Here is a 115343-nt window from a genome sequence, read left to right on the forward strand (position 1 = left end):
GTTATCGGAACAATTATTAATCAACTCAATGGGTTGTCAGATCGGGTCAAAGCTTCCCCTTTTAACCAACATGTCAGTATTGAGGAGGCGGGTTTCAGCGATGATCCTGCATTACAGTGGAGTCTGGACGAAAGCTCGTTGTTCACCGCCAAGGCGATGCCCATCAGCGGGATCGATTGTATGATCGTGGTGCGCACCAACAGTAAACGAACCAACCAGGCCTGTGTTGAGGACTTTAGTCAGCATTTACAACATCAATGTGGTGTGGATCAGGCCCGCATCCACGTCCGTCATCACGCTGACAGCCACAGTTCAGGTCTGTTTTATGCCAGTACACTGGTGGTGTTTAATACCCGTGGCAGCGTGCAACTGGTGGTGACCTTTTCCAGTGCCGATGAGGGGGCCTGGCCTCGTCGCTATCCTTACAATGGCAAGCTGATTTCCGTTGCGGCGCTGCCGTCGATGGCCAGCCAACGACGGGTGTGTGCCGCGATGACCGAAGACTACGTGATCCGTACCGCATTGGCCCGACAGGTGAGTCTGATTGAGTGCATTGTGACGACCAATGGGTGATGGAACACGCTTTTTCAGTGTGATAGTTGTCGAGCGTCTTGAGTGTCGGTGATTTCGCAGTATCCTGTGCTGTGACACTGATCACGACACGACGAGAATTGAAGGAGAGCGGGGTGCAGATATCAGGGACGTTTGACGTCACATTACAACCATTGGATACCATTGCCCAGGGTAAGGACGGAGTGTCGTTGGGACGCATGTCTATCGACAAAACGTTTCATGGCGACTTGTCTGCCACCAGTCAGGGCGAAATGCTCAGTGCTATGACGCCCACACAAGGTTCGGCCGGCTATGTGGCCATTGAGCAGGTTTGCGGTACATTGATGGGCAAAAGCGGCAGCTTTGTATTGCAACACTATGGACAGATGGCGCAGGGCAATGATCGCCTTATTCTTGAAGTGGTGCCGGATTCGGGCCGCGGGGAATTAGCGGGTTTGTCTGGTGAAATGACCATCCACATAGAGGCCGGGCAGCATCACTACCGCTTTGACTTTCAGTTACCTGAGTAGTCGGAACACCAAATGACTCTGTCACTGAAACAAGCCAGCCAGGCAGATTTAGACTATCTGTTGACGCTGCGCAAACTCACCATGACCGAGCACCTTGAACGTGCCGGGCGCTTCCTGACCGACGCAGAACATCTTGACAGGGTGGCTTACGGTTTGGCGCATGCCCATCTGTTGCGCGTCGGGTCAACAACGGCAGGAATGATCAAATACATCGCGGGTGATCAGCAGTTGGACATCCTGCAATTGCAAATACACCCTCAGCATCAAAACCAGGGGCTTGGCAGACGCGTGCTGGAAATGCTTATCCAACAGCTGTCTCCGGATTTGGTAAACCTCTCTGTTCTGAAAGGCAATCCCGCCATTGCGCTGTACCAGCGCATGGGGTTTGTGGTGGTGGCTGACGAAGGGGATGAATGGCGTATGCACCTGACATTGACCTGAATTGGCACAATACCTGCTGAAGTCTGTCCGATGACGTCATTTTGACAGTGGATTGCATCCACTTACCATTTTTTAAGGACAGGCATGAAACATTCAATTCTGGCCGGTGCGATCAGTGCTGCACTGGCGCTACCGGCGCAAGCCACAACCGTGGACGGATACCCCAACGAATTGACCGTGGATCAGGATGGGCAGGCTTTTTTGCGTCTGTTTATTCCTGACGGTGAAGGGGTTCCCTGTGCCGCTGAAAGCTATCATTTTGCCTTTGCTACACAGGAACAGGGCCAGACCTGGATGGATATGCTGGCCATGGCCCGTCAGTTGGGCCAGAACATGCGCTTTGCCTATGATGAAACGGATTGCACATTGTTGTCGGTTACGTTACCGGCCGTATTTGATGATGGTGGCACAACGGACATTGGCGGCATGACCGAGACGGGTATCCTGGGCAATGTCGCATTGATCGGGACTAACAACCTGGTTGAAGCGAGCTACAGTGCGTCTGCGCACTACGCGCTGGACACGCCGGCGGGGGCTTTCGATGGCTACAGCTTCCTCGATAAAATTAACGAAGATGCGGGCGAAAAAATCAGCCGCGGCATCTGGATGGCCAAAACCCGTGACAGTGACCGCATTCCGGTCAATCCCTGGGTGCAGGTGGATTTTGGCAAGGCAGTACGCCTCAGTGGCCTGCGGGTGGTGGTCAATGACAAGTCTATCGAACTTGGCCGCAGTCCCCGCAATGTGTCTTTGTATGTGTCTAATAACGGTACCGATTTCGCGGTGTTTGAATCGACCACGCTGGACAAACTTGAAGGGGTACAGTGGGACTTTTCCCGTGGTATTACGGCGCGCTATTTTCGCCTGATGGTGAAATCGAACTATGGCGATCCGAACTTCGCGGAAATTGATGAACTGGAATATTTTCAGTGATGCTTCGCCACAGGATTTAAACCTTTGCTGTGGCGGCAACGACTCAGGTGTATCAGGAAACGCACACAGGATATACCACTATGTTTGATCGTACGCAGCTCCAGCGCCTGCTCCCGATGCTACTGATGCTGGCAACCGTCAGCGTCAGTGCCATCGCCGACGTCCCACCTGCCAAGGTGATGATGATGGGCACCTTTCATTTTGACAGTCCGGGTAAAGACACCATTAAGGTTACCCATCTGGATGTCATGACAGCCAATAATCAGGCCTATCTGGAAGGTTTTAGCACCCGGGTTGCGCAGCAATTTGCGCCTACCCATGTGCTGCTGGAATGCAGCCCTGAAAATCAGTCCCTGATTGAGCAGCGTTTGGCTGACTACCTCGCCGGTAATGACCCGTTGCGTCGCAATGAAATCTACCAGGTGGGGTTTCGCATCGCCGCCCAGTCTGAGGGTGCCAAGGTCATGTGTTTTGATCACCGCGATGTTCCCTGGCAAGCGGAGCCACTGTTTGCGGCGATGACGTCACAACCATCCCTCGATGCCAGTATGCAGGCCTTACTGGATAGCCACAAAGCGCGCATGGATGCATTGCATGCCCGTGGCGATCTGCGCGCTATTTTGCTGGACAGCAACGACCCTGACATTGACCGTCAAAACCAGTACCTGTATTTGCACACCAATGCTGTAGGGGCGTTTGACGACTTTATCGGTGCAGATGCCGCCGCCAGCTGGTGGCACAGAAACTTCCGCATGTATGCCAATGTGCAGCAGGTCGCGGCGCCTGGCACGCGGGTATTTGTATTGGGCGGACAGGGCCACACCGCAATCCTGAAGGATTTACTCGCCATCGACACTGCCCGTGAAGCCATTGATGTGCTCCCTTATCTGCACTAGCGACCATGTCCTGTGCACGCCGGGAGCCGATGAAGACTCCCGTTTGCCTCACAGGTTGTTGAGGAAGTAACGCCAGCGCAGCTCCCGATAGGCCCGGTCATCGTGCAGGTAGTGACTGCCGCCGGGGATGAGGCGGAAATCCACGTCGATACCTGCGTGCAGAAATGCCTGAGCCAGGCGCAGGGATGCCGACGGATGCACATTGCTGTCCCTGCCACCATGGGTGAGCAGCAGCTTGCCCTTGAGGCGCTCGACCTGATGCAGGTTGGACTGTAATTCCCATTGTTGATTGACTGGCCAGTCCATCCACAACTCGTTCCAGCCCATTTTATCAACCCGGAAATCGTGGTTGCCTGACGCGCTGATCCCCACCTTATACAGGTTTGGGTGGCGATACATGGCCTGCACGGTATCGTATCCCCCAGCACTGAAGCCGTAGATACCGACCCGGTCCAGATCCATATAGGGCCGGCTTTTCGCCAGTTGCCGCATGGCCCAGACATGGTCATCGCTGCCTGTGGCAAGGTTTTTGTAACTGTGGCTGTGGAACGCCCGGCCTCTGCGGCTAGTGCCTCGACCGTCCATGCGGATCACGATGTAGCCCAGTTGGGCCATCGCCAGGCGGTGATTGGAGAAGGTATTGAAGGTTTTCGGTGTGAAGAACCCGTGGGGGCCGGTGTAGATGTTGTCGATCACCGGGTAGCGTTTGCCGGGGTCAAAATCAAACGGCTTGAACAGCAAACCGTACAACCAGGTTTCACCGTCTTCTGCCAGCACCGCAAAGGGCTCAGGCGGCTGCCAGCCTTTGCGATATAAAGCACTGGCATTGGCTTTCGCCAGTGTGTCCAGGATGCGCCCATCTTCAGCGCTGCGCAGCACGGTTAGCGGTGGCGTGGCCGTGTCTGAGTAGGTATCCACGAAATAGCGCCGGTCCGGAGATACGCTGATGCGGTGTTCAAAGGGTTCCGGTGTCAGCAGTACCGGCGACGGGTTGTCCAAATCCACGCGATAGAGGTGCTGCAGGTAAGGGTCTCTGTCATCGAATGCCCCGGATGCGGTGAAAAACAGCCGTCCCCGTTGGCTATCCACGGCTTTGATCTGTCGGGTAGTGTAATGGCCCTGGGTCAATGCCCGCTTTAACCGACCGGTCTGGCTGTCGTACAGGTAGTAATGATTAAAGCCACTACGCTGTGAACTCCAGATGACCTCATTGCGGGACGGCAGCACATGGAATTCCTGCACCCAGGGGTCAATGAAATCGTTCGCTCTTTCGCGGATGATTGCCCTGACACGGCTATCTGTCGGGTCAACTTCGTTGAGGGTATAGGTGCGGTTATCACGGCTGCGGTGCAAAAAATAGAACTTCCCCGCCACCCATTCTCCCCACAGGGCGCCGCCGTAATAGGTTTGCGTCACCGGTGGCGTGTCCAGTTTGGTGGCCCGTTGATTGCCAACATCGATCAGCACCGGCCGGGCCTTAACCGTATGTTCATCGCCGGCCTGAGGGTAGTAGTAGGTGACGCCCTGTACGCCGAAGTCGTCGCTCGGGGCGGTCAGGGTCAAGCGGGTCACATTGCGACGATCCAACTGATAGGTCATGGCGAAACGTTTGTCTGCCGACCACAACACCTGGGTATCTTGTTGCTCGTCAAACGCCGGATCATCAAAATAGCTGTCGGGACTGGGCATGCGAATTGCGTAAGGTTGCTGTTCACTGCCATCGTCGGTGAGCGGCGTACACCGGGCCAGTTTGCACAGCCACAGGTTGTAGTCACGGACTTCAACCCTGACCGGCGTTGGGTCAGGTGTGTTGTCTGGCTGATACGGGGCACACTGGTAATCGTTGTCTGTCATCGAACAGGCGTAGCGCTGGTCACGATAATCCAACTGAACACGCAGCGCGTCCTTGTCGTAAATCACATTGGACAGGGGCTGCTGTTGCCAGTCGGGGGTGGCTTTAGCGACCTTCTGTAAAGCACTTGCCAATGCGCCGTGATCAAACAGCAGCTTTCGCTGGCCAGCAGACACCTGCACAAAGCGCTGCTTTCCTTGTGCGTCGATGTGCTGGTACCAGAACCCATGACCGGTGTCGTCAAGCCAGTGGGGGATAATGCTCAGGTTAGTAACCAAGTCCCGGGTTTGGTCGGGTTCCCATTGGCGGGCCTTGGCGATGGCCAGGTTGTTCGACGCCGGTGCAGTTGATGACAGAGTGGGGGAGTTGTTGGTCTGGCAACCCAGTAACGACAGGGTAATCAGCAGTGTCCAGTGCCGCATGGTATGTCCTCTGAAAGTTGGTTTTGGGTAAGGGCCCTGTGACTGGGCAACGTATTCAGGCTATCGGTAATTTTGAATAAATACAATATATTGTATGCAATATGTTTTGTGCGGCGAATGATGCATAACAATGGATTGATATACAGAAACCCAGTACACTTCGGGAACAATAAGGAGTATCGACAACACTATGGCAATACAGCACAAAACCCGCACCCAACTGGTGGTTGAGGCAATCCGCGAACGCATTCTCAAAGGTGAAATCGCCCCCGGCGAACCCCTTCGTCAGGCCGCCCTGGCCGAAGCCCTCGAAGTAAGCCGTATCCCGGTGCGTGAAGCCCTGGTGCAACTGGAAGCGGAAGGATTGGTGCAATTTGAAGCCCACAAAGGGGCTACGGTATCTGAGTTGTCGCTGGAGCAGATTGACGAAGCGTTTGAGTTGCGCGCGCTACTGGAAGCGGAATTGTTACGCCGCTCTATTGGCCATCTGAACGCCGATGATTTTGCCCGTGCCGAGGCATTAATGGCCGACATGGACGCAGCGCTCAGCAAAGGCGACATGATCACCGCCACCGGCGAGCTCAATATTGCGTTTCACAATGTGTTGTATGCCCGCGCCGAACGGCCGCAAACCCAGGAGCTGGTCGATGCGCTGAACAAAAACTGTCAGCGCTTTGTGCGCCTGCACATCTCTTTGGCCGGGGGCCTGGACATCGCCTCTAATGAACACAAAGAGCTGTTGACCTTGTGTAAGGCAGGGGAGAAGACCAAAGCGGTCAATTTCCTGAAGCGACATATTCTCGGCGCCCGGGACGACATCAAAGCGTTTCTGAGTAAGCAGGAGCAACAACTGGCCTGACACTGACCGTTGCGGTTAGTCGCTCCCTGTGTTGAAAACGGTCGCAATCGGCGGCCGTTGGTTTTTCTGAGCGGTAATCATCCTTTCTGTCCAGCCCGGATAAGCCTGTTTAAACCGGCCAATACTGTTTGCCAGACGCATATTTTTTTCCCCTTAAACCTCTAGAATCCTACCTGATGACGATAACTTATCCGATATTGGAATAAAAAATATTGTATGCAATATACAAAATAATGCATAAATCGTAACCTCGCATTAACAATTAAAACCAAAACCACACAACAAGCGAGGGAACATCATGTCTGTACACCTATCACACCGGCGCTTTCGGCGCGCCGGACTCAGCTGCGCAGTGGCTGGGGCCATGCTTGGCACCACAACCGCGGCACTGGCCCAGACCACCGACACCGCTGACACTACCGAACAAGCGGCGCCATCGGTGGAGCGTATCGCCGTGACCGGTTCGCGGTTAAAACGGATTGCGGTTGAAGGGGCATCGCCGATCATCACCATCTCTGCCGCCGATATCGCCGCCACCGGTTACACCACAGTGTCGGACGTGTTGCGTAACTCTAACCTGAACTCCTTTGGTTCCTGGGGCGGTGGTGCCAACAACAGTTGGGGCTCACAGTCTACGGTGGCGCTGAAAGGCTCATCGGTGAACCACACCCTGACATTGCTTAACGGACGCCGTATGGCCAAATCTCCGGTGCTGGATGGTGGCGCGTCAAACCTCAACACCATTCCTGCTGCGGCTATCGAGCGTATTGAAATTTTGTCTGACGGGGCGTCGGCGATTTACGGCACCGACGCCATCGCCGGGGTGATCAACATCATCCTGCGCGATGATTTTCAGGGCGTTGAGGTACAGGTCAAAGGGGAGCGCCCGGAGGCAGAAGGGGGCGATTCCGAATTTTACTCCTTTACCGGCGGCCTGTCGGGGGAGATGGGTAACATGGTGTTTTCCTGGGAGCACTATGAATACGATCCGATTATGCAAAAAGACCGTGATTTTCTGAAGGCCCATGTGGTCGAGGGCGACGGCACCCATATCCAGGACTGGGTCGGTCTGAGTACATCGGGACGTACGCTGATGAAAAACGCGTCGACCTGGGACTGGCTCAACCCCATTGTCAATGCCAATGGCAGCTGCGACATGTACAACCTTGGCAACAGCACCGAGTTCTACGGTGAACTGCAGGACTATGATTATCCCAGTGATCGCCTGTGTGCCTACGACTACACCCTTGAAGCAGCATGGGGCTCGAAGATCCGTCGCGACAGCATGCTGATGAATTACACCTACGACATCAACAGCGATGTCACCCTGACCGCACGGGGCTACTGGTCGAATCAGGAGGCGCTGGATGTGTCTGCTCCGACACCCGCCACCATCTGGTTTGATAAAGACTTGCCGTCCTATGAGACCGCTGAAGGCTGGATATTGCGTGAAGTGGAGGCCGGTGATGGTTTGCGCTATCGCTTTAACACTTTGGGGAATCGGATTGCCGAGCACAACGACAACAACCTCGACCTGCTGATCGCGCTGGAAGGTTCTACCGACCGCTTCAGTTGGGACGTGTCAGCCAATTACAATCGCTACAACTACTTCGTCTGGGGGCGTAATTACCTGCTGAGTTCAGCGCTGACCGACGCCGTGGGCGACGTTAACGCCGACACGGGTCAATTTGAGGGCTGGGACCCCCGAGACCCACACGCAGTGGTGCCTGACGCGATTGTCACCAATGCCGATAAGCGCGCCGAGGCGGTGTATGCCGAATTGTCCGGTGGGGTGCAGTTTGACCTGTTTGAACTACCCGGCGGCGCAGTATCTGCCTATGTGGGGGCGTCGTTACGCAACGAACAGTATCGTTCCTCCATCGACTCACAGTCAGAAGCCGGTAACGTGATCGGCGGCAACGGTGGCTCCGGTGGTGCCGGTGAGCGGGACGTCAGTGCGGTGTATTTTGAGTCGGTGCTGCCGCTGTTCGACAGTGTCGAGTTGAACATCGCCGGTCGCTACGATGATTACAGTGATTTTGGCGGCACCTTCAATCCGCAGGTGTCGCTGCGTTACAAGCCGATGGAGTCATTGTTGCTGCGCGCGTCCTACGGCACCGGCTTTCGTGCCCCGACCCTGAGTGATCTGTACCAGAGTCGGGTGGAAGGTTTTGAACGGGAAGTGAATTACCGCTTGTGCCACCAGGACAATGCGGCGCAGAACCCCGGCCTGGGCGTGCCTGAGCTGGTGGAAATGACCCTCAGCAACTGTCAGGTGTCCGGTTCAGAGTTCAGCCATATCAGTGGCGGCAACCCGGATATCCAGCCGGAAGAGTCGACCACCTATAACGTCGGTGCGGTGTATCAGATCAATGATGACTGGTCGGTATCGCTGGACGCCTGGCAACTGGAACTGGATGACGAAATCGACGAGCTGGGTGACGATGCGATTATCCGCATGGACTACCTCAATTCACTTGGCCTGATCGAGCCGGTCAGCAGCCTGTTCCCGGGAGTCGGGGTGAGCTTCAACGACGGCAACCGCTTTGTGCAGTTGGTCAACGTGACCGGTAACTTTGGTTCTTCCGAGCGCTCGGGGGTTGAGTTCAGCCTTAACGGCCGGATGCAGACCGAGTGGGGTGATTTCAGCATCAAGCTGAACTGGTCTCATTTCAATAAATACACTTACACCTTTGTGAACAGTCAGGGTGAATTTGAAGTGGCTCAGGATCAGATTGGTTACATTGGTTATCCGGAAGATCGTATCAGCAGTACGCTGGATTACACCCTCGGCGACCATCGCATCAGCCTGTACTCCAATTACACCTCGTCACAGGACCGTTCGGGCAACAACGTGCTGGATGATTACATCAGCCACAACCTGACCTACCGTTATGCGGCGTCATGGGATGCCGACATTGCGTTGTCGGTCCTCAACCTGACCGACAAACAACCGCCGCTGGAGTCAAACACCAATGCACCGAACACCCAGTTGTATAACTACACCGGGCGCAACCTGGTGTTGAGTTACAAGCAGCGGTTCTGATAGCGCCTCCCTGTACGTCCTTCTGGGCTTCTTCGGAAGCCCTTTTTTATGTGATGGAGCGAGGGGGAGGCCGGCCGTGGATTTGACCGGGACGGTCTGTGCCGTTATGCTTTACGCATTATTTCCCCATTAACCGTAAGGAGGTGCCCTGAATGTATCGTTTACTGCAAATACACACGCAAACCGTCCTTACGTCACGTCTGGCTTAGCTCGCGCGAACCTCCCTGCCGTAAGGACGACAATTAACATTTTTGTCGGAATTACGATATGTTCAAAAAACTGAATGCTATGACGGCCAAGCCGTCTGTATGGTCTGCCTATACCGCAGATGTGCTGTGGACCGATCCTCATGTGTCTGCACAGATGCTGTCTTTTCATTTAAACCCTGACATCAATGCGGCGTCCCGCAGTTTTGACGTGATTGATGCATCGGTCGACTGGCTGACAGCCACCCTCGGTCTGGGCCCGAACAGCTGCTGCATAGATTTTGGCTGCGGACCGGGATTGTATACTCAGCGCTTCAGGCAACGAGGGGTGGGAACCGTTGTCGGGGTGGACTTCTCAGCCCGCTCCCTTGCCTATGCGAATGAGCAGGCCTCAAAGGCGGGACTCGACATCGACTACCGCCTGGTCAACTACCTCGCATACCAGGACTCACGCCAGTACGATCTCATCACCCTGGTGATGTGTGATTTCTGTGCCCTCAGTCCGGTGCAGCGGGAAACGTTGCTCAGGTTGTTTAAAACGCTGCTTAAACCCGGCGGCACCATCGCCCTGGATGTGTTCACCGATACCCGCTTTGCCCGGCAAGTTGAAACCGTTGACCTGGCCAAAAATGCCATGGGCCAGTTCTGGTCGGCACAGGAGTATTGGTGTGTGCATTCATCACATGGCTATGATGAGCAACAGGTATGGCTGGATACGTACGTGATCATCGAAGCACAGCGCCAGTGGACGGTGTACAACTGGTTACAGCACTTTAGCCTCGAACGGCTGACGCAGGAGCTGGCGGCCTGTGGCCTGCGCCCGGTGAAGACTTGTGCTGACCTGTGCGGCTCCCCCTTGTCAGAGGGCGATGAGATGGCGGTGTTGATCACCCATGCATAAGGACTAACAACAACGGGGCTGGATGCCCCGTTTTTTTGGTCGGGTTTGTGCCATCGAGGGTTAGCGAGTAACTACATAGGCTTGTTATGTAGCAATTGCATATTTACTTCGGAAGTGGTTCTTTTATCAATTCAAATGGGTAATCCGCAGACTTTTCGGCTAGCGCATCCGCAGCTTCCTTGCGACTCATTTTTTCAACAACTCTCTTTTGATAGTAGTCATTCCACATCGCATCATTCGTTACCGGAATTAAAAAGCCCATTTCGGCTCCAATTTTATCTCGTTCATCAAGTCTTGCTTGTACAATTTCAATTCGTTTTTTTGTGTCCGCGGTTGACTTTTTTGCCCCGCTCGATAAATACGCCGAAGCAATTGCTGCAATCGCACCAACACATGCAGTGATAATTGTCGCGATATCACTATTCTCCATTTCTTCTCCAAAATTAGACTGCCACATAACGACGCAATAAGGGGCTGATAATACTTGGCTATATTTTTAGTGAAGTGGAACAGTGCCAAGCTTTAGCCGTTTCACTTTGATTGCCTATTAGGTTGCGAACATATAGACTGAACCCAAGATTAAAGCTTGAATTGTCAAAACAGCCCCGCCCCATAAAACCACAAAACGCCATCCGATATTCTGATTATTAAAGAAAGACAATGAGTTACAGTAGACGTATTGAAACACTAATACGACTCCCGAACCTATACCAACGTTAATAAGAAAGTTTGTTGGCGCAATCAACATTATGGCCATTACAGCCAAATAGGTTGGTAGACCAAGTACATGCATGCACCTAGTTCCAACTTTCCCCATTTTTGTATATGTTAATAACATAGCGACCAAACTACTCACAAATGAGACTTCATAGTAACACTCGCTTTTCCTGAAAAACATGTTCTGTGTTTTCATTGGAAGGGTCACCTGAAAATGAACGTCCGCTCAATCCACAAGAGCAGTCATTTGTTAGAACTTCCCGCAACGTCGGCAATTCGCTCTCAACTCCCACTCTAAGCGAAAGAGTGAGTGGAACCACCTTGTTACCCGCTAGTGCTTTGTGATTAATGCCCAGTTGTCTTCGAACTTCGATAACTCAGTTATCGTCAGTATAGAATGCATCGAATTGCCAAGCTTTGGCCGTCGATATCCATGGCTCTCAATCCAGGTAGTAAACCGGTTGATATGAGCCTCTTGGATATCCTTCTCTGTGCAGATAAAAAACCTTGCGCTACCGAGATCTTTCGATGGCAGGTTGATCAATACCCATATCATTTTGGGGTGGATGAGTTTTCTTTTTTCGCCGAATGAATAAAGGCCTGTATCGTCAACATTGGTTTCAATCCACGTTGAAATTTCGCTTTGAGCCAATGTATTTGTGGTGCTGGTTTTTACTTGAATAATTTTAGATCTTAGCGTTTCTGCATCGACAGCAGTGACGTCAAATGTTGGGACGTTTCCTGCGAATGGGCTGGCATAGAAACCCATCATGCCAAGTTTGGCTGAAAGCAAATGTTCCCCGACTTGTCCTACCAATTTGTTGTTAAGAGTACGACTCATGTACTGAAAATCCCTTTTTTCTGTTAAAGAAATTAATGCTATATGAGGGCGCTTCAATGTGCGATGTCATCTCGCCTTTTCGTTACCCAAGTGAGTCTAACGATATTTATGAACCCAACAGCTTCGAATGTTCCAGGAAAGCAGAAGGATTGATAAATTTCCCTAAGGCTGCTCACGCAGCAACAGTTCGCTGCCGTCGAATATCAGCAAGGGTGCTTGCTGTTCGGTCAGAATGACCTTGGTGTTGGGGTTCCCAGGGTTGTTAGCAAAGGCGAGCACCGCCAGCGCGCGGTCATGATTGTAGAGCGAATCCAGGAAGCCCATTGTCAGGCATGTTGGTCTCGAAAGCCGGTTAATAGCAATAGGGTGGCGATGATAAAAGTTACTGAACCAATACTTACAAACAGTAGAGGAGGCTCGCCGAGCGTACTGACATACACAGAGTAGACAACATAATTCATCATGGACTGAAAAATTAGGCTAGAACCGATTAACAGCCAAACTAGCCTGGATTCGACGCGATGATAGAGGTAGCTTACAAGTGTCAAGTTGACCAGGCCTACAACTAATCCTCCTACGCCTGCCAATCTGATCAAGGCAAGGAACAGGGTTTTGTAGTTTTCGCCAAGTCTATTCCAATCAACATTTAAGGCTTGCGCATGATATGGCATAAATTCGCTGGCAGTGACATATACGATGCCAAAAAGTATGTGAGTTAAGCCTCCTAAGGCGAACAAAGCTAGCGCTAATTTCCAAATCATTTTCGATTCATTAAATTACCTGAGGTTCTAAATTAACAGGCCGGGCGAGTAGCGAGGACCCAACCCGCGCGTTTTGTTAGCTGAACTCGAATGAATTGGTCGACACTATACTTCGATCTCATCACCATAGCGCATGATACTGCATTCAATTCCCAGCTTCTCCACTTCACGCTTGAACAATTGATCATCTGCGCAAGCAATATTTTTTATCCAGAAAAATGCGACGTTATAATGGCAAGGAATTACCTTCTTCGGTGCTATGATTTTCACTGCCTCAAGCGCATCGTATACATCCATTGTCCACGTATTATTACCTGGCCCACCAATAGGAAGCATCAGCACATCCGGTTTCAAACCTGCCCATTCGGTTTGCAAAACAGAATCCCCCAGATTCACAATCGTTTTTCCATCTACTGTGATTTTAAAGCCGACAGAACCAATACCGACTCTTTCTCCTGGCCCCGGTTGCTGTTTTATTTTGAAGCATAGTATTGGAACACTGATAGGACCATGCACAGTTTTGAGTGCTTCAATTTGCACATCACCCAAGCTGACTGACTCACCAATGTCTAGCGGGTGTACATTTTTAAATGGGACCCAGGACGTTAAACCTCTACCGCGAGGATTGACCAATAGTGTTTCGCCACCTTCGACTTTAGCCAGGTCCTTGCCACATACAACCGGTGCATGACTGGCTTGTGCTACCCGATCTGCTTGCCAGTAATGATCAGGATCGCCATGGGTGATGAGAATATGCGTGATGTTTTTCCATTCTGCCTTTGGAATGAGACTGCTAAGATTGAAAATCCAGAGATTTTGCCCGGGGTCAATGGCAATTTTGTTGTTACTGTTTTCAATTAGAAATGAATTGTAGAGGAAGTGTCTTATCTTCATGGAAAACTCTTCGGCCTTATTTGAGTTTTTGATAGACACGTGGATCAATCGCCGCTGCACAGAACATGCCTCCGGCCAGGGAGCCTGCGATACCCGGACTCATCACATCCTGACCGGACAGGAACAGACCGGGCACAGGCGTACGCGCGCTCAGTGCATGCGATAGCATCCGACGAGGGGTTGTTTCGACACCATAGAATCCGCCTTTTTCGTGACCGGTGAAATAGGCTGTCGCCAGGGGCGTGCCCAATTCATGGTACGCAACCATCGGTGCAAGATCAGGAAACTTGTCGTTAAAGAAGCGCACAAGTCTGGTTTCGACACTTTGCTTGAAACTGGCCCACTCTTCAGGGTGAGCTTTCGCGCCGCCATCCGCGAATTTGGCGACAGAAGACCAGGTGGATAGCAGCATGACATCGGCGGTATGCCGGTTCATCGTACCTGGGTTGTGTGTGGGATCTTTGAGCGACGGAAACGACACAAACACCATCGAAAAAGGCTCATTGTCACCCCCTGTCCATGGGTGATCAAAAGTGTTCCAGTCGGCATAAAACCAATGGTTTGCGCGAGTAGCGCCGTGTTTGGCGATATCGCCTTCCAAGCCAAGATACAGATCAAAATGGCAAATCGATGGCGTGAATGAGGCAATTTCCTTGGCCCAGTGTTGTTCAACAATGTCCTCTGGGAGTAGGTGTTTTACGGTTTCACCAGCACCCAATGCCGAAACAATGATGGGGGCATGAAAAACGTCTCCAGTTTGGGTGCGCACACCCACGGCCTTACCTTCATCGATCAGGATCTTGTTGACTGCAGTATCCGTCATGGCGCTACCTCCTGCCGCTTCGATGACGGGAACCAGTCCCTTTGCAATGGTGCCCGCACCGCCTACCGGATAGGCTGCGCCGTTAAGATAATGCCCCATGACCATGCCGTGAATGGCGAAACTCGCTTGTTTGGGATTGCCACCATAGGTGCCCCATTGGGCAGCTAACACCGTAGCGAGTTTCGGATCGCTGATCAGTTCATTGAGCACCTCATGGGTTGTGCGGCCTGCCCAGCGCTGAATTTTTTTTGCATTCCACCATCGATGGGCCGAGCGGAACGGCTCTGAAATTGAACGCTCAACACCCAACATGTATGCGGTTTCCTCTGCTGATGCTAACGCTTCAAAATACGCATCGATCTCATGGGTATTGTTGGGAAAGTGCTCCTTGAGTTCCATTTTATACGCGTCAGAGGGACGTCCAACGGAGATGTCAAATCCATCTGGAAAATGCAAAGTGTCATAGATTGTACCGGTGGATTGAAACGAAATGGTTCCACCGCTGAGCCAATTAAGAATGCGGCCTGCAAACTGGTCATCACCAAACAAGCCACAATAGTGGAGCCCGACATCCCAATGAAACCCATGCCTTGAAAAGGAATGGGTAAGCCCACCGATGGCTTGTGCCTGTTCGAGTAAAAGCACTTTATGTTCCATGCGGGAAAGGGCGGTAGCAGTGGCCATACCGCCGATTCCCGATCCAATGACAATGACATCAAACGCGTGTGTTGATGGTGCGGCTGGCATGCGGAGTTGCCTCTAGTGCTGATGTGACTGTAGATAACTGTAGTCAACCTGATTTGCGTTGCAGAGGTTATGACCTACATCAAACAAATGATTCGGCAATGGGTATTCATGATGTCGGGCCAAAACTCAATGCACTGAGGTTTAACTGTGTTGTCTTTATGGTTGCTCACGCAGCAACAGTTCGTTGCCGTCGAATATCAGCAAGGGTGCTTGCTGTTCGGTCAGAATGACCTTGGTGTTGGGGTTCCCAGGGTCGTTAGCAAAGGCGAGCACCGCCAGCGCGCGGTGATGATTGTCCGGCAGGGTGATGTCGTTGAATCTTACGCCTGTAACCAGTTGCATTTGCACTGTTCGGAGATGTTGACCATACATCGATTGAAACGCCGCTTTGGATTCAAACCACTGCTGCGCGTTGAGTGGTGCAATGACGTCGAGCACCTGCTGATCGTACACAAAGAGCACATCAACGCTTAGCGCATAGCGAAGTTGTGCCGATGGGGCCATCTGCACCGAAAGACGTTCCAGGCCATTGGCCCGTGACCAGGGCGCCTGCAATGCCGAGCAACCCAGCAATACACTGGTGATGGCGCATAGCAGCAACACACGCAATAAGCTCAACAGCATCTCCATGACTCACCCAACGTCAAACCCTGACTAACGGTATAGCGTGGATTTGCTCAACTGTCGCGGGATGCTGTGTAAATCCTAAGGTGTGTTGTCTGGAACAGCCTGCAATCGCATTGTCCGGTCTTTATGTTCCGGTTTTCAGCGCACTGAGTAATGGGGTAGGGCGCTGGGTATATACGCTTTATCCGATGCTGTATTTCGGATGAAGCGGGATAGCATGAACGGGGTCAGATCGATCGTTGTCGGTTGCTGATTGATCAACTGACTGATCAGCGCGCCGGTGATCCCGGCCTGGGTCAGCCCCAGGTGGCCATGTCCGGTGGCTACCAGTATGTGGGGGTGGTCGGGCAACCGGTCGATGATCGGCAGGGAATCCGGCAAGGATGGCCGGCCGCCGTGCCAGTGATGGCTGGGCTGCACTGGCAGGTGATGAACCGGGTCAATTAGCGCCCTGGCATGACCAAGCAGTGTGGCGGCGCGCCTTTGCTGGTTTTGCAGCGCAGACGGTGCGGCGCTGAAATCGGCAAACCCGGCGACACGCAGACCGTTGTTCATCGGGGTCATGATGCAATGGCGTTCGGCCGACGTCACCGGACAGTGGAGCCCTGGTACCGCTGGCGTCATGGCATGAAAACCGTATTCGGCTATCAGCGGTACACAAACACCCAACGCCGCCAACAACTCGCGGGACGTCACTCCGGCGGCTATCACCACATGGGAATACCGGCGGGATTTGTTCGGTGTGCAGATCAAAGCATGATCGTGGCGTGGGATCACGCGGCTGACCTTTTCCAGTAGCAGACGTGCGCCCTGGCGCTGACAATGGGCAAACAGCTTAAGGCCGAGCAATTGGGGGTCTGTGACATGGCCGGTGTCGGCGAAAAAAATCCCGTGGCGAATGGTATCACTGAGCGCCGGTTCTGCCTTGCGTACCTGCACGCCGCTGGCACCTTCGGCACTTACCCCGGCCTGATTGAAGCGTTTTATCTGTCCATCCACATCCCTCTGACCGTTCTGTTCAAACACCATCCATGATCCCTGCGTCCTGATCAGGGATGCGCACTGGGCATCTGTCAGTAGCGTCAACAAAGCCGCCTGCGCCCGTTGGTTCAGCTGCTGCAGTGCCTGACTGTTCTGATGTTGAACTGCGCTGCGCATATTGGCAGCGAAGCGTGACAACCAGGGCAGTAACGGGGGGTTAGTCAATGGCGACAACCGTAACGGACTGGACGGTGACAACAACAGTCGGGGCAGTTGCGTCAACAGCCCCGGGCCTGCCATGGGGAACACCTGTTCGGTGGCCAGGTGGCCGGCGTTGCCTTTAGAACAGCCGTGGCTGATCCCATTCGGATCAAACACATCCACCTTCCAACCACTGCGCTGCAAATACGCGGCACAGCACACCCCTACGATGCCGGATCCGATCACTGCGACTCGCTGAGTAAACCCTTGTTGCTGCACTGACTTGTTCCTTTTCGAAACGAACTGACGGCATGTTATGTGAAAAATCTATTGTATACAATATGCAATATTGATAGGGTAGCGCCATTCAACGTGGAGACAGAACAATGAAAGTGAATTGGCAAGGGGTCTACCCCGCAGTAACAACCCAGTTTTTTAGCGACGAGCGTATCGACATCCCCTCCACCCAGGCGATGCTGGATACCCTGGTTAACGAGGGCGTGCATGGCATCATCGTCAACGGTACGGTGGGGGAGAACTGCTCTATGAGCGGGGCTGAGAAGCGTCAGATCATTGCCGCCGCCAAAGAGGTGATCAACGGCCGCGTGCCGCTGCTGACCGGCGTGGCTGAGACCACTACCCGCGAAGCGATTGCCTTTTGTCAGGATGCTGAGCAGCTCGGTGCAGACGGCCTGATGGTGTTACCGGGCATGGTGTATCGTTCCACCGAGCGTGAGGCGATTGTCCATTACCAGTCCATCGCCCGCGCCATGAACCTGCCGGTGATGGTGTACAACAACCCGGTGACCTATGGTGTGGACGTGTCCATTCAGGGCATGGAAGTGCTGGCCAGGGAAGACAATATCGTGGCGGTCAAAGAGGCTACCGAAGACACCCGGCGCATTACCGAGCTGTTCAATGCCTTTGGTGATCGCTTTACCGTGTTTGGCGGCGTGGATGACGTGGCCCTGGAGTCACTGATGCTCGGTGCCACCGGCTGGATTTCCGGCCTGACCAACGTGTTTCCACGCGAGTCGGTGGCGATTTTTGAACTGGCCCAGCAGGGGCGCTATGCCGAAGCCCGGGAGATCTGGCGCTGGTTCCTGCCCCTGTTGCGCCTGGATACTATCCCGACCCTGGTGCAATGCATCAAATACGCTGAACAACTGGCCGGTCGTGGCAGTGAAGTGGTGCGCGCGCCGCGCCTGGTGCTGCCCGACGCGGAAAAAGCCTACGTGCGAGGACTGTTTGAGCAGGCCATGGCAACCCGCCCGGACTTGAGCGGTGTATCCCGGGTTTCTGCTGCATGATCAAGGGCACGTTTTTCTGCATCGATGCACACACCTGCGGGAATCCGGTGCGCCTGATCACCAGCGGCCACCCCACACTGGCGGGGGCGACCATGGCCGACAAGCGCCAGGACTTCATCGACAATCACGATTGGATCCGCCGGGCGCTGATGTTTGAGCCTCGCGGTCATGACATGATGTCCGGCGCCTTCCTGTACCCACCGTGCAGTGACAATGCCGACGCCGCACTGCTGTTTGTGGAAACCTCGGGCTGCCTGCCGATGTGTGGCCACGGTACCATTGGCGCGGTGACGGCGGCCCTGCAGGCCGGATTACTGCAGCCTCGTGAAGCCGGTGTAGTGGTACTGGATGTGCCGGCCGGACAGATCCGGGTGGAATATGACTGGCAAGGCGAGCGCGTCAGTTGGGTCAAGATCCATAACGTACCGGCCTTTGTCGCCCATCGCGGCATCATACTGGATGTGCCTGAGTTGGGTAGCCTGTCGGTGGACGTTGCCTATGGCGGCAACTTTTACATCATTGTTGAGCCCCAGGCCCACTTTCCCGGCATTGATCAGTGGTCGGCGGCAGACATTCTGCGCTTTTCGCCGCAGATCAGGGATTTGGTCAATCGCACGGTGACTTGTCAGCACCCGCTGCATGACAGTGTGCGCGGCGCCAGTCATGTGCTGTGGACCGGCAAGGCTAAGCTGCTGACATCGACAGCGGCCAACGCGGTGTTTTACGGCGATAAGGCCATCGACCGCTCGCCCTGCGGCACCGGCACCAGTGCGCGAATGGCACAGTTGTCTGCCCGCGGTGAGCTGGCCGTCGGCCAACCCTTCGTGCACGAAAGTATCATCGGCAGCCAGTTTACCGGCTGCATCGAACAACGTACCGAGGTGGCAGGCATTCCTGCCATCCAGCCCAGTATCTGCGGTTCGGCCCATGTGTATGGCCGTAACTGTATCGAGGTGGATGACAGCGATACCTACGCCTTCGGGTTTCAGGTTATATAGGAGAGCAACATGTCACAGACAAACGGTCAGTTGATCAACGGCCAGTGGACCGTCGAATCCACTGTGCCAACCTTCAGGCCTCATTGGCCATTGATGGACAAAGCCGGCGATACCGCCTATGCCTGTGCCACCGATGCACAAATCGAGCAGGCAGTATCCTGTGCGCAACAGAGCTTTGCGGCATTACGCGGTACGTCAGCTGAAGAACGCGCCGCACTACTGGATACCATCGCCGACAATCTGCTGGTGCTCGGCGAGCCGCTGATTGCGCTTACCCACCGGGAAACCGGATTGCCGGTTGAACGACTGACCGGTGAGCGCATGCGAACGGTTAATCAGTTGCGGCTGTTTGCCCAGGCGCTGCGAGAAGGTTTTCCACAGGACGAGGTTGTCGCAGCCGATCCCGGGCGCCAACCACTCCCCCTGCCGGGGTTGCGGATGACCCACCTACCGTTGGGGCCGGTGGCGGTATTCGGGGCGTCCAATTTTCCTTATGCGTTTTCTACCGCTGGCGGTGATACTGCGTCGGCACTGGCCGCCGGTTGCCCGGTGGTGCACAAGGCCCATCCTGCCCATCCCGGTACCAACGCGATGGTGGCGGATGCCATCGTGGCTGCGCTGCGCAATCATGATCTGCCGGCCGGAGCGTTCAACCTGTTGCAGGGCAACACCCCAGAGGTGTCTCATCATCTGGTGCGCCAAGATGCGATTAAAGCGGTGGGCTTTACCGGCTCTCTTGCCGTGGCAGAAGCGCTGCGCAAGACCCTTAACCAACGGGACGAGCCGATCCCGCTGTACGCCGAGCTTGGCAGCGTCAACCCACAATGGGTATTGCCGGGTATGCCAGACGAAGAGGTAGCCGAGCTGACCCGGCAACTGTGTCAGTCGATGTTGATGGGGTACGGACAGTTCTGCACCAGCCCCGGGGTTTGGCTGGTGCCAGCCGGGCAGATAGAAACGGTGTTTGAACAAGCCCGAATCGTACTTGATAAGGCGCCAGCCTGTGCGCTGTTGACGCCGGGCATATTGCACAGCTATCAGCAGCAAACCGACGTTTTGGCACTTAACCCGCAGTTATCGCAAGTGGCCCGTAATCACAGTGACAACCCGGCACAACCTTACGCGCAACTGCTGGCCACGGACGTTCATGCCTTGATCGAAAACCCGCGCTTGCTGGATGAGGTGTTTGGCCCTACGGCTCTGATCGCCGGTTATCGCTGCACAGAGGACATGCTGGCGCTGGTGGCGGCGTTGCCCGGTCAGCTGACCAGCAGTGTTCACGGCGATGCACAGGCCATTGCGGCCCACCGTGAGGTGATTGACGCGCTGCAATACAAGGTCGGGCGACTGATCTACAATCAGATGCCCACCGGCGTGGAACTGAGCCGTGCGATGCACCATGGCGGTCCTTATCCGGCGTCGTCTGATGTGCGCAGCACCTCGGTCGGCACCCATGCTATGCTACGCTTTTTGCGTCCGTTGTGTATTCAGAATGAACCGTTATCCGATTAACCTCACAAGGCCCATGTCATGACCCATGCCGAACAACAACACTATCAGGCCATCGAACAGGACAGCCTGTATGAACGCCGGCCCGAGGCAATCGCGCCTGCGGTGTATACCGTCCGCATTGCCGCGTTGCAACAGGCGCTGGTGGCAGAGCAATTGGATGCCTGCTTGCTCGCCTGTGGCGGCAATTTACGTTACTTCACCGGACTGGATTGGCGTGCCACGGAGCGGTTTGTTGGCTGTCTGGTGACCCCGCAAGCGGTGATTGCGGTGTGTCCGGCTTTCGAGCGTGACTCTCACATCGCCAGTCAGGCGATTGAGACCGAATATGCCCTGTGGCAGGAAGAGGCGTCGGTGATTGAGCTGGTGTTGACCTTGTTGGAGAAGCAGGGCAGTCGCACGCTAGCCCTCGATCCCAACGTGTCGGCGGATGTGGTGCTGCGCTTGCAAAGCACTGCGCAGGCCCCTCATATCAGTGATGCTTCGACCCTGCTGGCTGGTTTTCGTCAGTGTAAATCGGCGCAGGAACTGGCGCTTATTCAGCATGCCATGGACATTACCCTGCGGGTGCACCAATTGGCGTACCAGTTTATCCAGCCCGGTGTACTGGCCAGTGAGGTGAAGCGCTTCATTGACAATGCCCACCGTCAGTTGGGAGCGGACAACGGCAGTACCTTCTGTGCGGTGCAGTTCGGACAGGCCACCGCCTATCCCCATGGCGTGCCCGGCGATCAGCGACTGGAAGACAACCAGTTGGTGCTGGTCGACACCGGCTGTACGGTGCATGGCTACCACTCTGACATTACCCGCACCTACAGTGTCGGCCAGGTGTCACAACAAATCCGCGATACCTGGCAGATTGAGAAACAGGCACAAGCGGCAGCGTTTGCCGCCGCCCGCATCGGGGCGCCCTGTGGATCGGTTGATGACGCGGCCCGGGCCGTGGCGACCCGTTGCGGCCTCGGTCCCGACTACACGCTGCCGGGTATGCCGCACCGTACCGGACATGGCATCGGGTTGGAGATCCACGAAGGCCCGTATTTAGTCAGGGGTGACAACACACTATTGGCTGCTGGGATGTGTTTTTCCAATGAGCCGATGATTGTCTATCCGGATCAGTTCGGTGTGCGTCTGGAAGATCATTTTTACATGACGGACGACGGTCCGCGCTGGTTTACCCAGCCCCAGTGGCAACTGGATAAACCGTTCGCGCCGTTAACTCAGGACTAGGTCAACGGTTCAGACCCGGTCAGAACGGTCGGGTGTAAGCCAAAAGGGCATTGAGGCTGGTGTCGCTGTCGGTCAGAGGGCTGTCAGCGATGCTGTCATCATACCATTGATGGGTTAGCCCCAGTCGTAGCGAGCCGCCCCATTGCTTTGGCCAGGTCAGGTTAATACCCACCTGATAGTTGGTGGCGCTATCAGCACGATAGGCCGGGCGCCCAACGCGGGCTTCGCCGGGCAGCACACCGTAGTAGTAATCGACAAAATCGTCACTTTGCAAGGTAGCGCCGATAAACGGTTCAATCAGCAGATTGGCGGCACGAAAGCGATGGGCCAACGTGGAGGTCACTTCATAGCCCCCGGATTTGTCCAGCAGATCCTGATCCACGGCCAGTTCAAACGACCATTGTGCCTGGCGCAGGGTCAGGCCAACACCCGCAGCAAGCGAGAAATCCCGGTCTGCCATGCCCTCAAACAGCGCATCATCGTCGGCCTCAAAGCCGTTGAATACCGGCCGCATCCGTACGTTGACATCCATGTTCTGGGATTTAACCACTGCGTAACTGACAAACGGGCCCAGTACCGTCAGGCGTTCAGAGCGATAACCGATCAAAGGAATGGGCAGGACGCGGGTATCGTCATCGGCGTAGGGCTCGTTATTGACTACCACACCCACACCCCAGGTCCAGCCCTGGGGAGGGCCTTGTTGCGCCAGGGCAGGGGATAAGGTTAACAGGCAAGCCAATATAGACAGGGGGCGTACTATCACGGTTCAGATCTCCTTTTCTGCGGTTAAAAAGGGCAGAGTCAGCCACATTCAGGTGACAATGCAATGACGAATTAAAAGGGATACGTGAACGGCGGGATTTGGATGACCAGCGCCCTGAAAATAAAAAAAGGCCGTGACGGGTATGTCGACGGCCTTGGCAGGACACACTGGTTGAATCAGTGCAGTACTACGACTTCATTCTGACTCAGGTTGAGGGTCGCCTGACCCGCGGAGACGGTGACCACATCGCTACCGACAACGCTGTTGTAGGTACCATCTGCCAGCGACAGGTTACTCACGGTGATGGTGGTGGCTGCACCTTTGTTGACCGCAACCACGGCAACATCGGTGCCTTCTTTACGCTCAAACACCAATACATCGCCATTTAGCCATTTTTCGGCGTAGGTGCCCCGAGCAATGGCTGGGCTCTGAGCTCGCAGGTCGGCCAGTGCGCTGATCAGTGTGAAAGCAGGCGTGGTCTGCGAGAAGGATGGCATGGGCTCTCGGTTGTAGGGGTCGTGACCTACCTGGCCATCACCGTTGGCCGTAAACCATGTTGAGTTCTGCTCAGTGCCATAATACACCGTTGGAATGCCCGGCAGGGTCATGACCAATGCCATACCAAGGTTCTGGCGTGCTTCAGCGAAGGCCTGGGAGAAGCCTTTACCCTGGCGGTTGCTGTTGACCAGACCGGTGGTTTGCAGAAACACACTGGTACGGGTCGCATCATGGTTGTCGAGGAAGATTGGCTGCCAGTCTTCACGGTTGCCCATGGCGCCGGGGCGCGCTTCAATGTGGGCATTCAGATCAATCATGGTGATGTCGTCTGCGATGGCTTTTTCGATGTTATCCCGCAGGTTGAAATCGAGTAATTCTGAACCGCGTCCTTCGCTCAACCATTGCATCGACGTACTGTCATCAGCACCTGCGCCGTACCATTCACCGAAGATGTAGAGATCCGGATTGATCGCACGGAGCTCTGACGTGAAGCGGTTGATGAAGTTTGGCTCTATGTGTTTGATGGCGTCGATGCGAATGGCATCAACCCCATGGGCCAGCCACTTTTTGGCCGCGTCGATCAGATAGGTATCGGCTACACTGTTGCTGTTCACACCGTGATTGAAGTCAGTCAGGTTAAACAGAGACTTGTTGCGGTATGCCCATGGGTCGTCGTATTCCGCGGGGCAGTTTGTGGCCGGATCGCTGTCATAGCAGTCGGCAATCGCGCCGTTCTGATGGAACCAGGTACCGTTGTTTTTGTCGGCCTGGTAAACCCCTTCTTTGTACACCGCACCAAACTCGTACTTGTCATCCTGGCTACTGTGGTTGGGTGCGAAGTCCAGAACCAGTTTCATGCCCCGGGCTTCCATCGCGGCATCCAGTTGGTCCACCAGTGCCCAGTCGCCCAGGTGTTCATCCACTTCGTAGAAGTCTCTGCTCCAGTAACCGTGATAGGCGCCAGCCGTTCCGGAATTATTCACGTTGTCGTTCAGTGGTGTGACCCAGATGGCACTGATGCCAAGAGCTTCCAGGTAATCGAGTTTGTCGATCAGGCCCTGAATGTCACCTCCCCAGTACTTTTTCCATTCACTGAGTCCGCCACTTGCGCCGACGGTGGAGGTGCCATTGGGGTTGGTACCGTTGTCATTGCTGGTATCACCATTGGCAAAGCGGTCCACAAACACGAAGTACATGGTGCGATTACGGAAATCGTCCCCGGCAACCACGCTCTGACAGTTTGGCCCCAGACCATCATCGACAGAAACGATGCTGTCGGTATTGCTGTTGACGATGATTTTGGCATAGCCATTGGCAACCGTGTAATCCTGTGCCGGGAAGGCGTCACCGCCCCAGCCGCCGTTTTTATCGATTTTGAAGCGCGGTCCACCGTTGGCATCACCGCCGTTAAATTCGATACAGATTTCATAGTTGCTGGTACCGCTGACCGCGGTCAGGAGGGTTCCTCCTGCCCAGCCATTCGGCGTGCCGCGGAAGTGGTAGGTGGTTGTGCCACCACCGCCGTGGGTTGATGAGGGCAATACCGCCCAGTTCTTCGTGTCGGTGTAAAATTCAATGTCATAGGTACCGGCACCGACACTGATGTTACCGCCGTTCTGGCCACCGGTGCCATAATTCTCGGACCAGTCGCCAAAGCGGTCAAACTTGAATTCGCCAGCACTGTTGAAGACCACATCATCGGCCAGCATGGTATTGCTGCCGATGTCGGTCATTGCATCGGCCGCCCAGCCATTATGGGTGCCTCTGAGGTACCAGTCTGCATGCGCTTGAGGCGCTGCCAGACTGGTAACGACGAGGGAAATATACAGGAGTTTCATCACTTAATCCTTACACGTTCGTTGCCAAAAAAAGGGAGAGCCATGATCGAGGGTCATGTTTGCTCATTGCCGGTGTGCGGCGTTGTGAAATGGATAAAAAATCAACCCACCACCGGGTTACGCCCATACTATTGGGATAATTTTTTACCTCAATGCAGTGCATACGTATTCATTACAAAATGAATACGTATGAATAACATTGTGTTAACAATGTTTGTGGGCAGGTTGGTGGAATTGGGCTGAATACGTATGCAAGTGTTTGGCTTGTTAACGCTCTGTTAATAGCATGGGCTCTACCAGTTGTGAATATCCGTACACGGTGTACGAGGCCAGTGCTGGTAACAAGGAGAAGGGTGTGAAAATCATAAAACAAACAGGGGTGGCAGGGCTGCTGTCTCTTTTGGTGTTGGGTACCCACGCCAACACAAGCCATCATCGCCAGGAGGTAGCACAGGATACACCTTCGTTTTACGGTACCCTTACTCCCTATGCCAGCGAAGCGGTGTACTTTTTGTTGACCGATCGATTCGTCGACGGCGATCCCACCAATAACCATGTTGAACAGGGTGGACAATTCCCGACCTTCGATCGCCCGCTTTACGGACCCCAGGGTCAGGTCGCCAATGTGGGTTATCTGGGCGGTGATTTTAAGGGCGTGCTCAACAATGCCCAGTACATCAAAGATATGGGGTTTACCTCTGTGTGGCTGACGCCCATTTATGATAATCCCGATGAGGCCTTCAGCGGCGGTGAGCCGGTCAGTTATGGTGCGTATTACAAAGACGGCGGTAAGACCGGCTATCACGGCTATTGGGGGGTTAATTTCTTTGCGGTCGATGAGCACCTACCCTCCGAAGGGTTGCAGTTTGCTGATCTGACACGGCGCTTGCGGCAGGAATATGACTTGAAATTTGTGCTGGATATCGTCGCCAATCACGGCTCGCCCGCCTATTCGATGCCCGTCGATCAGCCCAAATTTGGTGAGATCTATGATCAACAGGGAACGCTATTAGCTGATCATCAGAACATTCATCCGGCGTCTTTGGACAGCGACGATCCGTTGCTCACGTTCTACAACACCCACACAGGGCTGGCGCAATTGTCAGACATCAATGAAAACAATCCGGCGGTACTGGACTACTTTGAAGCTGCTTACCTGAAATGGATTGAACAGGGCGCCCACGCGCTTCGGGTCGATACCATAAAGGAGATGCCGCACTTTTTCTGGAAGAAATTGTTTGATCGCATTCGACAAAAACACCCGGATATTTTTATTTTCGGTGAAAGTTATTCCTACGATGCTGATTTCATTGCTGAGCATACACAGCCGCAAAATGGTGGTGTGAGTGTACTGGACTTTCCGGGTCGTAAGGCGATCACTGACGTGTTCGAAAACCCACAGTCAGACTATGCCGATATTCTGAGCTATCTGCACCTCAATGATCAGACATATGCCAATCCCTATGACCTGATGACGTTCTATGACAACCATGATATGCCGAGAATGAATGCCAGTGATAACGGCTTTATCGATGCCAATAACTGGCTGTTCACCGCTCGTGGGATACCGGTGATTTACTATGGTTCAGAAATCAATTTCATGACTGGCAAGGCTGAGCATCAGGGCAATCGTAACTATCTGGGGCAGGGACGCATTGATCGGGCACCAACACATCCAATCCAGCAAAACCTGACCCGCATTGCACATATCCGCAAAGGGTCTGTCGCGCTTCAGCGAGGGTTGCAGGTTAACCTGAATGTGGCTGGCGATACCGCAACCTTCCTGCGGGTATATCAGCATCAAGGCGAGTATCAAACGGCATTGGTGATGTTAAACAAAGGAGATACCCCTGCGCACATCACTGTTGATGCGCTGCTGGACAGCGGCATTTGGTATGATGTGATTGCCCAGCGGGAGCGGCGGATTGATGTAACCGAGCAGGCGTTCCAGAGTCTTGTTCCGGCCCACGGTGTAAGGGTTTTGTTGTTCGATCAACCCGTGTCCAATTCTGAATTGCTGGCGCTATTGGCAGATCAGCAACGGGCTCTAACGGAATAACAGAACCTTAGATCCGACCTGGCGTTCATTCCGGCAACTTTAGCCAGGCCTCGTCCATGATCCGGGGCGCGGTGGCGGGTGCTCCACCAAAGTCCCACACGCCGCCCTCGGGTGTGATGGGGCGGTTGCCACCTTCTCCGGTCTTATCCCAGGTGGTGAGGTACACGCCAACGCCCCGCCAGTCTGGCAGGCCAACGGCTGCCGATGAATAGGTCATGGTAATTTGACGCTTGTCTAGAGACACATCAACCTGCGGTGCATTCCCCAATCGTTTACCCGGTTGTTGTGCGGTTGCTCCATGGGCGGTAAAAACCCCGTTTCCCCATCCGTACAGGGTGTGCCCCAATTCCCAGTCACGTCCTTCAGGCATGGTGGCATTCAACCCTGGTAGCACGGATACACCTTGCTGATTTGGCAGGTCAAAAAACACCGAAAAGGCCACGTGGTCAAACCCGTTGGTGGCAATCCACATATCGGTAACCGACTGCATCGTGACGGTCAGCTGCAGGATTTGTCCGGCACTGTGTACCTCGATGTGTTCGATATCCATCTGGCTGGAAAAGGTCGGGTCTGTCGGTGCGCGGTAGTTTCCTGTCGGACCATGGTCATCGTCAAGCGGGTCCGCAACACTGAGGTGCAAGGTCGGTGTTTGCTTCGCAAGCGTGGCTTGCACCGCTTCACTGGCTGAGCCGGTATCCGCTGCGAACAACTGTATTGAGCGCTGGTGCCGTCCGAGATCGGTAACAGGTAACAAGACCTGCCAGCGCCTATCTGACAGGGAAGCAACCTGGATTGCTGTGTCCAGGTTGCCATCGATCACCAACGAGAGTTGATCGATGTCTCCCGCGTAGTGACCTGTCAGCAACGTGTCCTGGGTCAAGACCTGCCCGTCAAGCTTGGTGTCCAACACCGGTCGCCCGGACACGGAGGCCACTTCACTTCTGCCGTCGGGCGCCAAGACCAGTGTGCTGCGGGGAGGCAGTTGCAAGGACAGCAGACCTTGCTCATCAACAGTGAAAGCCTCTACTGCTGCGCCGTCTTGCCAAATGGGTTTCAGTACCGTGTGCGGGGGGAGTCCTGACGGCACATTGGCCGCCAAGGTCGTATGTTCAGCAGTGTTAAACAGGATAATTCGAGTGTCATCTTGCAGGCTGCGGCGTAGGGCCAATAGTCCACTGGCATTGTCATTGACAGCGATCACCGACAGATCGCCATGGGTGAACACATCCCCCTGCAATCGCAAGCGGGTCAGTGACTGAACATATCGATACATCGCTGAGTGAGGGTCAAAGCTTCCCCCCTTGGCGGCAAGATAACCCCCATCAAACATGGCCTGGCGAGAGTCGTGCAAGTCCTGCTCATTGCCCATGTAAATCACCGGAATCCCCGGAATGGTCATGATAAACGCCAGTGCCTGGCGCATGGCCGCGGTACTGCCTACCGATAACAGGCGCGGCACGTCATGGTTGTCAATGAAATTCGCCATACGGTAGGGATCGCGATAATGCAGCATCTGTTGTTGCAGGCGGTATCCTAGCCACCCGGTGGGACGGCCCTCGGCAAAAACACGCTTGATAGATTCCTGCAAAGGAAATGCGAAGGCACTTTGCAGTTCCGGCTTTTCGGGACTACCCAGAAAGCGTGCAATTTTGCGTTCGCCACTGTCATCCATGGGGGCTGAAATCATTTTCACTTCTCCCACGGTCCAGAAATCATCACGGCCGGTGGCCTTGGCTGTCGCCAGGATCCCGTCACTGTCATGGACAAAGTGGTGCCAGAAGTCATGCTCGACATATTTCACGGTGTCCATGCGAAAGGCATCAATGCCAACTGTTTTGATCCAGTGGCCGTAAATACGTTTAAAGGCATCAATCACGACGGGGTTGGTGGTATTAATGTCATCCAGATCACCCAGTTGGTAGGTGAACTCCTGCTGTTGGCTATCGATATCATTGACTTCAGGGGTCCAATGATAAATTGCCGCAGCACGGTGTTGCGGATCATTGGCATCATTCAAATCAAAGGGAGCTGAGGTGGGAGCCGAAGTGGGGAAAGGTGCAGTATGTCTGACAAAATAGGCGGTCGGGTCGTCAGCGCTGTAGCCGCCCTCGTAAGAGAAGAAATTGCCGGTGTGATTGACCACCACATCCTGGACCAGGTACATATCCCGCTGGTGTAGAGATGCGGACAATTGTTGGTAAAGGTCCAGGTCTCCAAAGTGTTCATCGATCGCAGTAAAATCCCGCGCCCAGTAGCCGTGATAGCCCCCATACTCGTGGGTTTCGTCCCACCACTGGTTGGCCACTACAGGGGTTAGCCAAAGCGTGGTTGCGCCGAGAGCCTGAATGTAATCGAGACGGTTCAATACGCCTTGCAGGTCTCCTCCGCTGAAATGACTTTCCTCGGAAGGATCATATTCGCCCATGCCTTGATCGTTGTTTTCAGGGTTGCCGTCATCGAAGCGGTCCACCATTGCCAGATACACGATTTGCCGTTGCCAATCGGGCGACGGGACTTGGCGTTGTGGAGGGGTTGCCTGTATATCATCTGATCTTTCTGCTGGTTGGCAACCTGCGAGGGTCATACTCAGTAAACCAACGCAAGACATTGAGCGGAGGGGAAGCATCATGGCACGTCCTGTTTCCGATGTTTTACCTAGGTTTACGCGAAACACTACTTACAGCAAGGTCTTGCATACGTATTCACGTGGGGCGAAAAGCACACGAGAAACTCTTCAGGTGGTGGTATCGGTGTCAACGCCAGACCGGCAATATGACAACTAGCCTGGCGCGAACCGATGCCTATTTCTATATCCGCAAACTAAAAACTGTAGCGTACGGTGACCGGATGGTGGTCGCCGGATTTCACTTTGACCAGCACTTTAGCGCCGTCGGCAATGACGATGTCGGCAGTCATTTTGTTGTTGCCCGCAGGTGACAACGGTGCCTCATTTTTGCCACCGGCAGCCAACACCATGACTGTGCCTGTCAGGCCATCGGTCGGGTAGGGTTCACCGTGATCTTTGATGTACACACTGGTGTTGCTGTCAGTGCGCACCAATTCAAACACCAGATCATGTTCCACTTTGACCACGCCGCCGTGTTCCGGCGCGCTGCTGCCATGGGCGTAGGCTGATGGTGCTGCTGCGCACAGGCCCAGGGTCAGACCCAGCGCCATAACAAGTTGCTTTTTCATTGTTGTTCTCCTTAAACGCTGCGGTCTTCAATCAAGGTGCCGCAGCACAAACCTTATACTAGGGTATTTTCCTGCTGTTGTTGCCAGGCTTGCGTGGCTTTTTTGCCAAACCGCTGATACAGCAACGGTGTCAGCAGGGTATCGAGCAGTGTTGAACTCATCAGTCCTGAGAAAATCACCACCGCCACCGGGTGCAGTATTTCCTTACCCGGTTCATCGGCGGCCAACAGTAGCGGCACCAGTGCAAACGCGGTGACCATTGAGGTCATTAACACCGGCGCGAGTCGCTCCTGTGCGCCTCGGATGATCAGGCCTGAGCCAAAGGTTTCGCCCTCAAAGCGCACCAGGTTCAGGTAGTGACTGATTTTTAATATGCCGTTACGTGAAGCGATGCCGGTCAGGGTGATAAAGCCGACCACCGACGCGACCGACAACGGGGTGCTGGTCAGCCACATGGCGGCGACCGCGCCGATCAGGGCCATAGGCAAACTGGCCATGATCAGGCTGGCAAATACCCACGAGCGGTAGCGCATGTACAGAACGAGGAAGATCAGGGCAAAGGACATCAGAGATAACAGCACCAGTAATTGCATGGCCTGCTCCTGGGCCAGAAACTGACCTTCGATACTGACAAAGCTGCCATCCGACAACCGCAGTGAAGCGACACTCTGACGCACCGCATCAAGCAACTGATCCACATCCGCCCCGTCACTGTTGGCATACACCACGATACGACGCTGGCCGTTTTCACGCAGGATTTGGTTGGGGCCGTCGCTCAGTTCTATCTCAGCAATACTGGCCACCGGAATGGCACCGGCAGGGGTATCTATCAGGGTAGCGGCAAGGGCTTCGGGGGTACGGGAGGCGTCCGCCGCACGCAGCACCAGCGCATAGCGCTTAACGCCATCGATAATGTCCACCACATGCTCACCGTCGGTCAGAATGGCCAGTTGTCGTAAAGCACTGCCCGGTGTCAGGCCATAGCGGGGCAGTTGATCGTACCTGAGATGGACACTCAGTTGTGGGATCAACACCTGCTTCTCAACGTTAATGTCCACCAGGCCGGGCAGCCCTTGCAGCGCATCACGAACGGTTGCGGCATCGGTGCGAAGTTGATCCAGATCCTCACCAAACACTTTGACCGCCAATTGGGCCCGCACACCGGACAGCAAGTGATCCAAGCGGTGGGAAATGGGCTGGCCAATGGCGATCTGGGCCGGAACAACGGCGAGTTTGTCGCGAATATCAGCCAGCACCTCGTCTCTGGTACGCTGTGAGGGCACCAGGTCGACGTCGATTTCTGACGAGTGCACCCCTTCGGCGTGTTCATCCAGTTCGGCCCGTCCGGTCCGTCGTCCTACGCCCGTTACCTCGGGTACTGACAGCAGCAGAGACTCTGCCAGGTGACCCATTTGATTTGACGTCTGTAATGAGGTTCCGGGCTCGAAAATCATGCCAAGCACCAATGAACCTTCATTGAAAGCAGGCAGAAAGGCGCGCGGAAACCACGCCACTGAACCGGCACTGACCAAAGCAAGTAACGCACTGGTGGCCAGCAGCGAGCGGCTTCGTGGCAGTGCCCAGTCTAACCAGCTTGCCTGTACACGTTTAAAAAAGCGCACCAGCGCACCGTCTTGCTGGTGCAAACGCTTCATGCCCGGTAACAGGTAGTAACACAGTGCCGGGGTCAGGGTCATGGAGACCAGTAAGGAGGCTAATATGGCGATGATGTAGGCCTCCCCCAGAGGCCCAAACAAACGCCCTTCGATACCGGGCAGGGCAAACAACGGCACAAACACCAATACCACAATTGCCGTGGCATAGATGATCCCCGAGCGGACTTCCAGACTGGCTTTCCAGATCACCTCGAAGGTTGATGCAGGACTGGCCTGGCGAGCGTTTTGCTTGAGCCGGCGCAGGATGTTTTCCACATCGACCAGGGAGTCGTCTACCAGTTCGCCGATGGCAATGGCCAGGCCACCCAGGGTCATGACATTGATAGACTGCCCCAGCCAGTGGAACACCAGCACTGTCACCGCCAGTGACATCGGTATGGCCATCAGCGAGATCACTGTGGTACGCACCGACATCAGAAACAGGAACAAAATCACCACGACCAGAATGGCACCGTCACGCAGGGCTTCGGTGACATTGTCGACGGACGCCTGGATGAAATCGGCCTGACGGAACAGGACTTGCGGGGCGGCAATGCCCTCGGGCAAACCAGTGGTCAGCTCGTCCAGTGCCCGTTCGATGGATTCGGTTAACGCCACCGTATCCGCGCCAGGCTGTTTCTGCACATTGATGATCACGGCCGGTTTACCGTTGTAACCGCCATCGCCCCGTTTTACCGCCGCGGCGATGTCGATATCCGCAACCTGTTGCAGATACACGGCCTGACCGTTCTGCCAACCCACCGGGAGGGTGCGAAAATGGTCCAAATCCAGTGTGCGACCACGATGGCGGATCAGGTACTCCCGGCCATTCAGGTCGACAAAACCGCCCCCTTTGTTGGTTGCGACATCACCCAGTGCGTCACGGATGGCGGGCAGGGTAATGCCCAGTGCGCGCATTTTGTGGGTGTCCGGTGCTACCCGTATCTGGCGCACATCACCGCCGATGGGGATCACCTGTGAAATACCCGGAATCGACAGCAGCCTCGGGCGCAGCACGAAGTCGGCATATTCCCGCGCCGCCATCGGATCGGTTTGCTGAGCATCGGACAGGGGCAGGGCAATCAGCATAATTTCGCCCATGATGGAGGACACCGGCCCCATCACTGGTGTAATGCCATCAGGCAACTGTGCATCCGCCTGGGCCAGACGTTCAGCGACCCATTGACGGCTCAGGTGAATGTCCGTGTCCCAGTCGAATTCCACATAGGCGATCGACAATCCGATACCGGAAGTGGTTCTCACCCGGCTGACGCCGGTCACGCCGTTGAGCATGTTTTCCAGCGGAAAGGTCACCAGTTGCTCCACTTCCTGAGGGGCCATCCCGCCGGATTCGGTCAATACCGTCACTACCGGTTTGTTCAGGTTTGGAAACACATCCACCGGCAAGGCCCGACCTTGCCAAAGGCCATAGGTCATCAGGATCAGACCTGCGAACACCACAAAAGCACGGTAACGCAGGGAGCTACGTACGAGCAGATTAAACATACGATACCCCCTTAGCGGATCTGGTTGAGCAGATCTGCACCGTCAACCACCACGCGGTTGTCTGCGCCGAGGCCATGGGTGATTAAAACCCGGCCTGCATCCAGGGTGTTGTAGCGGATCATTTGCGGAATAAACCGCTGTGCCGACACTTTGATCCACACCACTGGCACACCGGCACTGTTGGTGACCACCGCCCGAGCGGGTAGCACCAGGCCCTCAATTTCCTCATCGAGGGATGCCACGACCGTCACCGGTTGATCGACCAGCAGGGCAGGGGCCGAAGGTTGTGCGCCATCGTAAGCAAAATGCAGCGACACCATGCCGGCGTTCAGGCGGGGCGAGTAACCCATGTAGGTGAGGCGTGTGCCGGGCACTTCTTTGAGGGTTGCAGTGGCAAATGCATCAAGCCCCTCGGAGCCCTGTACCACGGCATCAATCTGACGCAGGTCAGGGGCCAGAATTTCAAACAGCGTGTGGCCGGTTTCGACCCATTGCCCGTTGCGAACATCGTGATTGATCACGATGCCGTCGATGGGCGCTACCAGTGTTTGTGGCGTTTCCAGGCTCTGTTGCAGCGCCGCTTCCTGTTCGGTGAGACTTTTCAGGCGGGTCTCCAATTGCTCTACGGTCTGTTTGGAGGCCAGTTCGCCAAGGGATTTCAGCCGTTCAAGATCCCGACGGGTTTGGGTGATGTCGTTGCGCACCACCAACAGTTCACTGGTTTGGCTGGCCAGTTCATAGGCGGTGTCCTGATAGCGCACATAACCCAGTACCTGTCCGGCATTGACCGTGGCACCGGTGGACAGCACCCCTTGTGAAGGGGCTTCATAGCGACCGTCGCTGCTTGACTGAACGACTGCATGACCGGCTGGGTGGGGATGGACAACACCCGGCAAGGTGGCGGTCTTGTGGGTTCGGGTAGGGCGTACAAACTGGGTGCGAATATTCAGTACCGCCTGATCCGCCATCGGTAAAACCACGGCACCGTCAGCCTGGCGTCCGAGCCCCTGACTGTTGTGACGGGGTTGATCACTTAAATGCTCACCGTTGGGACCATGTGCACCCGGAGATGCAAGGGCGTTTGCGCTGGCAATGGATAACAGCAACAGGAATGAAAGACGTTTCATCGGTTTGCCTCCCCCTGACGTTTGCCTAACCAGAAGCCTGCCAACAACGCCAACATCAGCGCGACAATCACCATTAACCATTTTGCCCAGCGGGGCAGATGCGCATGGTCATCATGGTGGTGCTCAGTCGCCGGTGTTGGAATGTCCAATGTGGCAGACAGTAAATCCCCACTGTTCTCCCCCAACAAAGTGAGTACGATGTCATGCTGTCCGGGTTGTTGCAGGTGTTGCAGTACATCAGGCGCTGTCACTTCGTAGCTGCCTGACAGCGGGTTGTATGCGGCATCGACGGCAAAGGCACCGGTCTCCAGTGTCACCGTCAGGCCGCGAACCGGTGTATTGGTGGCGTAGTCATGGACATAGACCTGCCAGCGGTCTTCTGATCGCTTGCCGAACACTTCAAAGGTTTCGGAAAAGGTTTCAAAGTGCGGGGTTGCCAGCGCGCTGCGCTGAGGGGCTGTATCAAGGTGCTCACCGTTGGGCCCATGGGCTCCGGGAGAGGCGTTGGCACCTGTTGTCAGGGCGATGAAAAGTGTCAGCGAACGTAAAAAACGTACGCCGCAAAGGTGTCCTTTATCAAGGAAAGAGCCAAGTAACATGTAAAAGCTTCCAAATGTGTAAACCACAATAAAACACCGGTTACCGACCATAGGGGCGGTGACAGGCCGTCAGACAGAATGTGGAGTTACGCTTTTGGTGGCGGGGGGATGTCTTCGAGATACGGCGGATCCCAATTCGGCACGACCATCGGACCGTCAAACAACGCAGGACCCTGCTGGGCAACGCCGGAAATCTCTGTGATCAGTGCAACCATGCCAACCTCGGCATGGGGATCGCTGTGTTCGAACGCGGCCTGGGAGTAGTCGACGGAGAATTGTTGCTCGTCCTCTGCGTCGTGACTATGGGGTTGGCCGATATGGTGAAAATAACCGTGGATGTCGTTGCCATTACTGTGGTGCTGGCCATGAGACGCCGTTGCATCAAGCGCATTGAACGCGACGCATACCAGCAACACCAGAACCGACAGGAATTTGGACATTTGTGACCATCATTTTCGATTAACGGCTGCACAATAGCACTGTTGTTTTGCTGTGACAATTGCCATGTCGCCGATGGTGCGCTGGCGCTTTTGACTTTACAGCACCATTTGCGCGCAGTACTATCTGTGCGATTCATAGACCGTGGTAAATGTTTGTGCGTACACTGTTTCATCGACTAACGCTGGTGATTTTGCTGCTTTCCCTGGTTGGGCAGGTTGGCTGGTCTGTGGCCGGTGAATGCGATATGCCGATGACCTCAACGCAGGTGCAGAGCGCACAAAGCCCGGATAATCACGATGACAGCATGATGCATGCCGGGCATGCTGATATGGCCCAGATGGACCATGACAGGATGCAACACGACAACAGCATGTCCCATGACTGCGGCGGTTGTTGTGATACCCAGTGCCACTGTCTGGACAGTGCCTGCTCGTCCCACGGCGTTGCAATCTTTGCGACCTTTGTGGGCGTTAACAAACTCTATCCCGAGCGCTTTGAAAACCTGTGGGTCGCGTATACCGGCGCCCTGCAAACCTCTCTCTATCGTCCACCCATTGTTGCCTGACACAGGATCAGTGCGTCTGTTTAACCGGCACTGTTAGGAACCCCGCTGTTCCTTTGTGAGCTGCCTATGCCGCTCTGTGTTTATTCCAGTGTGTCTGGAGACAACCATGTTTCGTTGTTTTTTAAGTGTTATCGGGGCGACCTTTGCCCTCGGCGTGAATGCCCAATCTGCTTTGTCATTGCCGGACGCGGTGCGTCTGGCGCAGGAAAATGATGTCTGGCTACAGGGCAATGTGTTGCAACAATCGGCCATTGAGTCCCGCGCGATAGCGGCCGGTAGTTTGCCGGATCCGACCGTGGCGGTCAGCGTGATGAATCTGCCCACGGACTCGTTTGATTTTGATCAGGAAGCCATGACCCAGCTTAAAGTCGGTGTCAGTCAGATGTTGCCTCGTGGCGACTCCCGGGCATTGCAGCAGCAACGTCTGACCACCGATGCGCAGCGATTTCCACTTATGCGTGATGATCGGCGCGCCAAGGTGCGCGCCACGGTATCCCAGCTTTGGTTGGATGCCTACGCTGCGCAACAAACGTTGAATTTGATTGAACAGGACAAGACCCTGTTTGAACAACTGGTGGATGTGTCCAGGGCCAGTTATGCCAGTGCCAGCGGAAAAGCCCGCCAGCAGGACATCATTCGCGCGCAGCTTGAGTTGTTGCAACTGCAGGATCGGCTGACTGTGCAGCGACAGCGTCTGGAAACGGTGCTGGCCCAGTTGACCGAATGGTTACCCAATCCTGTTGAGCGCGTTGATGCGACGCTGCCCACCACCAAGGCCGCAGCCAGTGATTGGATGTCGATGTCAACCGACAGGGTATTGGCGCAGTTGCAACAGCACCCCAGTGTACTGGCCATTGATGTGCGCCATCAGGTTGCCCAGACCGACATCGATCTGGCACGTCAGCAATTCAAGCCACAATGGGGGGTAAACGCCAGCTACGCTGTGCGTGATGATTCACCGCAAGGTATGCAGCGCGCAGACTTTTTCTCCGTCGGAGTGACCTTTGATGTGCCACTGTTCACCGATAATCGACAGGACCCGCAATTGGCGGCGTCGGTGGCCAGCGCCGAAGCGGTCAAAACCGACAAACGCCTGCTGTTGCGCCAGTTGCTCAGTGCGGTGCAAAAAGAGCAACGCCAATTGGCGTCCCTGCAACAACGGCGGCAACTGTACGCTCAACAACTGATCGTTCAGGTTCACGAACAGGCCGAAGCTGCGTTGACCGCTTACACCAATGACGATGGCGATTTTGCCGAAGTGGTGCGGGCCCGCATCGCTGAACTGAACACCAAAGTGGCGGCGCTGCAGATTGCTGTGGATGAACGTAAAGCCATGGCCCGACTGATGTACCTGCTTTTTCCTCATTCCCAGAGCCTGACAGGCCACACAGGAGATCCCTCATGAACACCTTGACCAAATCGCTGCTGATGTTAGTGGCAGGCGCTGCTGTGGGCGCCGGCGTTACGGCCTGGCTAGCGCCCGCATCGCAATCCGGGGGAGAGACCGACAGTGGCAGTGATGCGCCGCTGTATTGGGTAGCACCCATGGACCCGAACTACCGCCGGGACAAGCCGGGTAAATCGCCGATGGGGATGGATCTGATCCCGGTGTATGAAGAAACCGGCTCCGCTGCCAAAGCCGCTGCCGGAACGGTGGCGATTGATCCCAAAGTGGTAAACAACCTGGGCGTCAGAACGGCGCCGGTGTCGGTTAGACCTCTGCAAACTGACATCAATACCGTGGGTTATGTGCAATATGATGAAAACAACCTGGTGCATATTCACCCCCGTGTTGATGGCTGGGTGGAGACGCTGTATGTCAAAGCAGCAGGTGATCCGGTCAGCCAGGGAGAGCCCTTGTACTCCCTGTATTCACCGACCCTGGTCAATGCCCAGGAAGAGTTGGTGATTGCGCTCAATCGCGGCAATCAATCTTTGATCACCGCGGCCAAAGCCCGTTTGTCGGCGTTGCAATTGTCACAGGATTTTATCAACCGTCTGAGCCGTGACAGGGTGGTGCGTCAAACGGTGACTTTCTATGCCCTTCAATCCGGGGTGGTGGACAATCTGCAGATCCGCGAAGGCTTCTATGTCAAGCCAGGCACCACCTTGATGAGTATCGCAAAACTCGATCCGATCTGGGTCGAAGCAGAGGTGTTTGAACGGGATGTGGCACAAGTGCAGGCCGGTCAGCCGGTGTCCATGACCCTCGATTATCTGCCCGGGCGAGTATGGCAGGGGGCTGTGGACTATGTGTATCCCGCCCTCGATGACAAAACCCGTACGTTGCGGGTGCGTATGTCCTTTGACAACGCCGATCATACCCTAAAACCCAACATGTTCGCGCAAATTGCCCTGCACGGTGAGCGCAGTGACAGTGCGCTGGTGGTGCCCCGTGAGGCGGTGATCCGCACCGGATCACAGGATCGGGTCGTTGTGGCATTGGGCGATGGTGCGTTTAAATCGGTGGCGGTCACACTGGGACGGGTGACCGCAAACGGCGTAGAGATCCTGAACGGCTTGTTGCCCTCGGACACGGTGGTAACCTCTGCGCAATTCCTGATCGACTCGGAGTCCAGCAAAACGTCTGATTTTCTGCGCATGGCGCCGCGGGATGAGCAGAACGATGACAACACCGCGACGGTGGAAGGGGTCATTAACCGCATTGATGCTGACACCCGGATGATCAACATCAGCCGCGACGGGATTGAGAAGTGGGGTCGCCCACCGGCCACAATGGATTTTGTTGCCGATCGTCATATTGATTTGGACTCACTGGCCGCAGGCATGTCGGTCACCTTCACCTTTACCGTGGGTGACGAGTTTATGATTTCGGTTATCACCCCCCATGGGGTCCTCGCGCCGGCGGACGATGAAGGCCATGACCACACCGCGCAGGGAGAGCTGTGATGATTGAACGGCTCATTCATTGGTCGGTGCACAACCGCTTCTTTGTTTTGCTGGTGACCGGAATACTGGCGTTTGGCGGCGTGTTTGCGCTGAAAAACACCCCGGTGGATGCGATTCCGGATTTGTCCGATGTGCAGGTTATCGTCAAAACCAGCTATCCCGGCCAGGCGCCCCAGGTGGTGCAGGATCAGGTAACCTTTCCGCTGACCACCGCCATGTTGTCGGTGCCCGGTGCGCGCACCGTGCGTGGATTCTCGTTTTTCGGTGACTCGTACGTGTACGTCATCTTTGATGATGATACGGATCTGTACTGGGCCCGCAGCCGGGTACTGGAGTATCTGAATCAGGCCGCCGGCAGCCTGCCGGACGCGGCAAAACCGCAACTGGGCCCGGACGCCACCGGCGTGGGCTGGGTGTATATTTACGCCCTGCAGGACAAAACCGGCCAGCATGACATCAGCCAGTTGCGCAGCTTTCAGGACTGGTTCCTCAAGTTTGAGTTACAGACCGTGCCCGGTGTGTCGGAAGTCGCCGCAGTAGGCGGCATGGTCAAGCAATACCAGGTGCAGGTCGACCCGGACAAACTGCGGGCGTTTGGCATTCCCCTGTCGTTGGTGCAAATCGCGCTGCAACGGGGCAATCAGGAAACCGGTGCATCGGTGGTCGAGATGGCCGAAGCCGAGTACATGGTCACGGCAACCGGCTACATTCGCTCGGTAGATGACATTAACGCCATCCCGCTGGGACTCAACGCCCAGGGCACGCCATTGACCATTGGCGATGTGGCCACGGTCAACGTGGGGCCGCAAATGCGCCGTGGCATTGCCGAGCTCAACGGCGAAGGTGAAGTGGTCGGTGGCGTGGTGGTGATGCGCTACGGCGAAAACGCCCGTGACACCATCAATGGGGTCAAAGCCAAGCTGGAAAGCCTCAAGCCTTCTTTGCCCGACGGTGTTGAGATTGTACCGGTATATGACCGTTCCCAGTTGATTGAGCGGGCAGTGGACAACTTGTGGGGCAAGTTACTCGAAGAGCTTGCGGTGGTGGCGCTGGTGTGTGTGGCGTTTTTGTTCCACCTACGTTCATCGGTGGTGGCGGTAGTGACCTTGCCGCTGGGGATCCTGGTGGCGTTTATCATCATGTACCTGCAGGGGATCAACGCCAACATCATGTCGCTGGGGGGCATTGCCATTGCAATTGGCGCGATGACCGACGGTGCCATCGTGATGATTGAAAACCTGCACAAACACATGGAAAAGACCCCGCTGACCGATGAGAACCGCTGGGAAATTGTCGCTAAAGCGGCCTCAGAAGTGGGGCCTGCGCTGTTTTTCAGTCTGTTGATCATCACCGTGTCGTTCATGCCGGTGTTCATCCTCGAGGCCCAGGAAGGGCGGATGTTTTCACCGTTGGCGTACACCAAGACCTACGCGATGGCCGCATCGGCGGGGTTGGCGGTGACGTTGGTACCGGTGCTGATGGGGTATTTCATTCGCGGCAAGGTGATTTCGGAGCAGAAAAATCCCCTCAACCGTTTGTTGATCGCCATCTACATGCCGGTCTTACGACGTGTGCTGGCGTATCCGAAACTCACCGTATTGGGCGCGTTGGTGGTCACTGCCGTGGGCTTTTATCCGCTGGATAAACTGGGCAGTGAATTTATGCCCGATCTGGACGAGGGCGATCTGATGTACATGCCCACCACCTATCCGGGCATTTCTATCGGTAAAGCGCGCGAGTTGCTGCAGCAAACCGATAAACTGATCCGCACGATACCGGAAGTAGAAAACGTGTTCGGTAAAGTCGGGCGGGCAGAGACCGCTACCGACCCGGCGCCCCTGACCATGATTGAGACCTTTATTCAGCTCAAGCCCAAGTCCGAGTGGCGCCAAGGGGTGACCACTGACAGCCTCAAAGCGGAGTTGGATGGGCTGGTAAAACTGCCCGGCCTGACCAATGCCTGGGTGATGCCGATCAAAACCCGTATCGATATGTTGGCCACCGGCATCAAAACCCCGGTGGGGATCAAGGTGGCTGGCCCGGATTTAGCCGAAATTCAGCGTATTGGTCAACAGCTTGAATCGGTGTTGGCTGAAGTGGAAGGCACCGCGTCGGTGTATTCCGAACGTGTCGCCGGTGGGCGTTACATCAAGGTGGATATTCGCCGTGATCAGGCCAGCCGCTTTGGCCTGAACATCGCTGACGTTCAGCAAGTCGTCGCCACGGCCATCGGGGGGATGAATGTCACCCAGACGGTGGAAGGGCAGGAGCGCTACCCGGTCAATGTGCGCTATCCACAGGACTACCGTGACTCACCCGAACAATTGGCCCGACTGCCCATCGTGACCCCAGGTGGGCAGCGTATCGCATTGGGTGATGTGGCCCATGTGTATGTGCAGGATGGGCCGCCGGGGATCAAAAGTGAGAACGCCCGTATCAATGGCTGGACCTACATCGATATCGAGGGAGTGGATGTGGGTTCTTACGTGGACAACGCCAAAGCGGTGGTGACTGAGTCTGTCGATTTGCCGCCGGGTTATTCTCTGACCTGGGCGGGACAATACGAATACATGGAGCGGGCTAAAAACAAGCTCAGTTACGTGCTGCCACTGACCCTGGCGATCATCGTGGTGCTGCTGTACTTGAATTTCCGTTCGCTACAGGAAGTTGCGATCATTATCGTTACCTTACCGATGGCGATGATCGGTGGATTGTGGCTGATGTACCTCGAGCAGTTCAACTTTTCGGTCGCAGTGGGGGTAGGCTTTATCGCCCTGGCCGGGGTGGCGGTAGAAATCGGTGTGATCATGCTGGTGTATCTCAATCAGGCTTATGCCGACATGCTGCAGCGCTGTGAAGGGGAGCGAGCGTCACCCACCCGTGCCGATGTCATCGACGCGGTACTGATCGGGGCGGGCATGCGTGTTCGGCCGGTGATGATGACAGTGGCTACCATCATTATCGGGTTAATGCCGGTATTGTATGGTTCGGGAACCGGGGCTGAAGTGATGAGCCGCATCGCCGCACCCATGGTGGGCGGCATGACCAGTGCATTGCTGTTAACCCTGATTGTATTGCCAACCATCTATTTACTGTGGCGTGCTCGTGGGTTAGATCGGTAAACTGTGTTTTTGTTAGATCATTTCGCCCGCACAATCCCATTGTGCGGGCGTTTTATGCAGGAGAGTGCAGGTGTTTGATGTTGTTGTTCTGGCCCTGGCGCTGAGTATGGATGCGTTTGCCGTGTCGATTGGGCTGGGGACCAAGCACCCACGACAGGTGACGCGACTGGCAGTGCTGTGTGCGGTTTATTTTGGGGTGTTTCAGGGCCTGATGCCGCTGCTCGGTTATGCCGGTGGCAAAGGACTGTTGGGCTGGATCGGTGCTTATGCGCCCTGGGTAGCGTTTGGTTTATTGCTGCTCATTGGGGTCAAGATGATCTACGAAGCCCTCAGTGAGGGCATCGAGGAGGACATTGCGCAAATTACCCATAAGGTGCTGCTGATCCTGGCGATTGCCACCAGTGTCGATGCGATGGCGGCGGGCTTTACTCTGACGTTACTGCCGGTGGCTCCGCTGCTTTCCTGTGCCATCATCGGCCTGACGACCCTGGTGTTTAGCTACGCAGGGGTGTTTGTGGGGCGCCGCAGTGGTGCCTGGTTGGAAAGCAAAGCAGAATTGCTTGGTGGCGTGGTACTGATCCTGATTGGCATCAAGATGGTTGTCATTTAAGCCGTCGGATCGGAGCTGTGCAAGGCCTGTGAGGTCCCTTCCGCCGGGGCATCGACCGGCAGTTTCAGGGTCACCACAGTCCCACTGGTTTTGCCGTTGGTGATACTCACCGTGCCGCCCAGCACATCTTTGACAAGACTGTAAACAATGTGCAGGCCCAGACCTGAGCCGCCTTTACCCAGTTTGGTGGTAAAAAACGGGTCGTATAGCCGCGGCAGGTGTTCGCGGGGAATGCCACTGCCGTTATCCGAAACGGTGATCGTCACCTGATCCGATTGCTGACCGGCATGAATGTGCACCTGACGGTCATTGCAATGCTCAAACGCATGCATCACCGCATTATTGACCACGTTGAGTAATATTTGGGTCAACGGGCCCGGGTAGCTGTTAAGGGTGATGTCACCCTCGACCTCCTCAGTCAGGGAGACCTGGCTTTTTTTCAGGGTTGGAGATATCGACAGCGAAAACTCCTGCAGCACCTCTGCCAGGGCAAACTGGCGGCGGTGATAACTGCATTGATCCACCGCCAGTTGTTTGAAGCCGCCAATCAGTTCTGATGCGCGCTGCAGGTTAAGTTCCATTAAATGGGCGGATTCTTTTAAGTGGTCGATAAACTGGGCCAGCATGGAGCGGGTCAGTCCTGCCTGCATGTTGGCTTCAAAATCACCAACCCGTTGCTTGAGACTACTGCTGACGGTGACGGCGTTGCCGATGGGGGTGTTCAATTCATGGGATACGCCCGCCACCAACGCGCCAAGGCTGGCCAGTTTTTCCGATTGCACCAAATCGTTTTGGGTGCGCTTGAGGTGCTCTACCGCGGCATTAAGTTCCTGAGTACGGGTTTCTACCCGGTGTTCGAGTTCCTGATTCAGGCGCGCCAGGGACGCCTGCGCCTCAATCTGTTCGGTGATGTCGTACAGGCTGACCATCAGTTCATCGCCAACCTGGGCACCGCTGATAATGACGTCGCGATAGGACCCATCTTTGCAGCGTATTCTGCGCTGTCTGGGGGCGACCGACTGCCCTGAATTCTCCATTTCACTGACACTGTTTATCCAGGCGGCTTTGTTTTCTATCGCCTCCCGCGAGTCTTCATATGCCAGACGAACCCAGTCGTCGAGGGTGCGTGCCTCGTCATGCTGATAGCCAAACATGTCCAGCCAGGCCTGATTGACCGCCGTGATGTCATTGCCTTTGGTCAGGGTTAAGGCGACCGGTGCCTGATCAAACAGTTGCCGGAAGCGCAGCTCACTTTCCTTCAGTGCATTGTCGGCATTTTGTTCGACGGTCACATCGCGGAATACGGCCACGAAGCGTTGTTTATTACCCTGCCCGGGAACCACTACCGTACGGGCCGGGTTCAAGGTGACTTCGGCGGTGAAGGGACCGTGACCGGCGCGAATGTGTTCCCACAGAAACTTCTGTGGCTCCCCGGCCACAGCAGCACCGATCAGCTGATTGGCTTTGTCTTCGGAACGTTGGCCGTCGGGTTGGAATTCGGGGGATACGGCGCCAGGGTGTGTGCCAATCAATTCTTCGCGGGATAATCCGTACAGATCGCAGGCAGCCTGGTTGCAACCGATAAACACATTGTCTTCCATGAGCAACATACCGTCGTGGGCGCTGTCGACCATTTCTCTGTAAAAGGCGTCATCCATGACGGTTTTGTCGGTGGGATCAAATGCCATACCATCAACCGCGTAATGTTGTTGTCGAAATTACTATAGCGAAAAATGTTTCATTTCTGAAACTTACCCTACCACAAGCTGATTTTGCGACGCTATCGAAAGCTGCGCAGGTGGGCCAAGGGGATAACTCAGTGCGGTGAGTCATTTGAAACCTTTTCGTAAGCGCTGAAAAAAGCATCGTCGCCCTGGCGCAACACCCGTTGGTATTCTTGACGCCCCAGCTGCTGGTCAATGGTTCTGGCCATGTGTGCGCCGACCCGGTACCACAAACGATCACCGTCAGACAGGTTGTCCAGCAGCGCCCAGTCGGCGTCGGTCAGCGGGCGTTGTTTTAAGTCTTTGATACGTTCAAAAACAGTAAAATATGCCACTATCATGGCCTGTAGCCTGTCGGGATCATCAAGGGCCAGATAATCAGGGTCGTCGGATAAATGGCCTGCTTGCTGGCGGGCACGATAAGCCGCGTATACGGCACTGCCTTCCAGAAACGTCAGGTATTGCACCAGCAAGCGCAATTGTTGCGTGTTGCGAATGTCGGCCAGTACGGGCATCGGGAAGTGCTGCATGACAAGGGTGTGATGGGCTTCATGGATGCAGTAGTACCAGACTTCAAAGGACTTTTCTAAAAATCGGGGGTGGGCAAGGTTGAGGGAAGCGTTGTTGTCCATGGCGACACCGATGTCGTATCCCCAGGTCATAAATACATTGCCCTTTATTTCACTGCCTTGTGGAGCAAAGGCCAAGGCTTCGGAGACACAGTGCTGCTGGGCGTGTTTGTTGGCAGCCATGGACACCATCAATCCATTCACCCCGTCAACTTGTTCCTGGGTCGGCGTCTTTGCCAACAACTGTTCAGACAGGGACAGCGGCGTCGTTTCTGACGGGTAATAACCCGTGCGATAGGCGTGTGCCAGCAAGTGCTGGTTTGCCGGTGATTGGGCGACCCGTTGCAAGTTGGCTGATGTTGGCTGCTGGAAATACTGCAGCGCCCGTTTTACGTGAGAGAAATCAAAAATACCTTGTTCATTGGCATAGGTCGACTGAAAGACCCCTAGCAACAGTGCCGCCACCAAAATGATGTTGAACCTGAGCATAAAGGTTCTCCTGCTTTTGCTTGGTTTAGTGATTAGGAACACGACGAACCTCTCTCTGTCTATTATGGGCGAAGCTGTTTGCCACTGTCATGGAGCCCAAATCAGTATTTAGACGTCAATGCTGCAATGCGTTTTCGTCTGAGTCGGGGAAACTGCTGCAAATAATGTTGGGGAAACCATCGTTTCCAGCGCCACAACGTGGAAAGCCGACGGGGGGCAAGAATATAGGTTTGTTGCCGGGCGAGTCCGGCAAGAATATCTTTCGCCGCGTCCTCCACTGTGTATCCCGAATGCTCCATCAGCAATCGCGCGACGTTGTGCTCTTGTTCACTGGCTCGCAACCGTTGAAGTAATTCTGTCTTGAAAAATGCTGGCATTGATACCGATATGCCGATTTTGGGTACGTCCGAGTATTCTGCAATCAAGGATTCGGATAGCGACAACACCGCAGCTTTTGAGGCGTTGTAGCTCGACATCAGAGGAGATGCCATGAAGCCTGCGGCACTGGCAACATTGTGCAGCAGCCCTCCGTGGGTCTGCAGGTGTGGCAGCGCAGCTCTGCAACCATTTACTGTTCCCATCAGGTTGATGTCGAAGGTCCAGTGCCAGTCTTCATTGCTGCGTTCCAGGAAACCGCCACCGGCGGCTACCCCTGCATTATTGATCATGATCCCAAGACCGTGTTTGGCGAAGTCGTTAACTGCTGCAGTCAGACTGGCAGGTTCCCGAACATCACCCTCATAGCAGCAGACTCGGCCTTTACCCAAGGACAACTGCCGTTTCGCCGATGTCAATGCATCCGATTGAAAATCATACAGGCCAATATGCCACCCCTGTGCAGCGAAACAGTTGGCCAGCGTGAGGCCTAATCCACTGGCACCACCGGTAATAAAAACCCGTCTGAACGGCACAATGTCTGACAGCGCTTTAATAGAACGTTGGTGATCCATAGCGATACTCCTTAGTGGCTTGGAAACTTGGTGTCTTAAAAAACAATAAATTTTGAGGGGATCCGCAACGTGGCTGATGCATCTTGTTGTTCAATGTCATCAATCACAAATGTGATCGGCGTAATGTTGTCAGTCAGCACGTTTGGCGGGACACTTACACTCAGAGGCAGTAAATAGGTTTGGTCTGGTTGTACAGTGATGGCGTTGGCAACACTGAGCGTTGCCTGCTCAATCCCCTCGATGTGGACGTGAAACAGTTGCGCCGTGCCTGATTTGTTGCTGATTTTTACGGTATAAATGTTTTCAACTTTGCCATCGACACTGTAGCGAGACAGCTGGTTGCGGTCGCGCAGTACCGACGCTTCAAAGGGCAGGCGGGTCATCGCATCAGCAACGAACAGTCCTATCATTGTCAGGAGGACCATTGCATAGCCGATGACCTTCGGGCGCCACAGATTTACCCTGTCACCGTTTAAACGGGAACCGGAAGAGAAGCGAATCAGACCTTTCGAATAGCCCATTTTATCCATGACATTGTTGCAGGCGTCTACGCAGGCACCGCAATTGATGCATTCGTACTGTAGGCCATTGCGAATGTCGATACCGGTCGGGCAGACCTGGACGCACAACTGGCAATCAATGCAATCCCCAAGACCCTTTGCAGCTCTGGTCTCGGACGACATTTTTTTACTGCGAGGTCCTCTGCCTTCGCCGCGACCTGCGTCATAGGTTACTGTTAGTGTATCTTTGTCGAACATGGCGGATTGAAAACGTGAATAAGGGCACATGTGTGTACACATGAGGTGTTTCATCCAGCCTGCATTCAGGTAAGTGCAAAGGGCGAATAACCCAATCCAGAAGCCCGGCCAGAAAGGCGTGCTGCCGTTAGCAACATGACTAAAAAGCTGATCTATTGGTGTGAAGTAACCTACAAAGGTGAGTGCGGTAAACAGAGATACGCCAATCCAGCATACATGTTTCAGTAAGCGACGTGACAGATTTTGATAGTGCCAAGGTGCTTTGTCGCGAGCGATGCGGCGGTTACGGTCTCCTTCGGTCACTCGCTCGATGAGATTAAACAGCCAGGTCCATGCTGTTTGTGGGCAGGTAAAACCGCACCAAACTCGGCCTGCAATGGATGTAACGAAAAACAATCCAAAGGCAGCGATGATAAATACCCAGGCCATCAATGTGAGATCCTGTGGCCACAACGTCCACTGAAAAACATGGAAACGCTGGGCAGAAAAATCCAGCAAAATGGCCTGGCGACCCTCTACGGATAGCCAGGGCAACAGGGCAAACAGTAAAAACAATACAATGTATGACAGGCTGCGCCGCCGTTCAATCGGTCCCTTTGCTGAACGCACATACAGTTTATCGGCCTGCAAAGGGGCCTTGTTAAAGGGCGAATCGACAGACACTATTTTGATGGGGATATGTTCGGCCATACAGCCTCCTAAGCCAATCGTTTAAACATGAATGGGCTTAGCCTAGACCTTGTGTGTCCTGAGGTTCTTCTCTAACTATTCCGTAAATCTGTCGTAACGCTGTGATCGGTGTGTTTACAATCTAATTACGTCAATATCTTCCAAAAAACGCTGAAGACGTGCTTTGACGTCAGGTTGGGAAAGAACAGGGGAATTGGTTTCCCATGTCATCCAGTTCAGACCGTTGAGTATGGCCTGGCGGAATTGATTCTCGGCTTTGTTCCAATCGCCACTGACAATAAAGTATTCCGTTGCAGCAAGGTGAAAATCCGGACCCGAAGCATGCTCTCTGATCAGGTGTTCAACCTTGGCAAGGGTACGGGCAGCGTAGTCGTGGCTCGTTGGGTGCTGATGTTTTTTAAGGGCCAATAGTGCATATGCAGCGAAACGAACATCATGAGTAGGGCGCATGCGGATGTTTTGGTCATCAAGCCCCAATGAAAGCAGAATGTCTGATGCTTGAGCGTAATCGCCATCAAAGAACAACGCCAGGGCACGCCATGCGGTAACAATATTGTACGCTTGGCTGCCTTTGATGGTCGACTCAGCCGCTTTAATAAACCCTTTTTCCGTATGGGTCAGCAGTGGCGCAAAAGGATCAACGGTCGACAAGCAATAATTGGTTGCCGCAATATGGAAGATGTCGTTTTGTACAGGAAGAGGCATGCTTTTCAGTCTTAGCAATCCTTGCTCTCCCGCGCTCCATTTGCATTCTACCAAGGCGCGTCTGATATCGATGCGTATTGTGTCTCTGGGTTGATTGTCCGGAACGCTCGCTAATAATGACAGCGCCTGATGAGGCTGACCAAACTCAAAATATAACTGCGACTTGAGGAACTTCAATAACGAGGAGGTCGGACTGAGAGCAAGCTGATCGTTGAGTATGGCTTCCGCCTGGGAAAATTTTCCATTGTCACTCAACAAGGTGATGTATTTGCTCAGCGCGCTGTAACTTAGCGGATCATAGACATAGGCTCTGCGCGCGTATTCCAGCGCCTGGACTAAATTTCCCAGTCGGTAGGACGTGTTCGTCATATCGGGATAGAGTACCTGATAATCCCCCTCTGTTCGTTCGATGGCCTGTGACAAAGCCTGCATGGCCGCTTGATGGTCGCCACGGTGTATATACAGTTTTGCGCGCTGACGATACCCCTGGTAAGCCGTCGGGTATGCGTCAATCATCCGGTCTGACAAGTGCTGGGCTTTTTCATCGTAAGTATTACTGACGGTCAATTTGGAAACGCTGTAGGCCAGATAGAGTTCACTGAGTACATCCATGGTGGCGAGGTCGTCAGGATGCAGTTTTAGTTGCGACTCCAGCGTCGCGATCGTTTGCGGAAATGCTTCAACCCGGTTGTGTTTCAGTGTCAGTCGAGCGCGGAGTATTGCCAGGTTGTTGTCGTTGTTATCGATTGGCGCGCTTTCCGCGGGCGTGTCAATATTCAGGTAATCTGCAATTCGCTGGGCAATCTGGTGAACCATTTCAGCCTGCGAACGTTGTTTTTGTGGCACTGACAACTGCAATGTTGCAGCGGCACCTTCGATATCGCGAAACGTAACATCAATGGTTATTTCTGCATCGTTATAGGTAAAGTCGGTGTTCAAAATATGTGTGATACCCAGCGCCGCAAGTTCAGGTGTATTGTCCAAGGAGGCGATAGAAGGGTCGTTGGTGCTGGTTGTGGTAACGCGGGGGAGCTGAGCTATCGCCGATTTAAGCATCATTTGTGTTTCGATGATACTGACATCCTGCACCTGATTGTCCGTTTCCAGTGCAATCAGGAAGTGTTTTTGAGGCACCTGATCACGGGTATTCAACCAAACCAATATCAGCACCAAACCGAGGACCGCCAATAATCCGGCATAAAGTCCTTGGGTTGGTTTTTTGCTGACGCTATCTGCAACCGGCGGAGGTGTTACATGCTGTGTGGTGGCGGGTCCGGCTTTTTCGGCAACGTTGTCAGTTTTAAGTGGCTGAATGTCTGCAATAAAACGGTAGCCCTTCTTAGGCACAGTTTGGATGAAGCTGGGCTGGCGGGAATCGTCACCAAAGGCTTTTCGCAAAATCGCAATGCGCTTGTGAACGACGTTGTCACTGACAATGGCACCACGCCATACCGCATCAATGATCTGGTTGGCACTGAGCACTGTGTTCGGATGCTCAATAAAATAAGCCAGTACTTCAATGGTCTTTGCTTCGAGCTTTTCTTCCTGGCCAGCAACCATGACGGTCAACTGATCCAGGTGCACCTCGACATTTCCATTCAGTAAATAATCGTCACCAGACATGTGTTTACCCATGTTTACCACCACAAGCGGTGGCGTTGTATTGATTGATGTCGCAGTGGCCTGGCGTGTTGCGTCGCCTTAATGGTGGCAATCTTTTTTATAGTCAAAAGCAAGCATAGCACCAATCAAAATGAATAAGAATCATGGTGTTAACCGCCAGGAAGCTTTACGGAAGGTTTCAAAAAGGTTTACTGCAACCGCATTGGTCAAAATGTGCGCAAGTTCATTTTTGATAGCGAGCACAGTAATGACAGATTCTAATGCGTTCAAACTGGTATTTGTGGTGAGTGTACTCTTAACCATTGAATCGATGATTCTAGCAATGGTCAACGGACAATGGTTGCAGCCTGTGGGTATGAGCATACTTTTAATGTTGGCAACCGGACTGTGTGCATTCGGGGTGTTGTCCGGAGTTGTTGCAAAGCATTTGTGCGCAGCCACGCTGATGCTCTACGCAGCGTTGCACATCAATATGGCTTTTGGTCTCACGGAATTTCACTTTGAAATCTTTGTTCTGATGAGTTTCCTCATCGTATTTCGTCAGGCCTATGTCATTCTGACCGCAGCCGTCACGATAGCCACACACCATGTCATCTTCTTCCTGATGCAACGGGCAGATTTAAACGTCTGGGTGTTTGAGGATGGTCACCTAAGCATACAAGTCTTGATGATCCACGCCCTCTTTGTTGTTTTCGAGGCGGCTTTTCTGATGTTTATCAGTGTGCGCATGCGTCAACAGCAGCGAGTCAACGACTGGTTAATGGACGCAACAGGCAACATTGATTTAGGGGATAAACTCGATTTAACCGTGGCCTGCAAAGACGACAAACATCCAATCCTGTCCTCTTTTAATGGCAGTATCGAGCGCATTTGCCATGCAGCCAATGCCATGAAATCGGTCAGTAGTTCAACCCTGAACAGTTCCAATCGCATCGATGATTTGATGAACAATCTGATGTCTGTCATTGGTGAGGTGATGGAACGAATTCAGCACATCGCCGTTGCATCGGAACAATTCAGTAAATCCATCGAAGATGTGAATAAAAACACCTCAGCCAATGCTGAAGACATTGCGGACGCCAACGCGCTCGTTGCCGGTGGCCAGTCGATCATTGCTGACAATCAACAGGCGTCAATTGAGTTGGGGCAAAGCGTGGAGGCGGCAAAAGGGGCTGTAAGCGATCTGGTCGTGTCGACGGAAAAAATCTCATCCGCGCTGCAAATGATCGAATCCATTTCCGAACAAACCAACTTGTTGGCGCTCAATGCAGCCATTGAAGCAGCGCGCGCCGGTGAACACGGTAGAGGGTTTGCTGTGGTGGCCGATGAAGTCAGGGCGTTATCCGTACGCACCCAGTCTTCGACGGAAGAAATCCGTTCTATCATCGACACGGTTGGCAACAACAGCGAGATCGCAAATGCGGCGTTGGGTCGCTGTGGTGAACTCTCGGAGCAGGTATCGTCCCACGCCCGACAAGTGGATGCATCATTCAATGAAATCGCAACACGATTCAGCCAGATCGAGACCCGCGCGGCCAGTATTGCCACGGCATTTGAGGAGCAGTCTCAAGTAAGCCGAGCGTTGTCTGTTGCGGCCAATACCCTGACCAGTATGGCAGAGAAACAACGACAAACCGGCGAGGACACGCGAGGAGAAAGCAGTAAATTGAGCCGCGTGGCTGCCGAGTTGGCGAGTCTCTCTGAAACGTTTATCACCGCTTAGGGACAGGGCGAAATGAAGGTTTTGCTGACAATCCTGTGGTTGGGGGTGCTGATGTCGACCTTTGTCGTCACCTTATGGCCACAAACCGTTTGGTTTGATGCCAAGGGACGATGGTTGAGCCCTGATATCCACAGGGAGTTACTGCAGCAGTTGCGCCCATTCAAGCCCGAAGGTGGCGTAGCGACCTGGGTGTTTTTGAAACCTGGTTGCCTGTGTCAATCCCTCGCTGAACAGCACATCGTTGAGGTTGTAAAAAAGCTCGAGCGTTTCGGTCCTGTGCGGGTTGTTCATCGACCACCCGCCATCATTCCGTCGGTACCCGCGTTGATTGTGGCGAATTTGGACAGTGAACAAATTCACTATGCAGGACCGTTTTCTCAGGGCGCATTATGTGGCGTAACCGGCAGTGTTGTAGAGCGCCTGATTGACAGTAATCAGCTGTTGAACAACCAAATCATTAATGACGTTCAGGACGGCTGCTATTGCCCGAATGAACCCAAAACCTTGTAACACACTAACCAATTGAGGAGTCCAACATGAAATACCCAGTCGTTTTTTTGGTGCTAGCTATGCTGAGCGGGTTGATGGGGGGGTGTTCTTCTACCCCTACGGTCAGGTCGAGTGGGGCTGCACAGAGCGAGATTGCAGCGTCGAAAACCTATGCCTTTATCGACGAGGAAACATTGCTGCGTTCAAACCCCGAGTTTCCTGAAATGAACGTCCATGCCATTGATGCTGAAATTCGTGAGGCACTCATCTCAGCGCTCTCTGTGAAAGGATTTACCAAGGTCGACGCAACTGAAGCTGACTTGTTAATCGGGTTTGCAGTAAGTGCCGAACAGCGAAGTGATATTTATGAGGTGTATTTGAACCGTCGATTTGCTATGCCCCCGCGTGCGTTGGTCGTTAATGCGGATGACTATATTGAAGGTGGGCTGATCGTTGATATTTTCAGTGCGAAACGAGGTCTGCCTTTATGGCACGGATGGGCGAAACAGCGCTTTTTCAGTAAACCCAGTGAAGAGCGTAGAAAACAAACAATCTCTGATGCGGTATCTTCTATCATTACTGGCTTACCTGATAGCCAATAGCGTTTTAAACGTAACAAAAAAGCGGTGCATTTATGCACCGCTTTTTTTGTGTCCTGAGTCTCTTGCGTTCCTGTTCAAAACGCAGGTCAATAACCTCACTCATGCTGTATCTCAGAATGACCGTCAGTGCACCGTTCAGGATTAAGACGGCATTGAATGGCCGCAATATCGTTATGTTGTTCGAAGCTGATGGTGGCAGCGCGCAGGCCGATAGCCACGACGATACCCGTCAGCAGCAATCCTTGCAGAGCAATGAGGATTGCAATCAGCTTGCACATCTTCTTGTGTGGACGCATGTCACCGTAGCCGACGGTTGTCGCGGTTATCATGGCGAAATAAAGGCCGTCACTGATACGCCAATTTTCACGGGTGGCAATCCACACGCCCATGGCCAGGATGATCAGGATCATCGGTAACCACAATGGCATGGTTAGCCACAGACCGGTGGTGAAAATTTTCAGGAAAGTTGTAACAAAGTCCAGGTTCACGAGGGACTCCAGATTAGAAAATGGCAGGGACAAGGCATTGTCCCTGCTGTTTCAGATTAGGTGACTTTCACCCGGTACAGCCAGGCATACAGTACCGGGATCACGCCCAGGGTCAGCAAAGTTGAGAACAGCAGGCCGGCCATGATGGCGATGGCCATCGGCTCCCACATGGCGCCGCCGCCAAGGTACAAGGGGATCAAACCCAGTACCGTGGTGGCGGTGGTCAGCAGGATGGGGCGGGCACGTTGTTGGGCGGCATTGAGGATCGCTTCATCATGTTCAGCACCCTCATCGAGTTCAATCTTGATCCGTTCGAGCAGCACGATGGCATTGTTGATCACAATGCCGGCCAGCGACACGATGCCGAGGATGGTCATAAAGCCCATGTAGGAATTGGCGATCAGCAGACCCCCAATCACGCCAATCAGGCCCAGTGGGATCGTGGCCAGTACGATACCGGCTTTGCGCACACTGTTAAACTGGGCAACCAGAACGATAAGAATGATCATACCGGCGATACCGAGTTTTTCGGCGATGGACTGGTTGGCTTTGCCGGAGCTTTCCTGTTCACCGCCAAACTCGAAATTGACGTTGCCCCAGCGGGGTTGTTGCTCAATTAACCAGCTCTCAAGTTCGCCGGCCACGGCAGCGGCATTGGCATCGCCCACCAGTTGAGCGCCCAGTGTGACCGTACGCACCCCGTTTCGACGATGGACCTTGGCCACATCCCAGACCATTTCGACGTTGGCAACCTGACTCAACGGCACGGATTGCCCGGTGGATTGCGCATACACTGACAGGGATTCCACTTTGCCAAGGGTTTGCTGGCCGCTCATGCTGGTGCGTAGCAGTACTGGAATGGAGTCTTCACCTTCGCGGAATTCGGTTAGCTCCAGGCCTGACAGACCCGATTGCAGTGAAATGGCGATGTCCTGGCTTGATACCCCGGCCCGCTGGGCACGCACCTGATCAATGTCGATGCGTAGTTTTTTGATCCGTTGGCCCCAGTCGTCGGTGACATTCTGCAAGGTCGGTAGCTGTCGCAGGTGTGCGCGCAATTCTTCTACCGCACCGAACAGTTGGCCATTGTCGGTACCGGACAGCCTGACTTCAACCGGGTTATCGACAGATGGGCCATTGCCAATTAACTTCAGTTTCAGGGTCAGATCCGGGTAATGGTCTTCACCCCAGCTACGCAGTTTTTCCATGTAATCAGGAATGTCAGACGCCCGGGTAACATTGGCAATGATCAGGGCATAGTTGCTGCTCGAGGGTTTAGGGTTATGGGACAGAATAAACCGTGGTCCGGCATTGCCGACGTAGCTCACCCAGTTAATGATGCCATGTTCATCATCGGCGCCTACCGCCAGTTCTTCAGCCATGAAGGTTTCAAACGCAAACACGATATCCTGTGTGCTTTCAATCGCATAGCCGGTTGGCAGTTCCATTTCGATTTTAAAGTAGTTCCGATCGGATGGCGGGAAGAACATTTTTGGCAGAAGTGATGTGGACAGCAACGCCAGCACAAGCACTGCCGAGGTTGCCAGCAGGGTGATGGTTTTGTTTTTCAGCATGCTGTGCAGCAGTGCCCGATAGCGTTGGTACCAGATAGAGGGCAGGGCGTCGGGTTGTGCAGTGACTTTGAGAAACTTCACACATAACAATGGAATGATGGTGAGGGCGACCAGCCAGGAACAGAGCAGGGTGATGGTGACCACCTTGAACAGAGACGCGGTGAACTCCCCGACGTTCGACTCCGCCAGATAGATCGGCAGAAACGCTGCTGAGGTCGTGATCGACGCGGTCAGCAAAGGAATACGCAATTCGGCGGCCGACGCAATGGCTGCGTCAAAGGCCTTGGTACCCTTTTCCATTTGCACCAGGATGTTTTCCGACATCACGATGCCATTATCAACCAGCATTCCCAGTGCAATGATCAGTGCTGCCAGGGAAATCTGATCCAGACCGATATCAAATCTGTCCATGACAATCACTGACAGCAACATGGTGGTGGGGATCAGCATGGCTACTACCAGTCCGGTGCGAAAGCCGAGGCTGAGCAGCATCACAAAGGTCACAACGGCGACTGCCTGCAGCAGGTTTGACATAAAGTCTTTGACCTTCTCATCCACTTCCTGAGGCGAAAAGCTGACCAGATCAAAATCGATACCGTAGGGATAACGCTGTTCAAGGGTTTGGATGGCCTGAAGGACATCTTCACCGAGCTTGATATTGTTGCCGCCTTCACGCATGGAGATGGCAATACCCAGGGCATGCTGGCCACTGCTGTGTACGATGGAGCTGGGCGGATCGACGTAGCCACGGGTAATGGTTGCAATGTCGCGCAGCATCACCAAACGGTTGGTCTGTGGCGAGGCGATAATGGTGCTGCCGATGTCTTCTACTGATTCAAAATTACCGGTGGGCTCCAGGGATATGCGCTCATTACCGAGGGAGAACGAGCCCCCTGAAATGACAATGTTGCGGGCCTCCAGCATCTGTGACAACTGATAGGGTGATATACCCAGTTCCGCCAACCGGGCGTTGTTGTACTCAACAAAAATCCGTTCTTCCTGTTCGCCCAGAATGTCGATTTTTGCTGCGTCGGGCAGCTGGTGGAGGTAGTCTTTGACGTCTTCGGCAATGTGTTGCAGTGCCGCAGCATCAAAGCCTTCACCGGTGATGGTCATGACCACGCCGTACACATCACCGAATTCGTCATTGACAAAGGGGCCGACTACGCCGTCGGGTAGGTCAGGGGTCACATCTTCGATTTTGCGTCGCAGGTTGTCCCAGATCGGACGCATGTCTTTGTAACTTTCCTGAATGTTGACCAGTACGATAGAAACCCCGGTGCGGGATTCACTCTTTACAAAGTCAAGTTCGGGGATCTCTTTGACCGCTTCTTCCAGCTGTGCTGATACCAGTTCTTCCACCCGTTCAGGGCTGGCGCCGGGGAAATAGGTCAGGACCTGTGCCGTTCTGACGATAAAACCCGGATCATAGGCTCTGGGCATGGTATTGAACACCTGAAATCCGGCGACAAAGATCAGTACCAGCATCACCCAGGTGATGCGGTTATTTTCGATGGCGAGGCGGGTGATGTTCACTGTGACCACTCCTCACTGACACGCACGGTGATGCCGTCGGACATTTTGCTCATGCCGGCGGTAACGATGCGATCACCTGCCTTCAGGCCTTCGAGGATCACGATACCTTGCTCAGTCACCTGACCGGTGGTGACCGGCGCAGCCACGACGGTGCCACGATCGTCCTGAATGTCCGTGACCAGATAGACATAGCGACCGGTGTTGGTTTCTACCACTGTTTGGGTAGGTACCACGATGCGTTGCTGCAGGTTACTGTCTTGCTGGGTGCCGCGCACCGTCACCGACATACCGGGCAGGATATTGAGCTCCGGCACCTGTGGCATGTTAAAGGTGACCGCAAAGGTTCTTGAGCCAGGGTCGGCCTCGGTGGCGACGGCTTGCAGGGCAAGGGGGTATTGTTTGTCTGATAGGGCATCAAAAGAAGCAAACACCTTGGCGTCAGCGTCTTCTTTGAGGTGGATCATCACGGTTTCGGGAATGTCCACCTTGATGTGTAAGGCGCCGACATCCTGTAACGTGACGATCGGCTGCATGGTAGACACGTCTTCAAAATTGTCCACATGACGACGGGCAACCCGCCCGTCAAAGGGCGCTTTAAGTACCGTGTATTTGACGTTTTGTTCGGCAGAGGTTAATGCCGCTTTGGCTGACGCTTGCTGGGCTTCCAGTTTGTCAAAGTCGGCCTTGGCAATCAGATTCTGTTTGATCAGGTTTTTGGCCCGTTGGTAGTCGGCGTCGGCCTGCTCAAATTCGGCCCTACGGCTGTCGAGCTGGATTTGGTAATCGGTATCGTCCAGCATGGCTAGTACATCCCCCGCGCTGACCCTTTCACCTTCTTTGACCTTTATGCTGGCTAAGGTGCCGGGTACCCTGAAACCCAGATCCGCTGTCTGCGCAGCTTCAACCACGCCGGGAAATTCCCGCCAGTCGGCCACACTGCGTTCATTCAGCGTCAGAGTTTTGACCAGCCGCGGGGTGGTGGCAGGTTCGGGGTGTTCAACTTTGCTACACGCGCTGAGCAGCGCAGCGCTGACAATCATCAGTAAGGGCAGGGGGCGTTTGAGCATCATGTTATTCGTCCTTTGGGGTCGGTCCATACACGTCGTTCCACGTACAGGGTACTGTAGCGGGTTGGGTAAAAGATGAAAGGTCTTGGGCCGGTATTTTTTGCAGGAGTTCCTTGGCTGGGTTCAGAAATGGGCAGCTTACCCATACAAGCGGCTACACGCCGACAGGAAAATGCCTTTGAAACGTGTTTGTTCATTGAGCATTCATCCGCGGTTGTCCATGCTTAGCGTTAAGACTGAACCAATTTGTCAGGCTTGGGAGCTGATTGTTGACGCCAATGTCAAGCGTTGATTAAAAGGGAGGTGTTATGAGAAAGGGGATCATTGTATTCATTCTGGGCGCACTGCTGAATACGGGGTGTTCTTCCGATGCAGATGAAGAGGAGGTGCCAGTACATCAGAAAGGGGCCTATGTGTTTGCAGTGATTTTTGAAAACGCTGCATGGTCTGAGCAGAAGAAGGGGTTATTCATTGATGGGCAAGGTGACTTATACACCTACGACATCAGCAACATGGGCCTGGACAGTGTCCTGCATGATGAGACCCTGACAACTCAGCAAATGGATGGCTATTTTGGCGTGTTGCCGGTGTTACAGGAGTCTATTGCCCAGCAGACCTTCAGCACGATGTGGAATGCAGTGCCCGCAATCGATGCCGGTTCACTGGGACAACAAACGGCCGAATGTGCCGATGCCGGAAACTACGTGTATCTGGCGTTTGACTACACCGCACAGACCGACACGTATCGCCCTATTCTCATTTATCATACCGGCGATTGGCGTCAGGAAAACCTTAGCGCTGAGGCGACGGCAGTGAAAGACTGGCTGGTTGAGCTGGCACTGAACTACAGCATTGCCTACGAGCTGATGCCGGGCGAAAACAACTGGTGCTCGGGGATGTAATTGTCCGACCGACCTGAATGATGGTTGTTGAGGCGGCAGTTGGGATGATGCCCATGACTGTTGCAGCAAACAATACCGCTGACAGTATCTGAAAAACGGCATTATGCGCGGCTGGTTTCCTGTACCTGTATACGCTCTTTGTCTTCTAAATAGCGTCTTCGCAAAAAGATAAGGACTGGGGTGTTGAGCAGTGTGTAACGTATGTGCTACCAGAGAGGTTAAATAGTAGCTATTTTGGTTAATCTTTGTAAAGGATAGAATTCTAATGAATGGCTGATAAAGCCTTATTTTATAAGGGTTTAAGGCGTTTTAGATAAACCAGGATAAATGCCAATAAAGCGAATGGCGTCCCCACCAGGAATTGCTATCACAATATAAATTGTTGATTATTAATGGTTTTACTTTATATCGCTCAAATAGTGCTACGTATGTGCTACTAGAGCAATGTATCATCAAGGTTTCTTCGTGCTGTCCAGGTAACTTGTGGTGCGATACCGATTCTCAACACAAGTTGAGGATATTCATGGCCGCCAAATAGTGTGCTGACCTGATTTCTCATGTGGGGGTTCTGGATGGCTTGATTCATGAATGAAGCTGACAGGCCATTTCGTGTGAAATTCAGTAAAGTGTTCATTAACGTACGCCCAGTGTTTAACCATCCATGTTGGTTATCTTCATGAGTTGATATGGCCATAAGCATAGGGCTGCCGGTTGTGAGTTTCGCTTGATTAAACCGTCCCGTCTCTCTTCCTAGGCTGGTGATGCGCAGTAGCAGTTTAATAAGCGGCGATGGCAAGTTGATACTAAAAAAGCCGAAATGATTCATACCATCGTGTTTAAGCGTAAATTTCGAACGCAGCCATGAAGAAAACTCCTGCCTGTGCCAGGCATGGGCGTGTTGTGTTCGTACTGCTTGTGCAGTCATTCGCCCAAATGTCTCTCTGATCACCTCATCGTTGGTGAACGTTGTTGCTACGTCGAGTTTCTTTGCAGCACGCATGCATTCTTCCTTCAGAGATCCTGGTATAGCTGTATCGATAAACCATCGTCTGTTTGTTTGGCGTTTTTTTATCGCATGAAAAAGCTGTATTTCGTGTACAGAGGGATCATACCCCTCTGTCATTTCGATACGGGCAAGATGATTGTCCTGGTGGTTGATCGTGTATATCACGTGCGTTTTCAAACCAAAAAAATGGGCTGCGATTTCAAGTGTGTGTATGGCCGCACCACAGCTGATTATTACCTCACGCTGTTGTGGATCAGCAACGTGAGAACAGCGTGAGGGATCTGAGAAAACATCGATTCCACAACTGTTAATTTTGAAGCGCCATGGTTGAGCATTGTAGTGCGATGGCGCCAGAAGTGCGTAATGCAGTAGAAATCTGAATTGGTGAGAGGTGTTTCCTGAGTATGGGAACAGGTTTTCATCGATTTCTCTTGGAGACAGTGGTGTGTAAACCATGAATCTCTGCTCCTCTTTTTTGGCTTGCTCTGTTTACTTTTCAGTTAAGCCTAGCACAGTCAGTCCTGACCTTTTTGATCCGAATCAACACAAGACATTCTAGTAATAGTTGATCCAGATCAATCTATATATTGTGCCTAGATGTTTAAGATGGCACAACATATAGTGCTTGAGGGTGGGGATGAAACCGTTTAATACAAGTAAACCACATGTATTGTTCCAGGAAGTGCCAGATGAAGTGAGTTTAGCGTTCACTATCTCTGGTTGCCCATTGGGGTGCTTCGGATGTCACAGTGCCCATACATGGGATCCTTATTTCGGTGTTTGTCTGACTGACGGGCTGTTCCTGGAATACCTTTCCACCTATAAACAATTGATTTCATGCGTGGTTTTTTTTGGTGGTGAATGGCATGTGGACGCGCTACTGAGAAAACTGCAATTAGCGCGTCGCCAAGGGTTAAAAACCTGCCTGTTTACAGGCTTGGACAGTATCCCGAAGGTACTCCAGCAACAACTCACTTATCTTAAAACCGGTCGATGGCTCAAAGAAGTAGGAGGGCTGGACAGTCCCACCACTAACCAGCGGTTCATAGAGCTGTCGAGCGGTAATTTGCTCAACTATAAATTTCAGGAGAACACCAATCATGTTGCAGCTTGATGAAAGCCACATACAACAAAAACTTGCTTTTATTCAGGATTATCTCAGTGCACACAATGCTGCCGATGGCGCTAAATTGGATGCCAACGCCAATGTCACAAATAAAAATATAGCTACGTTAGAAGCTGAACTGATGAAGGACTATTTTATTCAGGTTAATCGTGCTCAGGTGGCAGATAAAATTGCCTCGTTGTTTGGTGATTCCCTTGCCAAAGAATACATACGACAGATTCAAGAACATGAGATTTATGTGCATGATGAAACCAGCCTGAAGCCGTATTGCGCATCAATTACCATGTATCCGTTCCTGCTACATGGTCTAACGGAGCTCGGGGGCGAATCCAAGGCTCCGAAGCATTTGGAGTCCTTTTGCGGTAGTTTTGTGAATTTGGTGTTTGCGATCAGTGCGCAGTTTGCAGGGGCTATAGCGACCGTCGAGTTTTTAATTTATTTTGACCACTTTGCCAGAAAGGATTACGGCGATGATTACTTGTTGACTCATAAAAAACAGATAGAAAATCATCTTCAGCACGTCGTCTATGCACTCAATCAGCCAGCTGCAGCCAGGGGCTATCAGAGTGTATTCTGGAACATCTCTATTTATGACCAGTATTATTTTCAGTCAATGTTTGGCGATTTTGTGTTTCCGGATATGGCGAAACCTGAGTGGTCAAACATTGCCCAGTTGCAGTCTTTTTTTCTGACCTGGTTTAACCAGGAACGAGAAAAAAACGTTCTGACATTTCCTGTCGTAACCGCCGCAATGCTGACCCACAATGGTGAGGTAAAAGATCGTACATTTGCGTCAACCTGTGCTCAATCGATCAGTGAAGGTGGTGCATTTTTTGTGTACCAATCTGAGCGCGCTGACTCTCTGGCTTCATGCTGTCGATTGCGCAATGAAATAACGGATAATACCTTTTCCTATAGCCTGGGTGCAGGCGGCGTATCAACAGGCTCTGTTAATGTTATTACTATCAACATGAACCGTCTGGTCCAGGATGGTCGCGATCTTGCCAGTGAAATCCGCAAAATTCACCGGTATCAGGTCGCGTTTCGAAAGCTGATCGAAGAGTACCAGCAGGCCGGGGCGTTGCCGGTATATGATGCGGGTTTTATCAATTTAGACAAACAGTTTTTAACCATTGGCATTAATGGATTAGCAGAGGCGGCTGAATACAAAGGGTTGATCGTCGGCAACAACGATGAATACAAGGCTTTTATCACTGAACAACTCAAGACCATATACGATCAAAACCGTATTGCATCCAGGGATTTCGGTTATATGTTTAACACTGAGTTTGTGCCTGCTGAAAACCTGGGTGTTAAGAACGCTAAGTGGGATATTGAGGATGGGTATACAGTTGGCCGAGACTGTTACAATTCCTACCTGTATTTGGTCGAGGATGAAGGTATCAATCATCTGGACAAGTTTATTCTGCACGGTACTGACACAACACGGTATCTGGATGGCGGTTCGGCCTTACATTTGAACCTGGAAGAAAAGCTGAGTTTTGCCAATGCTATGCATTTGTTGGATATAGCGGCTAAGACGGGGTGCAGTTATTTCTGTATCAACGTGAAAATTACTATCTGCAATGCGTGTGAGACGATCGATAAACGAACATTGTACAAGTGTCCGTCTTGCGGTTCTGAAGACATTGATCATGGTACTCGGGTGATCGGCTATCTGAAACGGGTTTCAGCCTTCTCTGCGGGGCGCAGAAAAGAACACCAGTTGCGCCATTATCATCGTCAGAAAGTGTAAAAGTGCCAAGTAGCAGGCTGTACTGCGTGCAGTCCTGCTTAGTTTTTTTGCTTCTTACTACCAAAGTGGTACAGGGATACTCCTTAAAACTCATTTTGGATGCGTCGATTCTACGTACAATGATGGCCTGCAATAGTCACTCAGGAACACGATTATGGAGTCACACTTCAATCAATTGTTACGCATGGCGCATGAACAAGAAACGCCGCAGCGGTTGTTGTTTTTATTTGCCAGCGCTAAGACATCGAATAAAAGTCGAAAACAGGAAGAGAAGAAGGGCACGATTGAACCCACGATGGTAGTGGATAAATTGCCTGAGGAATTATCGGATTTCAACACACTGGTTAACGAAGCGGACGGCATCAGTAAGGCGTGGGACTTTGTTTTCATCGCCAGTCTGGGAGGTGATGGTGATTTTCCGCCGAGTAGTGATGATGCTGAACCCTTCCTCAACCAGATGACCAATGATGTGGCAACTGGCAACAATATCATGCGTTATGTGGTGTTTGATCGTCAGGAGAATCCTATCGAATTGAGTGCACACTAGTTTCCCGAACGGGAACCCCCAGGTAGGCACCACGTCAATCAGATTTTTATTCTATGAATGATGCAATGGGGGCGATAGGTTTCCTTCAAATACCACTCTGCCGAGTGACAGTATATGCATCGGCAGCCACCACTCCATTAAAACGGTGTACCAGCCTGTTGTCATCAGGAGCGAGGTCGGCCTGATGTTTTTGCTCAATCGAGCCCCTTTGTTCAGCCATGTAGCTCTCAGAAACCAGTCCGATCAGCCCCGTCCTTTTCAGTCTGTTTGGTATTGACTGGGCGTCTTGCGGTTACAGGTGTAGGAATATGTCTGCCAGGTTGTTCTGCTTTATGAGTCGATCACACTGCACATAGAGTATCTGCTCTTCCTTATTGTTGTGCTCTGTGAGAAGTTGTTCGAGTTCGGTTTCTAATGCTTGGGGATCTCTTTCAAGGCACAGATCCTCGTGTATGTGATCGAGTAATTTTTGGATTAAACCGTGTTCCTGGCGCATCACAAACGTCGGACCGCTCATGTGCATTTGGGCGGCGCCTTCAAAAGCCGGAAACAGTAGTTGCTCCTCCCACTCAATATGCTGTTTGAGACCGTCCCTGAACTTGTCAAAAAAGGCTTTCGCGTGGTTGCGATTGTCAAGTTTGAAGCGTTGATATTGTCGGTATAGAAAGTCCAGCCTATCGTGGTCAACGCTAAAAAATTGTGTGATCAGATTATTCATAATAACGACTCCTGAAGAATGCCTTGTCGGATGAGAATTGTTTACTGCTGAGTGAAAAACTGTGTTTCTTTGAGGTCTTTAACTGATGTTCATTGGCCTTGACTATACCCTTCACATTCGTCCGTCACCACACGGGGCATCATCATTCAGTGAGCGCTGAACACGAGAAACTACTCACTTTGAGGTAATGTGTATTATGTGCTTCCATGCCTTGTAGAATACCGATTGAAGCACCGTTCTAACGTACCCATTCGTTGTAAATTCTGGCCTGTATATCTCCACAGTCTACCTACAAAAAAAGCATTGATACCGATTCATTGGAATAGTTTTTTTGCGGCTGTTCTTTAGGCTTAAGTCATGTCTTTTACCCACGGTTGCTATCGTCCGTTGGCACTAAAAGCAAAAAGATTGATTGCGTGATCTATTGGGAGCTTACGCGAGGTGTCTTTGGTGCGGTGTCAATGTTGATAAAACAGCTATTCAGACCATGAATACCACTAACAACGTTCAGGCGGAGTCCTCCCATGTCTACTGAAAAATTCAACATTCTAAAATTCAGCGGTAAGATGAAAATACTGCACCTGTCCTGGATGGCTTTTTTCATCAGCTTTCTGGTTTGGTTTAATTTCGCACCATTGTTGCAAGCGGTCAAAGTGTCACTTGGGCTAACGACGGACCAAATAAAGACATTGCTAATTCTGAACGTCGCGCTAACCATTCCCGCCCGCGTTATTATTGGCATGCTTACCGACAAGTACGGACCAAGGCTGGTTTATTCAGCGTTGCTGGCGATATGTTCTATTCCCTGTTTTATGTTTGCATTTGCCGATAGTTTTGTTCAGGCAGCCATTGCCCGGTTCCTCCTGGGGTTTATCGGGGCAGGATTCGTGATTGGTATTCGCATGGTGTCTGAGTGGTTCCCGCACAATGAACTGGGTACTGCAGAGGGTATTTATGGTGGTTGGGGAAATTTTGGTTCAGCGGCTGCAGCATTTACGTTGCCAACCATTGCGGTTCTTTTTGGTGGAGAGGATGGCTGGCGCTGGGCAATTGGTTTGACCGGGGTAATCAGTTTGCTGTTTGCGTTTGTCTACTATGCGAACGTGACCAACACGCCGAAAGGGTCAACGTATTTTAAGCCAAAGAACCTCGGCGCCATGGAAGTAACCTCTGTTGCTGACTTCTTTTTGTTATTGATCATGAAGCTGCCCATGTACGCTGCGCTAGCGCTGTTGGCGTGGAAACTCGCGCCAGGCGGCGTAAACATTCTTAGCCAGGGCGTTGTGAATGCTATCTATCTGGGGCTGGTTGCACTGTATTTGCTTGAGCTTCATAAAGTGTGGCAAGTGAATAAAGACATCTTTACCAAGCCGGTTCCAGTATTACACCGGTATAATTTTAAGCAGGTGGCAGTGTTGGATATCTTGTACTTCACTAACTTTGGTTCGGAACTTGCGGTGGTCTCTATGTTGCCGTTGTTTTTTGCTGAAACATTCAGTCTGGATCCGGTACTGGCGGGTTTGGTAGCAGGGGCCTACGCCTTTATGAACCTGATGTCACGTCCTGCCGGTGGTTGGATTTCAGACAAGTTCGGTCGCAAATCCACGCTGATGATCCTGACCGCAGGGCTGGCTGCTGGCTATGCGCTAATGGGAATGGTTGATGGTCAATGGCCGCTTTGGCTCGCTGTAGTGATTGCAATGGGGTGTTCTTTCTTTGTACAGTCAGGTGAGGGGGCCGTGTTTGCTGTGGTACCACTGATTAAACGCAGAATGACAGGGCAAATTGCTGGCATGACGGGTGCTTATGGTAATGTCGGTGCTGTCACATTTCTTACGGTCTTATCCTTTGTTGACTACAGCACTTTCTTTTATGTGATTGCTGTTACTGCTTTGCTTGGCCTGTTTACACTGATGTTTATGGATGAGCCTCGTGGTCAGATTGCAGAGGTGGCGGAAGATGGTACCGTACACATGATTGATGTGAGCTGATCAATGCCGAAATGTATGGTGAACGCGGTGTTGCTGGCTTGTGTTAATTGTTTATAGACTGAGTTGATACATGCCTGATTTTGACTCCGCTGATGACAACGCCACAGCATCGACGCTGATAAGTGTCGATGCTGGCTGTGCCTCTATCGCTGGAAGAAAGCCTGTGAATGAGGATGCTGTTCAGGTTTCGATACCCGAGGCTGAATATGCTCTGACGACCAAAGGTGTGTGCCTGATTATTGCTGATGGGGTGAGTAGTGCGGAGGCTGGACAAGAAGCCAGCCAGTATTCCGTCAGAACATTTGTAGAGGAGTATTATCGGACACCAGACACGTGGTCAGTGAAACACGCAGGGCAAAAGACGTTGTCTTCGATAAACCTAAATCTGTTTAAAAAAAGCCATGCGTTTACCCACCAAGAAAAAGGCTTTCTTTGCACCTTCAGTGGTTTGGTTATCAAGTCTCGTACGCTTCATTTTTTTCATGCGGGAGACTCAAGGGTTTATCGTTTCCGGCAAGGCGAATTGGCACAGCTGAGCCGCGATCATACCGTTAATATTGGCGCTGGCAAAAGCATACTGTCTCGGGCTGTCGGTATGGACAACGATCTTCGTGTTGATTACGGAAAAGCACCAATTGAAGAAGGAGATATCCTGCTTCTGACAACGGATGGTATTCATGATTTTTTAACCTCTGACGAGCTGGTAGGTGTACTCGCTTCCGATGAAAACGCACAATCCCTGTGTGACACCCTGGTTGCCCGAGCTAAGGCTGCTAACAGTGATGACAATATCAGTTGCGCCATAGCGATTGTTCAACATTTGCCGCACGAAAGCAGGGATGACTTCAATACGAAACTGACGAGATTACCCTTTCCCCCTCATCTGGAACCCGGTATGAAACTGGATGGTTACCGTGTCGAACAGGAATTGTTTGCCAGTAGCCGAAGTCAGGTCTACCTGGTCACTGATCTTGATACCGATCAGCAGTTGGTGATGAAAACGCCATCAATGAATTACGTTGATGATATTCACTATATTGACCGGTTTATTCAGGAGGAGTGGATAGGCAAGCGCATTGACAGTGAGCATGTTGTCAAGATCATTCAACAGAACAGACCGCGCTCTTGTCTCTATTATCTGATGGAATATGTGCCGGGTGTTTCTCTCGAACGATGGATGAAGAATAATCCGCTTCCTGCACCTAAACTGGCCATTGGGCTGGTGAAACAAATAGCTTCAGCGTTGCAGGCCTTTCATGGCATGGACACGATCCACCAGGATCTCAAACCGGCCAATATTCTTGTCGATGATTCCATGCACATTAAGGTGATAGATTTCGGCTCAGTATTTGTTGCTGGAATTGCAGAAGTCTTTATTCCTATTGAACACATAGGGGCATTGGGTACAGCAACGTATTCTGATCCTTATTACTTACAGGGCAAGAACACTGGTATACAGGGCGATATATATGCTTTAGCAACGATAACCTACGAGCTGTTTACCGGCGGGCTTCCCTACGGTGAAAAAATTCAAGATTGCGTCAACAGTCGTGACTTTGACAAGTTGCGCTATCACAACGCGAACCGACACAATCCTATTATTCCATTGTGGTTTGACCGTGCGCTGGAGAAAGGCGTTACCTTGGATGAGACCTACCGATATCGTTCTCTGCAGGATTTTTTGCAAGATATTACGCACCCTAATCCCGGGTTCTTGCAGGACGACCCGCAGGTAGACAACAGCAGGAGTTATTTTTTCTGGCAGATCATGTCGGCTTTTTGGGTGCTGATGTTAGTGCTGGTGGTGTTTCTTTTTTCTAACTCAGGATAGTAAGGACGGTGCCAGTTGTGTCGGTAGAGCGTTCAGATCAACCCTGTCAGAGGTGGAGCCAGGGGGCGAACGAGCAAGCATGTTTTTTTAGGTATTCGTTCAGTGTCCGGACTCATTGGGGGTAACAGGCAATCCTGCTAAACGATGCGGATTACCTGAGCGTTTTACCCAATTAGAGGTAGTGCAGGTGACTTGTTCTGGTCAGTGTGAGCAAGTGTGGTTATAGAGATCGTTTGCACACAGCGCTATATTCAAACGCAACACTAAGCAGTTAAAGACAGCATTTATTCTATGACAGCGTCAAGCACCCCAAGCGCGACACGCGCGCTAATCATGGCTACCCTGGTCTTTGCCGTGAACTTTTCGGTGTGGACATTGTACTCGGTGATGGGGATTGCACTTAAAGATCAGTTGTCGCTGAATGCTACCGAGTTTGGTTTGCTGTTATCTGCGCCTATATTTACCGGTGCAATCTTCAGATTACCTGTTGGTCTGTTGTGTGAACGGTATTCAAGTAAAAACCTTTTCATTCTTCAGATGCTTATTCTGCTTCCTCCCCTGTTGATGCTTCCTTATGTTGATTCCTATTGGGGATATCTGCTAATTGGTTTGATTACCGGTATATCTGGCATTTCATTCACTATCGGCATCCGTTACGTAACGGATTGGTTTCCCAGCAACGAACTGGGAACCGCGATGGGCGTGTTCGGGGCGGGTAACGCTGGTGCAGCGTTGAGTCTGGTACTGGTGCCTTTTATCATTGATTACTGGGGCTGGGAAATGGTGGGGCCTGTATATGCAATTGGGGTTGGTGTCACTATTTTTCTCTTCTGGCTGCTGGCCCCGGCTTTGCCCGTGTACCTTCGGCACAAGCAACCTAAAACGCTGGCGTTTTATCTTAAACCACTGACGCATGCAAAAGTTTGGCGATTTGGTTTGTATTACTACTTTGTCTTCGGCAGCTTTCTGGCTTTGCTGCTCTGGCTGCCACAGTATTATGTCAAAGCGTATTCCCAGTCGTTTAATCGAGCGATGGCGTTAACATTACTTTTTGTGATCAGTTCCAGTATGGCAAGGGCCGCTGGAGGCTGGTTCGCTGATAAGTTTGGTGCCAGGACTGTCAATTGGAGTGTGTTTTGGATATGCCTGGTATGTTTGTTTTTCCTCAGTTACCCGCCGACCACGATGACGTTACACGGTGTAGAGAAAGATGTTGAGTTGTATATAGAGCTCAATCTTACGGCTTTCACCATTTTGTTGCTGATCATCGGCTTGGCGCAAGGCTTCGGACGAGCCAGTGTGTACAAAATCATAAACGATTACTACCCCGAGCACATGGGGAGCGTAGGAGGGATGGTGGCCATGCTTGGGGCGCTGGGTGGGTGTACGCTGCCCATTCTTTTCGGTGTGGCCGTTGATCTGATTGGCGTTTATAGCGCTTGTTTCATGTTGCTGTACGGCGTGTTAGCGATGTGTATGATTCTGATGCATTTTGCCATAAAGCGTGATCGCCATGAAAGCAGAATCCGCCAGGCAGAAACCGATAACTTTTTAGAAAGGGAGCATTATTGATGTTAAATATCACTGATCTGCAACAGGAGGAAAAGGTATTTCCTCTGTTTCGGCTCGGCTTCAGGCCGCTGTTCCTTTTTGGAGGTTTGTTTGCCGTTGTGGCAATTGGCTTTTGGACCCTGTTTTTACAGGGAGTGGTGACAGGGTTTAGTCAACGGGATCCTTTTTGGTGGCATGCTCACGAAATGCTTTTTGGTTTCACAACTGCGATTATTGTCGGCTTCTTACTGACAGCAGTGCAAAACTGGACGGGTATTCCCGGGCTTAAATCAACCCGACTGATGTTACTGTTTGCCTTGTGGTTGTCTGCCAGAGTGTTGCTATTTATGGGAACAACCGTTCCTATTGCCTGGACAATGAGCATTGATTTACTGTTTCTCCCGTTGGCTGCGTATTTTCTTGCACGACCCATTATCCGGATAAAACAGTATCGCAACCTTATTTTTGTTCCTATCTTGCTGTTAATGACCCTAACCAATGCTGCGTCCTATTTGCCAGGGTTAGGATTCGCACCGACCTGGCAACAACAAAGCTTCTACGGCATGGTGCTACTGACGATCGTATTAATATCGTTGTTGGGTGGCCGCGTAATCCCGTTTTTCACCGCCAACGGCACCGGACAACCTAAAGTGGCACCGTGGCTCTGGCTTGAAGTTGTGTGTGCCCTGACTCTGGTGTGTGTTTTCGTGCTTTATTTCAGTGGTTGGGCAGCTACCTTTCGCCTTTTACCCGCCTTGTTGTTTTTGGCTGCCGTAGCACAATTCATTCGCTGGTTCCGTTGGCGACCTTGGGTGACCATCAATATACCGCTGTTGTGGTCACTGCATTTGGCTTACTCATTTGTTCCGGTCGGACTACTGCTCCTGGGTCTGTCAACTGTTTCAGCACACGTGTCCCAAAGTGCTGCTTTGCATGCATTAAATACGGGGGCTATCGGCGGCATGATCCTGGCGATGATGGCCAGAGTTTCGCTAGGACATACGGGACGAAAATTGGTGGTCAGCAAGGGCATTGCTGTCGCATTTGGCGCAGTTCTGCTTGCGGGGCTGGTACGCAGTATCCTTGTGGCTGGAGCCCCTCAATTTGTGTCGTTGTGGTGGCAGATATCAGGGGGCTTATGGTGTATTGGATTTGCCCTGTTTGTAGTGCGCTATTGGCCAATTCTAACCCGTCCGCGGTTAGACGGTCGGCCTGGTTAGTGACCGTTTTCGGTACCGCAAACCGGGCATTGGGGATCTTTCTGCAGTGCAAAGGTTTGCCATTCTGAGCGAATAGCGTCAAACAGTAGCACCTTGGCGGTAAGTGGCTCGCCAAACCCGGTTAGCAGCTTAATCGCCTCCAGTGCCTGCATGGCGCCGATAATTCCGACAACGGGCGACATAATGCCCGATTCGACACATGAGAGGTTTTGTTCGCCGAAAAAGCGACTCAGACATTGATAACAAGGGGTATGGTGTTGTGGCACAAAAGAGCTGATCTGACCTTCCATGCGGATAGCGGCACCAGATATCAGCGCTTTTTGGTTTTTCCAGCATACTGTGTTGAGTAAATTACGGGTTTCAAGGTTGTCGGTACAATCAAGAACAATGTCATTTGCTGCTACTGCCTGTTCCAGTTCAGGTTCGCTCATTCGTACAGTGTGAATCTGAATATCAACGTCACTGTTGAGGGATGTAAGGGATTGTTTAGCTGATTCGCATTTGAGTTTTCCCAGATCCTGCTCAGTATGCAGGATTTGTCGCTGCAAATTAGTTAGCGCTACCGTATCGTCATCCACCAATGTCAGGTTACCAATACCGGACGCCACTAAGTATTGAGCCGCAGCACAGCCAAGCCCCCCTACACCGATTTGTAACACCCGGGCGTTCAACAGGGCTTCCTGACCATCCAGATCAAACCCTGGCAGCAGGATTTGGCGACAGTATCGCAGTGCTTGTTGTTGGCTCAACGTCCGGTTTTCGTGCTCGTTCATTCTGAATTCAACGTATCTCAGTTCTACTGAGCACGTTGTATCACTTTAGGTGGAATCCGTTCAATGATCCTAAAGGAGTAGCCATGTTACCACTGCTGTGTAACAGGATGCTCAATTTGGTGGTAAACGCTTGTTAAATAAAGAAAAAGATAGACTTCTGGAGTATGGTGTAAGCACACGTTTGATAAGGAACAAAGCATGAAAACGAATATTGTATCCCTTTGCTGTGCTGTATTAATCGCAGGCTCATCAGTCCCGGTGTCTGCAGATACACTGGAGAACATCAAACAGATGGTGGCAGACGGCCAAACCAACGTCAGTATGCGCTATCGCTATGAACGCGTAGATCAGGAAGGGATGGATAATCATGCCAATGCCTCTACCCTGAAGACACGTTTGAGCTATGAAAGTGGCAGGTTCAATGGTTTTTTTGCGAATGTGGAAGTCGACAACGTGACGGCCATTGGCAATGAAAATTACGATTCGACAATCAACGGAAACACACAATACCCGGTAGTAGCCGATCCCACAGACACAGATCTGAATCAGGCATTCATCGGGTATCAACAGGACAACCTAACATTTTCCATCGGGCGGCAACGAATTGTGCATGACAATCAACGATTTGTTGGCGGGGTAGCCTGGCGCCAGAACGAGCAAACCTTTGATGGTTATCGGGTTGTGTATGACAATCAGCAGGATTGGCGCGTTGATTACAGCTTCATACACAATGTCAATCGGATATTCGGACCTTCCGGTGCGAAAGCTGACTTAGCGGGCGGGCTGCATCTTTTCAGCGCTGCAATGCACCTGAACGATGAGCATGCGATTAAATTTCATGTTTACGAATTGGACTTTGATCAGGCGCTAGCGCAGTCCAGTCGAACCTTCGGAATCACCTATGAAGGTAGGGCTGATAGCATTAACTGGCATCTGGCCTTTGCGAGGCAAACAGATACCGGTGACAATCCGAACGACTATTCAGCCAATTACTGGAATGCAGAGATAGTCGGCAAGCTAGCGCATATGACACTGGGAGTCGGTGTGGAGAACTTGGGCAGTGATAACGGGGTAGGCTTTAACACGCCGCTGGCAACACTGCATAAGTTTCAGGGGTTTGCCGATAAGTTCCTGGGTACACCGGCTACTGGTGTGAATGACCGCTATATCAAAGCCTCAACGTCCTTGGGTAAGCTGGGTATCAGTGCAGTCTGGCACGACCTCAGTGCCGATGTCAGCGGAATAGACTATGGTACTGAGCTCAACTTGGTTGGCAAATATCCATTGGCACAAGGTGCTGGTTTACTGGTGAAGTATGCGGATTACAATGCTGACGACCATGCCACGGACACCAGAAAACTGTGGTTGATGTTGAACGTGCAATACTAGTCGTTGGCATTCTCTCATAAGCTGAACAGGCGCTCGCCTGTTCAGTCTACTCCTTTGTAGGTAACACTTCAGTTCAATAACATTCCCACGTAAATTCAGCCACACTTGAGCCATTACAAACTCCGAGCATGCGCCTCTGTAGCCGAACCGGTATGGGACGCATGCCGTGGTCAATAGGCCACCAGGGTTGGAGTACGAGAAATCGTCCAGCCTCCCGACGAGTGAATGCTCGATATTTGGAAAGGTGTTTAGCAATGCTTGAAGATACATTTGGTCGCAGGTTTCATTATTTGCGGCTGTCGATTACCGAATGGTGCAATTTCAGGTGCAACTATTGCTTACCGGAAGGAAATGCCTGCGACACGCCGAAAGATAACCTTTCGCTGCGTGAAGTAGAAACCTTGGTGGCAGCCTTTGCCCGCCTGGGAACCAGCAAAATCCGCATCACCGGCGGAGAACCGACATTACGCAAAGATCTGAGTGACATCATTGCCATCTGCAAAGGTACCCCTGGCATACAAACTGTCGCCATGACGACCAATGGTTTCAATTTGAAGGATCATATAGGGGAGTTTCGGCGCGCAGGGTTGGACGCAGTGAATGTGAGTGCCGACAGTCTGGATCCAAGAATGTTCTCTGCAATTACGGGACAGGATAAACTACAAACCATTTTGGAGGGGGTCGAACTGGCACTTCGTTCAGGTGTTTCTTCGGTCAAGCTTAATACCGTATTGTTGCGTCAATACAATCACCGGGAACTAGCGTCATTTTTCGACTTTTTACGCGACAGGCGAGTAAGCTGGCGTTTTATCGAATTGATGCAAACCGGGGACAACCAGACATTCTTTGAACAAAATCATGTGGCAGGTGAGCCTATCAAGCAGCACCTATTGGAGAGCGGCTGGGAACAGGTTATCCGCGACAAACGAGCCGGGCCTGCGCAGGAATTCCGACACAATGATTACGCCGGAACGGTAGGTTTGATTATGCCTTACAGCAAAGATTTTTGTAAAACCTGTAACCGATTGCGGGTCTCATCACGGGGCAAGCTACATTTGTGCCTGTTCGCCGAAGAGGGCCTTGATATCCGAGCGAGTTTAACTGCAGGTGATGTAGACGCTACCTGCCAGGTTGTAGAGCGACTGGTGGCGGGCAAAATTGCTGGACACGGATTAGCACAAGGATTTACGGGGGCGACACGTCAACTCGCGATGTTGGGAGGATGATATGAAAACCATTGGTGTGGTGTTGGCGGGAGGGCAATCTACCCGTATGGGTCAGGATAAGTCTTTACTGCACATTAATGGCAATACAATGTTGCAACGAAGCCAGTGGCTACTGCAACGTTGTGGCGTGGAAAGCGTAGTGATCAGCCGTAATAGTCCCGGTCGGGCATTCATTCGTGATCATTATGCCGAGAAGGGACCGCTGGGCGGTATTCATGCCGTAGCGCACGCGTATCCCAAGCATAATTTACTGTGTATTCCGGTGGATATGCCGCTGCTGACCGTGACGAATTTAAAAGCGTTGTACACAGAAGGTTGCCGACAGTACCGAAGCGCCTATTTCCATCAGCACAGCCTGCCATTGTTCTTAATGAATACTGTTCGTACCCGTTTGTATTTGGAGCAGACACTATTTAGAAATGCTGACCTGTCTATCCGCGCGATGCTTAAAGCATTACCGTCGATAGGAATAGCGGTACGCGATCGCCAGGAATTACTCAACAGCAATGATCAACATCAGTGGCAGCATGCCTTGTCACTTGTAGCATCACAATAAGAGACGTTTTATGAGCCATCTTAATAGAGTTTTTGAACCGCTGAACATTGCGGTGCTGACTGTGTCAGACACGCGTGATGCATCTAATGATACATCCGGAGATTATCTGGCAATCAGTGCTGCTGAAGCGGGGCACAAAGTAAATCACCGTCACATTGTTATTGATGACGTCTACTTAATTCGCGCACAGGTGAGTGCTTATATCGCCGATCCTGACGTGCAGGCGATATTGATAACTGGCGGCACTGGCTTTACCCGCCGTGATTCTACGCCGGAAGCATTGTTACCTTTATTTGATAAGGAGGTAGAAGGATTCGGTGAGTTGTTCCGTCATATGTCGTATCAGGAAATCGGTACTTCTACGGTACAGTCGAGGGCGATTGCCGGCTTGGCCAATGGGACGGTTGTGTTTTGTTTACCGGGTTCAACGGGGGCGTGTAAAACGGCCTGGCAGGGGATTATCCGACAACAGCTGGATGGTTCTCACGGTCCATGCAACTTTGTGCCACACCTCAAAGCCTCTGTCACGCCTCAATGTGAGACGCGTAGCTTATGAGTTGCTCCCTAACACACGTGGATGCCAAAGGGCAGGCCAATATGGTCGATGTCACTAAAAAGAAGCCCTCCCACCGAATGGCTGTTGCCACTTGCTTTGTGCAGATGCAGCCACAAACGCTGGCGTTAATTGATGCTAATCAGCTGGCTAAAGGCGATGTATTTGCCGTGGCCCGTATTGCTGGCATTCAGGCTGCAAAGCGGTGTGCTGATCTTATCCCGTTGTGTCATCCGTTAATGCTGTCACATATTGATATTGCGTTTAAGGCTGATCATCAGACTAGCCGTGTCTATATAACAGCCCGGTGTCAGTTAACCGGTGCAACCGGTGTCGAAATGGAAGCTTTGACGGCTGCGAGTATTGCCGCAGTGACATTGTTTGATATGTGCAAAGCCGTTGATCCTGGGATGCAGATTGAAGGTTTGATGGTTGTCGAAAAGCAAGGTGGAAAATCGGGGGACTGGCAACACAGGAGCCACACATGATTAAAATTTTATTCTTTGGGCAGTTGAAAGAGCGACTCGAGTGCGCCGATCTGAATCTAGAATATGCAGGAGAGCACACTGTTGTTGATGTCGTACAACAGCTTCTGGAACGAGGAGAGGTTTGGCGTCCGTTGGCTGAAAACGACGTGCTGGTAGCGGTTAATCATACCATTTGCGCTTTCGACGCCACTGTCAGGGATGGTGATGAAATAGCATTTTTTCCGCCGGTAACGGGTGGTTGATATGATTGTCATTCAGCCGGAAGATTTCGACCATGGTGAACAGTACAAGCGGTTACGCGCGAGGTGTGACAGTGATGGTGCAATTGTTACTTTTACGGGACTGGTCAGGGATTTTTGTCATCACGGAAGGGTGTCGACAATTACACTGGAACACTATCCGGGTATGGCGGAAAAGTCCCTAATGCAGATCTGTGCACAGGCGCGAAAAAGGTGGGAATTAGGTGAGGTGACGGTAATACATCGGGTGGGGGAGTTGTCAGCCCACGAGCAGATCGTATTTGTGGGTGTTACCAGCAAGCACCGACAGGCAGCGTTTGAAGCCGCTGAGTTTATTATGGACTATCTGAAAACCCTGGCACCTTTCTGGAAAAAAGAAACAACCAATCATGGACCCCATTGGGTCGACGCAAAAGCATCCGATCAAGTCGCTTTCGAAAAGTGGTAATTCTGTCAACGCCTCACACGTGCCTGCATGAGCTGCCGAACTGGTGTATTTTTGCTGTCTTTTCCCGCAAAACCTCGATTGTACATAGGTTTCAGTGAGCTTCCATTCAAACTCCACACCTTCCATTATTTGGGAAACGACAAAAGCGAGTGACCCTTGCTAGTTGGTTAAACAGTTAACAGGGACAAGTCTGGTGGCAAGCGATTCACTTACACTTGGTTTTGAGGAGGATATACGAGGATATGATGCTTACCTGGCCAAAGTGGCGGGAATTCGTGAGCATGAAATGCCTGCCTGTCGCGCAGTCGGTCCACCCATGAGGACACCTTCGCCGGTGTTCAACCCGAGGGGATATGTCAGTGAGCGATAATGCTGTCGAACAACTCAACAGTTACGCGTTCACCGCATTGCACATCTCCCCGTTCTTTTTCCAACACGGCGTAGCAATTACTGTTAGAAAAACTCGAAAGGATCCCTGAGCCCTGGCTTCCGGTAGGTTCTACCATCAGTTGACCTTTCTCGTCTCGCCAGCACACTCCTCGCTGAAAATCAGTCCTGCCTGGACGTTTTTTAAATGTTGAATTTGCCAAAGCCTGAAACAGCGTTTTGCTTGACGGAGTCTGGCCCATCATCAATCGCAATGTCGGTACAGCGATTTGGTGAAAGGTTACCATTGCCGAAACCGGGTTCCCTGGTAAGCCAAAAAAGACGCTGTCAGACAACCTGCCAAAGGCAAGGGGTTTGCCGGGTTTGATGGCCAGCTTCCAGAATTCAATTTGCCCCATTTCATCGAGTATTTCTTTAGTAAAATCAGCTTCGCCCACCGACACTCCACCGGAACTGACCACCACATCTGCCTGATGATTGGCTTCTTGAAACGCACGCCTTATGTCCTGTTTATTGTCGGTTATAATACCCAAATCAATAATGTCTACACCCAGTTTTCTCAGCATGGCGACGAGGGCAGGACGGTTGCTATCGAATATCTGACCATCTTGTAACGCAGTCCCCGGTTGTACCAATTCATCACCGGTGGAAAAAACGGCGACGCGCAGTTTCCTGAATACCGGTACCCGCTCAATGCCAAGCGAGGCCAGCAACCCAATGTCCGTTGCAGTGACTAATCGTCCCGTTGTGAATACACGCGCACCTTTTGGAATGTCTTCGCCTGCTGAACGAATGGCATTACCTGCTTTGGGGGATTGACGTATTACCATCGAGGTGCCATCAGCGTTTACGTTTTCTTGTATAACGATTGTGTCAGCACCGTCAGGAATATTGGCGCCAGTCATAATACGAACACATTCACCCGGTCCTAAAGCCTTCAGACAGGGTTGGCCAGCAAAGGATTTCCCCACCAGATTAAAGTGTGATGTCGTCGCCAAATCCTGATAGCGGATCGCATATCCGTCCATCGCAGAGTTGTCTGAAGGTGGGACATTGACCGGTGATACTATGTCCTTAGCCAAGACTCTTCCCAACGCTTCTTCCAAGGGACAGTCCTGTATCTCCTCAACCTGCCGAACGGTTTGCCAGATGGTTTGTTTTGCCTGTTCAAGCGGCATCAGGCCATCAATATTGCAGTCGCAGCTCACAGTTTAGCCCCCGTTCTGATGGTTTATCATCCAAACAGCTGCTTCGACCCGTGAACGGAGGTTCAGTTTCTTCAAAAAGTGTTTCACGTGTACTTTAACGGTGCCGTCTGAAATGTCTAATTCACGGGCAATCAGTTTGTTGCTCATGCCTTTAGCAATGAGTTTTAATATCTCATATTCTCTGCTGGTCAGGCTTGCCAACGCCCGGCTGCCCGGTTTTTCCGGTTTACGTAAAGCCGAAGCCAGGATCTCGGTCAATTTGGCACTCATCACCATCTTGCCCAGTGTGGCTTCCTTGAGTTTTTCAATAATGTCATCGGGATCCATGTCTTTGAGCAGATACCCATCTGCACCGGAGCGAATCGCTTCGACAACGTCTTCATCATTGTCAGACACGGTGAGCATAATAATGCGTGCATCCACGCCTTTGCTGCGCATAGTTTTCAGGGTTTCCAGACCATCCATGCCTTGCATGTTCAGATCCAGCGTGATCACGTCAGGCTCAAGGGCAATCGCCATTTCAATGGCTTCCTGGCCAGATGACGCTTCGCCGACAACCGCGAGCTCATCTTCCAGTTCAATCAGTTGGTTCAGGCCCTTACGCAGCAATGCATGATCATCGACCATCAAGATTTTTGCTGGGCTGTCTTCAAACATGGGAACTCCCTGTGTCACGAAAGATTGTTTAACATAGTCATTGTTTAAAAGAATATCCTTTCAAGAATGCGATTCCTATTGTTTTGTTTGGGTAAGGGGTGTACTCCTTATGGGGTAGTGTTCGAGTGAGGTGAAATTTTTAAATCATAATATATAACAATGGGTTACGCTTTCTTTTGGGTGCTTTTTTGCATTGTTGACGACGCCGCTGACCTCTCTAAAGTAAGAGGCTTCTACCCACTGAAGCTGATAGTTTTATGACCTTCTCTGGCCCATAGTGTGGCTAACTTCATGCACCTATGCGGAGAATGTGTCATGTCCGATTTACATAAATGGGAACCGGAAAACCCAGAGTTCTGGGAAAGTGAAGGTAAGAAGATTGCCAACCGAAACCTCTGGTTGTCGATCCCAAGTTTGCTGTGTGGTTTTGCCGTGTGGCTGTATTGGGGGGTTATAACCGTACAAATGCTGAACCTGGGATTTCCGTTTGCCAAAGCCGAATTGTTTACTCTGATGGCTATTGCGGGGTTGACCGGGGCAACCCTGCGTATTCCGAGTAGCTTTTTCATTCGACTGTGTGGCGGAAGGAATACGATTTTCTTTACCACTGCATTGTTAATGATACCGGCCGTAGGCACGGGCATCGCATTACAAAATCCCGAGACGCCTTTATGGCAATTCCAACTACTGGCGTTGCTATCTGGCTTTGGTGGGGGGAATTTCGCGTCTTCCATGTCAAACATCAGTTTCTTTTTTCCTAAAAATCAGCAGGGGTTGGCGTTGGGCTTGAATGCAGGGCTGGGTAACTTCGGGGTAACCACCATGCAGATCGTTGTCCCACTGTTCATGACATTTGCAGCATTCGGCGCATTCAGTGGTGACCCGATGACATTGATCAATACATCAGGCACGCTGATTGGGAAAATACCCGCGGGCACTGAAAGCTACATTTCCAACGCAGGGTTTGTCTGGTTGCTGCTACTGGTACCCCTGTTCTTTCTGACCTGGTTCGGAATGAACAACATCCGTACAGAAGATGCTTCACCGAACATCGGTAATCCAATGACCGCGTTTGCGCTCATCAGTATTATGCTTGTTATCGGACTTGTTACCGCAGCGTCAGGCCTGTGGTTGATGCTTCCTGAATCAGCCAATGGATCCGGCTTTGGGGTCCCCAAAGAGGTTGTGTTGGTATTGGTCGTAACGGCTACGGTGGTATTGCTAAAAATGCTCCCAGGCCAAATCGGTGAAAGCCTTAGTCGTCAGTATCAGATTTTCAACAACAAACACACCTGGGTGATGAGTGTCATCTACACCATGACCTTCGGCTCATTTATCGGTTTTGCCGCATCATTTCCCTTGGCCATTAAAGTCATTTTTGGATATAGCCATGTGATGGTGGATGGTGTGATGACGCACGATACAGTGAACCCGAACGGACCGAGTGCCTTGATGTATGCCTGGATGGGACCCTTTATCGGTGCATTGATTCGACCGCTTGGCGGGTGGATTGCTGATAAGCTGGGAGGCGCGCTCGTAACACAAGTCTGCTCGATTGTTATGGTGGGCAGTGCGCTCGGCGTCGCGTATTACATGAAAGCAGCCTATCAATCCGCCACACCAGAAGCGTTCTTTGTGCCGTTTTTTGTGTTGTTCCTGGTGCTGTTTGCCGCAACGGGTATCGGTAACGGATCTACGTTCCGTACCATTGCCATGGTCTTTCCTAAGGAACAAGCTGGGCCAGTCCTAGGCTGGACATCTGCGGTGGCAGCCTACGGCGCTTTTTATATTCCGAAAGTATTGGGGGAGCAAATTAAGGCCACAACGCCGGAGATAGCACTGATTGGTTTTGCCGTGTTCTATGCCTTGTGCTTATTGATCAATTACTGGTTTTACCTGCGCAAGGATGGCGAGCACTACAATCCATAGTTCATTGCAATGATCCCAGGGGCAGGTGTTTTATCCTGCCCAATCCCGATAACGTTTATGACGGAAAATGACGGATGTACAGTGAAAACGAATTTGCGGCCTATTTTCTGGGTGCATATGCAGAAAACAATGACGTGTTTGAAGAAGCCTGGCTGGAATTTTATCGTGACCACGTGTACTGGCGAAGAAGTTTTCATCCAGAAGATTCGCCGCCGGTTGAAGTGGTTAGCCAGTATCAGGATGGGTTCCTCAAAAAGGTCGGCGCAACAAAACAGGCTTTACACCAGCTAACGGCAAAGTTGAAACAGTCTGTGCCGTTTTATCACCCGCGCTATATCGGGCATATGTCGTCAGATTTGTTGATGTCGGGGCTCCTCGGGCAAATGATCACGACCTTGTATAACCCGAACAACGTGAGTGTAGAGGCGGCGCCGGTAACGGTAGACCTGGAGCTGGAATACGCTAAAAAGCTCGCGCAAATGCTCGGGTTTAAGACCGATGATACCTTGCCCGAATGCGCATTCGGTAACCTGACATCCGGTGGTACGCTCGCCAATTATCAAGGCCTATGGTATGGCTTGGCGCTAAAACATTATCCTTTTGCCTTACAAGCTGCACTCGGAAAAAGCCCCTCAGTTGCCATTCAGGTTGGTCAACAATTGCTGAGCGAGATGACGCATTGGGAACTCTCCAATCTGACCTTTGACGAGATTGTAAATTTAAAGGCAGATGCTGACACATGCGTGCAAGGGCTTTCCAAACACGAGCAAGCGAACATCAATGAGGCTGTGGAGTCCTGTCGCCTGGAGCAGCTCGGGAACCACGGTTTTCATACCAGGTTTCCCGAATGGAAAACACCTTGGGTTTTGGTGCCAGCAACCGCGCATTATTCCTGGCAAAAGGCCGTCAAACTGATGGGGATCGGTACCCATCAACTGGTTAAAATCCCCACGGATGACAAGATGCGCCTGTGTCCCAACGAATTGAATCGCATACTCGAGGAGTGTCTGGTTAATCAGCAGCCGGTTTTAACGGTTGTTGGGGTCTTGGGCACAACGGAATACGGTACCATTGATCCCATCGACAAACTGGTTGATCTACGTGACAGGTTCAGCGCCAAAGGGCTGACATTCTTCATCCATGTAGATGCTGCTTGGGGGGGCTTTCTCAGCAGTATGTTCAGAGATGAGCAGGGACAAAGTCTGGCCTCTGATCAAGTGGCGAGTGCCTGTCAGTACTTCCCCTCAAAGGACGTATACAGTGCGATGACAGCACTAAAGCATACGGAATCCATCACGGTTGACCCGCACAAATTAGGGTACCTTCCTTTTGGGTGTGGTGCCTTTATATGCAGAGACGGCAGGGCAAGGGAGTTTGTTACCCAATCCGCTGCATACGTGTTTGATGCAGACAGCCCTGACCAGCCGCTACAATTGGGGCAATATATTCTGGAGGGATCCAAGCCCGGTGCGATTGCTGCGGGTGCCTATGTAGCAGAACGTGTATTGCCATTCCACGCGCAGGGGTTGGGCAAATTGCCGGAACAAAGCATCTGCATAACTGAGTATTTTTTTGCACAATTGGTAAAGCTACGTCGGGAATTGGCTGGCACTGTGCATTTGTCGGTGCCTATTGAGCCGGACTCCAACCTTCTGTGCCTGACATTTAACCTGAATAACAACCCTGACGCGGCCACGATGAATGCATTTGTTCAGAGGGTTTATCAGAAACTAAACATAGACAGTACGCAGCCTTTGCAAACGAAACAGTTTTTTGCTTCCTGTACGAGGATTTATCGACATCACTTGAGTGATAATGCGGCCGGGAGTCTATGCGACAAACTCGGTTTAGATGCAAACAGTTTTGTTCTCCACCCTGAGCATGATCGGCAGGCAGATAACCTATTTGTATTGCGTCATACGCTGATGAACCCTTGGTTAATCAATCAGGCAAACAATTATATTGATGCCTATCTGGACTATCTCAAACAGGAAATACTCGCATTGATACATCCCATGTCATGAATCAGGACTTCCCATGATTGTCTCTCCGCGTGTTCAGGCCGTTTGCGCCAGTTTTTGTTTATCGCGCATATACTGGGGAACAAAACTGAATTCAACCCTCGTCCCACCCATTGGGTTGGTACAAATGTTGATGGTCCCATCTAGACTTCTGCTGCGCTCTTGCATGATCGCCAAGCCATAGTGGTTCAGTTTGTTGGGATCATCGGGTATGCCGATACCATCATCCTGAATGGAAAGCTTCACACAAGGTTCGTCTGTTTCAGACAGATGAATGTCAATATGACGTCCCTTAGAATGATAAAACGCATTTTGTGTGGCTTCCCGCGCAATCTGTAACAAATGGATTTCTTCTTGTGGCGTCAGTGGCAAGTGTGAGACATCGGCGACTAGCGTAAACTCGAATTGATCAGAGCGGGACATGAGTTGCTGGATGGTTTGCTGCAAGGCTGAGCGAATAGAGCCACTGTCCAGTTTAAGCCTGAAAGTTGTCAATAGTTCTCGTAACTCCCGGTACGCAGAACTCAGGCCGCCCTTCAATTCACCAATGACCTCGTCAATTTGTGCTTCGCTGTTATCTTTTTGTTTTAGTTTTTGTAATCGTGAAACTTGTATTTTCAGGTAAGACAGCGCTTGGGCGAGAGAGTCATGCAATTCTCTGGCGATTACTGTTCTTTCCTGCATTAATGCGATGCGTCTGGTTTGCACGTGTCGCTCTTGTAAGCTCAGCCCTGTTGCTACTTGCTCTGCGACGGCTTCGAAAAGCTTATGTTGCCATTCTTCGAGTAATTCACCTGATGACGGCGAAACCACTAGTACTCCATAGTCAGCGTCACCGTTTTTCAAGGCGTACTTGAGCTGGTGCTGATCAGGGGCAAAGATATTCTCGTGCTCTATGCAACCCTGGCAGTCATGTTGTATACACTTGTCAGGCAGGTCCTTATCCGATGTGACGATGTGTTCGTAGGGCACAAATCCTTGCTCTGTCATGATGCACAAGTCCAAATCACGGATCCCTGTCACATCTGCGAGCTTTTTCATGATGGGTTCAAAGTTGAACGTGTCTTGTTCGGTGTGGCTGATGCTGGTTGCAATATCAAACAACAAGCTCAAGGACGCGTTGCTTTTTTCCAGCTTGGCTGTTTTCGTTTTAACCCGCTCTTCCAGATAATTATGAGAACGATAGATTGCACGGCTCATTTTGTTCATTGCTTTGGCAAGGATTGCCAATTCGTCCTTTCCTGACTCGTCGGCAACCGCGGTAAAATCACCACGTTCTAGTTGTTTGGCGACATTGGTCAGATTGGATAAAGGTTTTTCAACGTGGCGACTGATGATAAACAAAGCGAATGCGATGAAAAACAGCATCAAAAACAATGCCAAGCTCTGTATTAAGCGGATCGTCGCTATGTTTCGTTCCGCCTGCTGTTGAAAACCCAGTACCAGTCTGTCGATATTTGCAACAAAACTGCGGGTAAGCTCGGTGAGTCTGGCAGGTTCATAGGGGCTTGATAGCGCCGACACGTACACAGGCTTTACACGATTATTCCATTGTTGCACAACCTCAGGGAAAAGCTGACGAATCGTTTCATCTCCCATTTGTGCACTTTGCGCCGCCAGTGTGCCTTGCAACAGGTCTCTTTCTAATTGTTGAATATTACCGAGTATTTCATTCTCTGAAACGATACTCGGAGACGCAGTGTGTTGCTGAATCAGTGACAGGATACGGTAGCTTTGCATGCGCAGTGAGCCGGCAACATTGATCGCATGGGCATCATTCTGTGCCCCGTCACTGACAAACACTGAACTGAACATACTGACGACAGCCATAAAGCTGATCGCAAACAGTAATGCACCAATTTTAAAAACTGTGGAGTGGATAATTCTATTTTTCATAGTGCAGAGGTGATACCCACAAAAAACAGAATACCACTGTATTGTTGAAGCAATCTCATACTGTCAGTCTAAACCCCTTTTACACAAAGGGGTAGCTACTTTTTGTGGCTACCACTTAATAGGTAACCCCTTCACTGGCGTGGTTTTCAGCCCTCTTGAGCACAAAATTCTAATCGACTTTAATCTGGCCATGACCTGAATTTGCAGCAACAGGCACTCTGCAAAACAACGTAAAGAGGAGTCAGGCGTGAGTCACTTTTTAGACAGACTACAGTTTTTTAAGAAACACCAGGAATCGTTTTCAGGTGGTCATGGTGTGACCACAGATGAGAATCGTGGCTGGGAAGATGGTTACCGTCGTCGTTGGCAACATGACAAGATCGTACGCTCTACACACGGGGTGAATTGCACGGGCTCATGCAGCTGGAAGATATACGTCAAAGATGGCTTGGTTACCTGGGAAACTCAGCAAACTGACTATCCCCGTACACGTCCCGACTTACCTAATCATGAGCCACGAGGTTGTCCACGGGGGGCCAGTTACTCCTGGTATATCTACAGTGCCAACCGACTGAAATACCCTAAGGTGCGAAAACGCCTTGTCAAGCTATGGCGCGCGGCAAAGCAACAACACAATGACCCGGTTGAAGCCTGGGCATCTATCGTTGAAAATCCCGAGAAAGCAAAGGAGTACAAGCAACAGCGCGGACTCGGCGGTTTTGTCAGGGCGGATTGGCGTGAAGTTAACGAGATCATCGCCGCCGCAAATGTCTATACCGTTAAGACGTATGGCCCTGATCGTGTAACCGGATTTTCACCAATTCCAGCGATGTCCATGGTGTCTTATGCAGCAGGCGCCAGATACCTTTCGTTGATTGGTGGAAATTGTTTGAGTTTCTATGATTGGTATTGTGATTTGCCTCCTGCGTCGCCGCAGATATGGGGTGAACAGACCGATGTTCCTGAGTCCGCAGACTGGTACAACTCCAATTACATCATGTGTTGGGGGTCCAATGTGCCACAAACCCGTACGCCGGATGCACACTTTCTTACCGAGGTGCGGTACAAGGGGACGAAAGTCGTTGCGATTACGCCGGATTACTCGGAAGTGGCTAAACTCACGGATCAGTGGTTGGCACCCAAGCAGGGCACTGATGCCGCTCTTGCCATGGCGTTTGGTCATGTCATCCTGAAAGAGTTCCATGTACAAAACCCGTCGGAGTACTTCACAGACTACGTCCGTCGCTACACAGATTTTCCCGTCCTTGTGATGCTGGAGAAAGGGGAAGACGGCCATTTGCATCAGGGACGGTTCCTGCGGGCATCCGACCTGAATGATAACTTGGGCCAACCGAACAATCCCGAGTGGAAAACCATTGCAATAAACCAGGCAGATGACGCGTTGGTTTCGCCTACCGGTTCTGTCGGATATCGATGGGGCGAAAAAGGAAAGTGGAACATTAAACAAACTGATGGCAAAACCGGCGATGATGTTACGTTGCGTCTTAGCCTGAAAGACTGCCATGATAAAATAGCTGACGTGGCATTCCCTTATTTTGGCGGCGCCGAACACGAGTTTGGTTATTTTCAGAATACACAGCATGACGACATTATTCAGCGTAAAGTGCCAGCCAGAGAAATCACCCTAAACGATGGTACCAAAGTCCTTGTGGCAACGGTATTTGACCTGACGCTGGCCAACTATGGTGTCGACAATGGTTATGATGATCCCAATGTAGCCAGTTCATATGATCAGGACATTCCTTACACACCGGCGTGGCAGGAGCAGATCACGGGCGTCGCTAAAGAAGATGTAATAAAAATTGCCCGAGAGTTTGCCACCAATGCAGACAAAACGCGCGGCCGTTCAATGATCATCGTCGGTGCCGGTATGAATCACTGGTACCACATGGACATGAACTATCGAGGCCTGATCAACATGTTGATGATGTGCGGTTGTATTGGTCAAAGTGGAGGCGGTTGGGCGCACTATGTGGGTCAGGAAAAGCTACGTCCGCAAACCGGTTGGCAACCCTTAGCCTTCGGCCTTGATTGGCAGCGCCCGCCACGGCACATGAACGGTACTTCCTTCTTTTATAACCACTCCAGTCAATGGCGGTACGAGAAACTCGAGATGACGGAAGTGGTTTCACCGTTGGCCAATAAAGAAAAATGGAGCGGCTCGATCATCGATTTCAACAGCCGAGCCGAGAGGATGGGTTGGTTACCATCTGCTCCACAGCTGGGTACGAATCCGCTGCAGTTGTGCAAAGATGCTGAAGCGGCTGGTATGGAACCTCAGGATTATGCGGTTCAACAACTAAAATCTGGTGAGCTAAACTTTGCCTGTCTTGAGCCGGAAAATCCGCAAAACTTTCCACGCAATATGTTTATCTGGCGCTCCAATTTGCTTGGCTCGTCGGGTAAAGGTCATGAGTACATGTTGCGACATTTACTGGGTACCAAGCATGGTCTGATGGGAAAAGACCTCGGCGAATCCGGGGGGAAAAAACCACAGGATATTAAATGGGAAGATAACGCCGCCGAGGGTAAGATTGACCTGCTGGTGACGCTGGATTTCAGAATGTCCACTACCTGTCTTTATTCTGACATTGTGTTGCCAACGGCCACTTGGTATGAGAAGGACGACCTCAATACGTCCGATATGCATCCTTTTATTCATCCATTGAGTGCCGCAGTTGATCCCGTCTGGGAATCGCGCTCGGATTGGGACATTTTCAAAGGCATTGCCAAACAGTTTTCTGAAACGGCCAAAGGTCACCTGGGGGTTGAAAAAGACCTCGTCACTGTACCGATATTGCACGACACACCGGCTGAAATGGCACAACCTTTTGGCATTCAGTCCTGGTGGAAAGGTGAATGTGACCTGATACCAGGCAAGACCGCACCTAATATGGTGGTGGTCGAACGAGACTACCCCAATACCTATGCCCGGTTTACGTCGGTTGGCCCATTATTGGAGAAACTTGGTAACGGTGGTAAAGGGATAAACTGGAATACCGAAAAAGAAGTGCAGTTTCTGGGGCAACTCAATCAGGTTCATCACAAAGACGGTGTCAACAAAGGGCGCCCGAAAATTGAATCGGCCATTGATGCGGCGGAAGTCATTCTGTCACTGGCCCCGGAAACGAACGGACAAGTCGCAGTCAAGGCCTGGGCAGCACTAAGCGATATCACAGGGATTGACCATACGCACCTGGCAAAGCCAAAAGAGGAAGAAAAAATTCGCTTCCGGGATGTACAGGCTCAGCCACGCAAAATCATCAGCTCACCTACCTGGTCAGGACTGGAAGATGAACATGTCTCGTACAATGCAGGCTATACCAATGTGCATGAACTGATCCCCTGGCGCACGATAACCGGTCGTCAGCAGTTTTATCAGGATCATGAATGGATGCGTGATTTTGGTGAAACCATGTGTCTTTATAAGCCGCCGATAAACCTGAAAACCGTTAAGCCGATCATGAATAAGCAGCCTAACGGTAACACCGAGATTGCACTTAACTGGATAACACCCCACCAGAAATGGGGTATCCACAGCACCTACTCCGACAATCTGCTGATGTTGACACTATCCCGTGGTGGTCCAATCGTGTGGATTTCTGAGCCGGATGCACAACGTGCTGGCATAGTCGATAACGACTGGATTGAGGTCTTCAACGTGAATGGCGCCATCGCTGCCAGAGCCGTGGTATCTCAACGGGTGCCCGAAGGCATGAGCATGATGTACCACGCACAGGAACGGATTGTAAATGTTCCCGGTTCTGAAGTTACCAAAACCCGCGGAGGGATCCACAATTCGGTGACGCGTGCGGTAATGAAACCGACCCACATGATAGGTGGCTATGCACAACAGGCGTATGGCTTTAACTACTATGGCACCGTCGGCTGCAATCGGGATGAGTTCGTGATTGTCCGGAAAATGAGCAAGATTGACTGGCTGGATGAAGACAGCAAAGACGAAGACATTAATAAGGCGGAGGGCTAATCATGAAAGTCAGAGCTCAAATAGGCATGGTGCTGAATCTGGATAAGTGCATTGGTTGCCATACCTGTTCTGTAACCTGCAAAAACGTCTGGACCTCCCGAGAGGGGGTCGAGTATGCCTGGTTTAACAACGTGGAAACCAAACCTGGCATTGGCTATCCCAAAGAATGGGAAAATCAGGAGAAATGGAACGGTGGTTGGCAGCGCAGCAATAATGGCAAACTAACCCCGAAACAAGGCGGCAAGTTGCGTATCCTGGCCAATATTTTCGCGAACCCGGATTTGCCCGATATTGACGATTACTACGAACCCTTTGATTTTGACTATCAACATCTGCATAAGGCGGGTGAGAGCAAACACCAACCTGTTGCCAGACCGCGTTCCCTGATCACTGGTCAACGCATGGAAAAAATCGAGTGGGGGCCCAACTGGGAGGAAATCCTCGGCACCGAGTTTGCCAAACGTCGAAAAGACACCAACTTTAATCAAATACAGGCCGAAATGTACGGCGAATTTGAAAAGACGTTCATGATGTATCTGCCCCGACTTTGCGAACACTGCATTAACCCAGCTTGTGTAGCTTCCTGTCCTAGTGGCGCAATCTACAAGCGTGAAGAGGACGGCATTGTCCTGATTGATCAGGACAAGTGTCGTGGTTGGCGCATGTGTGTAAGTGGATGTCCTTACAAGAAAATTTACTACAACTGGAAAACCGGTAAATCAGAAAAATGCATCTTTTGCTATCCCCGCATTGAGTCGGGACAGCCAACTGTGTGCTCTGAGACGTGTGTGGGACGTATACGGTACCTAGGGGTCATGCTGTACGACGCAGACCGCATCGAAGAAGCCGCTTCAGTGCCCAATGATCAGGATTTGTATCAGGCGCAATGCGACATATTTCTTGACCCCTTTGATCCTGAAGTGCAAGAGGCCGCGCGCAAAGAAGGCATACCTCAGGCGTGGCTGGACGCTGCACAGGCGTCGCCGGTGTACAAAATGGCCATGGATTGGAAGGTTGCACTGCCACTGCACCCTGAATACCGCACATTACCTATGGTTTGGTATGTACCGCCGTTGAGTCCAATTCAAAGTGCGGTGGAAGCCGGTAAGGTCGACTCAGACGGCGTCTTTCCTGATATCAAGTCTCTGCGTATACCGATGAAATATTTGGCAAACATGCTCACCGCGGGCGATGAGCAACCTGTCATACATGCCTTGGAGCGCATGATGGCTATGCGCATCTTCAAACGATCACAGCAGGTGGATGGTGAGGAAAACAGCGCGGCGCTCGAGCGCGTCGGGCTGACTGTAGAACAAGTAGAAGAAATGTACCGGTATATGGCACTCGCAAACTATGAAGATCGATTTGTTATTCCTACCAGCCACCGTGCGTATGCGGAAAGCGCGTATGACATGAAGTCGGGTTGTGGCTTTACCTTTGGAAATGGGTGTAGTGGTGGTGATAGTGCTTCTGACTTATTTGGCGGTAAAAAGCAAACCGTGCGTCAGGTTATTCCCGTGGAGGTGCAAGACTGATGGATATTCTAAAAATAATCTCGCGACTGATGGACTACCCAACACCGACGTTATTCGATCATCGTGACCAGATCCTGGACATGATCGAAGCGGATACTCTGTTACCTGAGATTGAAAAACGCCAATTGCTGTCATTTGCAACCCGTCGGTTAACCGGCGAACTGCTCGACTGGCAGGCGGATTACGATGGTTTGTTCGAGCGTGGACGCTCGTTGTCGCTGCTGATCTATGAGCATTTGCACGGTGAGTCCCGAGACAGAGGCCAGGCGATGGTCAATTTGCTCGCCCAGTATCGCGCAGCCGGATTGGATATCAGCGTGAAGGAATTACCGGATTATTTGCCCTTGTTCCTGGAGTTTCTTTCCACTCAAGGCGCGGAGAATGCCAAAGGGTGGTTGCAAGATATCGCGCCGGTTCTTGCCGTGCTTTGCGTTCGCCTGCAAAAACGTGACAGTGATTATGAGGCGCTATTTTCTGCATTACTTAGGGTGTCCTCGGCAGACATTGATCTGGAGCAGGTGCGAGAACAAATCAAAGATGAACAGCGCGATGACACCCAAAAAGCGCTGGACAAAGTCTGGGAAGAGGAAGCGGTCACATTCGGAGCTGATGCCCAAAACAGTGGTTGTGGAACTGCAGTAACACGACCAACCGCCAATCAGCGCCGTGATCAGAATGTGCCCATCCAGTTTTTCGATGACCCTATTCAATCCCAGTCTGGTCAAGCAATGAGGAGTTAATCATGGAATTTATCAACACGCTTTTTTTCGGGATATACCCGTATATCGCAACTGGGATCTTTTTCCTCGGTAGCCTGTTGCGGTACGACCGTGAACAGTACAGTTGGAAAACTGGCTCGAGTCAGATGCTCAGCAGCAAAAACTTTCGTATCGCCAATGTATTATTTCATGTCGGCATTATCATGATCCTGCTAGGACACTTTGCAGGTCTTGTTTTGCCTTGGGAAATCTGGCATGCGCTGGGTATATCGCTGCCAGCTAAGCAGCTAATCGCTATGGGCGTAGGAGGATTTTTTGGCGTATTGTGCTTCATAGGACTAACCATGTTGGTGAAGCGTAGACTGTTTGACCCGCGCATCCGTGCAAACAGCAGTAAAATGGACACGGTCATACTGTTGTTGATCTATCTCCAGCTCATCGTGGGACTCGTGACCATCGTAATATCTTCCGGCCATATGGACGGTGCCGTTATGTATAACTTGATGAGTTGGTCTCGTTATTTACTGACCTTCCGTCCGGTGGAAGCGGTTGAGTTTATTTCCAGTGTTCACCCTGTGTACAAATTTCATGTGGCATTGGGCATTACTTTGTTTGTCCTGTTTCCGTTTAGTCGGCTGGTGCACATTTGGAGTATACCTGTTCAATATGTTCGCCGTAGCTACCAGATTGTCAGACAAAAAGCATGAGAATTCCGTTCGGCATGGACGCTGTTGATGAAACTGTAGGAGTACAAAATGAGCCTCGTTAACACCCCTGAAATAAGCGTTAATGGGACAGTGATACCGCCATCTGCTATTGATGCGGAAATCCAGTACCACCCGGCAAGCAGTCGCAGAGAAGCGATGATATTGGCTGCCCAGACATTGATTATCGAACAGGTTCTCAAGCAGCGAGCTGAGAAACTGGGGATCTTTACATTAATACCGTCGGGCGGTATTTCAAATGATGATCTCATTGATAAGCTGTTCGAATTGGAAGTGGCTGTTCCTCAAGCAACAGTTGAAGAATGTCTCCGCTACTACAAAGCCAATCAGGAAACGTTTAAAACGGCACCACTGGTTGAGGCAAAACATATTCTGCTGGCAGCTGATCCCGAAGACATCGTACAGCGAGCGGAGGCTCGCCAATTGGCGCTGGCATTGATTGAACAGCTGTGTGAAGACGCGCTCCAGTTCAGCCGATTGGCCAGAATGTATTCTGCTTGTCCATCGAAAGAGGTGGATGGAAGCCTTGGGCAGGTCAGTCATGGGCAAACAGTGCCGGAATTTCAGAGACAGTTGTTCGCCGCACCCGAGGGACTCATGCAAAAGCCGATAGAATCGCGTTTTGGTTTTCATATCGTCTGGATTGCGAGGAAGGTAGACGGCGTATCGTTGCCCTTTGACACCGTCGAGCAGAAGATTGCCAATTATCTGAATGAAAAGGTGAGAACGAAAGCTATCGCACAGTACTTACAGCAATTATTGGCTGACGCTGATATTGATGGGTTTGACTTTGGTATAGAGAAATCACCGTTAGTGCAATAAACCGACTACAACCCTACGCACCAACGGTAAGTGAATTATACCTTGTGGTTGTATCGGGTGTGCAGGAGGGCAGTTGAGCGGTCTTGTGCAACAAAGTGAGGAAACCGCAGGTATGCCTGTCGATGACAATCCATTCACGGCTCGTTGGACGGCAAAAGGACATACCTTGTGTCTGGGGCATTGGGAAATTCGCTATCGAAGTACGCTGCTGGAGTTACCGCCAGGTATCTGTGAAAACCCTATGGACACCTTTGGTATTTTCAGTTTTTTGTTTCCGGATGACGAGGATTATTGCGAGGGGTTGCGAGAGCCTGAATGGCTCGAAAAGCACTCCAACTGGCTAATGGATCTTTTTGAAACCTATAAAATACCTTTTGATAGTGAACATGTTTCGTGGTTTTATCATGCCGTCAATGCTGAAGACTGGCGGTGTGGCAGCTGTGGTGGTTGCCTATAATGCCAGATTAACGGCAGTCACGGTGGTTTGGTCTTTTCAACAAATGAGCAGTGCGGCATGTGAGTGTCTAAGCATTATTCTTTGACCTACAACACTAAGCACCCAAAAGAGTCAGGAGTCAGTATGTCGGCCTTTTTGTCTTTGTTGTTGGCATACCTATTTCTTGGTTTGGCGATCATAGGGATTTTTATCCCGGGATTGCCAACCGTGCCATTTTTGCTGTTGACAGCGTGGTTTGCGGCGCGAGGAACTGAAAAATTGCATCAATGGCTATATGCACACCCATCGTTAGGCAAATTGCTCATTGACTGGGAACAGCAAAAAGCCATTTCGAAACGAAGTAAATTACTGGCTGTCTTTATGCTGATTGTCAGCTGGTGGATTATGCATTTCAATGTGGAGAATAAATGGGTGAGTATCCTTACTGCATTATTCTTTATTCTGATTGCAGCATTTCTGTGTTCCAGGCCTGACCCTGAATAGAGAGAACACAATTTTGTACTTCACGTCTGGATTGTCGTTCAAATATAATACAAAAGTGTAATGTTTGTGTTGACGTTGACCTTTCCCCTTAACTAGAACCAATTTTTCGATGAGATTTTTCATATTATGCTGCCCGTTTTGCATACTCAACAGGTGGCAAATAATTCAGTGAACTATGTGGACGAACATGGTTGTAGTGTTCACGCCACAGATCAATTTCATACCTTGCTTCGTCAATCGTTCTGAACCAATGTTGATTCAGACATTCATTCCTGAATTTGCCATTGAGACTTTCCACAAAGGCGTTTTGTGTTGGTTTACCTGGCTGAATAAATCCAAGCTCCACACCTGATTCTTTGCTCCAGAAGAACATGGCTTTGCTGGTGAATTCCGTACCATTGTCACAAATCACTTTCCTGGGTTTAGTACGTTGCTCAATTAACTGACTAAGAAAACGAGCAACCTGCCTACCGCTGATGGAAACAGAGACTAACTGGCCCACCATCTCTCGCGAGTAATCATCAACCACATTGAGTACACGGAAACGCCTCCCGTTGGCCAATTGGTCGGATACAAAGTCCATCGACCAACGCTCATTCGGTGCAGTTGGCACCTCCATCGGTTGTCTGGGGCGCGTCAACTTCTTTCGCTTCTTGGTTCTGACCTGCAACGCTTCCTCGGTGTACAACCGATAAGTACGCTTACGATTGACGACCAAGCCTTCACCTTTGAGCAGACCATGTAACATCAGGTAGCCATATCGTGGATACTGCGACGCAAGCTCTTTGAGCCTTGTTCTGACAGGAACATCGCCCTTATCCTTACGCTGATAGCGAAACGCTGTCCTGCTCACGCCAGCTAGCCTGCACGCTACTCGCTCACTCAGTTTGAATGTCTCCATCAGGTGGAGAGCAACGGGCTTTCTTGCTGCTGGCTTCACCACTTTTTTGACAGCACATCCTTCATGGCTTCAACTTCCAACAACTTGTCAGCCAACATCTTCTTGAGCTTGTTGTTCTCAGACTCTAGTTCCTTCAGTCGTTTGGCTTCATTTACCTCAAGTCCTGCATATTTACTTCGCCAGTTGTAAAACGTACCGCTGGATATGCCCATATCACGACAGATATCGTCAACCTTGGCTCCGGCCTCATGCTGCTTGATTGCTTTTATGATTTGCTCTTCGCTGTAACGCTTTTTCATTTCGAGATCTCCATTGTCTCCAGTTTATTGGAAATCTCATCAATGTCATGGTGTTAAATTTGGGGGAGAGGTCACAACCTTAGATCCCTAAAAAAAGGTGCAAAAATCAGCTAACTTATTGATTCATAGTAAAGTGGCTGAAATATTCTGTGCTACGTATGTGCTACTAGAGAGGTTAAATAGTAGCTATTTTGGTTAATCTTTGTAAAGGATGGAATTCTTAGAGATGGCTGATAAAGCCTTATTCTATAAGGGTTTAAGGCGCTTTAGATAAATCAGGATAAATGCCAATAAATCGAATGGCGTCCCCACCAGGAATCGAACCTGGATCTAAGCCTTAGGAGGGCCTTGTTTTATCCATTAAACTACGGGGACGCAGGGCGAGCATTATTACCCACCCTTGTCCTGTTTGAAAGGCCTAGCGGCGTGCGACAAAGTCGTTTGGTTGAATATTGCCCAGCAGGGTGTCGTCACCGGCCCTGGCGTTGGCGGTGTTGGCAAACACTTCGGTGATCCTTACACGGTGAGGATGCAGGCGGTATTGTTGCTGTAGCTGTCCACCCGGGGTATAAAACTGGCGCAGCTGGAACAGGGTCAGTTCATCCCCCACAGACAGTCCATCCCTTTCACCGAGGTCAATTTGCAGGGTCTGGTTAGTGACGTGCAATACCCGGCCATAAGCGGGCTGGCAGGCCAGAAATTCATCAATGTCCTGGGCGGCGGTTTGCAACATCCGCGTCACCGCCTGACCATAGGCCGAGCTCCACAGCGTCTGACTGTTGATGTCGACGGTGCTGTAACGGTCGAACTCCCAGGGCGCGTCGGTGGCATACCCTTGTTGCCACAATAGCTCACCTTGCTGGCCATCATAGAGACTGAACGTGATCGCCGCCTGGCGACGGGGTGGGGTATCCGCCCAGAACTGCCAGCTTGGCGTGTCTGCTTCCTGGCTGCTGATATCATCGACCTGGGCCAGCAATACATACTGACCGTTCATGCGTCGTGCCATCAGGCTGGCTTCACTGGGAGTGCCGCCGTGTTGAATATAGCGTGTATCGATGCTGGTCAGCCGCACATGCTGTGCCGATTTCCGGAACGCTTGTTTGAGCTGCAGCGGCAAGGCTTTGCCGATATCTTCAATGCCGCCCAGCGCCCCCTGGCGCTGATCGCGCAGGGTAAACCAACTGGTTACCAGCCGTTTCTGATAGTCGGCGCTGGCACAGGTGGTCTTTTGGGCAAAGATGTCGGCTCGTACGTTTACCGTTACCATGCCGTCATGGTAGATTTCGTCAATCAGTTCCAACTGGTTCACTTCACCGGTGGTGCGGATTTCCAACTGTTCATCCTGCAGTAACCCGTTGGCCAGCATCTGCACACTCTTGACGCTGGCGCCGGCAAACAACATGGCCTGGCGCAGGGCATCCTCAGTGGCGTTACGTCGCGCCTGCTCCTTGTCACCGTTGACAATCACGGCATGACCTGACGCCTCAAACCACGCGGCCTGCGCGGGGAACAAGGTCATCAACAAACAGCCTGTCAGTATTGTTGCTGCAAATCTTGGCATTGTCTTCGCTCTGCATTGGTCGGGCTTAACCGGGGTGTCGGTTTGTTGACACCGCAGTGGTTAAAACACCGGAGTTGGCTCTGATAAGCGATAGGTTGCACATTTCGTACCTGTTTTTAACACGGGTACAGTTCTTGCAGAGTATTTAGTTGCAGAATTCAGTAACACGGTGCGCTTGCACCGCACCGTTTTGGCCACAGCCAAACCGTGACTAACAGGATGGTGGACATGACAAATCCGACAATGAAGGCAACGTGCGTTGCATTGGCCCTGGCCCTTGGGGGGTGCTCAACCCTGTTTGATAAGCGGGTTGAATATGAAGTGGTGCAGCCCGAGCAGTACCCTGTATTGACGGCAGTAGGGTATGCGCCGATCAGTGCCCAGCGTGGCGATGATGAGGCCAGCCGTAACCTGATGGCGCTCAAAGCCTCCAAGCTGGATGCCTACCGGGAATTGACCGAACAGGTGTATGGTCAGCACATTGACGGCGAGCAATCGTTGTCACAGATGGTGATGGCCGACTCGCGGCTTAAGGCATCTGTGGAAGGCGTGATCCGCGGCGCGCGGGTGGTAAAAAGCTACCCGGTCGGCAAGGACACCTATGCCACCGAACTGGAACTGGACTTTCAACGGGTGTACGACCTGTACCTGTCGACCGCCCAGCCCCGTCGGGTTAAAGAAGTCCGTTACTACTGACACAAAAAAGGCGCCGTTGCAGGCGCCTTTATCATTGTTCCGTTCAGCGGTCAGGCTTTGACCCCCGGACCACTTTTTCCACCCCGCGTTTTGCCCGACTTATCGTAGGTCATGCTTTCTTTGGCACGGGCTTCAACCAGCAAGTTACGCAAGTGTTCCAGCCGCAGTTGGCCTTGTTCCACCGCTTTGGCATTGATTTCAGTACGGTACTGACATTCCTGCAATTCACTGACAATCTGCGCTTTCAGGTTATCGATCGTGTCTTGTTGCTCTGGCGCAACGCCGGCTTTGTAGGCCTGGCCGATGGCCTTGTCGCAGGCAGCAATGCTATCAAGAGTGGTTGATTTTTCGGTCAGCAGTTGGGTCAACGCTTCGGCGTCACGGCTGCTGATAAGGTGGAGTTCGTTTTCCAGTTGCCCTTTTAAGCTGTCTAAAAGGGCAAGTTGTTGCTTGAGTAAATCGACTATGTCAGACATCGGGGTAGGGTACTGTGACTATTGAGGCTCGCGTCAGGACTTAATGCCAAAAATCTCCGCTTCCAATCGGCTGATTTTTTTCGCTAACACCTCAGGGTTAACACGGTATTCACCATTCTGGATGGCTTTTTTCAACTTGTCGACCTTTTCCTGGTTCACCGGTGCATCCGAGCTTTTCTTTTGCACCTGGGCCAGCTGTTGTGCAGACTGAGTCAGCGACACGGAGTCCTGACGGGGTGCAGTTGTTGTGGCCGCTTTTTGCGCAGCCTGTTGCGCAGTCGCTTGATTTTGCGTCTGCTGCTGATTCAATTTCTGATTGTCAACGTGCGGCTTTGGTGTGCCGTTGTTTACATTGTTAATAGCCATAATCAGTACCCAATACCTAAATTACCTCGCTTACCGTATCGGCGGTAGCGGCAATTACTTTAACAAAAATACGCCTTTTTCGGGCCAAAATCCGTTTTTTTTTCCGTCTGCCTGCAAATAATCGCCAATCTCGGTCAATATATTGACCGAAGGTCAGATGCTGACGGTGACAAGGTTGGTATCGACCACCTGCGCACGGATCGTTTTATTCGATTGGCTGTTCATCACCCGAATGGTGTCACCCACGTTTCCGTCCTGTTGTGCAATGCCACTGGTTTTGATCTGCAAGCCGCCGGCATTGGCACTGATGCTGATGCTGTCACCTTTACACACAAAACACAGTTGGTTCGGTTGCACCGGTTGTCCGGGGCGGGTGCGCCGTTTGATGCGCGCGCCAATCACTTCCTCTATATCGGCAAATGTTGACGTTCTTAACTGTTTTTTATCCATTTGGATGACATCCAGGTGTGCAGCGGTTAACACCGTATTCGGGCTCACGGCACTGTTGAGTACGACCACCGGTTGCATGTGGGCAGTTTTCACCATCAGGTACAGGTACCACTGGGCATCCGGACACTCTGCGCGCACGGTTACCAGCGACTGTTGCAGGGCCTCTGCACTGGCTGAATAGGTGAATCCTTGCTGACAGGCCGGCACATCGATGCGCGGATCCACCGACATCGCACTGACGTCAAGCTGACCACCGTCGACGTCAGGCAGGGCACTGCGGACGTAGCTTTCCGCCCCTTCCGTCAGGCGCATAATGATTAAGTTTTGCGTCTCATTGGCCGTTACAGACGTAGAACTCAAGGTAAGCAGTAGACCGCTCATCAGTGTGAATAATCGCCAGGCCATCGTGTTGGGTAATTTTTTCATGTTCACTTGCTGTCAATTTGTCTATGCTTAGGGGATGAAAAGCCAAAGGCCAAAGCGTCAAAAATCAGTCACTTGGTCGCCTGAGGCGGTTTTCATCAGCGAAGTGGTATCACTAACGCAACAATTGTGCCGAAACGCAATGTTTGCTCGTGGTGTGGATAAACTTTTGGGGTGATGTATGTCAGGAATTCTGGACTCGGTCAATCAACGTACGCAACTGGTAGGCCAGAACCGGCTCGAACTGTTATTGTTCAAGCTCAACAGTCGGCAACGATTCGGGATCAACGTGTTCAAGGTCAGGGAAGTGTTGCAATGTCCGCCATTGACGTCGATGCCCAAGCTGAATGCGTTGGTGCGTGGGGTGGCCCATATCCGCGGCCAGACCATTTCGGTGATTGATCTGAGCATGGCCACCGGCGGTAAACCGATTGAAGATTTGAAAACGGCTTTTATTATTATTGCCGAATACAACCGTTCGGTGCAGGGCTTTCTGGTTGGCTCAGTAGAGCGCATCATCAACACCAACTGGGATGCCATCATGCCGCCACCCCAGGGGACGGGGCGCGCCAGTTATCTGACCGCCGTCACCGAAGTGGAAAATGAGCTGATTGAAATTCTTGATGTTGAGAAAATCCTCAATGAGATTTCACCGCTGAACACTGAAGTCAGTGAAGGTTTCAGTGCTGATATCGACAAGGAAAAGAACAAAGACAAAATCATTTTCATTGCCGACGATTCTTCGGTTGCCCGCAATCAGGTGAAAAAAGCGTTAACCGCCCTGGGGATGGAAATCGAAGCGGCCAAAAACGGCCTCGAAGCCCTCAACCGGCTTAAAGAGCTGGCGGCTGAGACCGGCGATGTCACCGACAAAGTCGGTGTATTGGTGTCTGATATTGAAATGCCGGAAATGGACGGTTATACCCTCACTGCGGAAATCAAAAACACCCCGGAACTGGAAAAATTGCATGTGGTTTTGCACACCTCACTCAGTGGTGTGTTCAATCAGGCCATGGTGAAAAAGGTGGGTGCTGACGATTTCATCGCCAAATTCCATCCTGATGAGCTGGCCAATGCCGTGCAAAAATGGTTTGGAAACGACTAATCAGCAATAGGGATCACAGATTTGCTGGATCAACGTGATGTCGGCGAGCAGGAATACCGCGATTTTGTGGTGTTCCTGGAACGCCAGTGCGGCATTGTCCTTGGCGACAACAAACAATATCTGGTGCGAAGCCGGTTGATGCCGGTGGTCAGAGAGTTCGAATTTGCAACCCTCAATACGCTGCTGAAGGCCGTCATCAATGGGCAGAACCGGCAGTTGAACCAATCCGTCATCGATGCCATGACCACCAACGAAACCTTATGGTTTCGGGATACATACCCCTTCCAGTTATTGGCCAGTGATTTGTTGCCCAAGCTGGCAAAGACCAAGCGAAATCTGCGTATCTGGAGTGCGGCCTGTTCGTCAGGACAAGAGCCATACTCCATCGCCATGGTGTTTCAGGAATATAAGCGACAAAACCCCCAGGCGTTTCCGGGCGGGATTGAAATTGTGGCGACCGACTTGTCCAGTGATATTCTGGAGCGCGCCAGACTGGCTGAATACGACAACCTGTCAATCGCCCGTGGTCTGTCCGAAGAGCGGCGGCGCAACTATTTTACCACCACCCCAAATGGCCACCACAAACTGACCAAAGATGTAACCTCCCTGGTGACCTTTCGGCCGCTTAACCTGCTGGATGGTTACGGTAGCTTAGGGCGTTTTGATGTGGTGTTCTGCCGCAACGTACTGATCTATTTTGCCCCTGAAGTGAAGCGGCAGATCCTGCAAAAGATTGCCGCTTGCCTGCAAAAGGACGGTATTTTGTTCCTTGGCGCCTCCGAATCCATCAGTGGTGTGAGTGACTTTTTCAACATGGTCAGGTGCAACCCCGGCCTCTATTACGCCAAGAAAAGCCAATAAAAACCGTGCTTTGCCAGTGTTTGCTGGAATCAGTCAACAATCCGTCGTTATTTTGAATTCAGATTGGCACATGCCTTGCTTTTGATTTTCCGAAGACAGGAGAACAGCAATGGCAATCAGTCTCGACAAACTTATGGGATTCCATCACAAAGCGATGCAGGTACGTACCGATCGCATGGAAATCATTTCCGGGAATCTCGCCAATGCCAACACGCCGGGCTACAAAGCCCGCGATATCGACTTTCAGAAAGCCATGGCGTCTGCCCGTTATCAGCAATCTCAGCAAATGACGCGTACCCACGAGAAGCATTTCGAGGGACAGATGCGAACCCAGGCTGAAATTGAATTCCGTATTCCGGAGCAACCGGATACCGGTGACGGCAATACCGTCGAGGTGCAGGCTGAACGTAACAAATTCCTGGACACCGGCATGCGTTACCAGGCCGGTATTCAATTCCTGAACGGTAAAATTAAAGGCATGAAAAAGGCCATCAGTGGAGGTCAAGGACAATGAGTCTCTTCAATGTAATGAACATCGCCAGCACTGGCATGGGTGCCGAAGCCGTCCGCTTGAACACCACTGCCAGTAATATCGCCAACGCGAACAGTGTTAGCAGCAGCTATGAGGCGACCTATAAAGCGCGTCATCCGGTTTTTGCTGCAGAAATGGACCGCGCGTCGCAGGATCAAAGTATTGGCAAAGGTGTGCAGGTACTCGGGGTCGTTGAGAGTCAGCGCCCATTACAGATCGAGTACAGCCCAGGTCACCCGATGGCGGACCAGAACGGCTACATCTACAAGCCCAATGTCAACGTGGTGGAAGAGATGGCTGACATGATGTCAGCGTCCAAAGCCTACGAGACCAATGTGCAGGTCGCAGACACCACCAAGCGGATCTTCCGCCGTGTGCTGCAGCTTGGCCAAGGACAATAACGTGCATGAGTAAGGCTCAATGCCTGGCTCAGTGACCCGAGGATAAACCCGTGGATTCAGTAACCAATAACGGCTTAAAGAACGACCTGTACTGGCAGGATGACACCGTTCCGGTGGATGACGGCAGTAACCAGCGTCTGTCACAGGAGGACTTCTTCTCCCTGTTGACCGAGCAGTTGGCCAATCAGGATCCGACCAAGCCGGTCGACAATGATCAGATGGTCTCGCAAATGACCAGCTTCACCATCGCCGAAGGGATTGAAGATTTGAACAGCAAGTTTGAGTCCTTCGCCTCATCGATGACGTCAAATCAGGCATTGCAGGCATCCAGTCTGATCGGCCAGGAAGTATTGCTGCAGGGTAATGTGGGTTACATGGCACAAGAAGGTCAGGGAATTTCCGGGGTCGTGATCAACGAAGCCACTGCCCAGGAAATGCAAATCACCATTGAGAACGAACAGGGTGTGGTGGTGAAAACCATCGATGCAGGCACACAACCGGCCGGCAACATTGAGTTTGCCTGGGACGGAACGGACAGCAACGGCAATATTTTGCCGCCCGGCAACTACGTGGTGCGTGCACAAGGCAATGTCGAAGGTGAAGAAACCGCATTGCCCACTGCCATTCATCGTCATGTGGACAGCGTCAGCCTGGCCAGCAGCGATCAGGGCATTATTTTGAATTTGGATGGTGACGTCAGCGTTGAGCTGAAAGATGTCATCCAAATTGGTGGTTAAGTAGTCCACCGGATCAACAGGAGAGAGTGAACGATGTCTTTTAATATAGCGTTAAGCGGTGTATCCGCAGCACAACGGGATCTTGATGTCACGGCAAACAACATTGCCAACGTCAATACCGTCGGCTTTAAAGAGTCCCGGGCAGAATTCGGTGACGTATACGCCGCGTCATTGTTGGCCGGTGGTCGCACCAAAGTCGGCGACGGTGTACTGACCCAGGAAGTGGCGCAGCAGTTTTCACAAGGCAGTTTGCAATTTACCAACACGGCACTGGATCTGGCCATCACCGGTAATGGGTTCTTCGCGACCACGCCGGAGCTGGGTTCACGGGATTTTTCCTATACCCGTGCAGGGGCGTTTAAACTCGACAAAGATAATTTTGTGGTCAACTCCAACGGTGACAACCTGATGGGGTTCCCGGTCAACGATGACGGTACATCCGCTTCTGTGGCCCTGAGTACTACAGTGCCGGTGCGCATCCCTGATTCATCGGGCTCACCACAGCAAACCACCGAAGTGTCGCCGCGCTTTAATTTGCCGGCCGGTGATGACGCGGTGGATGTTGATCTGTTTGATCCGGATGATCCGCTGACCTACAACGCCGCCACATCGGTCACTGTGTATGACTCGCTGGGTGACAGTCACGTCATGACCTATTACTTTATGAAAGACGCCAACCCCGCGGTTGACAACGAGTGGGTCGTGGTGACTTATGTGGATGATCAGCCTCTGAACACCTCAGGTGACACCCCGGGAACACCGCCGGTAACCGGTGCCAACGTGGCCGGTGAAACCTCCGGTAATGTGGTGTCTGGATTCCGCATGCAGTTCTCCAGTGGTGGTGACTTTAATGGCATCGAGAATGCCGATGGCACGGCTATTCCCACTGGTGATGTGGCCAGTGAACAATTGGGCCCGGGCATTCTGATCAACGGTTCAGATGATACCCAGACCATTACCACGAACTTCGCATTTGACCCTGCCAATGCAATCCCTGAGGAACCAACCCAGTTTGCGTCTTCCTTTGAAGTCACGTCACTGGAACAGGACGGTCTGCCAGTCGGTCGACTGACCGGTATCGACATTGGCCCTGATGGCCTGGTACGGGCAACCTTCTCCAACGGCACGTCTGAGCCTATCGTGCGCGTGGCGCTGGTACGTTTCTCTAACGAGCAGGGCTTGACCCAACAAAGTAATACCCAGTGGCAGGAAAGCATTCTGTCCGGGGAAGCTTTGGCCGGTGAAGCGACAACAGGTACTTTTGGTGATATTCAATCCTCTGCACTGGAGCAGGCCAACGTAAACCTGACCACTGAGCTGATTGATTTGATCATCGCACAGCGGAATTTCCAGGCCAATTCACGGGCGTTGGAAGTGAACAACCAGTTGAACCAGACCATTCTGAACATCCGATAACGGATAGTCTGAGCATAAAAAGGTCGCGTTATGCGGCCTTTTTTGTGCGCAGCCGTCTTTATACACACCAAGTGGCATCTTCTTTGCAGGTATTTGTTACCGAAAACCGATCGTCAAGAAAGTGTCATGGATAAATTGCTCTACATCGCGGCCAGTGGTGCCAAGCAGGATCTGCTCGGCACGGCGGTACGTGCGAATAATCTGGCCAATGCCCAAACCACCGGTTTCAAGGCACAACTCGAACAGGCGCGGGCGATGCCGGCGTTTGGCGAAGGCTTGCCCACCCGTGTTTTTTCAATGACCGAATCACCTTCCAATAACTATGAAGGTGGCGCGATGATCCAGACTGATCGCAATCTGGACGCTGCCATTCAGGGCAGCGGCTGGTTCTCGGTACTGGATCAACAGGGCAATGAAGCCTACACCCGCGCGGGTAGCTTTCAATTGAGCGCTGACGGCGCGTTGCAGGATGCCCACGGCAACCTGGTGATGGGCGATGCCGGCCCAATTTACCTACCGATCCCGTTATCAAACATCAATATCGCCACTGACGGTACCGTTTCGGTGCGACCTCAGGGAGCCCCTGAGACCGTGCAGGAGGAAGTGGGTCGGCTGAAGATGGTGAACCCCGATGTCAGAGACATGCAACGGGGTGAAGATGGCCTGTTTAGGCTCAAAAACGGTGATATTGCCGATGAAGACATTGCCGTGCGTATGCGTACCGGCATGTTGGAAGGCAGTAATGTCAACGCCATCGATGAGATGGTCAGTATGATCAGTTTGCAGCGTCATTATGAGTTGCAAGTCAAAATGATGAAAAAAGCCGACTCGCTAGACACGCGCGGCAACATGTTAATGAGAATTATCTAATCTTCTGCTGCTAGTGCAGGAGAACGACCAACTGGAGGTGCCTTATGCATCCAGCATTATGGATCAGTAAAACCGGCCTTGATGCCGCACAGACCGATGTGTCAGTGATTTCCAACAACCTGGCCAACGCCAGTACCGTGGGTTTTAAAAAGGACCGTGCGGTGTTTGAGGATCTGTTGTATCAGAACATTAATCAGCCCGGTGGTCGCTCTTCGGCGGACACTGAATTACCCTCAGGCTTGATGTTGGGGGCGGGTAGTAAAGTGGTGGCGACGCAAAAAGCTCATACCCAGGGCAACATGCTGACCACCGAAAATGCCTTGGATATGTCTATCCAGGGGCGTGGATTTTTCGAAATCCTGCAACCGGATGGCACCATTGCCTATACCCGCAACGGTCAGTTTACCCTCAATGATCAGGGTAACATCGTGACTCCAGGGGCGGGTTTCCTGCTGCAGCCAACCATCACGGTACCGGAAGACGCACAACAAATTACCATCTCTCAGGATGGTGAAATTTCCGCCACGGTGCGTGGTCAGGCAGAGCCTGCGGTATTGGGGCAATTAACCATTTCTGACTTTATCAATCCGACCGGTTTGCAGCCCATCGGCCAGAACCTCTATGTGGAAACGGCTGTCAGCGGTGCGCCGCTTCAAGGTGTACCGGGTCTGGAAGGACTGGGTTCGGTGGTGCAGGGCGCGTTGGAAACATCCAATGTGAACGTCACCGAAGAACTGGTCAACCTGATCGAAAGTCAGCGTCTGTACGAGATGAACTCCAAAGTGATTTCATCTGTGGATCAGATGCTTGGCCAGGTAATTCAACAGCTTTAATGGGTGAACTGATGAGATCCTTGCTACTTGTTGCAGTGTTGTTTGGTGTGGTTGGCTGTGCCTCCACGCCACGACATGAGCCTATGCCGGGCGACCCGTTTTTCGCCCCCGCAGTTCCGATGGAACCCGTGCAACCGATCGTTGAAAACGGGTCGATTTTCCAGTCGGCACAGGCCAATAGCTTGTACTCGGACGTCAAGGCCCGTCGGGTCGGGGATATCATCACCGTTAACCTGCGTGAGAACACCTCTGCGACCAAATCTGCCGGCACCACCAAAAGTCGCAGTACGGACGCTGAAATTGATCCCATCATTGGCTTGGGCGGCAATACCGTCAACATCGGTAGTGAAAGTATCCAACTGGGATTGTCATCCAGCAACGATTTTGAAGGGGATGCGACCGCCAACCAGAGCAACAACCTTAACGGCGCAATTTCGGTGACGGTGATCCGGGTGTTGCCAAACCAGAACCTGGTGGTGCGCGGTGAAAAATGGCTGACCCTGAATAACGGTGACGAATACATTCGCCTGACCGGGATTGTCAGGCCGGCAGATATCACTCCTGACAACGAAATACTGTCGACCAAAATTGCCAATGCGCGCATTCAGTACTCCGGTACCGGCAGCTTCGCCAGCGCCCAGCAGGAAGGCTGGCTGGCGCGATTTTTCTCCTCTGAATGGTGGCCGCTATGAAGCGTTATTCGAAGACTTACCGGGTGATCGCGATGGTGTGCGGTGTGTTGCTGTGCATGCAACCCGTGATGGCGCAGCGAATAAAGGACCTGGCCTCCATCCAGGGCGTGCGTAGCAACCAATTAGTCGGTTATGGCCTGGTCGTGGGGCTACCCGGCACCGGTGAACAGAGTCCCTTTACCGAGCAAAGCTTCCGTACCATGCTGGCCAATTTTGGCATCAAGATGGACAGTGGCGTTAAGCCTAAAATCAAGAATGTTGCTGCCGTGGCTGTTCACGCCGAGTTACCCCCTTTTGTGAAACCCGGCCAGACCATCGACGTGACCGTATCATCTATTGGTGAAGCCGCCAGCTTGCAGGGCGGTACGCTGCTGCAAACCTTCCTGAAGGGCCTCGACGGTAACATTTATGCCGTTGCCCAAGGCTCGCTGGTGGTCAGTGGCTTCGGTGCAGAAGGTGCCGACGGCTCGCGGATTGTCGCCAATACCCCCACCGTCGGACGAATTGCCAACGGTGCGTTGGTCGAACGGTCAGTGGCCAGCGGCCTGATGCAAAATGATTACCTGACACTGAACCTCAACTACCCGGATTTCTCCACCGCGAAAGCCTTGGCAGATACCATCAATCAGCGTCTTGGCGCCGATCCACAGAAAGGCTATGCCCTGGCCACGCCGATTGATGCGGCGTCCGTGCGGGTCACCGCGCCGCGGGATGTGGGTCAGCGGGTCGGCTTTGTCGCGACCCTGGAAAATTTTGAGTTTACCCCGGCCGACGCACCGGCCCGGGTCGTCATTAACAGCCGCACCGGCACCATTGTCATCGGCCAGGACGTGCGTTTAATGCCGGCTGCCATTACCCATGGCGGTCTGACGGTGACCATTTCCGAAAACCAGACCGTCAGTCAGCCTAATGCCCTGGCAGAAGGTCAAACCGTGGTGACCAACCAGTCTATTGTGGACGTTAACCTGGATGACAGTCGCATGTTCAAATTTGATCCTGGCGTGACGCTGGATCAATTGGTGCGCGCGGTCAATCAGGTCGGCGCTGCACCCGGTGATTTGATGGCTATCCTTGAAGCCCTGCGTGAAGCCGGTGCGTTGCAGGGTGAATTGATCATTATCTGAGGCCCGAGATGGACGATTTAGCCAATGTCAAAGACAAGCTGAGCCTGTCGCGCAACTACCACGACGTCAAAGGCCTGGACAACCTGCGTAAGGCTGCTCAGTCCGGAGATACTGCAGCGATCAAAGAGGCTGCCAGCCAGTTTGAGGCCATTTTCGTACAGATGATGCTTAAATCCATGCGTAAAGCGCAGGATGCCATGGCCGACAAAGACAGTCCGTTTAACTCGGAACAGGTCAAGTTCTACCGCGACATGCACGATCAACAATTGGCCGTGGATTTGTCGGCCAACGGCAACATGGGACTGGCTGACTTGATTGTTCAGCAATTGTCACCACAGACCGAAGGCGTCACGCCTGCCAGTGTTATACGTAATGACGGTAATTTGTCAGGCATTAATCGCCATACCCGGGCGATGGTGTCCCGGGCTCAGGAGGCAGTAGTGCCCGCTGGCCGACAAGCCGCATTTGACAGCATTGAGTCCTTCGTCGCCACTTTGTTACCGGCGGCACAGGAAGCAGCGCAGCAACTGGGCATTGAACCCCGCGCACTGGTGGCGCAGGCGGCAGTGGAGACAGGCTGGGGACAGCATATGATCCACGATGGCAAGGGCCAGAACACCCACAACCTTTTTGGTATCAAAGCGTCCAGAGATTGGCAGGGTGACAAAACCGCAATCAACACCGTTGAGTTTGATGGTGATGTAGCCCGTTCGGAACAAGCCGCTTTCCGCCACTATGGCTCGTTTGGGGAGGCGTTGCAGGACTACGTCGATTTTGTCAAAGGCCATCCGCGCTATCAGGCTGCCTTGCAGCAGGCGACGGATCCCAAAGCCTACTTTAATGAATTGCAGCGGGCAGGATACGCCACCGACCCGTCTTACGCTGACAAGGTCATGGCGGTGTTTAACAGTGATGCCTTACAAGGTGCAGGCATTGCAGGAGAAGATGCATGGTAATTCGTACTGCGGATTTGTTTTCGGTGGCGACCAGTGGCCTGCGCGCGTCCAACCAGTTACTGGATACCACCGGCCATAACATTGCCAATGTGAACACCGAGGGCTTTGTTCGTGAGCGCACCACCTTCGCTACACAGGTCATCGGTGGCGTAGGGCGAGCGACAACCGAGCGCATCATTAATGTGTTCGCGCAAAATCAGTTACGCCGGGATACCACCTCGGTGGGCGAGCATGAAGCCTATTACAACCGTGCCAGCACACTGGATGATTTGTTTGCCAGTGAGGCCAACAGCATTTCCAACAGCATGAGCCGTTTTTTCGGCTCGCTGCAAACCGCCTCCGATGAACCCACCAATATGGCCGCCCGTCAACTGGTGTTGGGGGAGGCCAATTCCTTGGTGGGTCAAATCGGTACCCTGGCCGGTTTTCTGGAAGCCAAAGAAAAAGAATTCAACCTGGAAATGGAATCCCTGATTGAGCGGGCCAATACCCTGATTGAAAACATCGCCGATCTGAATGGCCAGATCCGTACCCTGAAAGCCAACAATCGCTTCGATGAGCCCGGTGCGGTGATGAATGAACGTGACCAGGCGGTGATGGAACTGGCCGAGTTGCTGTCAATTGAAACCCGTGAAAACGGCACCGGTGACGGTTCGTTGATGATCAACCTGACCTCCGGTGAATCGCTGGTGCTGGAAGACGGTTCGTTTAACCTGTTCCAACTGGGCGGCAACCCTGACTTAAATTACAAATCGCTGATGCTCGACAGTACCGGCAAGCCTACGGCGTTACGTCTGGCGGAAACCGACGTAGGCGGTACCATCGGTGGACTGTTTCGCTACCGGGATGAGATCCTTGAGCCTGCGCAGCGGGAACTGGGGCAGATTGCCCTGTCACTGACTGCGGCCATGAACGAACAAAATCGTCTGGGTATGGATTTCGATTTGCAACTGGGCGGTGATATTTTCGGCTTACCCACCTTCAGTGGCCTGCCGTATCAGGACAATGCTGATACGTCGTTGGTCATGAATGGACGTGTGGCACCAGACGGTGCCTCGTCGCTGACCAGTGCCGATTATCAGATCACCATCGATGCGGTGAACCCCGGTGCACCGAATCAGGTCGACATTACGGTTACCCTGCTGAACCCTGACGGAACCCAGGTCGAGGACGCCAGTGGCAACCCGATCACCCAGTCTTACACCAACATTGAAGCCACTGCGGGTGTCTTTTCGCCGGTGTTGGGCGGGATTGAAGTGGAGTTCCCCAACGGGGCCAGTTACACCGCCGGCGATCAATTTTTGCTACAACCGACCAAAGAGACCGCCGATGAGATAGAAGTGGTGATGACCCGCCCGGAAGACCTGGCGCTGGCGTCTCCGTTCCGTGTTGACTCGGACCTTGCCAATACCGGTGATGTGCAACTGGTCTCGACCACAGTCACCAATACCACCGTGGATGGTACCCTGACGGATCCTGATGCGTCGGCCTTTGATGGTGCCGGAGGGCTGGTCGCGGGGACACCCGCGCGGATCGTGTTCAACAGTGCAACGGAATTCGAGGTGTTTGATGAAGCGAACAACTCACTGGTGGTCGTCACCGGCGTAACCGACTACAACAACATGATGGCGCAGGCGGCTGCCGCAGCGGGTTGGCCGTTCGGCGGGCTGAATGACTTCCCCGGCTATGATTTTAGCATGCAGGGGACGCCAAAAGTCGGTGACAGTTTCACCATCGCCTACAATACCGACGGTGTGAACGATAACCGCAATGCGTTGGAGCTGGCCGATTTGCAGAACCGTGACATCATGTCATCGAGCAATTCCAGCAGCGCAAACCAGATCACTTTTCACGAGGGATATGCCAATATTGTCAGTGACATTGGCGAAAAAACGTCCCGTGCCGATATAGCATTACAGGCCGCTGAAGCGATGAAAAAACAATCATCCGACTGGTTCGACAGTATTTCAGGGGTTAACCTTGATGAAGAGGCGGCCAATCTGGTGCGGTTTCAACAGACATACGCGGCGTCGGCGCGGATCCTGACCGCCGCACAAACGATATTTGATACGATTTTGAATTCAACCCGGTAATAGACAAACATGAGTTCGCGCATATCCACTAATCAGCTGTACGATCGCAGTATTCAATCCATTCTGGATAACCAGAAGGATTTGTCGGATATTCAACAACAGCTGTCGAGCGGCAAAAAGCTGCTACGCCCGTCAGACGATCCGGTGGGCGCGGCCCAGGTGGTGCGTCTGACCGAAGAGTTGGATCTGATCAGTCAGTACAAGCGCAACAATGACCTGCTGAAAAATTCCCTGGAACAGGAAGAAGTTTCGCTGCAGAACATCACCGCATCGCTGAACCGCGCCCGGGTCTTGATGGTGCAGTCTGGCAATGGTGTCTACGGTGACGAAGACAAAAAAGCCCTGGCCATCGAGATCAGTCAAATCCGGGATGAGGTGTTCAACCTGATGAACACCCAGAATGCCAACGGTGAATACATTTTTGCCGGCTATCAGTCTCAAAGCCCGGCATTTGCCTACAACCCGACCAACCCGGGCAACAAATACACTTTTGAAGGGGATGACGGTATCAACCGTATCCGCGTGTCTGATACCCAGACAATTCAGGGCAACAGCTCCGGTAAAGCGGTGTTTGAAGACGTGTTTGCACGTCTGAACAGCTCTGTGACAGGTACCACCGGTGGCGCCAGTGCGTCAGTGCGTGTGACCCAACAGGCGGCGTTCGATCAGTTTCACAAGGCCAACTACGATGCGGTCACGCCGGCCAACAATGATTACCGGATAACGGTGCTGGCCGGGGGTACCCAGGTACAGATAGATAATATAGGTACCGGTGCCACGGTAGCGACCCTTGGGTTTGATTCGGGCCAGCCGTTTGTCTACAAAGGCATGGAGTTCACCATCACCGGTAACCCCGGCGACACGGTGGATTTTCAACTGGATACGCCAGAAAAGAAAAACATCGCCGAGACCTTGAATGATTTCGTCATGGCATTGCAGAGTGACACCATTTCGGATTTTCAATTCCAGGAAGCACTCAGTGATGCCCTGGTAGGCATTGATAACGGCATGAACGCCGTGACCAATGCCAATTCCGCCCTCGGTGGACGTTACAATGTGGCTGAGTCGGTGTATGAGTCCACGCTGGATCTGGAAATTGCCAATAAATCGGCCCGTTCGACCATTCAGGACGTGGATTATGCCGAAGCAGTGTCAGAGCTATCCAAGCAGGAAACCGCGCTTCAGGCCGCTCAGGCAACGTTTTCCAGGGTCACCGGCCTCAGTCTGTTCGACTACATCTAATATCCGCCAGGTAAATGCAGCTGTGATCCTGTTCATGGCTGCTGTAATAGCTGATCCAATAGCCTTTTTCATGACGCACCATGCCTGCATAGCTTGTGTCACCTGCCGACGGTAGCGTGACAGACGGGCGCAGTGATTTGCTGCGGGTATCCAGGGTCCACAAGCGTGTTACAGGCCCTTGCTGCTGCCACTGACGTCCGACGATAAGTAACTGATTATTGTCCAGCCAGTCCATCACCGGTGCGCCAATGTGCTCGCCCAAATCCTGCCAGCGCCACTGCACATAGGGGAACTTTGCCATACCCAGCATGGCTGTTGCTGTGTCTGCATCGCGGCGCACCACCGCATACGCGGTACCGCTCTCGTCAAAGGCGATGTCACTCTCGTTTGGATAGCCTTTCCCGTGTTTGTGCAGGCTTAGCGCCTGCTGCGCAACACATTCGAAGGTTCGGCGAGGATCTCCGGCCCACAAGTCGAGGGCATTCTGGCTGCGATTGTAGGCAAACCCGTAGGCACGGCCAGCACACCATCTTACCCGCCATAGCCACCAGAAGGGGGCGCCGAGCCGCTTGACGGCCGACCAACTGATCCCATCAGTTGAAAACCAACTGACCGGCTGACTGAGCGCCACCCTGCCATCGGGATGAAACTGCCGGGCATAAGCAATCATCAACAGCTTGCCGTCGGGCATGACACTGAGTTTCGGGTCGCGCAAGTCGTGACCAGGCAGTCTGACCACCATCGAACCCAGATGTTGACCCTGCATAGTGAGACGCAACACACGGATAATGCCATCGGGACTGACATGGTTCTCGGCACTTCGAAACGCACAAATCAGCGTGTTGTTATACGCACATAAATCGGTGAAGGCATTGTGCTTCGCGTCTTTCCACAAGGGCACAACAGACGTTATTTGCATGTTTTTTTATCACTCATTTTTGCGGCAAAAACCCATTACAGCTCAAGGGATTAGTAATTGCAAAAGGGGCAAGTTTTTGCCGCTTTTTTTCCACTGCGGCAATTTTTTGTTAAAGGGATCCAAAGCCACGTCGATAAACTTAAGCGAGAGAGCCAGTAACAGTTACTTACAACGCTAAGTGTCTGTTCTATTTAGTGTTAGTAAACCGCCGGATGAAAGTTCGGTTGCCAGCGAACGCTGGACTGAGAGTGTAGGAGAGATCCCATGACTTTATACGTCAATACCAACGTTTCGTCTTTGAATGCGCAACGTCAATTGTACAATTCAACCAACAGCTTGAGCGTGTCTTTTGAGCGCCTGTCATCCGGTTTCCGTATCAACCGTGCTGCCGATGATGCTGCGGGTCTGCAAATCACCGACCGCATGACAACCCAGATTCAGGGGTTGAACCAAGCGGTACGTAACGCCAACGATGCCATTTCACTGACGCAGACTGCGGAAGGTGCGTTGGCGGAAACCACCACCGCATTGCAACGTATTCGCCAGTTGGCAGTACAGTCACAGAACGGTATCAACACCTCTGCTGACCGTCTGGCACTGCAAAAAGAAGTGTCAGCCCTGAAGCAGGAAATTTCACGGATTGCGTCTACCACACAGTTTGCCGGCAACGATTTGCTGACCGGTACTTACTCTGCGGCATTCCTGGTCGGTGCAAATGGTGGTCAGAACATCAGTGTAAACCTGTCTCGTACCGGCGGCTTCGGTGCCTCTGGCCTGAGTCTGGCAAACACCACTGTTGCCAACGTAGACGGCGCGTCTGCTGCGCTGACAGCGATTGATTCTGCCATCAGTACCATCGGTGGTGTACGGGCTGACCTGGGTGCATTGCAAAACCGCTTCCAGTCAACCATCCGTAACCTGAGCAATATCTCAGAAAACGTGTCAGCTGCCCGTTCACGTATCCGTGATACTGACTTTGCCACTGAGACCGCTGAACTGACCCGTAACCAGATCATTCAGCAGGCCAGTACAACGGTGTTGTCTCAGGCCAACCAGCGTCCTCAGGCCGCATTGCAGTTGTTGGGTTAAGTCCTTAAACAGGCAATCGCAATTTGGCAAAACGCCAGGAGGTAGTGCTTGAGGTGCGGCCCCAAATTGTGGAGAGTTTCGCTCACTCTCTCCTAACGTAAGAGCGATTGGTCGGCCTGAATGGGCCGACCGTTTTCCTAACGAAAACAAACACATAGATCTTTTAGTGATTTTTCACTAAAGGATTTTTGTGCTGCGTACGATAAAAACAGCAAAGGCACTGCGCAAACAATAATAACAGCAGGCCACCGTTGGATGACGTCACAGAATAACAACAACAGACGCACCAACACCGCAAAGACACGAATAATAATAATAGTCTGGCGGATTGCTTAAAAATCGTTAGGAGAAAATCATGAGTTTGTTCGTCAACACTAATGTGTCGTCGTTGAATGCAACTCGTCAGCTATTCACGTCGAACAATAACCTGAGTACCGCCTTCGAGCGTCTGTCGTCTGGTTTCCGCATTAACGGCGCCAAAGATGACGCAGCAGGCCTGCAAATTTCCAACCGTCTGACCACCCAGGTACTGGGGCTCAACATGGCGGTGCGTAATGCCAACGACGGCATTTCACTGTCGCAGACCGCCGAAGGCGCACTGGCAGAAACCACCACCGCGTTGCAGCGTATCCGGGTACTGGCTGTTCAGGCCCAGAACGGGATCAACGGTTCTGCGGACCGCCTGGCACTGCAAAAAGAAGTGTCTGCGCTGAAGCAGGAGATCTCCCGGATCGCCGCCACCACCCAATTCGGTGGTGTGAATATCCTCGGTGGTGACTACTCCGCGGCCTTCCTGGTCGGCGCGAACCCGGGTCAAACCATCAGTGTCAATATTTCCCGCCCTGGCGGCTACGGCACTTCCGGCCTGTTTGGTAATCAGTCCATCGCGGCCAATGAAATCACCGTAGCAACCGTGGATTCGGCGTCTCGCGCCATGTCCCTGGTACTCGGCGCGATTTCTATCATTGATGCCAAGCGCGCCGATCTGGGTGCCATCCAGAACCGTTTTCAATCCACTATCCGTAACCTGAGTAACATTTCTGAGAATGTTGCGGCGGCACGCTCACGGATCCGTGATACGGACTTTGCGGTGGAAACGGCAGAGTTAACCCGTTGGCAGATCATTCAGCAGGCCAGTATTTCTGTCCTGGGTCAGGCCAATCAGCGGCCACAGTCTGCCTTGCAGTTACTGCAAGGTGGTTAATAGGGAGGCAAGATGATGCCGCGTTTCGATGCAATAGACTGTGGGGCAGGCTGCAACATCGAACAATGACAAGGTAAGGAAAATCGGTCGGATTGCAAAATGTGGGGGCAGGCTGCAACCGACCGAACAACGACTTTCGAACTAAACGCACTTGCGACTTCAAGCGAAACCAAGTGCAGAAGAAATACCATCCCAGCAACCAGGCCAGGCCTTTTTGCGTGGGATCAGTCGACTGACGAGAAAGACGCCAGGAGGTAGTGAGAGGTATTGAGGTTTTGGCCATCAATCCCGCCGGTCGACCGAGGCTTTCGCCCGCTCTTTTTTTAACGCTTCGCAGACCACTGGTCTAGCAAAGTGCCAGTCAGAAAACTGACGAGCAACAAGAGTAAAGCACGTCTTGTGCCAAGTTTTTTAACTGACTGATATCTTGCGTCAATGTGCAACGGACAACAATAAAAACAGTTGCGCGCAAGTTAGGAGAATAGAGATGTCATTATACGTAAATACCAATGTGTCGTCGTTGAATGCAACACGTCAACTGTTTACCTCGAACAACAACCTCAGTACCGCGTTCGAGCGATTGTCTTCAGGGTTCCGGATTAACGGCGCCAAGGATGATGCGGCTGGATTACAAATTTCCAACCGTCTGACCACCCAGGTATTGGGTTTAAACATGGCGGTGCGTAATGCCAATGACGGCATTTCGTTGTCGCAAACCGCAGAAGGTGCGCTGGCAGAAACCACCACCGCACTGCAACGTATCCGGGTATTGGC

General features: G+C 52.1%; 99 protein-coding genes, 1 tRNA gene and 1 riboswitch (2 of these 101 running past the window's edge). Of the genes, 62 read left to right on the top strand and 38 right to left on the bottom strand.

Features of this window, described 5'->3' with window-relative positions; translation table 11 throughout:
- The 5 genes from LJ739_RS01920 to LJ739_RS01940 all read left to right on the top strand — a co-directional run.
- A protein-coding gene (locus tag LJ739_RS01920; RefSeq protein ID WP_229156911.1) for a hypothetical protein crosses the window boundary here: on the top strand, nucleotides 1-573 show its 3' end. The gene continues 1332 nt to the left of window position 1, outside the view; 573 of the gene's 1905 nt are visible here — the last part of the coding sequence; the start codon falls outside the window, past its left edge; the stop codon is at nucleotides 571-573.
- Nucleotides 574-686: 113 nt separating this feature from the next.
- The gene (locus LJ739_RS01925) at nucleotides 687-1082 is read left to right on the top strand and encodes a DUF3224 domain-containing protein (protein WP_229156912.1); all 396 of its coding nucleotides are present in this window, start codon (nucleotides 687-689) and stop codon (nucleotides 1080-1082) included.
- Between the two features lie 12 nt (nucleotides 1083-1094).
- Nucleotides 1095-1523: a GNAT family N-acetyltransferase gene (locus LJ739_RS01930; protein WP_229156913.1), complete on the top strand. Its 429-nt coding sequence runs from the start codon at nucleotides 1095-1097 to the stop codon at nucleotides 1521-1523.
- 84 nt (nucleotides 1524-1607) lie between these two features.
- Nucleotides 1608-2456, top strand: a complete 849-nt coding sequence (locus tag LJ739_RS01935) for a discoidin domain-containing protein (RefSeq protein ID WP_229156914.1) — start codon at nucleotides 1608-1610, stop codon at nucleotides 2454-2456.
- An 80-nt stretch (nucleotides 2457-2536) separates the two neighbouring features.
- Entirely contained in the window at nucleotides 2537-3352 is an 816-nt protein-coding gene (locus LJ739_RS01940; protein ID WP_229156915.1) for a DUF5694 domain-containing protein, read from the top strand.
- A gap of 48 nt (nucleotides 3353-3400) precedes the next feature.
- Here the strand turns inward: LJ739_RS01940 and LJ739_RS01945 are convergent, their stop codons facing one another.
- Nucleotides 3401-5626, bottom strand: a complete 2226-nt coding sequence (locus LJ739_RS01945) for a S9 family peptidase (RefSeq protein WP_229156916.1) — start codon at nucleotides 5624-5626, stop codon at nucleotides 3401-3403.
- Nucleotides 5627-5816: 190 nt separating this feature from the next.
- Here LJ739_RS01945 and LJ739_RS01950 point away from each other — a divergent pair, with 190 nt between their 5' ends.
- The 3 genes from LJ739_RS01950 to LJ739_RS01960 all read left to right on the top strand — a co-directional run bounded on the left by LJ739_RS01950 (nucleotide 5817) and on the right by LJ739_RS01960 (nucleotide 10638).
- The gene (locus LJ739_RS01950; protein WP_229156917.1) at nucleotides 5817-6485 is read left to right on the top strand and encodes a GntR family transcriptional regulator; all 669 of its coding nucleotides are present in this window, start codon (nucleotides 5817-5819) and stop codon (nucleotides 6483-6485) included.
- 298 nt (nucleotides 6486-6783) lie between these two features.
- Nucleotides 6784-9531, top strand: a complete 2748-nt coding sequence (locus LJ739_RS01955; protein WP_229156918.1) for a TonB-dependent receptor domain-containing protein — start codon at nucleotides 6784-6786, stop codon at nucleotides 9529-9531.
- A 267-nt stretch (nucleotides 9532-9798) separates the two neighbouring features.
- The gene (locus LJ739_RS01960) at nucleotides 9799-10638 is read left to right on the top strand and encodes a class I SAM-dependent methyltransferase (RefSeq protein WP_229156919.1); all 840 of its coding nucleotides are present in this window, start codon (nucleotides 9799-9801) and stop codon (nucleotides 10636-10638) included.
- Nucleotides 10639-10741: 103 nt separating this feature from the next.
- Here the strand turns inward: LJ739_RS01960 and LJ739_RS01965 are convergent, their stop codons facing one another.
- The 8 genes from LJ739_RS01965 to LJ739_RS02000 form a co-directional block, all read right to left on the bottom strand.
- Complete coding sequence (locus LJ739_RS01965) at nucleotides 10742-11068, bottom strand: hypothetical protein (RefSeq protein WP_229156920.1); 327 nt, start codon at nucleotides 11066-11068, stop codon at nucleotides 10742-10744.
- Nucleotides 11069-11686: 618 nt separating this feature from the next.
- Nucleotides 11687-12196 carry a hypothetical protein gene (locus LJ739_RS01970; RefSeq protein ID WP_229156921.1) on the bottom strand — a complete coding sequence of 170 codons (510 nt, stop codon included), beginning with the start codon at nucleotides 12194-12196 and terminating at the stop codon, nucleotides 11687-11689.
- A gap of 162 nt (nucleotides 12197-12358) precedes the next feature.
- The gene (locus LJ739_RS01975; protein ID WP_229156922.1) at nucleotides 12359-12520 is read right to left on the bottom strand and encodes a hypothetical protein; all 162 of its coding nucleotides are present in this window, start codon (nucleotides 12518-12520) and stop codon (nucleotides 12359-12361) included.
- A 2-nt stretch (nucleotides 12521-12522) separates the two neighbouring features.
- Complete coding sequence (locus LJ739_RS01980; protein ID WP_229156923.1) at nucleotides 12523-12957, bottom strand: hypothetical protein; 435 nt, start codon at nucleotides 12955-12957, stop codon at nucleotides 12523-12525.
- Between the two features lie 105 nt (nucleotides 12958-13062).
- Nucleotides 13063-13851: an MBL fold metallo-hydrolase gene (locus tag LJ739_RS01985; protein WP_229156924.1), complete on the bottom strand. Its 789-nt coding sequence runs from the start codon at nucleotides 13849-13851 to the stop codon at nucleotides 13063-13065.
- 16 nt (nucleotides 13852-13867) lie between these two features.
- Entirely contained in the window at nucleotides 13868-15421 is a 1554-nt protein-coding gene (locus LJ739_RS01990; RefSeq protein WP_267494130.1) for a phytoene desaturase family protein, read from the bottom strand.
- 156 nt (nucleotides 15422-15577) lie between these two features.
- Nucleotides 15578-16039: a hypothetical protein gene (locus LJ739_RS01995; RefSeq protein WP_229156926.1), complete on the bottom strand. Its 462-nt coding sequence runs from the start codon at nucleotides 16037-16039 to the stop codon at nucleotides 15578-15580.
- Between the two features lie 147 nt (nucleotides 16040-16186).
- On the bottom strand, nucleotides 16187-17509 hold the full coding sequence (locus LJ739_RS02000; protein WP_229156927.1) for an NAD(P)/FAD-dependent oxidoreductase: 1323 nt from the start codon (nucleotides 17507-17509) through the stop codon (nucleotides 16187-16189).
- Nucleotides 17510-17616: 107 nt separating this feature from the next.
- Here LJ739_RS02000 and LJ739_RS02005 point away from each other — a divergent pair, with 107 nt between their 5' ends.
- From LJ739_RS02005 to LJ739_RS02020, 4 genes are read left to right on the top strand one after another with little or no spacing between them, the layout of a single operon-like run.
- Nucleotides 17617-18540: a dihydrodipicolinate synthase family protein gene (locus LJ739_RS02005; RefSeq protein ID WP_229156928.1), complete on the top strand. Its 924-nt coding sequence runs from the start codon at nucleotides 17617-17619 to the stop codon at nucleotides 18538-18540.
- Nucleotides 18537-19538: a 4-hydroxyproline epimerase gene (locus tag LJ739_RS02010; protein WP_229156929.1), complete on the top strand. Its 1002-nt coding sequence runs from the start codon at nucleotides 18537-18539 to the stop codon at nucleotides 19536-19538. The genes LJ739_RS02005 and LJ739_RS02010 overlap by 4 nt, the downstream gene beginning before the upstream one ends.
- A gap of 9 nt (nucleotides 19539-19547) precedes the next feature.
- The gene (locus LJ739_RS02015; RefSeq protein WP_229156930.1) at nucleotides 19548-21050 is read left to right on the top strand and encodes an aldehyde dehydrogenase (NADP(+)); all 1503 of its coding nucleotides are present in this window, start codon (nucleotides 19548-19550) and stop codon (nucleotides 21048-21050) included.
- 18 nt (nucleotides 21051-21068) lie between these two features.
- The gene (locus LJ739_RS02020; RefSeq protein ID WP_229156931.1) at nucleotides 21069-22277 is read left to right on the top strand and encodes a M24 family metallopeptidase; all 1209 of its coding nucleotides are present in this window, start codon (nucleotides 21069-21071) and stop codon (nucleotides 22275-22277) included.
- A 19-nt stretch (nucleotides 22278-22296) separates the two neighbouring features.
- On the opposite strand, the gene LJ739_RS02025 is transcribed toward LJ739_RS02020, so the two are convergent.
- Nucleotides 22297-23040: a MipA/OmpV family protein gene (locus LJ739_RS02025; protein ID WP_229156932.1), complete on the bottom strand. Its 744-nt coding sequence runs from the start codon at nucleotides 23038-23040 to the stop codon at nucleotides 22297-22299.
- A gap of 176 nt (nucleotides 23041-23216) precedes the next feature.
- On the bottom strand, nucleotides 23217-25376 hold the full coding sequence (locus LJ739_RS02030; RefSeq protein ID WP_229156933.1) for an alpha-amylase family glycosyl hydrolase: 2160 nt from the start codon (nucleotides 25374-25376) through the stop codon (nucleotides 23217-23219).
- A 355-nt stretch (nucleotides 25377-25731) separates the two neighbouring features.
- On the opposite strand from LJ739_RS02030, the gene LJ739_RS02035 reads away from it, so the two are divergent.
- The gene (locus LJ739_RS02035; RefSeq protein ID WP_229156934.1) at nucleotides 25732-27435 is read left to right on the top strand and encodes an alpha-amylase family glycosyl hydrolase; all 1704 of its coding nucleotides are present in this window, start codon (nucleotides 25732-25734) and stop codon (nucleotides 27433-27435) included.
- A gap of 25 nt (nucleotides 27436-27460) precedes the next feature.
- On the opposite strand, the gene LJ739_RS02040 is transcribed toward LJ739_RS02035, so the two are convergent.
- From LJ739_RS02040 to LJ739_RS02065, 6 genes are all read right to left on the bottom strand, one after another.
- Complete coding sequence (locus tag LJ739_RS02040) at nucleotides 27461-30064, bottom strand: alpha-amylase family glycosyl hydrolase (protein ID WP_229156935.1); 2604 nt, start codon at nucleotides 30062-30064, stop codon at nucleotides 27461-27463.
- Between the two features lie 191 nt (nucleotides 30065-30255).
- Nucleotides 30256-30630, bottom strand: coding sequence for a hypothetical protein (locus LJ739_RS02045; RefSeq protein ID WP_229156936.1), 375 nt, complete (start codon nucleotides 30628-30630; stop codon nucleotides 30256-30258).
- Between the two features lie 53 nt (nucleotides 30631-30683).
- Complete coding sequence (locus LJ739_RS02050) at nucleotides 30684-33791, bottom strand: efflux RND transporter permease subunit (RefSeq protein ID WP_229156937.1); 3108 nt, start codon at nucleotides 33789-33791, stop codon at nucleotides 30684-30686.
- An 11-nt stretch (nucleotides 33792-33802) separates the two neighbouring features.
- The gene (locus LJ739_RS02055) at nucleotides 33803-34918 is read right to left on the bottom strand and encodes an efflux RND transporter periplasmic adaptor subunit (RefSeq protein WP_229156938.1); all 1116 of its coding nucleotides are present in this window, start codon (nucleotides 34916-34918) and stop codon (nucleotides 33803-33805) included.
- The gene (locus LJ739_RS02060) at nucleotides 34915-35517 is read right to left on the bottom strand and encodes a hypothetical protein (RefSeq protein ID WP_229156939.1); all 603 of its coding nucleotides are present in this window, start codon (nucleotides 35515-35517) and stop codon (nucleotides 34915-34917) included. Before LJ739_RS02060 ends, LJ739_RS02055 begins: the two co-directional genes overlap by 4 nt.
- Nucleotides 35518-35603: 86 nt before the next feature.
- On the bottom strand, nucleotides 35604-35957 hold the full coding sequence (locus tag LJ739_RS02065; protein ID WP_229156940.1) for a hypothetical protein: 354 nt from the start codon (nucleotides 35955-35957) through the stop codon (nucleotides 35604-35606).
- A gap of 155 nt (nucleotides 35958-36112) precedes the next feature.
- On the opposite strand from LJ739_RS02065, the gene LJ739_RS02070 reads away from it, so the two are divergent.
- From LJ739_RS02070 to LJ739_RS02090, 5 genes are all read left to right on the top strand, one after another.
- A complete protein-coding gene (locus LJ739_RS02070; protein WP_229156941.1) occupies nucleotides 36113-36523 on the top strand; it encodes a hypothetical protein in 411 nt (136 codons plus the stop codon).
- A 106-nt stretch (nucleotides 36524-36629) separates the two neighbouring features.
- Nucleotides 36630-37928, top strand: coding sequence for a TolC family protein (locus LJ739_RS02075; protein ID WP_229156942.1), 1299 nt, complete (start codon nucleotides 36630-36632; stop codon nucleotides 37926-37928).
- Nucleotides 37925-39433, top strand: a complete 1509-nt coding sequence (locus LJ739_RS02080) for an efflux RND transporter periplasmic adaptor subunit (protein WP_229156943.1) — start codon at nucleotides 37925-37927, stop codon at nucleotides 39431-39433. The genes LJ739_RS02075 and LJ739_RS02080 overlap by 4 nt, the downstream gene beginning before the upstream one ends.
- Nucleotides 39433-42555 (top strand): efflux RND transporter permease subunit, encoded by a 3123-nt coding sequence (locus LJ739_RS02085; RefSeq protein ID WP_229156944.1) that lies wholly within the window; start codon nucleotides 39433-39435, stop codon nucleotides 42553-42555. The genes LJ739_RS02080 and LJ739_RS02085 overlap by 1 nt, the downstream gene beginning before the upstream one ends.
- 70 nt (nucleotides 42556-42625) lie before the next feature.
- Complete coding sequence (locus LJ739_RS02090) at nucleotides 42626-43165, top strand: manganese efflux pump MntP (RefSeq protein WP_229156945.1); 540 nt, start codon at nucleotides 42626-42628, stop codon at nucleotides 43163-43165.
- Here the strand turns inward: LJ739_RS02090 and LJ739_RS02095 are convergent.
- The 5 genes from LJ739_RS02095 to LJ739_RS02115 form a co-directional block, all read right to left on the bottom strand.
- Complete coding sequence (locus LJ739_RS02095) at nucleotides 43162-44853, bottom strand: PAS domain-containing sensor histidine kinase (RefSeq protein WP_229156946.1); 1692 nt, start codon at nucleotides 44851-44853, stop codon at nucleotides 43162-43164. The two genes, LJ739_RS02090 and LJ739_RS02095, sit on opposite strands and share 4 nt — an antisense overlap.
- A 128-nt stretch (nucleotides 44854-44981) precedes the next feature.
- On the bottom strand, nucleotides 44982-45947 hold the full coding sequence (locus tag LJ739_RS02100) for a DUF5700 domain-containing putative Zn-dependent protease (RefSeq protein ID WP_229156947.1): 966 nt from the start codon (nucleotides 45945-45947) through the stop codon (nucleotides 44982-44984).
- A gap of 101 nt (nucleotides 45948-46048) precedes the next feature.
- Nucleotides 46049-46897 carry an SDR family NAD(P)-dependent oxidoreductase gene (locus LJ739_RS02105; protein WP_229156948.1) on the bottom strand — a complete coding sequence of 283 codons (849 nt, stop codon included), beginning with the start codon at nucleotides 46895-46897 and terminating at the stop codon, nucleotides 46049-46051.
- Between the two features lie 35 nt (nucleotides 46898-46932).
- Entirely contained in the window at nucleotides 46933-48345 is a 1413-nt protein-coding gene (ccoG, locus tag LJ739_RS02110; protein ID WP_229156949.1) for a cytochrome c oxidase accessory protein CcoG, read from the bottom strand.
- Between the two features lie 114 nt (nucleotides 48346-48459).
- Nucleotides 48460-50685, bottom strand: a complete 2226-nt coding sequence (locus LJ739_RS02115) for a winged helix-turn-helix domain-containing protein (protein WP_229156950.1) — start codon at nucleotides 50683-50685, stop codon at nucleotides 48460-48462.
- 235 nt (nucleotides 50686-50920) lie between these two features.
- On the opposite strand from LJ739_RS02115, the gene LJ739_RS02120 reads away from it, so the two are divergent.
- The 3 genes from LJ739_RS02120 to LJ739_RS02130 are packed head-to-tail and all read left to right on the top strand — an operon-like array spanning nucleotide 50921 to nucleotide 53487.
- The gene (locus LJ739_RS02120; protein WP_229156951.1) at nucleotides 50921-52396 is read left to right on the top strand and encodes a methyl-accepting chemotaxis protein; all 1476 of its coding nucleotides are present in this window, start codon (nucleotides 50921-50923) and stop codon (nucleotides 52394-52396) included.
- Between the two features lie 12 nt (nucleotides 52397-52408).
- The gene (locus LJ739_RS02125) at nucleotides 52409-52906 is read left to right on the top strand and encodes a DUF6436 domain-containing protein (RefSeq protein ID WP_229156952.1); all 498 of its coding nucleotides are present in this window, start codon (nucleotides 52409-52411) and stop codon (nucleotides 52904-52906) included.
- A gap of 26 nt (nucleotides 52907-52932) precedes the next feature.
- Nucleotides 52933-53487 carry a DUF4136 domain-containing protein gene (locus LJ739_RS02130; RefSeq protein ID WP_229156953.1) on the top strand — a complete coding sequence of 185 codons (555 nt, stop codon included), beginning with the start codon at nucleotides 52933-52935 and terminating at the stop codon, nucleotides 53485-53487.
- Between the two features lie 95 nt (nucleotides 53488-53582).
- Here LJ739_RS02130 and LJ739_RS02135 read toward each other — a convergent pair whose 3' ends face one another.
- Genes LJ739_RS02135 through LJ739_RS02145 form a run of 3 tightly spaced genes read right to left on the bottom strand, consistent with a single transcriptional unit; the run spans nucleotide 53583 to nucleotide 58155 of the window.
- Nucleotides 53583-53975 carry a potassium channel family protein gene (locus LJ739_RS02135; protein ID WP_229156954.1) on the bottom strand — a complete coding sequence of 131 codons (393 nt, stop codon included), beginning with the start codon at nucleotides 53973-53975 and terminating at the stop codon, nucleotides 53583-53585.
- Between the two features lie 56 nt (nucleotides 53976-54031).
- Nucleotides 54032-57085, bottom strand: coding sequence for an efflux RND transporter permease subunit (locus LJ739_RS02140; protein WP_229156955.1), 3054 nt, complete (start codon nucleotides 57083-57085; stop codon nucleotides 54032-54034).
- Entirely contained in the window at nucleotides 57082-58155 is a 1074-nt protein-coding gene (locus LJ739_RS02145) for an efflux RND transporter periplasmic adaptor subunit (RefSeq protein ID WP_229156956.1), read from the bottom strand. Before LJ739_RS02145 ends, LJ739_RS02140 begins: the two co-directional genes overlap by 4 nt.
- 305 nt (nucleotides 58156-58460) lie before the next feature.
- Here LJ739_RS02145 and LJ739_RS02150 point away from each other — a divergent pair, with 305 nt between their 5' ends.
- Nucleotides 58461-59054: a hypothetical protein gene (locus LJ739_RS02150; protein ID WP_229156957.1), complete on the top strand. Its 594-nt coding sequence runs from the start codon at nucleotides 58461-58463 to the stop codon at nucleotides 59052-59054.
- A 436-nt stretch (nucleotides 59055-59490) separates the two neighbouring features.
- On the opposite strand, the gene LJ739_RS02155 is transcribed toward LJ739_RS02150, so the two are convergent.
- A complete protein-coding gene (locus LJ739_RS02155; RefSeq protein WP_229156958.1) occupies nucleotides 59491-60516 on the bottom strand; it encodes an Acg family FMN-binding oxidoreductase in 1026 nt (341 codons plus the stop codon).
- 181 nt (nucleotides 60517-60697) lie between these two features.
- Here LJ739_RS02155 and nrdG point away from each other — a divergent pair, with 181 nt between their 5' ends.
- From nrdG to LJ739_RS02170, 3 genes are all read left to right on the top strand, one after another.
- Nucleotides 60698-61174, top strand: coding sequence for an anaerobic ribonucleoside-triphosphate reductase activating protein (gene nrdG / locus LJ739_RS02160; RefSeq protein WP_229156959.1), 477 nt, complete (start codon nucleotides 60698-60700; stop codon nucleotides 61172-61174).
- Entirely contained in the window at nucleotides 61161-62942 is a 1782-nt protein-coding gene (gene nrdD / locus LJ739_RS02165) for an anaerobic ribonucleoside-triphosphate reductase (protein ID WP_229156960.1), read from the top strand. The genes nrdG and nrdD overlap by 14 nt, the downstream gene beginning before the upstream one ends.
- Before the next feature lie 154 nt (nucleotides 62943-63096).
- Nucleotides 63097-63489 carry a ribonucleotide reductase subunit alpha gene (locus LJ739_RS02170; protein WP_229156961.1) on the top strand — a complete coding sequence of 131 codons (393 nt, stop codon included), beginning with the start codon at nucleotides 63097-63099 and terminating at the stop codon, nucleotides 63487-63489.
- A gap of 292 nt (nucleotides 63490-63781) precedes the next feature.
- On the opposite strand, the gene LJ739_RS02175 is transcribed toward LJ739_RS02170, so the two are convergent.
- Nucleotides 63782-64207, bottom strand: a complete 426-nt coding sequence (locus tag LJ739_RS02175) for a hemerythrin domain-containing protein (RefSeq protein WP_229156962.1) — start codon at nucleotides 64205-64207, stop codon at nucleotides 63782-63784.
- A gap of 524 nt (nucleotides 64208-64731) precedes the next feature.
- On the opposite strand from LJ739_RS02175, the gene LJ739_RS02180 reads away from it, so the two are divergent.
- The 4 genes from LJ739_RS02180 (at nucleotide 64732) to LJ739_RS02195 (ending at nucleotide 70800) form a co-directional block, all read left to right on the top strand.
- Complete coding sequence (locus LJ739_RS02180; RefSeq protein ID WP_229156963.1) at nucleotides 64732-66198, top strand: NarK family nitrate/nitrite MFS transporter; 1467 nt, start codon at nucleotides 64732-64734, stop codon at nucleotides 66196-66198.
- Between the two features lie 70 nt (nucleotides 66199-66268).
- Nucleotides 66269-68029 carry a bifunctional protein-serine/threonine kinase/phosphatase gene (locus LJ739_RS02185; RefSeq protein ID WP_229156964.1) on the top strand — a complete coding sequence of 587 codons (1761 nt, stop codon included), beginning with the start codon at nucleotides 66269-66271 and terminating at the stop codon, nucleotides 68027-68029.
- Between the two features lie 333 nt (nucleotides 68030-68362).
- Nucleotides 68363-69601 carry an MFS transporter gene (locus LJ739_RS02190; protein WP_229156965.1) on the top strand — a complete coding sequence of 413 codons (1239 nt, stop codon included), beginning with the start codon at nucleotides 68363-68365 and terminating at the stop codon, nucleotides 69599-69601.
- Nucleotides 69601-70800, top strand: a complete 1200-nt coding sequence (locus LJ739_RS02195) for an NnrS family protein (protein ID WP_229156966.1) — start codon at nucleotides 69601-69603, stop codon at nucleotides 70798-70800. Before LJ739_RS02190 ends, LJ739_RS02195 begins: the two co-directional genes overlap by 1 nt.
- On the opposite strand, the gene LJ739_RS02200 is transcribed toward LJ739_RS02195, so the two are convergent.
- A complete protein-coding gene (locus LJ739_RS02200; RefSeq protein WP_229156967.1) occupies nucleotides 70797-71573 on the bottom strand; it encodes a molybdopterin-synthase adenylyltransferase MoeB in 777 nt (258 codons plus the stop codon). The two genes, LJ739_RS02195 and LJ739_RS02200, sit on opposite strands and share 4 nt — an antisense overlap.
- A 198-nt stretch (nucleotides 71574-71771) precedes the next feature.
- Between LJ739_RS02200 and LJ739_RS02205 the strand changes: the two genes are divergently transcribed.
- The 7 genes from LJ739_RS02205 (at nucleotide 71772) to moaE (ending at nucleotide 76472) form a co-directional block, all read left to right on the top strand.
- Nucleotides 71772-72962, top strand: a complete 1191-nt coding sequence (locus tag LJ739_RS02205; RefSeq protein ID WP_229156968.1) for an alginate export family protein — start codon at nucleotides 71772-71774, stop codon at nucleotides 72960-72962.
- Nucleotides 72963-73070: 108 nt separating this feature from the next.
- Nucleotides 73071-73225, top strand: a riboswitch (molybdenum cofactor riboswitch).
- Nucleotides 73217-74188, top strand: a complete 972-nt coding sequence (moaA, locus tag LJ739_RS02210; RefSeq protein WP_229156969.1) for a GTP 3',8-cyclase MoaA — start codon at nucleotides 73217-73219, stop codon at nucleotides 74186-74188. Its footprint overlaps the riboswitch before it by 9 nt.
- A gap of 1 nt (nucleotide 74189) precedes the next feature.
- Nucleotides 74190-74744 carry a molybdenum cofactor guanylyltransferase gene (gene mobA, locus LJ739_RS02215; protein WP_229156970.1) on the top strand — a complete coding sequence of 185 codons (555 nt, stop codon included), beginning with the start codon at nucleotides 74190-74192 and terminating at the stop codon, nucleotides 74742-74744.
- A 10-nt stretch (nucleotides 74745-74754) separates the two neighbouring features.
- Complete coding sequence (gene moaB / locus LJ739_RS02220) at nucleotides 74755-75300, top strand: molybdenum cofactor biosynthesis protein B (protein ID WP_229156971.1); 546 nt, start codon at nucleotides 74755-74757, stop codon at nucleotides 75298-75300.
- Nucleotides 75297-75785 carry a cyclic pyranopterin monophosphate synthase MoaC gene (gene moaC, locus LJ739_RS02225; RefSeq protein WP_229156972.1) on the top strand — a complete coding sequence of 163 codons (489 nt, stop codon included), beginning with the start codon at nucleotides 75297-75299 and terminating at the stop codon, nucleotides 75783-75785. Before moaB ends, moaC begins: the two co-directional genes overlap by 4 nt.
- Nucleotides 75782-76027, top strand: coding sequence for a MoaD/ThiS family protein (locus tag LJ739_RS02230; RefSeq protein ID WP_229156973.1), 246 nt, complete (start codon nucleotides 75782-75784; stop codon nucleotides 76025-76027). The genes moaC and LJ739_RS02230 overlap by 4 nt, the downstream gene beginning before the upstream one ends.
- A 1-nt stretch (nucleotide 76028) precedes the next feature.
- Nucleotides 76029-76472, top strand: a complete 444-nt coding sequence (moaE, locus tag LJ739_RS02235) for a molybdopterin synthase catalytic subunit MoaE (RefSeq protein WP_229156974.1) — start codon at nucleotides 76029-76031, stop codon at nucleotides 76470-76472.
- 356 nt (nucleotides 76473-76828) lie between these two features.
- On the opposite strand, the gene moeA is transcribed toward moaE, so the two are convergent.
- Nucleotides 76829-78067: a molybdopterin molybdotransferase MoeA gene (moeA, locus tag LJ739_RS02240; protein ID WP_229156975.1), complete on the bottom strand. Its 1239-nt coding sequence runs from the start codon at nucleotides 78065-78067 to the stop codon at nucleotides 76829-76831.
- 3 nt (nucleotides 78068-78070) lie between these two features.
- Nucleotides 78071-78724 carry a two-component system response regulator NarL gene (gene narL / locus LJ739_RS02245; protein ID WP_229156976.1) on the bottom strand — a complete coding sequence of 218 codons (654 nt, stop codon included), beginning with the start codon at nucleotides 78722-78724 and terminating at the stop codon, nucleotides 78071-78073.
- A 315-nt stretch (nucleotides 78725-79039) separates the two neighbouring features.
- Between narL and LJ739_RS02250 the strand changes: the two genes are divergently transcribed.
- Together LJ739_RS02250 and LJ739_RS02255 are read left to right on the top strand one after the other, a co-directional pair.
- On the top strand, nucleotides 79040-80653 hold the full coding sequence (locus LJ739_RS02250) for an MFS transporter (protein ID WP_229156977.1): 1614 nt from the start codon (nucleotides 79040-79042) through the stop codon (nucleotides 80651-80653).
- A 74-nt stretch (nucleotides 80654-80727) separates the two neighbouring features.
- The gene (locus LJ739_RS02255; RefSeq protein ID WP_229156978.1) at nucleotides 80728-82677 is read left to right on the top strand and encodes a pyridoxal phosphate-dependent decarboxylase family protein; all 1950 of its coding nucleotides are present in this window, start codon (nucleotides 80728-80730) and stop codon (nucleotides 82675-82677) included.
- A 33-nt stretch (nucleotides 82678-82710) separates the two neighbouring features.
- On the opposite strand, the gene LJ739_RS02260 is transcribed toward LJ739_RS02255, so the two are convergent.
- Nucleotides 82711-84570: a histidine kinase gene (locus LJ739_RS02260; protein ID WP_229156979.1), complete on the bottom strand. Its 1860-nt coding sequence runs from the start codon at nucleotides 84568-84570 to the stop codon at nucleotides 82711-82713.
- Nucleotides 84571-84817: 247 nt separating this feature from the next.
- On the opposite strand from LJ739_RS02260, the gene LJ739_RS02265 reads away from it, so the two are divergent.
- From LJ739_RS02265 to LJ739_RS02295, 7 genes are all read left to right on the top strand, one after another.
- The gene (locus tag LJ739_RS02265) at nucleotides 84818-88579 is read left to right on the top strand and encodes a nitrate reductase subunit alpha (RefSeq protein WP_229156980.1); all 3762 of its coding nucleotides are present in this window, start codon (nucleotides 84818-84820) and stop codon (nucleotides 88577-88579) included.
- A gap of 2 nt (nucleotides 88580-88581) precedes the next feature.
- The gene (gene narH / locus LJ739_RS02270) at nucleotides 88582-90114 is read left to right on the top strand and encodes a nitrate reductase subunit beta (RefSeq protein WP_229156981.1); all 1533 of its coding nucleotides are present in this window, start codon (nucleotides 88582-88584) and stop codon (nucleotides 90112-90114) included.
- Nucleotides 90114-90854 (top strand): nitrate reductase molybdenum cofactor assembly chaperone, encoded by a 741-nt coding sequence (narJ, locus tag LJ739_RS02275; RefSeq protein WP_229156982.1) that lies wholly within the window; start codon nucleotides 90114-90116, stop codon nucleotides 90852-90854. The genes narH and narJ overlap by 1 nt, the downstream gene beginning before the upstream one ends.
- A gap of 2 nt (nucleotides 90855-90856) precedes the next feature.
- Nucleotides 90857-91540, top strand: coding sequence for a respiratory nitrate reductase subunit gamma (gene narI / locus LJ739_RS02280; protein ID WP_229156983.1), 684 nt, complete (start codon nucleotides 90857-90859; stop codon nucleotides 91538-91540).
- Nucleotides 91541-91588: 48 nt separating this feature from the next.
- Nucleotides 91589-92380 (top strand): peptidylprolyl isomerase, encoded by a 792-nt coding sequence (locus LJ739_RS02285; protein ID WP_229156984.1) that lies wholly within the window; start codon nucleotides 91589-91591, stop codon nucleotides 92378-92380.
- Nucleotides 92381-92453: 73 nt separating this feature from the next.
- Nucleotides 92454-92837, top strand: coding sequence for a hypothetical protein (locus tag LJ739_RS02290; RefSeq protein ID WP_229156985.1), 384 nt, complete (start codon nucleotides 92454-92456; stop codon nucleotides 92835-92837).
- 123 nt (nucleotides 92838-92960) lie between these two features.
- On the top strand, nucleotides 92961-93320 hold the full coding sequence (locus LJ739_RS02295; RefSeq protein WP_229156986.1) for a YbaN family protein: 360 nt from the start codon (nucleotides 92961-92963) through the stop codon (nucleotides 93318-93320).
- A 124-nt stretch (nucleotides 93321-93444) separates the two neighbouring features.
- Here LJ739_RS02295 and LJ739_RS02300 read toward each other — a convergent pair.
- The 3 genes from LJ739_RS02300 to LJ739_RS02310 all read right to left on the bottom strand — a co-directional run bounded on the left by LJ739_RS02300 (nucleotide 93445) and on the right by LJ739_RS02310 (nucleotide 96084).
- A protein-coding gene (locus LJ739_RS02300) for an IS3 family transposase (protein ID WP_229156987.1) occupies nucleotides 93445-94520 on the bottom strand; the annotation gives its coding sequence in 2 pieces (ribosomal slippage) (nucleotides 93445-94271 and nucleotides 94271-94520; 1077 coding nt in all).
- A 300-nt stretch (nucleotides 94521-94820) separates the two neighbouring features.
- Nucleotides 94821-94895 (bottom strand) — tRNA-Arg (locus LJ739_RS02305).
- A gap of 43 nt (nucleotides 94896-94938) precedes the next feature.
- Nucleotides 94939-96084 (bottom strand): flagellar assembly protein T N-terminal domain-containing protein, encoded by a 1146-nt coding sequence (locus LJ739_RS02310; protein WP_229156988.1) that lies wholly within the window; start codon nucleotides 96082-96084, stop codon nucleotides 94939-94941.
- A gap of 228 nt (nucleotides 96085-96312) precedes the next feature.
- On the opposite strand from LJ739_RS02310, the gene LJ739_RS02315 reads away from it, so the two are divergent.
- Nucleotides 96313-96780, top strand: coding sequence for an LPP20 family lipoprotein (locus LJ739_RS02315; RefSeq protein WP_229156989.1), 468 nt, complete (start codon nucleotides 96313-96315; stop codon nucleotides 96778-96780).
- Between the two features lie 50 nt (nucleotides 96781-96830).
- Here the strand turns inward: LJ739_RS02315 and flgN are convergent, their stop codons facing one another.
- The 3 genes from flgN to flgA form a co-directional block, all read right to left on the bottom strand.
- Nucleotides 96831-97256, bottom strand: a complete 426-nt coding sequence (flgN, locus tag LJ739_RS02320) for a flagellar protein FlgN (RefSeq protein ID WP_229156990.1) — start codon at nucleotides 97254-97256, stop codon at nucleotides 96831-96833.
- A 33-nt stretch (nucleotides 97257-97289) separates the two neighbouring features.
- Nucleotides 97290-97622, bottom strand: a complete 333-nt coding sequence (gene flgM, locus LJ739_RS02325; RefSeq protein WP_229156991.1) for a flagellar biosynthesis anti-sigma factor FlgM — start codon at nucleotides 97620-97622, stop codon at nucleotides 97290-97292.
- Between the two features lie 153 nt (nucleotides 97623-97775).
- Nucleotides 97776-98498 (bottom strand): flagellar basal body P-ring formation chaperone FlgA, encoded by a 723-nt coding sequence (flgA, locus tag LJ739_RS02330; RefSeq protein WP_229156992.1) that lies wholly within the window; start codon nucleotides 98496-98498, stop codon nucleotides 97776-97778.
- Nucleotides 98499-98676: 178 nt separating this feature from the next.
- Here flgA and LJ739_RS02335 point away from each other — a divergent pair, with 178 nt between their 5' ends.
- The 13 genes from LJ739_RS02335 (at nucleotide 98677) to flgL (ending at nucleotide 111357) form a co-directional block, all read left to right on the top strand.
- Entirely contained in the window at nucleotides 98677-99600 is a 924-nt protein-coding gene (locus LJ739_RS02335; RefSeq protein ID WP_229156993.1) for a chemotaxis protein CheV, read from the top strand.
- Between the two features lie 24 nt (nucleotides 99601-99624).
- Nucleotides 99625-100461: a CheR family methyltransferase gene (locus LJ739_RS02340; RefSeq protein WP_229159377.1), complete on the top strand. Its 837-nt coding sequence runs from the start codon at nucleotides 99625-99627 to the stop codon at nucleotides 100459-100461.
- Between the two features lie 109 nt (nucleotides 100462-100570).
- The gene (flgB, locus tag LJ739_RS02345; RefSeq protein WP_229156994.1) at nucleotides 100571-100975 is read left to right on the top strand and encodes a flagellar basal body rod protein FlgB; all 405 of its coding nucleotides are present in this window, start codon (nucleotides 100571-100573) and stop codon (nucleotides 100973-100975) included.
- Nucleotides 100972-101394: a flagellar basal body rod protein FlgC gene (gene flgC / locus LJ739_RS02350; protein ID WP_229156995.1), complete on the top strand. Its 423-nt coding sequence runs from the start codon at nucleotides 100972-100974 to the stop codon at nucleotides 101392-101394. Before flgB ends, flgC begins: the two co-directional genes overlap by 4 nt.
- Nucleotides 101395-101444: 50 nt before the next feature.
- On the top strand, nucleotides 101445-102131 hold the full coding sequence (gene flgD / locus LJ739_RS02355; protein ID WP_229156996.1) for a flagellar hook assembly protein FlgD: 687 nt from the start codon (nucleotides 101445-101447) through the stop codon (nucleotides 102129-102131).
- A 33-nt stretch (nucleotides 102132-102164) separates the two neighbouring features.
- Complete coding sequence (flgE, locus tag LJ739_RS02360) at nucleotides 102165-103547, top strand: flagellar hook protein FlgE (RefSeq protein ID WP_229156997.1); 1383 nt, start codon at nucleotides 102165-102167, stop codon at nucleotides 103545-103547.
- 126 nt (nucleotides 103548-103673) lie between these two features.
- On the top strand, nucleotides 103674-104417 hold the full coding sequence (gene flgF, locus LJ739_RS02365; protein WP_229156998.1) for a flagellar basal-body rod protein FlgF: 744 nt from the start codon (nucleotides 103674-103676) through the stop codon (nucleotides 104415-104417).
- Nucleotides 104418-104461: 44 nt separating this feature from the next.
- A complete protein-coding gene (flgG, locus tag LJ739_RS02370) occupies nucleotides 104462-105250 on the top strand; it encodes a flagellar basal-body rod protein FlgG (protein WP_229156999.1) in 789 nt (262 codons plus the stop codon).
- 11 nt (nucleotides 105251-105261) lie between these two features.
- Nucleotides 105262-105942, top strand: coding sequence for a flagellar basal body L-ring protein FlgH (flgH, locus tag LJ739_RS02375; protein ID WP_229157000.1), 681 nt, complete (start codon nucleotides 105262-105264; stop codon nucleotides 105940-105942).
- A 32-nt stretch (nucleotides 105943-105974) separates the two neighbouring features.
- A complete protein-coding gene (locus tag LJ739_RS02380) occupies nucleotides 105975-107066 on the top strand; it encodes a flagellar basal body P-ring protein FlgI (protein ID WP_229159379.1) in 1092 nt (363 codons plus the stop codon).
- Nucleotides 107067-107074: 8 nt separating this feature from the next.
- Nucleotides 107075-108022: a flagellar assembly peptidoglycan hydrolase FlgJ gene (gene flgJ / locus LJ739_RS02385; protein WP_229157001.1), complete on the top strand. Its 948-nt coding sequence runs from the start codon at nucleotides 107075-107077 to the stop codon at nucleotides 108020-108022.
- Complete coding sequence (flgK, locus tag LJ739_RS02390) at nucleotides 108016-110115, top strand: flagellar hook-associated protein FlgK (protein ID WP_229157002.1); 2100 nt, start codon at nucleotides 108016-108018, stop codon at nucleotides 110113-110115. The genes flgJ and flgK overlap by 7 nt, the downstream gene beginning before the upstream one ends.
- 9 nt (nucleotides 110116-110124) lie before the next feature.
- On the top strand, nucleotides 110125-111357 hold the full coding sequence (gene flgL, locus LJ739_RS02395; RefSeq protein ID WP_229157003.1) for a flagellar hook-associated protein FlgL: 1233 nt from the start codon (nucleotides 110125-110127) through the stop codon (nucleotides 111355-111357).
- On the opposite strand, the gene LJ739_RS02400 is transcribed toward flgL, so the two are convergent.
- The gene (locus LJ739_RS02400) at nucleotides 111335-112276 is read right to left on the bottom strand and encodes a hypothetical protein (RefSeq protein ID WP_229157004.1); all 942 of its coding nucleotides are present in this window, start codon (nucleotides 112274-112276) and stop codon (nucleotides 111335-111337) included. The genes flgL and LJ739_RS02400 overlap by 23 nt on opposite strands.
- Before the next feature lie 264 nt (nucleotides 112277-112540).
- Here LJ739_RS02400 and LJ739_RS02405 point away from each other — a divergent pair, with 264 nt between their 5' ends.
- The 3 genes from LJ739_RS02405 to LJ739_RS02415 all read left to right on the top strand — a co-directional run.
- On the top strand, nucleotides 112541-113365 hold the full coding sequence (locus LJ739_RS02405; RefSeq protein ID WP_229157005.1) for a flagellin N-terminal helical domain-containing protein: 825 nt from the start codon (nucleotides 112541-112543) through the stop codon (nucleotides 113363-113365).
- 355 nt (nucleotides 113366-113720) lie between these two features.
- The gene (locus LJ739_RS02410) at nucleotides 113721-114569 is read left to right on the top strand and encodes a flagellin N-terminal helical domain-containing protein (protein WP_229157006.1); all 849 of its coding nucleotides are present in this window, start codon (nucleotides 113721-113723) and stop codon (nucleotides 114567-114569) included.
- 487 nt (nucleotides 114570-115056) lie between these two features.
- Nucleotides 115057-115343, top strand: the start of a protein-coding gene (locus LJ739_RS02415; protein ID WP_229157007.1) for a flagellin N-terminal helical domain-containing protein. It continues 541 nt past the right edge of the window; 287 of the gene's 828 nt are visible here — the first part of the coding sequence; the start codon lies at nucleotides 115057-115059; the stop codon falls past the right edge of the window.

Origin of the sequence: Fluctibacter halophilus (assembly GCF_020687825.1) — a bacterium.
GTDB lineage: Bacteria > Pseudomonadota > Gammaproteobacteria > Enterobacterales > Alteromonadaceae > Fluctibacter > Fluctibacter halophilus.

Excerpts from the sequence above, each read along its gene's own strand:
- LJ739_RS01930 (WP_229156913.1), top strand. The coding sequence starts at position 1,095 with ATGACTCTGTCACTGAAACAAGCCAGCCAGGCAGATTTAGACTATCTG.
- LJ739_RS01935 (WP_229156914.1), top strand. The coding sequence starts at position 1,608 with ATGAAACATTCAATTCTGGCCGGTGCGATCAGTGCTGCACTGGCGCTA.
- LJ739_RS01940 (WP_229156915.1), top strand. The coding sequence starts at position 2,537 with ATGTTTGATCGTACGCAGCTCCAGCGCCTGCTCCCGATGCTACTGATG.
- LJ739_RS01945 (WP_229156916.1), bottom strand. The coding sequence starts at position 5,626 with ATGCGGCACTGGACACTGCTGATTACCCTGTCGTTACTGGGTTGCCAG.
- LJ739_RS01950 (WP_229156917.1), top strand. The coding sequence starts at position 5,817 with ATGGCAATACAGCACAAAACCCGCACCCAACTGGTGGTTGAGGCAATC.
- LJ739_RS01955 (WP_229156918.1), top strand. The coding sequence starts at position 6,784 with ATGTCTGTACACCTATCACACCGGCGCTTTCGGCGCGCCGGACTCAGC.
- LJ739_RS01960 (WP_229156919.1), top strand. The coding sequence starts at position 9,799 with ATGTTCAAAAAACTGAATGCTATGACGGCCAAGCCGTCTGTATGGTCT.
- LJ739_RS01965 (WP_229156920.1), bottom strand. The coding sequence starts at position 11,068 with ATGGAGAATAGTGATATCGCGACAATTATCACTGCATGTGTTGGTGCG.
- LJ739_RS01970 (WP_229156921.1), bottom strand. The coding sequence starts at position 12,196 with ATGAGTCGTACTCTTAACAACAAATTGGTAGGACAAGTCGGGGAACAT.
- LJ739_RS01975 (WP_229156922.1), bottom strand. The coding sequence starts at position 12,520 with ATGGGCTTCCTGGATTCGCTCTACAATCATGACCGCGCGCTGGCGGTG.
- LJ739_RS01980 (WP_229156923.1), bottom strand. The coding sequence starts at position 12,957 with ATGATTTGGAAATTAGCGCTAGCTTTGTTCGCCTTAGGAGGCTTAACT.
- LJ739_RS01985 (WP_229156924.1), bottom strand. The coding sequence starts at position 13,851 with ATGAAGATAAGACACTTCCTCTACAATTCATTTCTAATTGAAAACAGT.
- LJ739_RS01990 (WP_267494130.1), bottom strand. The coding sequence starts at position 15,421 with ATGCCAGCCGCACCATCAACACACGCGTTTGATGTCATTGTCATTGGA.
- LJ739_RS02005 (WP_229156928.1), top strand. The coding sequence starts at position 17,617 with ATGAAAGTGAATTGGCAAGGGGTCTACCCCGCAGTAACAACCCAGTTT.
- LJ739_RS02010 (WP_229156929.1), top strand. The coding sequence starts at position 18,537 with ATGATCAAGGGCACGTTTTTCTGCATCGATGCACACACCTGCGGGAAT.
- LJ739_RS02015 (WP_229156930.1), top strand. The coding sequence starts at position 19,548 with ATGTCACAGACAAACGGTCAGTTGATCAACGGCCAGTGGACCGTCGAA.
- LJ739_RS02020 (WP_229156931.1), top strand. The coding sequence starts at position 21,069 with ATGACCCATGCCGAACAACAACACTATCAGGCCATCGAACAGGACAGC.
- LJ739_RS02030 (WP_229156933.1), bottom strand. The coding sequence starts at position 25,376 with ATGAAACTCCTGTATATTTCCCTCGTCGTTACCAGTCTGGCAGCGCCT.
- LJ739_RS02040 (WP_229156935.1), bottom strand. The coding sequence starts at position 30,064 with ATGATGCTTCCCCTCCGCTCAATGTCTTGCGTTGGTTTACTGAGTATG.
- LJ739_RS02045 (WP_229156936.1), bottom strand. The coding sequence starts at position 30,630 with ATGAAAAAGCAACTTGTTATGGCGCTGGGTCTGACCCTGGGCCTGTGC.
- LJ739_RS02050 (WP_229156937.1), bottom strand. The coding sequence starts at position 33,791 with ATGTTTAATCTGCTCGTACGTAGCTCCCTGCGTTACCGTGCTTTTGTG.
- LJ739_RS02055 (WP_229156938.1), bottom strand. The coding sequence starts at position 34,918 with ATGAAACGTCTTTCATTCCTGTTGCTGTTATCCATTGCCAGCGCAAAC.
- LJ739_RS02060 (WP_229156939.1), bottom strand. The coding sequence starts at position 35,517 with ATGTTACTTGGCTCTTTCCTTGATAAAGGACACCTTTGCGGCGTACGT.
- LJ739_RS02065 (WP_229156940.1), bottom strand. The coding sequence starts at position 35,957 with ATGTCCAAATTCCTGTCGGTTCTGGTGTTGCTGGTATGCGTCGCGTTC.
- LJ739_RS02075 (WP_229156942.1), top strand. The coding sequence starts at position 36,630 with ATGTTTCGTTGTTTTTTAAGTGTTATCGGGGCGACCTTTGCCCTCGGC.
- LJ739_RS02080 (WP_229156943.1), top strand. The coding sequence starts at position 37,925 with ATGAACACCTTGACCAAATCGCTGCTGATGTTAGTGGCAGGCGCTGCT.
- LJ739_RS02085 (WP_229156944.1), top strand. The coding sequence starts at position 39,433 with ATGATTGAACGGCTCATTCATTGGTCGGTGCACAACCGCTTCTTTGTT.
- LJ739_RS02095 (WP_229156946.1), bottom strand. The coding sequence starts at position 44,853 with ATGGCATTTGATCCCACCGACAAAACCGTCATGGATGACGCCTTTTAC.
- LJ739_RS02100 (WP_229156947.1), bottom strand. The coding sequence starts at position 45,947 with ATGCTCAGGTTCAACATCATTTTGGTGGCGGCACTGTTGCTAGGGGTC.
- LJ739_RS02105 (WP_229156948.1), bottom strand. The coding sequence starts at position 46,897 with ATGGATCACCAACGTTCTATTAAAGCGCTGTCAGACATTGTGCCGTTC.
- ccoG (WP_229156949.1), bottom strand. The coding sequence starts at position 48,345 with ATGGCCGAACATATCCCCATCAAAATAGTGTCTGTCGATTCGCCCTTT.
- LJ739_RS02115 (WP_229156950.1), bottom strand. The coding sequence starts at position 50,685 with ATGGGTAAACACATGTCTGGTGACGATTATTTACTGAATGGAAATGTC.
- LJ739_RS02120 (WP_229156951.1), top strand. The coding sequence starts at position 50,921 with ATGACAGATTCTAATGCGTTCAAACTGGTATTTGTGGTGAGTGTACTC.
- LJ739_RS02125 (WP_229156952.1), top strand. The coding sequence starts at position 52,409 with ATGAAGGTTTTGCTGACAATCCTGTGGTTGGGGGTGCTGATGTCGACC.
- LJ739_RS02130 (WP_229156953.1), top strand. The coding sequence starts at position 52,933 with ATGAAATACCCAGTCGTTTTTTTGGTGCTAGCTATGCTGAGCGGGTTG.
- LJ739_RS02145 (WP_229156956.1), bottom strand. The coding sequence starts at position 58,155 with ATGATGCTCAAACGCCCCCTGCCCTTACTGATGATTGTCAGCGCTGCG.
- LJ739_RS02150 (WP_229156957.1), top strand. The coding sequence starts at position 58,461 with ATGAGAAAGGGGATCATTGTATTCATTCTGGGCGCACTGCTGAATACG.
- LJ739_RS02155 (WP_229156958.1), bottom strand. The coding sequence starts at position 60,516 with ATGGTTTACACACCACTGTCTCCAAGAGAAATCGATGAAAACCTGTTC.
- nrdG (WP_229156959.1), top strand. The coding sequence starts at position 60,698 with ATGAAACCGTTTAATACAAGTAAACCACATGTATTGTTCCAGGAAGTG.
- nrdD (WP_229156960.1), top strand. The coding sequence starts at position 61,161 with ATGTTGCAGCTTGATGAAAGCCACATACAACAAAAACTTGCTTTTATT.
- LJ739_RS02170 (WP_229156961.1), top strand. The coding sequence starts at position 63,097 with ATGGAGTCACACTTCAATCAATTGTTACGCATGGCGCATGAACAAGAA.
- LJ739_RS02175 (WP_229156962.1), bottom strand. The coding sequence starts at position 64,207 with ATGAATAATCTGATCACACAATTTTTTAGCGTTGACCACGATAGGCTG.
- LJ739_RS02180 (WP_229156963.1), top strand. The coding sequence starts at position 64,732 with ATGTCTACTGAAAAATTCAACATTCTAAAATTCAGCGGTAAGATGAAA.
- LJ739_RS02185 (WP_229156964.1), top strand. The coding sequence starts at position 66,269 with ATGCCTGATTTTGACTCCGCTGATGACAACGCCACAGCATCGACGCTG.
- LJ739_RS02190 (WP_229156965.1), top strand. The coding sequence starts at position 68,363 with ATGGCTACCCTGGTCTTTGCCGTGAACTTTTCGGTGTGGACATTGTAC.
- LJ739_RS02195 (WP_229156966.1), top strand. The coding sequence starts at position 69,601 with ATGTTAAATATCACTGATCTGCAACAGGAGGAAAAGGTATTTCCTCTG.
- LJ739_RS02200 (WP_229156967.1), bottom strand. The coding sequence starts at position 71,573 with ATGAACGAGCACGAAAACCGGACGTTGAGCCAACAACAAGCACTGCGA.
- LJ739_RS02205 (WP_229156968.1), top strand. The coding sequence starts at position 71,772 with ATGAAAACGAATATTGTATCCCTTTGCTGTGCTGTATTAATCGCAGGC.
- moaA (WP_229156969.1), top strand. The coding sequence starts at position 73,217 with ATGCTTGAAGATACATTTGGTCGCAGGTTTCATTATTTGCGGCTGTCG.
- mobA (WP_229156970.1), top strand. The coding sequence starts at position 74,190 with ATGAAAACCATTGGTGTGGTGTTGGCGGGAGGGCAATCTACCCGTATG.
- moaB (WP_229156971.1), top strand. The coding sequence starts at position 74,755 with ATGAGCCATCTTAATAGAGTTTTTGAACCGCTGAACATTGCGGTGCTG.
- moaC (WP_229156972.1), top strand. The coding sequence starts at position 75,297 with ATGAGTTGCTCCCTAACACACGTGGATGCCAAAGGGCAGGCCAATATG.
- LJ739_RS02230 (WP_229156973.1), top strand. The coding sequence starts at position 75,782 with ATGATTAAAATTTTATTCTTTGGGCAGTTGAAAGAGCGACTCGAGTGC.
- moaE (WP_229156974.1), top strand. The coding sequence starts at position 76,029 with ATGATTGTCATTCAGCCGGAAGATTTCGACCATGGTGAACAGTACAAG.
- narL (WP_229156976.1), bottom strand. The coding sequence starts at position 78,724 with ATGTTTGAAGACAGCCCAGCAAAAATCTTGATGGTCGATGATCATGCA.
- LJ739_RS02250 (WP_229156977.1), top strand. The coding sequence starts at position 79,040 with ATGTCCGATTTACATAAATGGGAACCGGAAAACCCAGAGTTCTGGGAA.
- LJ739_RS02255 (WP_229156978.1), top strand. The coding sequence starts at position 80,728 with ATGTACAGTGAAAACGAATTTGCGGCCTATTTTCTGGGTGCATATGCA.
- LJ739_RS02260 (WP_229156979.1), bottom strand. The coding sequence starts at position 84,570 with ATGAAAAATAGAATTATCCACTCCACAGTTTTTAAAATTGGTGCATTA.
- narH (WP_229156981.1), top strand. The coding sequence starts at position 88,582 with ATGAAAGTCAGAGCTCAAATAGGCATGGTGCTGAATCTGGATAAGTGC.
- narJ (WP_229156982.1), top strand. The coding sequence starts at position 90,114 with ATGGATATTCTAAAAATAATCTCGCGACTGATGGACTACCCAACACCG.
- narI (WP_229156983.1), top strand. The coding sequence starts at position 90,857 with ATGGAATTTATCAACACGCTTTTTTTCGGGATATACCCGTATATCGCA.
- LJ739_RS02285 (WP_229156984.1), top strand. The coding sequence starts at position 91,589 with ATGAGCCTCGTTAACACCCCTGAAATAAGCGTTAATGGGACAGTGATA.
- LJ739_RS02295 (WP_229156986.1), top strand. The coding sequence starts at position 92,961 with ATGTCGGCCTTTTTGTCTTTGTTGTTGGCATACCTATTTCTTGGTTTG.
- LJ739_RS02310 (WP_229156988.1), bottom strand. The coding sequence starts at position 96,084 with ATGCCAAGATTTGCAGCAACAATACTGACAGGCTGTTTGTTGATGACC.
- LJ739_RS02315 (WP_229156989.1), top strand. The coding sequence starts at position 96,313 with ATGACAAATCCGACAATGAAGGCAACGTGCGTTGCATTGGCCCTGGCC.
- flgN (WP_229156990.1), bottom strand. The coding sequence starts at position 97,256 with ATGTCTGACATAGTCGATTTACTCAAGCAACAACTTGCCCTTTTAGAC.
- flgM (WP_229156991.1), bottom strand. The coding sequence starts at position 97,622 with ATGGCTATTAACAATGTAAACAACGGCACACCAAAGCCGCACGTTGAC.
- flgA (WP_229156992.1), bottom strand. The coding sequence starts at position 98,498 with ATGAAAAAATTACCCAACACGATGGCCTGGCGATTATTCACACTGATG.
- LJ739_RS02335 (WP_229156993.1), top strand. The coding sequence starts at position 98,677 with ATGTCAGGAATTCTGGACTCGGTCAATCAACGTACGCAACTGGTAGGC.
- flgB (WP_229156994.1), top strand. The coding sequence starts at position 100,571 with ATGGCAATCAGTCTCGACAAACTTATGGGATTCCATCACAAAGCGATG.
- flgC (WP_229156995.1), top strand. The coding sequence starts at position 100,972 with ATGAGTCTCTTCAATGTAATGAACATCGCCAGCACTGGCATGGGTGCC.
- flgE (WP_229156997.1), top strand. The coding sequence starts at position 102,165 with ATGTCTTTTAATATAGCGTTAAGCGGTGTATCCGCAGCACAACGGGAT.
- flgF (WP_229156998.1), top strand. The coding sequence starts at position 103,674 with ATGGATAAATTGCTCTACATCGCGGCCAGTGGTGCCAAGCAGGATCTG.
- flgG (WP_229156999.1), top strand. The coding sequence starts at position 104,462 with ATGCATCCAGCATTATGGATCAGTAAAACCGGCCTTGATGCCGCACAG.
- flgH (WP_229157000.1), top strand. The coding sequence starts at position 105,262 with ATGAGATCCTTGCTACTTGTTGCAGTGTTGTTTGGTGTGGTTGGCTGT.
- LJ739_RS02380 (WP_229159379.1), top strand. The coding sequence starts at position 105,975 with ATGGTGTGCGGTGTGTTGCTGTGCATGCAACCCGTGATGGCGCAGCGA.
- flgJ (WP_229157001.1), top strand. The coding sequence starts at position 107,075 with ATGGACGATTTAGCCAATGTCAAAGACAAGCTGAGCCTGTCGCGCAAC.
- flgK (WP_229157002.1), top strand. The coding sequence starts at position 108,016 with ATGGTAATTCGTACTGCGGATTTGTTTTCGGTGGCGACCAGTGGCCTG.
- flgL (WP_229157003.1), top strand. The coding sequence starts at position 110,125 with ATGAGTTCGCGCATATCCACTAATCAGCTGTACGATCGCAGTATTCAA.
- LJ739_RS02400 (WP_229157004.1), bottom strand. The coding sequence starts at position 112,276 with ATGCAAATAACGTCTGTTGTGCCCTTGTGGAAAGACGCGAAGCACAAT.
- LJ739_RS02405 (WP_229157005.1), top strand. The coding sequence starts at position 112,541 with ATGACTTTATACGTCAATACCAACGTTTCGTCTTTGAATGCGCAACGT.
- LJ739_RS02410 (WP_229157006.1), top strand. The coding sequence starts at position 113,721 with ATGAGTTTGTTCGTCAACACTAATGTGTCGTCGTTGAATGCAACTCGT.